General features: G+C 60.0%; 112 protein-coding genes, 1 tRNA gene and 1 riboswitch (2 of these 114 cut by a window edge). Of the genes, 58 read left to right on the top strand and 55 right to left on the bottom strand.

What is annotated here, in order from left to right:
- From ABMC88_RS01085 to ABMC88_RS01075, 3 genes are all read right to left on the bottom strand, one after another.
- On the bottom strand, window positions 1–1,598 hold the 5' portion of the coding sequence (locus tag ABMC88_RS01085; protein WP_349574980.1) for an acyl-CoA dehydrogenase C-terminal domain-containing protein. It extends 184 nt beyond the left edge of the window; only the first 1,598 of its 1,782 coding nucleotides appear in the window; the start codon lies at window positions 1,596–1,598; its stop codon lies beyond the left edge, outside the window.
- A gap of 44 nt (window positions 1,599–1,642) precedes the next feature.
- Window positions 1,643–2,035, bottom strand: coding sequence for a MerR family transcriptional regulator (locus ABMC88_RS01080; RefSeq protein ID WP_349575553.1), 393 nt, complete (start codon window positions 2,033–2,035; stop codon window positions 1,643–1,645).
- Window positions 2,036–2,283: 248 nt separating this feature from the next.
- The gene (locus ABMC88_RS01075) at window positions 2,284–2,664 is read right to left on the bottom strand and encodes a MerR family transcriptional regulator (protein ID WP_349574979.1); all 381 of its coding nucleotides are present in this window, start codon (window positions 2,662–2,664) and stop codon (window positions 2,284–2,286) included.
- Window positions 2,665–2,804: 140 nt separating this feature from the next.
- Here ABMC88_RS01075 and ABMC88_RS01070 point away from each other — a divergent pair, with 140 nt between their 5' ends.
- From ABMC88_RS01070 to ABMC88_RS01060, 3 genes are read left to right on the top strand one after another with little or no spacing between them, the layout of a single operon-like run.
- On the top strand, window positions 2,805–3,227 hold the full coding sequence (locus ABMC88_RS01070; protein ID WP_349574978.1) for a PaaI family thioesterase: 423 nt from the start codon (window positions 2,805–2,807) through the stop codon (window positions 3,225–3,227).
- The gene (locus tag ABMC88_RS01065; protein ID WP_349574977.1) at window positions 3,224–3,742 is read left to right on the top strand and encodes a PaaI family thioesterase; all 519 of its coding nucleotides are present in this window, start codon (window positions 3,224–3,226) and stop codon (window positions 3,740–3,742) included. Before ABMC88_RS01070 ends, ABMC88_RS01065 begins: the two co-directional genes overlap by 4 nt.
- A complete protein-coding gene (locus tag ABMC88_RS01060) occupies window positions 3,735–5,057 on the top strand; it encodes an MATE family efflux transporter (RefSeq protein ID WP_349574976.1) in 1,323 nt (440 codons plus the stop codon). The genes ABMC88_RS01065 and ABMC88_RS01060 overlap by 8 nt, the downstream gene beginning before the upstream one ends.
- A 66-nt stretch (window positions 5,058–5,123) precedes the next feature.
- Here ABMC88_RS01060 and ABMC88_RS01055 read toward each other — a convergent pair whose 3' ends face one another.
- The 3 genes from ABMC88_RS01055 to ABMC88_RS01045 are packed head-to-tail and all read right to left on the bottom strand — an operon-like array spanning window position 5,124 to window position 6,945.
- Window positions 5,124–6,170, bottom strand: a complete 1,047-nt coding sequence (locus ABMC88_RS01055) for a quinone-dependent dihydroorotate dehydrogenase (RefSeq protein WP_349574975.1) — start codon at window positions 6,168–6,170, stop codon at window positions 5,124–5,126.
- On the bottom strand, window positions 6,167–6,598 hold the full coding sequence (locus ABMC88_RS01050) for a DUF1330 domain-containing protein (protein WP_349574974.1): 432 nt from the start codon (window positions 6,596–6,598) through the stop codon (window positions 6,167–6,169). The genes ABMC88_RS01055 and ABMC88_RS01050 overlap by 4 nt, the downstream gene beginning before the upstream one ends.
- Window positions 6,595–6,945 carry a DUF952 domain-containing protein gene (locus ABMC88_RS01045; RefSeq protein WP_349574973.1) on the bottom strand — a complete coding sequence of 117 codons (351 nt, stop codon included), beginning with the start codon at window positions 6,943–6,945 and terminating at the stop codon, window positions 6,595–6,597. The genes ABMC88_RS01050 and ABMC88_RS01045 overlap by 4 nt, the downstream gene beginning before the upstream one ends.
- A 99-nt stretch (window positions 6,946–7,044) precedes the next feature.
- Between ABMC88_RS01045 and ABMC88_RS01040 the strand changes: the two genes are divergently transcribed.
- Together ABMC88_RS01040 and ABMC88_RS01035 are read left to right on the top strand one after the other, a co-directional pair.
- Entirely contained in the window at window positions 7,045–7,497 is a 453-nt protein-coding gene (locus tag ABMC88_RS01040) for a hypothetical protein (RefSeq protein ID WP_349574972.1), read from the top strand.
- 104 nt (window positions 7,498–7,601) lie between these two features.
- Window positions 7,602–9,158, top strand: a complete 1,557-nt coding sequence (locus ABMC88_RS01035) for a bifunctional metallophosphatase/5'-nucleotidase (RefSeq protein WP_349574971.1) — start codon at window positions 7,602–7,604, stop codon at window positions 9,156–9,158.
- A gap of 64 nt (window positions 9,159–9,222) precedes the next feature.
- On the opposite strand, the gene ABMC88_RS01030 is transcribed toward ABMC88_RS01035, so the two are convergent.
- Window positions 9,223–9,696, bottom strand: coding sequence for a DUF1203 domain-containing protein (locus tag ABMC88_RS01030; protein WP_349574970.1), 474 nt, complete (start codon window positions 9,694–9,696; stop codon window positions 9,223–9,225).
- A gap of 132 nt (window positions 9,697–9,828) precedes the next feature.
- Between ABMC88_RS01030 and ABMC88_RS01025 the strand changes: the two genes are divergently transcribed.
- On the top strand, window positions 9,829–10,506 hold the full coding sequence (locus ABMC88_RS01025; RefSeq protein ID WP_349574969.1) for an SOS response-associated peptidase: 678 nt from the start codon (window positions 9,829–9,831) through the stop codon (window positions 10,504–10,506).
- Here ABMC88_RS01025 and ABMC88_RS01020 read toward each other — a convergent pair.
- Both ABMC88_RS01020 and ABMC88_RS01015 read right to left on the bottom strand, forming a co-directional pair.
- A complete protein-coding gene (locus ABMC88_RS01020; RefSeq protein WP_349574968.1) occupies window positions 10,503–10,958 on the bottom strand; it encodes a cupredoxin domain-containing protein in 456 nt (151 codons plus the stop codon). The two genes, ABMC88_RS01025 and ABMC88_RS01020, sit on opposite strands and share 4 nt — an antisense overlap.
- A 90-nt stretch (window positions 10,959–11,048) precedes the next feature.
- Window positions 11,049–11,957, bottom strand: a complete 909-nt coding sequence (locus ABMC88_RS01015; protein ID WP_349574967.1) for a LysR substrate-binding domain-containing protein — start codon at window positions 11,955–11,957, stop codon at window positions 11,049–11,051.
- Window positions 11,958–12,064: 107 nt separating this feature from the next.
- Between ABMC88_RS01015 and ABMC88_RS01010 the strand changes: the two genes are divergently transcribed.
- Window positions 12,065–13,288, top strand: a complete 1,224-nt coding sequence (locus tag ABMC88_RS01010) for an acyl-CoA dehydrogenase (RefSeq protein ID WP_349574966.1) — start codon at window positions 12,065–12,067, stop codon at window positions 13,286–13,288.
- 127 nt (window positions 13,289–13,415) lie between these two features.
- Window positions 13,416–14,447, top strand: coding sequence for a dipeptidase (locus ABMC88_RS01005; RefSeq protein ID WP_349574965.1), 1,032 nt, complete (start codon window positions 13,416–13,418; stop codon window positions 14,445–14,447).
- Here ABMC88_RS01005 and ABMC88_RS01000 read toward each other — a convergent pair.
- From ABMC88_RS01000 to ABMC88_RS00960, 9 genes are all read right to left on the bottom strand, one after another.
- Window positions 14,444–15,676: a mandelate racemase/muconate lactonizing enzyme family protein gene (locus ABMC88_RS01000; RefSeq protein ID WP_349574964.1), complete on the bottom strand. Its 1,233-nt coding sequence runs from the start codon at window positions 15,674–15,676 to the stop codon at window positions 14,444–14,446. The two genes, ABMC88_RS01005 and ABMC88_RS01000, sit on opposite strands and share 4 nt — an antisense overlap.
- Before the next feature lie 108 nt (window positions 15,677–15,784).
- Window positions 15,785–16,873 carry a zinc-binding dehydrogenase gene (locus ABMC88_RS00995; protein ID WP_349574963.1) on the bottom strand — a complete coding sequence of 363 codons (1,089 nt, stop codon included), beginning with the start codon at window positions 16,871–16,873 and terminating at the stop codon, window positions 15,785–15,787.
- Between the two features lie 91 nt (window positions 16,874–16,964).
- Window positions 16,965–18,164, bottom strand: coding sequence for a TCR/Tet family MFS transporter (locus ABMC88_RS00990; protein ID WP_439655556.1), 1,200 nt, complete (start codon window positions 18,162–18,164; stop codon window positions 16,965–16,967).
- A gap of 4 nt (window positions 18,165–18,168) precedes the next feature.
- On the bottom strand, window positions 18,169–19,494 hold the full coding sequence (locus tag ABMC88_RS00985) for a lyase family protein (protein ID WP_349574961.1): 1,326 nt from the start codon (window positions 19,492–19,494) through the stop codon (window positions 18,169–18,171).
- A 1-nt stretch (window position 19,495) separates the two neighbouring features.
- Complete coding sequence (gene pcaD, locus ABMC88_RS00980; protein ID WP_349575552.1) at window positions 19,496–20,284, bottom strand: 3-oxoadipate enol-lactonase; 789 nt, start codon at window positions 20,282–20,284, stop codon at window positions 19,496–19,498.
- The gene (locus ABMC88_RS00975; protein ID WP_349574960.1) at window positions 20,284–21,477 is read right to left on the bottom strand and encodes an endonuclease/exonuclease/phosphatase family protein; all 1,194 of its coding nucleotides are present in this window, start codon (window positions 21,475–21,477) and stop codon (window positions 20,284–20,286) included. The genes pcaD and ABMC88_RS00975 overlap by 1 nt, the downstream gene beginning before the upstream one ends.
- On the bottom strand, window positions 21,474–22,442 hold the full coding sequence (locus ABMC88_RS00970) for a threonine ammonia-lyase (protein ID WP_349574959.1): 969 nt from the start codon (window positions 22,440–22,442) through the stop codon (window positions 21,474–21,476). The genes ABMC88_RS00975 and ABMC88_RS00970 overlap by 4 nt, the downstream gene beginning before the upstream one ends.
- Window positions 22,439–23,263, bottom strand: coding sequence for an alpha/beta fold hydrolase (locus tag ABMC88_RS00965; protein ID WP_349574958.1), 825 nt, complete (start codon window positions 23,261–23,263; stop codon window positions 22,439–22,441). The genes ABMC88_RS00970 and ABMC88_RS00965 overlap by 4 nt, the downstream gene beginning before the upstream one ends.
- Window positions 23,263–23,949 (bottom strand): haloacid dehalogenase type II, encoded by a 687-nt coding sequence (locus ABMC88_RS00960; RefSeq protein ID WP_349574957.1) that lies wholly within the window; start codon window positions 23,947–23,949, stop codon window positions 23,263–23,265. Before ABMC88_RS00960 ends, ABMC88_RS00965 begins: the two co-directional genes overlap by 1 nt.
- 180 nt (window positions 23,950–24,129) lie before the next feature.
- Between ABMC88_RS00960 and ABMC88_RS00955 the strand changes: the two genes are divergently transcribed.
- Complete coding sequence (locus ABMC88_RS00955; RefSeq protein ID WP_349574956.1) at window positions 24,130–24,564, top strand: FKBP-type peptidyl-prolyl cis-trans isomerase; 435 nt, start codon at window positions 24,130–24,132, stop codon at window positions 24,562–24,564.
- A gap of 128 nt (window positions 24,565–24,692) precedes the next feature.
- Here the strand turns inward: ABMC88_RS00955 and irrA are convergent, their stop codons facing one another.
- Complete coding sequence (irrA, locus tag ABMC88_RS00950; RefSeq protein WP_349574955.1) at window positions 24,693–25,112, bottom strand: iron response transcriptional regulator IrrA; 420 nt, start codon at window positions 25,110–25,112, stop codon at window positions 24,693–24,695.
- Between the two features lie 215 nt (window positions 25,113–25,327).
- Here irrA and fabA point away from each other — a divergent pair, with 215 nt between their 5' ends.
- Window positions 25,328–25,837 carry a bifunctional 3-hydroxydecanoyl-ACP dehydratase/trans-2-decenoyl-ACP isomerase gene (gene fabA, locus ABMC88_RS00945; protein WP_349574954.1) on the top strand — a complete coding sequence of 170 codons (510 nt, stop codon included), beginning with the start codon at window positions 25,328–25,330 and terminating at the stop codon, window positions 25,835–25,837.
- Between the two features lie 4 nt (window positions 25,838–25,841).
- Here fabA and ABMC88_RS00940 read toward each other — a convergent pair whose 3' ends face one another.
- Window positions 25,842–27,572 (bottom strand): calcium-binding protein, encoded by a 1,731-nt coding sequence (locus ABMC88_RS00940; protein WP_349574953.1) that lies wholly within the window; start codon window positions 27,570–27,572, stop codon window positions 25,842–25,844.
- Window positions 27,573–27,756: 184 nt separating this feature from the next.
- On the opposite strand from ABMC88_RS00940, the gene fabB reads away from it, so the two are divergent.
- From fabB to ABMC88_RS00925, 3 genes are read left to right on the top strand one after another with little or no spacing between them, the layout of a single operon-like run.
- Entirely contained in the window at window positions 27,757–28,986 is a 1,230-nt protein-coding gene (gene fabB / locus ABMC88_RS00935; RefSeq protein WP_349574952.1) for a beta-ketoacyl-ACP synthase I, read from the top strand.
- Between the two features lie 11 nt (window positions 28,987–28,997).
- Entirely contained in the window at window positions 28,998–29,789 is a 792-nt protein-coding gene (locus tag ABMC88_RS00930; protein WP_349574951.1) for an enoyl-ACP reductase FabI, read from the top strand.
- A 47-nt stretch (window positions 29,790–29,836) separates the two neighbouring features.
- Entirely contained in the window at window positions 29,837–30,562 is a 726-nt protein-coding gene (locus ABMC88_RS00925; RefSeq protein WP_349574950.1) for a hypothetical protein, read from the top strand.
- A 78-nt stretch (window positions 30,563–30,640) separates the two neighbouring features.
- On the opposite strand, the gene kdsA is transcribed toward ABMC88_RS00925, so the two are convergent.
- Both kdsA and ABMC88_RS00915 read right to left on the bottom strand, forming a co-directional pair.
- Window positions 30,641–31,486 carry a 3-deoxy-8-phosphooctulonate synthase gene (gene kdsA, locus ABMC88_RS00920; RefSeq protein WP_349574949.1) on the bottom strand — a complete coding sequence of 282 codons (846 nt, stop codon included), beginning with the start codon at window positions 31,484–31,486 and terminating at the stop codon, window positions 30,641–30,643.
- A 14-nt stretch (window positions 31,487–31,500) separates the two neighbouring features.
- Entirely contained in the window at window positions 31,501–32,613 is a 1,113-nt protein-coding gene (locus ABMC88_RS00915) for a THUMP domain-containing class I SAM-dependent RNA methyltransferase (protein WP_349574948.1), read from the bottom strand.
- Window positions 32,614–32,706: 93 nt separating this feature from the next.
- On the opposite strand from ABMC88_RS00915, the gene ABMC88_RS00910 reads away from it, so the two are divergent.
- Complete coding sequence (locus tag ABMC88_RS00910) at window positions 32,707–33,090, top strand: hypothetical protein (RefSeq protein WP_349574947.1); 384 nt, start codon at window positions 32,707–32,709, stop codon at window positions 33,088–33,090.
- Between the two features lie 70 nt (window positions 33,091–33,160).
- The gene (locus ABMC88_RS00905; RefSeq protein ID WP_349574946.1) at window positions 33,161–33,556 is read left to right on the top strand and encodes a hypothetical protein; all 396 of its coding nucleotides are present in this window, start codon (window positions 33,161–33,163) and stop codon (window positions 33,554–33,556) included.
- Window positions 33,557–33,560: 4 nt separating this feature from the next.
- Here ABMC88_RS00905 and ABMC88_RS00900 read toward each other — a convergent pair whose 3' ends face one another.
- On the bottom strand, window positions 33,561–34,430 hold the full coding sequence (locus ABMC88_RS00900) for a glycosyltransferase family 2 protein (RefSeq protein WP_349575551.1): 870 nt from the start codon (window positions 34,428–34,430) through the stop codon (window positions 33,561–33,563).
- A gap of 123 nt (window positions 34,431–34,553) precedes the next feature.
- On the opposite strand from ABMC88_RS00900, the gene miaB reads away from it, so the two are divergent.
- A complete protein-coding gene (gene miaB / locus ABMC88_RS00895; protein ID WP_349574945.1) occupies window positions 34,554–35,870 on the top strand; it encodes a tRNA (N6-isopentenyl adenosine(37)-C2)-methylthiotransferase MiaB in 1,317 nt (438 codons plus the stop codon).
- Here the strand turns inward: miaB and ABMC88_RS00890 are convergent.
- Complete coding sequence (locus tag ABMC88_RS00890) at window positions 35,867–36,238, bottom strand: DsbA family protein (protein ID WP_349574944.1); 372 nt, start codon at window positions 36,236–36,238, stop codon at window positions 35,867–35,869. The genes miaB and ABMC88_RS00890 overlap by 4 nt on opposite strands.
- Before the next feature lie 30 nt (window positions 36,239–36,268).
- Window positions 36,269–36,514 (bottom strand): DsbA family protein, encoded by a 246-nt coding sequence (locus ABMC88_RS00885; RefSeq protein WP_349574943.1) that lies wholly within the window; start codon window positions 36,512–36,514, stop codon window positions 36,269–36,271.
- 313 nt (window positions 36,515–36,827) lie between these two features.
- On the opposite strand from ABMC88_RS00885, the gene ABMC88_RS00880 reads away from it, so the two are divergent.
- The 7 genes from ABMC88_RS00880 (at window position 36,828) to metK (ending at window position 43,095) form a co-directional block, all read left to right on the top strand.
- Entirely contained in the window at window positions 36,828–37,379 is a 552-nt protein-coding gene (locus ABMC88_RS00880; RefSeq protein ID WP_439655566.1) for an OmpA family protein, read from the top strand.
- A gap of 12 nt (window positions 37,380–37,391) precedes the next feature.
- Window positions 37,392–37,712: a hypothetical protein gene (locus ABMC88_RS00875; RefSeq protein ID WP_349574942.1), complete on the top strand. Its 321-nt coding sequence runs from the start codon at window positions 37,392–37,394 to the stop codon at window positions 37,710–37,712.
- Window positions 37,713–37,841: 129 nt separating this feature from the next.
- Window positions 37,842–38,873 (top strand): PhoH family protein, encoded by a 1,032-nt coding sequence (locus ABMC88_RS00870; protein ID WP_439655555.1) that lies wholly within the window; start codon window positions 37,842–37,844, stop codon window positions 38,871–38,873.
- Window positions 38,873–39,400: an rRNA maturation RNase YbeY gene (ybeY, locus tag ABMC88_RS00865; protein WP_349574940.1), complete on the top strand. Its 528-nt coding sequence runs from the start codon at window positions 38,873–38,875 to the stop codon at window positions 39,398–39,400. Before ABMC88_RS00870 ends, ybeY begins: the two co-directional genes overlap by 1 nt.
- Before the next feature lie 24 nt (window positions 39,401–39,424).
- Window positions 39,425–40,333 (top strand): hemolysin family protein, encoded by a 909-nt coding sequence (locus ABMC88_RS00860; protein WP_349574939.1) that lies wholly within the window; start codon window positions 39,425–39,427, stop codon window positions 40,331–40,333.
- Window positions 40,333–41,820 (top strand): apolipoprotein N-acyltransferase, encoded by a 1,488-nt coding sequence (gene lnt, locus ABMC88_RS00855; protein WP_349574938.1) that lies wholly within the window; start codon window positions 40,333–40,335, stop codon window positions 41,818–41,820. Before ABMC88_RS00860 ends, lnt begins: the two co-directional genes overlap by 1 nt.
- 39 nt (window positions 41,821–41,859) lie before the next feature.
- A riboswitch (SAM-SAH riboswitch) is annotated at window positions 41,860–41,908 on the top strand.
- A gap of 5 nt (window positions 41,909–41,913) precedes the next feature.
- Window positions 41,914–43,095, top strand: a complete 1,182-nt coding sequence (gene metK / locus ABMC88_RS00850) for a methionine adenosyltransferase (protein WP_349574937.1) — start codon at window positions 41,914–41,916, stop codon at window positions 43,093–43,095.
- Between the two features lie 59 nt (window positions 43,096–43,154).
- Here the strand turns inward: metK and ABMC88_RS00845 are convergent, their stop codons facing one another.
- Window positions 43,155–43,970 carry a response regulator gene (locus tag ABMC88_RS00845; RefSeq protein ID WP_349574936.1) on the bottom strand — a complete coding sequence of 272 codons (816 nt, stop codon included), beginning with the start codon at window positions 43,968–43,970 and terminating at the stop codon, window positions 43,155–43,157.
- A gap of 111 nt (window positions 43,971–44,081) precedes the next feature.
- Between ABMC88_RS00845 and trmB the strand changes: the two genes are divergently transcribed.
- The 7 genes from trmB to ABMC88_RS00810 all read left to right on the top strand — a co-directional run bounded on the left by trmB (window position 44,082) and on the right by ABMC88_RS00810 (window position 49,858).
- Window positions 44,082–44,783 carry a tRNA (guanine(46)-N(7))-methyltransferase TrmB gene (gene trmB / locus ABMC88_RS00840; RefSeq protein WP_349574935.1) on the top strand — a complete coding sequence of 234 codons (702 nt, stop codon included), beginning with the start codon at window positions 44,082–44,084 and terminating at the stop codon, window positions 44,781–44,783.
- 184 nt (window positions 44,784–44,967) lie between these two features.
- Window positions 44,968–46,317, top strand: a complete 1,350-nt coding sequence (gene aroA / locus ABMC88_RS00835) for a 3-phosphoshikimate 1-carboxyvinyltransferase (RefSeq protein WP_349574934.1) — start codon at window positions 44,968–44,970, stop codon at window positions 46,315–46,317.
- Window positions 46,314–46,925, top strand: coding sequence for a (d)CMP kinase (cmk, locus tag ABMC88_RS00830; RefSeq protein ID WP_349574933.1), 612 nt, complete (start codon window positions 46,314–46,316; stop codon window positions 46,923–46,925). Before aroA ends, cmk begins: the two co-directional genes overlap by 4 nt.
- A 32-nt stretch (window positions 46,926–46,957) precedes the next feature.
- On the top strand, window positions 46,958–47,764 hold the full coding sequence (locus tag ABMC88_RS00825) for a glycosyl transferase (RefSeq protein ID WP_349574932.1): 807 nt from the start codon (window positions 46,958–46,960) through the stop codon (window positions 47,762–47,764).
- A gap of 83 nt (window positions 47,765–47,847) precedes the next feature.
- Window positions 47,848–48,396: a polysaccharide deacetylase family protein gene (locus tag ABMC88_RS00820; RefSeq protein WP_349574931.1), complete on the top strand. Its 549-nt coding sequence runs from the start codon at window positions 47,848–47,850 to the stop codon at window positions 48,394–48,396.
- Between the two features lie 76 nt (window positions 48,397–48,472).
- Window positions 48,473–48,850, top strand: coding sequence for a rhodanese-like domain-containing protein (locus tag ABMC88_RS00815; RefSeq protein WP_349574930.1), 378 nt, complete (start codon window positions 48,473–48,475; stop codon window positions 48,848–48,850).
- 96 nt (window positions 48,851–48,946) lie between these two features.
- Window positions 48,947–49,858, top strand: a complete 912-nt coding sequence (locus ABMC88_RS00810; RefSeq protein WP_349574929.1) for an MBL fold metallo-hydrolase — start codon at window positions 48,947–48,949, stop codon at window positions 49,856–49,858.
- A 72-nt stretch (window positions 49,859–49,930) separates the two neighbouring features.
- Here the strand turns inward: ABMC88_RS00810 and ABMC88_RS00805 are convergent, their stop codons facing one another.
- Entirely contained in the window at window positions 49,931–50,497 is a 567-nt protein-coding gene (locus ABMC88_RS00805; RefSeq protein WP_349574928.1) for a hypothetical protein, read from the bottom strand.
- A 73-nt stretch (window positions 50,498–50,570) separates the two neighbouring features.
- Here ABMC88_RS00805 and ABMC88_RS00800 point away from each other — a divergent pair, with 73 nt between their 5' ends.
- The 7 genes from ABMC88_RS00800 to trpB all read left to right on the top strand — a co-directional run bounded on the left by ABMC88_RS00800 (window position 50,571) and on the right by trpB (window position 58,129).
- Window positions 50,571–51,026 (top strand): MarR family winged helix-turn-helix transcriptional regulator, encoded by a 456-nt coding sequence (locus tag ABMC88_RS00800; protein ID WP_349574927.1) that lies wholly within the window; start codon window positions 50,571–50,573, stop codon window positions 51,024–51,026.
- Window positions 51,027–51,117: 91 nt separating this feature from the next.
- The gene (locus ABMC88_RS00795; RefSeq protein ID WP_349574926.1) at window positions 51,118–52,938 is read left to right on the top strand and encodes a calcium-binding protein; all 1,821 of its coding nucleotides are present in this window, start codon (window positions 51,118–51,120) and stop codon (window positions 52,936–52,938) included.
- Between the two features lie 274 nt (window positions 52,939–53,212).
- Entirely contained in the window at window positions 53,213–54,898 is a 1,686-nt protein-coding gene (gene rpsA / locus ABMC88_RS00790; RefSeq protein ID WP_349575549.1) for a 30S ribosomal protein S1, read from the top strand.
- A 287-nt stretch (window positions 54,899–55,185) separates the two neighbouring features.
- Window positions 55,186–55,470 (top strand): integration host factor subunit beta, encoded by a 285-nt coding sequence (gene ihfB / locus ABMC88_RS00785; RefSeq protein ID WP_349574925.1) that lies wholly within the window; start codon window positions 55,186–55,188, stop codon window positions 55,468–55,470.
- Entirely contained in the window at window positions 55,470–55,820 is a 351-nt protein-coding gene (locus ABMC88_RS00780) for a lipopolysaccharide assembly protein LapA domain-containing protein (RefSeq protein WP_349574924.1), read from the top strand. Before ihfB ends, ABMC88_RS00780 begins: the two co-directional genes overlap by 1 nt.
- 6 nt (window positions 55,821–55,826) lie before the next feature.
- Window positions 55,827–56,474 (top strand): phosphoribosylanthranilate isomerase, encoded by a 648-nt coding sequence (locus ABMC88_RS00775; RefSeq protein ID WP_349574923.1) that lies wholly within the window; start codon window positions 55,827–55,829, stop codon window positions 56,472–56,474.
- A 422-nt stretch (window positions 56,475–56,896) separates the two neighbouring features.
- A complete protein-coding gene (gene trpB, locus ABMC88_RS00770) occupies window positions 56,897–58,129 on the top strand; it encodes a tryptophan synthase subunit beta (RefSeq protein WP_349574922.1) in 1,233 nt (410 codons plus the stop codon).
- 10 nt (window positions 58,130–58,139) lie between these two features.
- Here trpB and ABMC88_RS00765 read toward each other — a convergent pair whose 3' ends face one another.
- The 6 genes from ABMC88_RS00765 to ABMC88_RS00740 all read right to left on the bottom strand — a co-directional run bounded on the left by ABMC88_RS00765 (window position 58,140) and on the right by ABMC88_RS00740 (window position 62,873).
- Window positions 58,140–58,721: a DUF4893 domain-containing protein gene (locus ABMC88_RS00765; protein ID WP_349574921.1), complete on the bottom strand. Its 582-nt coding sequence runs from the start codon at window positions 58,719–58,721 to the stop codon at window positions 58,140–58,142.
- Window positions 58,718–59,098, bottom strand: a complete 381-nt coding sequence (locus tag ABMC88_RS00760; protein ID WP_349574920.1) for a DUF2237 family protein — start codon at window positions 59,096–59,098, stop codon at window positions 58,718–58,720. The genes ABMC88_RS00765 and ABMC88_RS00760 overlap by 4 nt, the downstream gene beginning before the upstream one ends.
- 13 nt (window positions 59,099–59,111) lie before the next feature.
- On the bottom strand, window positions 59,112–60,275 hold the full coding sequence (locus ABMC88_RS00755; protein ID WP_349574919.1) for a serine hydrolase domain-containing protein: 1,164 nt from the start codon (window positions 60,273–60,275) through the stop codon (window positions 59,112–59,114).
- 62 nt (window positions 60,276–60,337) lie between these two features.
- Window positions 60,338–61,390: a DUF2332 domain-containing protein gene (locus tag ABMC88_RS00750; RefSeq protein WP_349574918.1), complete on the bottom strand. Its 1,053-nt coding sequence runs from the start codon at window positions 61,388–61,390 to the stop codon at window positions 60,338–60,340.
- Window positions 61,387–62,073: an aminoacyl-tRNA hydrolase gene (pth, locus tag ABMC88_RS00745; RefSeq protein ID WP_349574917.1), complete on the bottom strand. Its 687-nt coding sequence runs from the start codon at window positions 62,071–62,073 to the stop codon at window positions 61,387–61,389. Before pth ends, ABMC88_RS00750 begins: the two co-directional genes overlap by 4 nt.
- A 140-nt stretch (window positions 62,074–62,213) precedes the next feature.
- Window positions 62,214–62,873, bottom strand: coding sequence for a 50S ribosomal protein L25/general stress protein Ctc (locus ABMC88_RS00740; protein WP_349574916.1), 660 nt, complete (start codon window positions 62,871–62,873; stop codon window positions 62,214–62,216).
- 150 nt (window positions 62,874–63,023) lie between these two features.
- Between ABMC88_RS00740 and ABMC88_RS00735 the strand changes: the two genes are divergently transcribed.
- Window positions 63,024–63,695, top strand: a complete 672-nt coding sequence (locus tag ABMC88_RS00735) for an MFS transporter (RefSeq protein ID WP_349574915.1) — start codon at window positions 63,024–63,026, stop codon at window positions 63,693–63,695.
- Between the two features lie 72 nt (window positions 63,696–63,767).
- Here the strand turns inward: ABMC88_RS00735 and ABMC88_RS00730 are convergent, their stop codons facing one another.
- The gene (locus ABMC88_RS00730; RefSeq protein ID WP_349574914.1) at window positions 63,768–64,358 is read right to left on the bottom strand and encodes a hypothetical protein; all 591 of its coding nucleotides are present in this window, start codon (window positions 64,356–64,358) and stop codon (window positions 63,768–63,770) included.
- Complete coding sequence (locus tag ABMC88_RS00725) at window positions 64,358–65,524, bottom strand: alpha-hydroxy acid oxidase (RefSeq protein WP_349574913.1); 1,167 nt, start codon at window positions 65,522–65,524, stop codon at window positions 64,358–64,360. Before ABMC88_RS00725 ends, ABMC88_RS00730 begins: the two co-directional genes overlap by 1 nt.
- Window positions 65,525–65,775: 251 nt before the next feature.
- On the opposite strand from ABMC88_RS00725, the gene ABMC88_RS00720 reads away from it, so the two are divergent.
- Window positions 65,776–66,282, top strand: a complete 507-nt coding sequence (locus tag ABMC88_RS00720; protein ID WP_349574912.1) for a hypothetical protein — start codon at window positions 65,776–65,778, stop codon at window positions 66,280–66,282.
- Here the strand turns inward: ABMC88_RS00720 and trpA are convergent.
- Entirely contained in the window at window positions 66,274–67,065 is a 792-nt protein-coding gene (gene trpA / locus ABMC88_RS00715; protein ID WP_349574911.1) for a tryptophan synthase subunit alpha, read from the bottom strand. The two genes, ABMC88_RS00720 and trpA, sit on opposite strands and share 9 nt — an antisense overlap.
- A 206-nt stretch (window positions 67,066–67,271) precedes the next feature.
- Here trpA and ychF point away from each other — a divergent pair, with 206 nt between their 5' ends.
- The gene (gene ychF, locus ABMC88_RS00710) at window positions 67,272–68,369 is read left to right on the top strand and encodes a redox-regulated ATPase YchF (protein ID WP_349574910.1); all 1,098 of its coding nucleotides are present in this window, start codon (window positions 67,272–67,274) and stop codon (window positions 68,367–68,369) included.
- 78 nt (window positions 68,370–68,447) lie between these two features.
- Here ychF and ABMC88_RS00705 read toward each other — a convergent pair whose 3' ends face one another.
- Complete coding sequence (locus tag ABMC88_RS00705; protein ID WP_349574909.1) at window positions 68,448–68,678, bottom strand: hypothetical protein; 231 nt, start codon at window positions 68,676–68,678, stop codon at window positions 68,448–68,450.
- A 380-nt stretch (window positions 68,679–69,058) separates the two neighbouring features.
- On the opposite strand from ABMC88_RS00705, the gene ABMC88_RS00700 reads away from it, so the two are divergent.
- Window positions 69,059–69,148, top strand: a tRNA-Ser gene (locus ABMC88_RS00700).
- Window positions 69,149–69,665: 517 nt separating this feature from the next.
- On the top strand, window positions 69,666–71,180 hold the full coding sequence (locus ABMC88_RS00695) for a catalase (protein WP_349574908.1): 1,515 nt from the start codon (window positions 69,666–69,668) through the stop codon (window positions 71,178–71,180).
- 36 nt (window positions 71,181–71,216) lie between these two features.
- On the opposite strand, the gene ABMC88_RS00690 is transcribed toward ABMC88_RS00695, so the two are convergent.
- The 3 genes from ABMC88_RS00690 to ABMC88_RS00680 form a co-directional block, all read right to left on the bottom strand.
- Window positions 71,217–72,854 carry an FAD/NAD(P)-binding protein gene (locus tag ABMC88_RS00690; protein ID WP_349574907.1) on the bottom strand — a complete coding sequence of 546 codons (1,638 nt, stop codon included), beginning with the start codon at window positions 72,852–72,854 and terminating at the stop codon, window positions 71,217–71,219.
- A gap of 376 nt (window positions 72,855–73,230) precedes the next feature.
- Window positions 73,231–74,820: an ATP-dependent DNA ligase gene (locus ABMC88_RS00685; protein WP_349574906.1), complete on the bottom strand. Its 1,590-nt coding sequence runs from the start codon at window positions 74,818–74,820 to the stop codon at window positions 73,231–73,233.
- Entirely contained in the window at window positions 74,817–75,821 is a 1,005-nt protein-coding gene (locus ABMC88_RS00680; protein WP_349574905.1) for a ligase-associated DNA damage response exonuclease, read from the bottom strand. The genes ABMC88_RS00685 and ABMC88_RS00680 overlap by 4 nt, the downstream gene beginning before the upstream one ends.
- Before the next feature lie 243 nt (window positions 75,822–76,064).
- On the opposite strand from ABMC88_RS00680, the gene ABMC88_RS00675 reads away from it, so the two are divergent.
- The 6 genes from ABMC88_RS00675 to ABMC88_RS00650 all read left to right on the top strand — a co-directional run bounded on the left by ABMC88_RS00675 (window position 76,065) and on the right by ABMC88_RS00650 (window position 80,554).
- Window positions 76,065–77,135 carry an HWE histidine kinase domain-containing protein gene (locus ABMC88_RS00675; protein ID WP_349574904.1) on the top strand — a complete coding sequence of 357 codons (1,071 nt, stop codon included), beginning with the start codon at window positions 76,065–76,067 and terminating at the stop codon, window positions 77,133–77,135.
- A 5-nt stretch (window positions 77,136–77,140) separates the two neighbouring features.
- A complete protein-coding gene (locus ABMC88_RS00670; protein WP_349574903.1) occupies window positions 77,141–77,500 on the top strand; it encodes a response regulator in 360 nt (119 codons plus the stop codon).
- 215 nt (window positions 77,501–77,715) lie between these two features.
- Window positions 77,716–78,594: a PRC-barrel domain-containing protein gene (locus tag ABMC88_RS00665; protein ID WP_349574902.1), complete on the top strand. Its 879-nt coding sequence runs from the start codon at window positions 77,716–77,718 to the stop codon at window positions 78,592–78,594.
- Window positions 78,595–78,749: 155 nt separating this feature from the next.
- Window positions 78,750–79,016 carry a hypothetical protein gene (locus ABMC88_RS00660; RefSeq protein WP_349574901.1) on the top strand — a complete coding sequence of 89 codons (267 nt, stop codon included), beginning with the start codon at window positions 78,750–78,752 and terminating at the stop codon, window positions 79,014–79,016.
- Window positions 79,017–79,025: 9 nt separating this feature from the next.
- A complete protein-coding gene (locus ABMC88_RS00655) occupies window positions 79,026–79,541 on the top strand; it encodes a DUF421 domain-containing protein (RefSeq protein ID WP_349574900.1) in 516 nt (171 codons plus the stop codon).
- A gap of 68 nt (window positions 79,542–79,609) precedes the next feature.
- Window positions 79,610–80,554: a YihY/virulence factor BrkB family protein gene (locus ABMC88_RS00650; RefSeq protein WP_349574899.1), complete on the top strand. Its 945-nt coding sequence runs from the start codon at window positions 79,610–79,612 to the stop codon at window positions 80,552–80,554.
- A gap of 254 nt (window positions 80,555–80,808) precedes the next feature.
- Here ABMC88_RS00650 and ABMC88_RS00645 read toward each other — a convergent pair whose 3' ends face one another.
- From ABMC88_RS00645 to ABMC88_RS00635, 3 genes are all read right to left on the bottom strand, one after another.
- Window positions 80,809–81,057 (bottom strand): hypothetical protein, encoded by a 249-nt coding sequence (locus ABMC88_RS00645; protein ID WP_349574898.1) that lies wholly within the window; start codon window positions 81,055–81,057, stop codon window positions 80,809–80,811.
- A gap of 195 nt (window positions 81,058–81,252) precedes the next feature.
- Window positions 81,253–81,939 carry a D-lyxose/D-mannose family sugar isomerase gene (locus ABMC88_RS00640; RefSeq protein ID WP_349574897.1) on the bottom strand — a complete coding sequence of 229 codons (687 nt, stop codon included), beginning with the start codon at window positions 81,937–81,939 and terminating at the stop codon, window positions 81,253–81,255.
- A gap of 49 nt (window positions 81,940–81,988) precedes the next feature.
- Window positions 81,989–83,179 carry an ROK family transcriptional regulator gene (locus ABMC88_RS00635; protein ID WP_349574896.1) on the bottom strand — a complete coding sequence of 397 codons (1,191 nt, stop codon included), beginning with the start codon at window positions 83,177–83,179 and terminating at the stop codon, window positions 81,989–81,991.
- Window positions 83,180–83,348: 169 nt separating this feature from the next.
- On the opposite strand from ABMC88_RS00635, the gene ABMC88_RS00630 reads away from it, so the two are divergent.
- The 4 genes from ABMC88_RS00630 (at window position 83,349) to ABMC88_RS00615 (ending at window position 86,871) form a co-directional block, all read left to right on the top strand.
- Window positions 83,349–84,368 (top strand): sugar ABC transporter substrate-binding protein, encoded by a 1,020-nt coding sequence (locus ABMC88_RS00630; protein ID WP_349574895.1) that lies wholly within the window; start codon window positions 83,349–83,351, stop codon window positions 84,366–84,368.
- 84 nt (window positions 84,369–84,452) lie between these two features.
- Window positions 84,453–85,493, top strand: a complete 1,041-nt coding sequence (locus tag ABMC88_RS00625; RefSeq protein ID WP_349574894.1) for an ABC transporter permease — start codon at window positions 84,453–84,455, stop codon at window positions 85,491–85,493.
- Window positions 85,493–86,269, top strand: a complete 777-nt coding sequence (locus ABMC88_RS00620; RefSeq protein ID WP_349574893.1) for an ATP-binding cassette domain-containing protein — start codon at window positions 85,493–85,495, stop codon at window positions 86,267–86,269. The genes ABMC88_RS00625 and ABMC88_RS00620 overlap by 1 nt, the downstream gene beginning before the upstream one ends.
- Before the next feature lie 29 nt (window positions 86,270–86,298).
- The gene (locus ABMC88_RS00615; protein WP_349574892.1) at window positions 86,299–86,871 is read left to right on the top strand and encodes an AAA family ATPase; all 573 of its coding nucleotides are present in this window, start codon (window positions 86,299–86,301) and stop codon (window positions 86,869–86,871) included.
- A gap of 105 nt (window positions 86,872–86,976) precedes the next feature.
- Here the strand turns inward: ABMC88_RS00615 and ABMC88_RS00610 are convergent, their stop codons facing one another.
- Window positions 86,977–88,341: a sensor histidine kinase gene (locus ABMC88_RS00610; RefSeq protein ID WP_349574891.1), complete on the bottom strand. Its 1,365-nt coding sequence runs from the start codon at window positions 88,339–88,341 to the stop codon at window positions 86,977–86,979.
- On the bottom strand, window positions 88,338–89,012 hold the full coding sequence (locus tag ABMC88_RS00605) for a response regulator (RefSeq protein ID WP_349574890.1): 675 nt from the start codon (window positions 89,010–89,012) through the stop codon (window positions 88,338–88,340). The genes ABMC88_RS00610 and ABMC88_RS00605 overlap by 4 nt, the downstream gene beginning before the upstream one ends.
- Before the next feature lie 139 nt (window positions 89,013–89,151).
- On the opposite strand from ABMC88_RS00605, the gene ABMC88_RS00600 reads away from it, so the two are divergent.
- The 4 genes from ABMC88_RS00600 to ABMC88_RS00585 all read left to right on the top strand — a co-directional run bounded on the left by ABMC88_RS00600 (window position 89,152) and on the right by ABMC88_RS00585 (window position 94,436).
- Window positions 89,152–90,258, top strand: coding sequence for a tricarboxylate transporter (locus tag ABMC88_RS00600; RefSeq protein ID WP_349574889.1), 1,107 nt, complete (start codon window positions 89,152–89,154; stop codon window positions 90,256–90,258).
- A gap of 67 nt (window positions 90,259–90,325) precedes the next feature.
- Complete coding sequence (locus ABMC88_RS00595; protein ID WP_349574888.1) at window positions 90,326–92,353, top strand: tripartite tricarboxylate transporter permease; 2,028 nt, start codon at window positions 90,326–90,328, stop codon at window positions 92,351–92,353.
- On the top strand, window positions 92,350–93,441 hold the full coding sequence (locus tag ABMC88_RS00590; protein ID WP_349574887.1) for a 4-oxalomesaconate tautomerase: 1,092 nt from the start codon (window positions 92,350–92,352) through the stop codon (window positions 93,439–93,441). Before ABMC88_RS00595 ends, ABMC88_RS00590 begins: the two co-directional genes overlap by 4 nt.
- A gap of 26 nt (window positions 93,442–93,467) precedes the next feature.
- Window positions 93,468–94,436: a D-2-hydroxyacid dehydrogenase family protein gene (locus ABMC88_RS00585; protein ID WP_349574886.1), complete on the top strand. Its 969-nt coding sequence runs from the start codon at window positions 93,468–93,470 to the stop codon at window positions 94,434–94,436.
- Here ABMC88_RS00585 and ABMC88_RS00580 read toward each other — a convergent pair.
- Genes ABMC88_RS00580 through ABMC88_RS00570 form a run of 3 tightly spaced genes read right to left on the bottom strand, consistent with a single transcriptional unit; the run spans window position 94,433 to window position 96,797 of the window.
- Window positions 94,433–95,119 (bottom strand): transporter substrate-binding domain-containing protein, encoded by a 687-nt coding sequence (locus ABMC88_RS00580; protein ID WP_349574885.1) that lies wholly within the window; start codon window positions 95,117–95,119, stop codon window positions 94,433–94,435. The genes ABMC88_RS00585 and ABMC88_RS00580 overlap by 4 nt on opposite strands.
- A gap of 8 nt (window positions 95,120–95,127) precedes the next feature.
- Entirely contained in the window at window positions 95,128–96,150 is a 1,023-nt protein-coding gene (locus ABMC88_RS00575) for an AbrB family transcriptional regulator (RefSeq protein WP_349574884.1), read from the bottom strand.
- Complete coding sequence (locus ABMC88_RS00570; protein ID WP_349574883.1) at window positions 96,147–96,797, bottom strand: GntR family transcriptional regulator; 651 nt, start codon at window positions 96,795–96,797, stop codon at window positions 96,147–96,149. Before ABMC88_RS00570 ends, ABMC88_RS00575 begins: the two co-directional genes overlap by 4 nt.
- Before the next feature lie 60 nt (window positions 96,798–96,857).
- On the opposite strand from ABMC88_RS00570, the gene tcuA reads away from it, so the two are divergent.
- Window positions 96,858–98,339 (top strand): FAD-dependent tricarballylate dehydrogenase TcuA, encoded by a 1,482-nt coding sequence (gene tcuA, locus ABMC88_RS00565; RefSeq protein WP_349574882.1) that lies wholly within the window; start codon window positions 96,858–96,860, stop codon window positions 98,337–98,339.
- A 22-nt stretch (window positions 98,340–98,361) separates the two neighbouring features.
- Here tcuA and ABMC88_RS00560 read toward each other — a convergent pair whose 3' ends face one another.
- The 7 genes from ABMC88_RS00560 to trhA form a co-directional block, all read right to left on the bottom strand.
- Window positions 98,362–99,093 carry a WbqC family protein gene (locus ABMC88_RS00560; RefSeq protein WP_349574881.1) on the bottom strand — a complete coding sequence of 244 codons (732 nt, stop codon included), beginning with the start codon at window positions 99,091–99,093 and terminating at the stop codon, window positions 98,362–98,364.
- A 27-nt stretch (window positions 99,094–99,120) separates the two neighbouring features.
- Window positions 99,121–100,032 carry a hypothetical protein gene (locus ABMC88_RS18595; protein WP_500812337.1) on the bottom strand — a complete coding sequence of 304 codons (912 nt, stop codon included), beginning with the start codon at window positions 100,030–100,032 and terminating at the stop codon, window positions 99,121–99,123.
- Window positions 100,033–100,051: 19 nt separating this feature from the next.
- The gene (locus ABMC88_RS00555) at window positions 100,052–100,738 is read right to left on the bottom strand and encodes a TauD/TfdA family dioxygenase (RefSeq protein WP_349574880.1); all 687 of its coding nucleotides are present in this window, start codon (window positions 100,736–100,738) and stop codon (window positions 100,052–100,054) included.
- Window positions 100,739–100,949: 211 nt separating this feature from the next.
- Complete coding sequence (locus ABMC88_RS00550; RefSeq protein ID WP_349574879.1) at window positions 100,950–102,866, bottom strand: DegT/DnrJ/EryC1/StrS family aminotransferase; 1,917 nt, start codon at window positions 102,864–102,866, stop codon at window positions 100,950–100,952.
- A 62-nt stretch (window positions 102,867–102,928) separates the two neighbouring features.
- Window positions 102,929–105,529 carry an AAA family ATPase gene (locus ABMC88_RS00545; RefSeq protein WP_349574878.1) on the bottom strand — a complete coding sequence of 867 codons (2,601 nt, stop codon included), beginning with the start codon at window positions 105,527–105,529 and terminating at the stop codon, window positions 102,929–102,931.
- Window positions 105,526–106,650: a metallophosphoesterase family protein gene (locus tag ABMC88_RS00540; RefSeq protein ID WP_349574877.1), complete on the bottom strand. Its 1,125-nt coding sequence runs from the start codon at window positions 106,648–106,650 to the stop codon at window positions 105,526–105,528. Before ABMC88_RS00540 ends, ABMC88_RS00545 begins: the two co-directional genes overlap by 4 nt.
- Window positions 106,651–106,785: 135 nt before the next feature.
- Window positions 106,786–107,430 (bottom strand): PAQR family membrane homeostasis protein TrhA, encoded by a 645-nt coding sequence (trhA, locus tag ABMC88_RS00535; RefSeq protein WP_349574876.1) that lies wholly within the window; start codon window positions 107,428–107,430, stop codon window positions 106,786–106,788.
- 156 nt (window positions 107,431–107,586) lie between these two features.
- On the opposite strand from trhA, the gene ABMC88_RS00530 reads away from it, so the two are divergent.
- On the top strand, window positions 107,587–110,122 hold the 5' portion of the coding sequence (locus ABMC88_RS00530; RefSeq protein WP_349574875.1) for a reductive dehalogenase. It continues 665 nt past the right edge of the window; the window shows 2,536 of its 3,201 coding nt (coding positions 1–2,536); its start codon is at window positions 107,587–107,589; the stop codon falls past the right edge of the window.

The following is a 110,122-nucleotide window of genomic DNA, read 5'->3' as shown; positions in this document are numbered from 1 at the left end:
CCCCACATCAGGCCAAGGCAGACGTGGCCGAACATGTGCATAAAGTCGTTCGAGCCTGCCAGCGCGTGGTTGGGGTTCTTCATGCCGTTCTGCATAAAGTACATGCCCGCTGCTTGCAGGTCCTTGGACGCGGCCTTGAGCGGCTCGATGAAGTCTTTGTCAAAGGCTTCGTCCTTACCTGCGTTGTCCTTGCAGAAGTTTTTGACCAGCTCGAAGAAGGCCATGACGTGTTTGCCGCCGTCCTGTGCCAGCTTGCGGCCGACCAGATCGAGCGCCTGTACGCCGTTGGCGCCTTCATAGATCATCGCAATCCGTGCATCGCGGGTGAACTGGGACATGCCCCATTCCTCGATATAGCCGTGGCCGCCGTAAACCTGTTGGGCCTTTACGGTCATGTCATAGCCTACATCGGTCAGGAAGCCTTTGATCACCGGCGTCAGCAGGGACACAAGGCCATCCGCATCCGCATCTTTGGAACGGTGGGCGGCGTCAATCATCTGCGCACCCCACAGGATAAAGGCACGCGCACCTTCAACAAAGCTTTTTTGATCCATCAGCGAGCGGCGGATATCGGGGTGCACGATCAGCGGATCGGCAGGCTTGTCGGGGGCTTCCACACCTGTCACGGCGCGGCCTTGCAGGCGGTCGTTGGCATAGGCCAGTGCGTTTTGGTAGGCCACGTCGGCTTGGGCCAGACCTTGCATGCCCACACCCAGACGCGCTTCGTTCATCATGGTGAACATGGCACGCATGCCTTTATGCTCGTCACCCAGCAGATACCCCGTCGCCTCGTCATAGTTCATGACGCAGGTCGAGTTGCCGTGGATGCCCATTTTCTCTTCGATAGAACCAACTGTTGCGCCATTTCGTGCGCCCAATGTGCCGTCTTCATTCACGTTGAACTTGGGCACGATGAACAGAGACACGCCTTTGATGCCTTCGGGGCCGCCCTCGATCTTGGCCAGCACCAGATGGATGATGTTTTCGGCCATGTCGTGCTCACCCGAGGAGATGAAAATCTTCTGACCCGAGATTTTATAGCTGCCGTCTTCCTGTGGCACAGCTTTGGTGCGCATCAGGCCCAGATCGGTGCCGCAATGCGGCTCTGTCAGGTTCATGGTGCCGGTCCATTCACAGCTGACCATGTTGGGCAGGTATGTGTCTTTCTGCGCATCCGTACCATGCGCCAGAATGGCCGAGGCCGCCCCATGCGTCAGGCCCTGATACATCGTGAACGCCTGGTTCGCGGCCGAGAACATCTCGCCCACAGCCGAGCCAATCACCGCGGGCATGTTCTGGCCGCCGTATTGCTCTGGCATGTCCAGACCGGTCCAGCCGCCCTCTTTCACTTGATTGAAGGCTTCTTTGAAACCTGTGGGCGTGTAGACGACACCGTTCTCAAGGCGGCAGCCCTCTTTGTCGCCCACAGCGTTCAGCGGGGCCAGCACTTCGGAGGTGAGCTTGCCTGCCTCTTCAAAAATGGCCGAGGTAAAGTCAGGCTCAAGATCGGCATAGCCGGGGATGTCGGATTTGGTGACTTCAAGCACGTTATGCAGAACGAACTGAATGTCCTTGGTCGGGGCGGTATATGTTGGCATCTGGCTTCTCCCTGAAGATTTTTGGTCTGTTAGGTGTTCAATGTCTATTTCTGCGCGTTTCGAATGGACGAGATCATCTTCTCGGCCCATTTCAACTGGTCGCGCAGGTCTGTGATGGCGCCGTCGATTTCGGCACGCTGGCGCTCCAGATCCTCAAGCCGCTTACCGGCAAGGGTGTGGGTCTGCTCCAGCTGGCTCAGCTGCCCGTCACCTTTGTAATAAAGGTCCAGCAACTGGCGTATTTCCTCCAGCGAAAAGCCAAAGCGCTTGCCGCGCAAGATCAGCTTGAGCCGCGCACGGTCGCGTTTGGTGAAAAGGCGTTTTTGGCCGACACGCTGGGGGAACAACAGCTCCTTCGCCTCGTAAAAGCGCAGGGTGCGGGGCGTGACGTCAAACGTCTCGCACATCTCTCGGATGGTCATTGTATCTGTGGTCATCATGGTCTCACACATCATAAAAAGCGACATCCGTTTCGCTGTCTGCGAGGGATGTATATCATTTGTGTAAGGTTACGTAGTGATACGTAACGTAAGTATCTAGCTTTACGTTGTATTACCTTGCGTAAAGTTTTATCCAAATTGATGGAAGGGCAGGAATGCTCATTTTCATTCAATGCAGTAGTCGGCACCGCGTTATAGATTAAAATTCGCGGGCCTGCTGGATACAAATGCGGATCGCCGCTTTTTCAGGTCATTTCGCTCAAGGCTTCGACAGTCACATCGCGCAAACGGGTCAATTCGCTAAAGGCTTCTTCGAGCTGTTTGCGCTTCACTGCCAGCTCTTCAATCTGGCCATTCGCCATCTCGACCCATGCTCGCATCTGCGCCTCGGTTCCCTCGTTCTCATAGATCAGCAACCACTGGCGGATATCTTCCAGCGCAAAGCCAAAGCTGCGGCCACGCAGGATCAATTCCATCCGCGCACGTTCGCGTGGGCCATAGAATCGGGTGCGCCCCTCGCGATCCGGCGCAATGAGTTCGATATACTCATAATAACGCAGGGTGCGCGGTGTGACTTCGAATTTGGCGCACATTTCCTTGAAGGTAAGGCGGTCGTCATCGCTCATGTCTGGGTATCCTCCGGAATAGCAGGGTAATTCCACATGGCGCGATGTGCAACGGCAAGTCTTGCCCTTTGTGCGTGCGACTGGTGTAACATGGTGGCGCGGGGCGCGAGGCCCCCGTGTTGGAATTTCAAGGAGCCGTGATGGCCGATAAGACCGCACTTGCACGCCAATTTATCCAAGCGTTGCCGCACGCTGTCCTGTTGGGGATGGAGCCTGAGGAGATGGCAAATGGCGTGGCAACCATGCGCATGCCCTACAGCCCCGAGCTTGTCGGTGATCCGGTGACAGGCGTGGTGCATGGCGGCGCGGTTTCGGCGCTGATGGACACCTGTTGCGGGGCGGCCGTGATGTGCCACCCCGAGATAAAGGGAGGCACGGCCACGCTGGATCTGCGGATGGATTACATGCGGGCGGCCACCCCCGGGCAGACGATCACGGCGCGGGCGACATGCTATCATGTCACGCGCTCGGTTGCCTTTGTGCGTGCTGTGGCATTGGACGAGGATACGGAAAACCCCGTCGCCACCGCCACCGCCGCCTTCACCGTGGAGGGCCGCAGATGAGCACGCGCAAACGTCCCGAACCCGTCCAGGTCATAAAACAACGCCGCGATGCCGCGTTGCGCACGCTGGTCTCTGCCGTGCCCTACATCGGGTTTTTGGGGGTCGAGTTCGAGCGCCGCGGAGACGAGATTACCGCCACGTTGCCCTTCCGCGACCAGCTGATCGGCAATCCGTTGTTGCCTGCGTTGCACGGCGGCGCCACGGCTGCGTTTTTGGAAATCACTGCGGTGATGACGCTCAACTGGTCCTACATCTGGGATGATCTGGAAGCGGGCAAGCTGAGCCTTGACGGGCTGGAGGCAAAGGATGTGCCGCGCCTGCCCAAGACGGTGGATTTTACCGTTGATTATCTGCGCACAGGTTTGCCGCGTGACGCCTATGCGCGGGCGCGGATCACGCGGGCGGGGCGGCGCTATGCCTCGGTGCAGGTCGAGGCGTGGCAGGACAACCGCGATCGGCTCTATGCGCAGGCAATGGGGCATTTCGTGATGCCCGCCGCGCCCTCGCGTGGCTGATACTGCCCAAGCCACGCTGACCCACGCCCGCGTGTTGCAGATCGCGGTGCCCGTGGTGCTGTCCAACGCGACAGTGCCGATCCTTGGGGCGGTGGATACGGGGGTGATCGGCCAGCTGGGGCTGGCCGCGCCCATCGGAGCGGTGGGTATCGGCGCTGTAATCTTGTCGGCCTTCTATTGGGTGTTCGGCTTTTTGCGCATGGGGACGGTTGGCTTGGTCGCGCAAGCGGACGGGCAGGGGGATGCGGCCGAGGTCGCGGCGTTGCTCAGCCGTGCGTTGCTGATCGGGCTGGTCGCTGGTGTGGTGATTATCGCGCTGCAAGCGGCGCTATTCCGGGCGGCGTTTCTGGTCGCGCCCGCCAGTGCCCAAGTCGAGGATCTGGCGCGGGGGTATATGGCCGTGCGCGTCTGGTCAGCGCCCGCTGCGATTGCCATGTACGGCATCACCGGCTGGCTGATTGCCCAGGAACGCACGCGGGCGGTATTGGCGATCCAGCTGTGGATGAACGGGCTGAACATCGCGCTGGATATATTGCTTGTGATCGGGCTGGGGTGGGGCGTGCAGGGGGTGGCCTTGGCCACTGTGCTGGCGGAATGGAGCGGGCTGGCGCTGGGCCTGTGGTTCTGCCGCGCGGTCTTTGCAGGCGTTGCGTGGCGGGCGTGGTCGGCGGTGTTCGACGTGGCGCGGTGGCGGCGGATGATGGGGGTGAATCTCGACATTCTGATCCGGTCGTTGCTGCTGCAGGCGATTTTTGTGAGCTTCATGTTCCTTGGCGCGGGGCAGGGGGATGTGGTGCTGGCTGCGAATCAGCTGTTGCTGCAATTTTTGATGATCGCGACCTATACGCTGGATGGTTTCGCCTTTGCGGCCGAGGCGTTGGTGGGCAAAGCTTATGGCGGGCGCAACCCTGTGCGGGTGCGGCGGGCCGCCATGCTCACGGGGCTGTGGGGGATGGTGGCAGCGGCGGCTTTGTCGGTGGTGTTTCTGGTGCTGGGCGGCTGGGGGCTCACGCTTTTGACGACGGCACAAGAGGTGCAGGCGCAGGCGCGGGTCTTCTTGCCCTATCTCGTCGTTTTGCCGGTGCTTGGATGTGCGGCCTTTATGCTGGACGGGATATTTGTGGGCGCGACCCGCAGCCGCGATATGCGCAACATGATGGCGGTGTCGTTTTGCATTTATGTGGGGAGCGTGGTCGTGCTGGTCCCTGCGTTTGGCAACCACGGGCTGTGGCTTGCCATGCTGGTCTCGTTCGTGGTGCGGGCGGTGACGCTGGGGATGCGCTATCCTGCGTTGGAACGCGCGGCGGCGGGGTAGGCAATTTTTCGGGGAAAAATTGGGCACAGAGTTTCTGTGAAACTCTGCCTGCGCCCCGCCTTTGTCTTAGTCCAACCACGCAGCGCGGTTGCTGCCCACAGCCTGCGCGACGTTTGCAAAGCCATCACGCGTCAGGCGTTCGTCAATGCCTTTCGCGATTTCCGCCACCAGCGACAGCCCGCCGAACACCAGCGCCGTATACAGCTGCACGGCGCAGGCCCCTGCGCAGATTTTAGCATAGGCCTGATCGGCGCTGCCGATCCCGCCGACACCAATGATGGGCACCTCTGTCAGCGTCGACAGACGCGCCAGCACGCGGGTGGATTTCTCGAACAAGGGCGCGCCCGACAGCCCGCCAGCCTGCGCCGCATGGGCCGAGCGCAGCCCCTCCCGCGAGAGGGTGGTGTTGGTTGCGATAATCGCCGCGACACCTGCATCGCTGGCGACTTGGGCCACATCCTCGATCTCTGCTTCTGTCAGATCGGGCGCGATCTTGAGCATGACAGGCGTGTCCCCGCGCACCGCCATCACCCCGTCCAGCAACCCCGCAAGGGCCGCTTTGCCCTGTAAATCGCGCAACCGCTCTGTGTTGGGGGACGAGACATTGACCGTCGCAAAATCCACATGATCGCGGGCCGCTTCCATCACCCGCGCAAAATCGGCGGCGCGGTCGGTGCTTGTCTTGTTCGCGCCAAGGTTCAGGCCCACGGGAATGGTGCGCTTCACCTGCGCCAGCCTTGCGCAAATCGCTTCCATCCCGTCGTTGTTGAACCCGAAACGGTTGATCGCAGCGCGGTCTTCGGTCAGGCGGAACAGGCGCGGTTTGTCGTTTCCAGGCTGCGGCAAGGGCGTTGCGGCCCCCACCTCGATAAAGCCGAAGCCTGCAGCGCTCAGCGGAGCCACAGCCGTGGCGTTTTTGTCAAACCCGGCGGCAAGGCCAACGGGATTGGGCATCTCAATGCCCGCAACAGTCGTCGCAAGGCGCTGCGAGGTCACAGGACCGGGGCGCGGCGTTAGCCCCGCACGCAAGGCGCGGATGGCAAGACTGTGTGCCGCTTCGGGATCAATACGGCGCAGCGCGCTCAGGCCCAATGCCTCGATCATTGCGTTCATCCAAAGAACCCTTGCGTGTCTTGCGGCGTGGTGCGGATCAGACGTGAGTTGGCGACCGCCGCCTGCCTGTGCACCACCGCACGCTGATAGTCGGGGTCCGTGACCATTGCGAAAAAGCCGCCCGCATTTTCGTAGCGGGCGATGAACATCGCATCCCACCGCTCGTCCGGCGCGCCAATCAACGAGACATCAAAACCGCCACGCCAGATGATCTTGCCGCCTACTTTCTCCAGCACGGACGCTGTTTCGGCGCCGTAGTTGGCATAGGCGTCCGCGCCGCTCAGCCCCTTGTCCGCCAGCGGGTGATCGGCAGGGTATTCCGCCTTGTCGAAAAACTGCACAAGGTTCAGCATCTCGATCGGGGTGTCACGGGGCAGGGATTTGAAAATCTCGAACTGGGCGCGGTCTGTGTCACGGTATTGGGTCATGTCGCGGCTTCCTTCAGCCCTGCGGGAAATTGATGCACGCCGTCGATCAGGGGCAACGGCTGCGCCCATGCCACATCTTCCAGCGTCATCTCGCGGTAGAGGTGCGGAAACTCGGCCCCGCCACGCGATACCTCCCATTTGAGCGCATCGCCCAAAGGCGCGGCGTCGACCGCGATCAGGTGCAGGTCGTCCACGTCTGCAAAGTGCTTTGCCGCCGTTTCAGCCGCCTGTGTCGCCGTTGAAAAATGGATGTACCCATCGGCCACATCGATTGGCGCGCCGGTTGTCACACCCTCGCTACGCAGGGTTTGCCATTCGTCGGCGCGGAAAATTTTGAATATAAGCATGGCCCGGTTGATGCCGTGCGCGGTGTCGGGGGTCAAGCCCCTTGGCTATTGCGCGGCGCGGTCGTAGCATCCAGCCATCCGCCAAAAGAAAGAGCTGTCATGCCACATGCCGTGACCCTGTGCGCTGTCTACCCGCGTGACCCCGATACCGTCTTTGCCGAAGCCCTGCATCTGGGCGAGATGAAGCAAGCCATGGCCGCGATCGCCCGCTATGACGGTCTGCCCGATGGCAAAGTCAGCGCGGGCGACAGCTTTACCGTCGATGTGCTGATGTGGGGGTTCCTGCGGACCAAAAACCACGTGATGCAGGTCGAAAGCATTGATCACACCGCCCGCATTCTGCAAAGCCGCGAGCATAACCCCAGCGTGGCGCGGTGGGACCATACCCTTAGCCTTGATCCGCACCCGAAAGGGGCGCGTTGGACCGATTATATCGTGCTGGATGCGGGGTGGCAGACGCCCTTTGTGGCGCGGTTTTGCCGCTATGTGTACAGCCACCGCCACCGCACCCGAAGCGCGCTCAGCGTGACTTGCGAGATTAACAGGCTCTAGCGCGCACCTGACGCAACGGGAGGCGCGCGGCCCCGATGCAGCCTTTGACACCGCACGCGTCGGTTGTCAGGGTAGGGGTATTCAATCCAACTTGGGGGACCACCATGAACCGATTCCTTTTGAGCGCCGCCGCCCTGAGCCTGACCGCAGGCATGGCCAGCGCGGACTATACACTCACCATTCTGCACACAAACGACTTCCATGCGCGGTTTGAGCCGATCAGCAAGTATGACGGCCCGTGCGGTGCCGAGGACAACACCGAAGGCAAATGCTTTGGCGGCACCGCCCGTCTGGTCAACGCCATTGCCGAGGCCCGTGGCCGCACCAACAATGCCATCCTTGTGGACGGCGGAGACCAGTTTCAGGGCACGCTGTTCTATTCCTACTACAAGGGCAAAATGGCCGCCGAGTTCATGAACAAGCTGGGCTATGACGGCATGACCGTGGGCAACCACGAATTCGACGACGGCCCCGAAGTGTTGGCGGGTTTCATGGATGCGGTCGACTTCCCCATCCTGATGTCTAACGCTGATGTCAGCGCCGAGCCGCTGCTGGCCGACAAGCTGGCCAAATCCACCGTGATCGAGCGTGGCGGCGAAAAGATCGGCCTGATTGGTCTGACGCCCGAAGACACGGACGAGCTGGCAAGCCCCGGCGATAACATCACCTTCTCGGATCCTGTCGCGGCGGTGCAGGGCGAAGTTGACGCGCTGACGGCTATGGGCGTGAACAAGATCATCGTGCTCAGCCACTCCAGCTATGCGGTGGACCAGAAGGTCGCGGCAGAGACGACAGGCGTGGATGTGATCGTGGGCGGTCACTCGAACACGCTGCTCAGCAACACCAACGACCGCGCCGAAGGGCCGTACCCCACGATGGTCGGCGATACGGCGATTGTGCAAGCCTATGCCTACGGCAAATATCTGGGTGAGCTGAATGTCACCTTCGATGACGCAGGCACCATCACCGAAGCGTCGGGCGAGCCGATCCTGATCGACGCCGCCGTGACCGAGGATGCAGCCACCGTTGCCCGCATTGCCGAGCTGGCGCAACCGCTCGAGGAAATCCGCAACAAGGTCGTGGCCCAAACCGCCGAACCGATTGGCGGCGACCGTGCCGTGTGCCGTGCGGTGGAATGCACCATGGGCAACCTCATCGCCGACGCGATGCTGGCGCGTGTGGCCGATCAGGGCATCAGCGTTGCCATCCAGAACGGCGGCGGCATCCGTGCCAGCATTGACGCAGGCGAAGTCACCATGGGCGATGTGCTGACCGTGCTGCCCTTCCAGAACACGCTGTCAACGTTCGAAGTGACCGGTGCGGTGCTGCTGGAGGCGCTGGAAAACGGCGTGGGTCAGGTTGAGGAAGGCGCAGGCCGCTTCCCGCAGGTTGCAGGCATCACATTTACCTTTGACGCCGCGGCCGAGGCGGGCAGCCGGGTCTCTGACGTGATGGTCGGGGGCATGGCTCTGGACATGGACAAGGTGTACGGCGTTGTGTCCAACAACTATGTGCGCAACGGCGGCGACGGCTACAAAATGTTCAAGACAGCGGCCAACCCCTATGACTTTGGCCCCGATCTGGCGGATGTCACGGCTGAGTATCTGGCCGCAAATGCGCCCTACACGCCTTACACAGATGGCCGTATCAAAGTGAAATAAGCGTTGGGCGATAGCTCTACAAACCATGGCGGCGCGTCCCTGAAATACGGGGACGCGCCGTTTGTCATTTCCGCACGGTGATCCGCGTCATAAAGCAGTTGTTACTTGCCGAGCGGACATCGACAAACGCCACCTGATCACGCGCAAGCAGCGCGGCTGCGTAGGTGGGGATGTCCGCCGCAGGCGTGATCTGCCCCGTTCCATAGTAAATGCGCTGGTCGGCAGTGTAACCTTTGAGCAGGTAGGTGGGGCTGGTTGTCAAAATTTCGGGCAGGGCGCTGCCAGAATGGGCCGCGCAGTCCTCCGCACAAAGAAAGATCGGCCCGCATTCCGCGTAAGGGTGCAGCGTGTCAAAGGGGCGGTGCGCACAGATCAGCATCGGCGCACCCTTTGGAATAGCACACAAGCAATGGCGGCACGGGTTACCTCCCCCGTCCGAGGTCGCACGCTCGGGCGGCTGGCCGTTGGCGTCTGGTCCGTCTGCGCGCAGGGCCGCTACGACGGCAGTGGAAAGCGAGGCATAGGTGAGGTCGGTCATGATGGTGTCTCCTTTAAACCCTCTATGCCGCATATGCGTGCTGGCAGGCGATCCGCTTTTTGCGCATTTGTGCTGGCCCCGCGCATTGCCTGCGCGCTAGACTTTTGGTCAAACCGGAAGAGGGAGGCAATCATGTGTGGACGAATGGCGCTGACCCTGCCGCCTGCGGCAATGGCCCAGATTTTCGAGGCCGCCCCCGCCAACACTCTGCCCGAGGGGCCGAATTATAACATCTGCCCCACCAACGACGTGGCCGTGATCACAGGCGGCCCCGACCAGCCGCGACAGATGGAGGCGATGCGCTGGGGGTTGATCCCCGCGTGGTACAAAAAGCCCAACGACGGCCCGCTACTGATCAACGCACGGGCCGAAACGGTGCTGGAGAAGCCTGCCTTCCGCAGTGCCGTGCATGACCGCCGCGTGCTGGTGGTGGCCAGCGGGTTTTATGAGTGGACCAAGGACGCGATTGGCGGGCGCGATCCGTGGTACATCACGCGGCGCGATGGCGCACCCTTGGCTTTTGCAGGGCTGTGGCAAGGCTGGCGCACCCCCGACACTGGCGAGACGATGCGTACCGTTGCCGCACTTACCGTTGCGGCAAACACGCCGATGCAGGCGATCCACCACCGTATGCCCGTGGTGATCGAGCGCGCGGATATAGGTTTGTGGCTGGGCGAAAACGGAAAAGGCGCCGCACCGCTGATGCGGGCGGCGGCCGATGATGTATTGCAGTGGCACCGCGTGGACCGCGCGGTCAATTCAAACCGCGCATCCGGACCAGAGCTAATCGAACCGTTCCAACAGGATTAGTTTTCGGCGATGACGGGTGCGCCGCTAAAGTTCAGCTTGCCGATGATCGTGCCTTCTTCGCCGCTCGCACCCGAGAGGTCTTCACCGGTGGTAAAGTCGGCACCAAATTCACTGCCGCCGCCGCCGCCGCCGCTTGTGTTAATGCCGTTGCTGCCAACGCCGTCAACGCGGGTAAGGTAGGTGTTTTGCATGCCCTGAGCGACAAACAGGGTGGCCTGACCGCCGTCGGGAATTTCGGGCGTGGCCCATGACCCGTTGCGCGACTGGATCACCCGCGTAATGCCGGACATATTGGTAAACGTGATCGTATCACCTGCCACGACATAGCTGATCTCGGGGAAGAACGCATAATCCATCATCAGGACTTCGTAGTTTTCGGCGGAAGCCGGACCTGCGGCAAAGGTCAGCGTGACTGCGGTCGCGGCAGCGCGCAAAATAAATTTGTTAAGCATAGCTATGCTCCTTCGGTTCGGCCCCCACCGTTACCTAAGGTTTGCCCTAAAGGCCGAATGTGGCCGAAGTGAGGCGGGACCGCCATTTTGTTAACCACGATTGCCAGCCGTGGCATCCGTGGTCTGGTTGCCCAACCATTCACAAAACGCCACCAGCGGGGGCGGAGCGGGGCGGTCGTCCGGCCAGACAAGGAAGTAGCGCCCGTTGCTTTGCGTGCTATGCGCCGCTGCAGGGACCAACTGGCCGCTGCTAAAATAGGGCTGCGCGACGAAATCAGGCAGCAAGGCCACGCCAAGCCCGTGCAGGGCGGCCTGCGCCATTGTGGCGAATTGGTCGAACATCATCCCGTCCGGCGGCGTGCAGGGGTGGCCTGCACCCTCAAACCACCGCGCCCATGCGCGGGGACGGGTTTCCAGATGTAGCAGCGGCTGGGCCAGCAACTCCTGCGGGTCGTCAAAGGGCGCACCTGCCAGATCGGGGCGGCACACGGGGATCACCCTTTCGGCCATAAGCGGCATATAATGCACCCCGGGCCAGTCCTCGTGACCAAAGTGGATGGCTGCATCAAAGGCGCTGGGCCCAAGGGCAAAAGGCTCCAGCCGCGTCGAGAGGTTAACCGTGAATTGCCCGTGGCGGGCGCTGAAATCCGACAAGCGCGGCGCCAGCCAATGCATCCCGAACCCCGGCAACACGGCCAAAGTCAGTACGCCCGATTGCTGCTGTGTCGCCGCATTGACCGAGGCCTGCCCCAGCCGCGCCAGCACCTCGCGCACTTCGCGGACATATTCCGTTCCTGCCTGCGTGCAGGTCAGATGACGCCCTTGCCGCGCCATCAATTGCACACCCAGCTGCGCCTCCAGCGTCTTGATCTGGCGGCTAATGGCCGATTGCGTCAATGACAACTCTGTCGCGGCCAATGTGGCACTGCCCAGACGGGCACAAGCCTCGAATGCCAGCAGGGCAGAGACAGAAGGCAGGTATCTTCGCGGTGCGATCATATATGACTAAAACTCATGGGTTGAGGAGTATCCATCGTTAGAACTTTGCCGCATGATATGCAATAAGCAGCACAAGTAATCCCAAAACTCATCCGAAAGGTCACGCCATGAACGCCGAAACCCCTACGCTCAAAGCCAAAGACGCCCCCGATCTGGGCAACTTCGAATGGGCCGACCCCCTGCGCCTGAACGACCAGCTGTCGGAAGACGAGCGGATGATCATGGAAAGCGCCAAAGCATATGCGCAGGAAAAGCTGCAACCGCGGGTGATCGACGCCTTTGCCAATGAAGAAACCGATGCCGGCATCTTCCGCGAGATGGGCGATATGGGCCTGCTGGGCGTCACGGTGCCCGAAGAATACGGCGGGCTGGGCGGCTCTTATGTCTCCTACGGTCTGGTTGCCCGTGAGGTTGAGCGTGTCGACAGCGGTTACCGCTCGATGATGTCGGTGCAGTCGTCTTTGGTGATGTACCCGATCTATGCCTACGGCTCCGAGGCGCAGCGCAAAAAGTATCTGCCTAAATTGTCATCGGGCGAATTCATCGGCTGTTTCGGCCTGACCGAGCCTGACGCAGGCAGTGACCCTGCGGGCATGAAAACCCGTGCGGTGAAAACCGCCAATGGCTACAAGCTCACTGGGTCCAAAATGTGGATCAGCAACGCGCCCATCGCGGATGTCTTTGTCGTTTGGGCTAAGAGCGAAGAGCATGGCGGCAAGATCCGTGGCTTTATCCTTGAGAAAGGGATGAAGGGTCTCAGCGCGCCCAAGATCGGCAACAAACTGTCCCTGCGCGCCTCGATCACAGGCGAGATTGTTATGGACAACGTAGAGGTTGGCGACGACGCGCTGCTGCCCAATGTCCAAGGCCTCAAAGGTCCGTTCGGCTGTCTGAACCGTGCGCGGTACGGTATCTCATGGGGTGTCATGGGCTCGGCCGAGTTCTGCTGGCATGCGTCGCGCCAATACGGTCTGGATCGTCACCAGTTCAACAAACCGCTGGCGCAAACGCAGCTCTTCCAGAAAAAGCTCGCCGATATGATGACCGAGATTTCGCTGGGCTTGCAGGCATCTTTGCAGGTGGGTCGTCTGATGGATAACGCCAACGCCGCGCCCGAGATGATCAGCATCGTCAAGCGCAACAACTGCGGCAAGGCGCTCGAGATCGCCCGCCACGCCCGTGACATGCACGGCGGCAACGGTATCTCCGGTGAATTCCAGGTGATCCGCCACATGATGAACCTTGAGACAGTGAACACCTATGAGGGCACCCATGACGTGCACGCGCTGATCCTTGGCCGTGCCCAGACCGGCCTGCAGGCATTTTTCTAAACCCGGCCCCATTATCGAAATTGAACCCCGCGCTGGACGAACCTGCGCGGGGTTTTTCTTTGGGTGGCGGCAATTGACGCGCCCCGCCTTGCGGCAAATACTCGGGCCGTAAACAGGAGCGTGCCCCATGCAGATTTTCGACGGCCACAACGATGTGCTCAGCCGCCTTTGGGGCACCACCACCGACCCCGTCGCGACCTTTGCGGCAGCCGAAGGCCATGTGAACCTGCCCCATGCGCGGGCCGGGGGGCTGGCGGGCGGCTTCTTTGCGCTCTATTCAGCTGCGTCCAAAGGCGCGTTCGATTTCAGCATCTTCGACGCAGGCGCGCCCGCTTTGCCCTTGTCGCCGATGATGCCTGCAGCTGCGGCGCTGGAACCTGTGATGGCCCAAGCAGGCATCGCACGGCAGTTGCACGATGCAGGCCACATCGCGATCTGCACCACCGCTGCCGATCTGGGCCGCGCCTTTGTCGGCGACCCGCTCGCCTGCGTGCTGCATCTTGAAGGCGCGGATTGCATCGGGCCAGAGCTTTGGGAACTGGACGCGCTTTACGCCATGGGCTTGCGCTCGCTCGGGCCCGTCTGGTCGCGTCCGACGATCTTTGGCGAGGGCGTGCCGTTCGCGCATGATTGCGATGGCGACACAGGCGGCGGGCTTACGCCACTGGGCAAAGCGCTGGTGGGTAAATGCAAGGCGATGGGGGTGATGGTTGACACCTCGCACCTATCGCTCAAAGGGTTCTGGGACGTGGCAGAGGCGGACGTGCCGTTGGTTGCGACGCACTCCAACGCCTGCGCCGTCGCGCTGAACGCCCGCAACCTCACCGATGATCAACTGCGTGCGGTGGGCCAGACGGGCGGCATGGTTGGCCTCAACTTTGCCACGCTATTCCTGAGCGATGCAGGCTGGCGCACAGGCCACGCGACGCTGGATGATTGCATCCGCCAGCTTGACCACATGATCGATATCGCGGGCGAAGATCACGTCGGTCTCGGCTCTGACTTCGACGGCGCGCCGATGCCCCAAGGGCTGGCCCACGCCGCCGATCTACCTGCGCTGATCGCCGCCATGCGCGCCCACGGCTACGACGAGGCACTGATCGCCAGGCTCGCCTATGAAAACTGGCTCGGTTTTGTCAGCGCACAGCTCGAAGGCTAATCCCGAGGCGCAGGCGCACCCCCTTCAAAATTGTTGCCATTCACATAGTCACACGGCTCTTCGCGCATCTCCAGATGCAGGCCATCGCCAGTATAAGGGTGCGCACGGGCCAATTCTTCATCCACTTCGATCCCAAGACCGGGGGTGGTGGGCGCCGCGATAAACCCGTCCTCGACCCGGATACTGCCTTTGATCAGCGCGTCATGGAACGGCGTCTCGATCGTCTCAGCCATCAGCAGGTTCGGGATGCTCACCGCAAAATGGATGTTCGCCGCCCACTCCACAGGGCCTGCATAAAGATGCGGCGCCATCTGCGCGTTATAGACCTCGGCCATGGCGGCGACCTTCTTCATCTCCCAGATGCCACCTGCACGGCCCAAAGCGGGCTGCAAAATCGTGGCGGCCCCATTGCGCAACACAGGCGCGAACTCGGCCTTCGTGCTCAGCCGCTCGCCCGTAGCAACAGGAATACCAACCGCCCCCGCCACCTGCGCCATCTGGGCGACATTGTCGGGCGGCACCGGCTCTTCGTACCAAAGCGGGCTGTAAGGCGCGATTGCCTGCCCCAGACGGATCGCGCCTGCGGTGGTGAACTGCCCGTGCGTGCCGAACAACAGATCAGCACGGTCGCCCACAGCCTCCCGAATGGCACGGCAAAACGCGACCGACTGGCTGATGTCACGCATCGCAGGCATATGTCCGCCGCGCCGCGTGTAGGGGCCTGCGGGGTCAAACTTCACGGCGGTATAGCCGCGCTCGACAGCGTCCAGCGCCGATTCTGCCGCCATCTCGGGCGAAGTCCAGAACGCCCCCACATCATGATGCGGCAAGGGATAAAGGTAGGTATACGCCCGCACCCGCGCATTCATCACCCCGCCCAGCAGTGCATAAACAGGCCGCTCCCGCGCTTTGCCAAGGATGTCCCAGCAGGCAATCTCCAACCCCGAAAACGCGCCCATCACGGTCAGATCTGGCCGCTGCGTGAACCCTGAAGAATAGGCCCTACGAAACATCATCTCGATATTCTCGGGGTTCTCGCCCGCCATATGCCGCGCAAACACATCCTCGATCACGCCCCGCATCGCCTGCGGCCCCACAGACGAGGCATAGCACTCCCCCCAGCCGACAATCCCGCAGGCCGTGGTGAGCTTCACCAGTATCCAGTACCGCCCCCCCCAACCGGGCGCAGGCGGCGCCGTCACAATAACATCCAGATCCTTCAGCAACATCGCATCACTCCCCAAAGCCGGACGAAACCACCGCCCAGCGCCTTCTTTATTTTGCCCTTAAACTCAATCCCGCATCCTCAGCCCGCGCCAACAGCAGCGGATCAAACGCTACCGGTCAAACAAGATCACATTGCGCCGCGCAGCCCCGGTTTTGGTATCCGCAATCGCCTCGTTGATCTGGCCCAGCTCCCACCGACCCGAGATCAGCTCGTCCAGTTTCAACCGCCCTTGGGTATACAAATCGACCATCCACGGAATATCCCGCTGGATTACCACATCGCCCATTTTCGATCCGACCATGCCTTGGCCAACAGCCGCCAGCATCACAGGCTCATAACTCGATTTGGCACCAGAATGCGGCATGCCGACCATCACAACCTTGCCGCCATAGGCAAGGTAGCGCGGCGCCGTGTCATAGGCAGGGATAGCTCCGACAGTGACAATCACCGCATCGGCCCCGCGCCCCATGGCGCGCTTGGCCTCGGACCATGGTTTACTGCCTGTCGCCAGCACACCGTCGGTGGCACCGAATTCGCGGGCAATCTCCAGCTTCTCGGCGCTCATGTCCACGGCGACGATGCGCCGAGCGCCCGCGATGCGTGCGCCCTGAATTGCGTTCAAACCCACGCCGCCTGCGCCAATCACGACCACGTCCTGACCCGCGCGCAAGCCTGCGGCATTGACCACAGCGCCGACGCCCGTGATCACACCACAAGCGATCAGGGCGGCACATTCCTTGGGGATGTCTTCGCCAATCTTTACAACCTGCCGCTGGTCCACAACCACCGCCTCGGCAAAAGCACCGCAGGCCATCGCCTGATGCAGCTTGCCGCCGTCCGCCGTTTTGATCGGGCCGTGGTCGCCGTCATAGGGCGTGCTGCACAATGTCGGCGCGCCGCCCGCGCAAGAGGGGCAGGTGCCGCACGACCGGATCAGCGTCACGACCACACTGTCGCCCACCGCAAGGCCGTTCACGCCGTCGCCCACAGCGGAAACTTTGCCCGCCGCTTCATGGCCGTAAACCGCAGGCAGCGACCCGCCCCACGCCCCATCCGCGAACGAGATATCCGAATGGCAGATCGCGACAGCATCCAATGCCACCTCGACCTCGCCCGCTTGCGGCGCACGCAGGGTGATCTCTTCGATTTTCAAAGGCGCGCCAAATTCATGGCAGACGGCTGCGGTGATCTTTTTCATTGGGGGCATTCCTTATGCGTGTCACCGCATAGGTTTGCCCAGATCAGCCTATCTCACAAGTGTTTTTAACGGCCCCTTGCGCTACGTTGCGTCACGCCTCACGCCGCGTGCCGACCAGTAGGGCCATCAGGCCAAGTGCGCTGAGGAAAGCGGCCAATAAAAACGGCGCCCCGGGCAGATAGACGGGCGCATCTGCATCGGTGAATTGCGCAAATGTGTAGGTCATCACCAGCGGCGACAGCATCATCGCCAACGCCGAGGCAGAGGTGAGAAGGCCCTGCAACTCGCCCTGCGCATCTGCGGGCACACGCGCGGACATGATGCCTTGGAGCGCAGGCGGGATGATTCCGCCAATGGAGGCAAACGGCGTGAGGATCAGGACCCACATGCTGGAGGAGATGATCGCAATGCTGACCAAGGCCGCAATGCTGAAAATCTGGCCAAGGATGACTGTGCCCCGCTCGCCGAATCTGCTCAGAATCGGGCGGATCAGCCCGCCTTGGATCAGCGCCATCGTCACCCCGAACAGGGCCAGCGACAGGCCGACGGTGGCAGGGGGCCAGTCGAAACGCTCGATCCCGAAATAGGACCAGACGGCGGGGTACACGGCAAAGCCCACGTAATAGAGGAAATACACCAGCGACAGCGGCGTGATACCGGGCAGGCGACCAAGGGCGCGAAAGGCGCCCAGCGGGTTGGCCCGCCGCCAGCTAAAGGCGCGGCGCGTCTCGTCCGTGACGGTTTCCTTCAGCACGATCCAGCCAAACAGCGCGTTGGAGGCCGCCAGAAAGGCCGCCAGCCAGAAGGGCGCACGGGTGCCGTATTCGGCCAGCAATCCGCCCAGCAACGGCCCCAGCACAAAGCCCGCGCCAAACGCTGCCCCCACCATACCAAACCGCGCAGCGCGTTCATGCGGGGCCGAGATATCGGCCATATAGGCGCTGGCGGTGGATTGTGTCGCCGCCGTGATCCCGCCGATCACACGGCCGATCAGCAAAATCCACAAGGCCCCCGCAACCGCCATCAACACATAATCGAGCGCCATAACAACCAGCGCCACCAACAGCACCGGCCTGCGGCCAAACCGGTCCGACAGCCCGCCCACCACAGGGCCAAACAGGAACTGCATCACAGCAAACGTCGTAGACAGTATCCCGCCCCAGATGGCCGCCTTCGCCAGTGTGCCACCGCCCATGTCGCGGATCAGGTCGGGCATGACGGGGATGATCAGCCCGATGCCCATGGCGTCGATCATCACGGTCAGCAGAATAAAGGCGATGGGCAGGTTCATGCGGTCAGACGGCCTTGGCGCGTGCTGCGAAATCGCGGGCCGCTTGCGGGGCGTGGCCCATCGCATGGGCCGGATCAAACAGCGCGGCGGGCAGATCGGGATAGGCCGCACGCGCCAGTGCTTCCAATGGGGTGTGCGTGGCCAGGGCTTCTTTGCACAAGGCTTTGACCTGCGCTTGCGCTTCGGGGCGCGGCATCTGCTGCGTCAGGGCAAAGCTCAGGTCTTCGGCGTGCAACATGCCGTGGCTGTTGTCCAGCGTCTGAGCCATGCGGGCGGCGTCGGGGGCCATCGTTTCGGTCAGCGATCTGGCTTGGACCAGTGCGGTGGCCGTTCCCAGTGCGATCTGCGGCAGGATCATCCATTCGGCAAACCATGCGGCCCCGTCCCGTTGGTGCAGGTGCTGCGTGGCAGGGCCAAAGCCTGCGCGCAGGCCTGTCATCTGATGACCCAAAGCCACCAGCACCGATGGCCCAACAGGGTTTTGCTTTTGCGGCATGGTCGAGGACGCGCCTGATGCGCCCAGCTTCAACTCGGCGATCTCGGAGCCTACAAGCGCCGTCATGCCTGCGCCCATACGCGAGAGTATGGCGGTGACTTGCACCAGCCAGTCCACAATGCGCAGGATCGGCCCACGGTCTACATGCCAGCTGCGTTTCGGATCACCAAGGCCGAGGCCCTCGGCCAAAGCTGCGCGTGTGTCGTGCGCCTGCGGTCCCAGCGCAGAAGATGTGCCAGCCGCGCCAGAGAGCGATACCAAAAGCGATGAGGCCCGAAGGGCTGGCAGCGCCTCAAGCAGATCAAGCAAAGGCTGGCCCCAATCGGATACAACAGCACCCCAACTGGTCACAGTCGCCTGTTGGCCATATGTGCGGCCTGCCATCGGGGTCTCTGCATGGGCCTCGGCTTGAGCGGCCAGTGCTTTGATCACAGCGCGCAAATCCGCCTCGGCCAACAACAGCAACTGGCGCAGGCGTAGCATCAGCCCCGTGTCGATAATATCCTGCGATGTCGCGCCCCAATGCACATATTGCGCATGTTCGGGGGCGTTCATCTCGGCGCGGAAGGCGGCGACAAGGCCGGGCACGCTCACGCCGTTCTCACCGGTGGACTGCGCCAGCGCACCGGGGTCGATCTGGATCTCCATCGTGGCCCGCTGGATGGCTTTCGCGCTCAGCTCGGGGATGATGCCTTGGGCGGCTTGGGCGCGGGCCAGCGCCCCCTCGACCAACAACATGGCACGGATCGCCGCCGTGTCCGAGAACAAGCGCCCCGCGTCGCCCGTGGGAAAGAGCCGCGCAAACAGCGGGCTGTCAAAAACACTGGCCGCCATATCAAATATGGCCCACCGATTTCAGGAAGTCGCTGAGCACGGATGCAAACTCCTCTGGTTGCTCGACACAAGGCAAATGCCCCGCCGGGCGGATCAGGTGAAACTTCGCACCGGGGATCAGCTCGGCTGTTTCGCGCACCATGTCCGGCGGGGTCGAGCCGTCCTCGTCCCCTGCAATCCCCAGACAGGGCAGGCGCAGCGCACTGGTAGTGGAAAAGAAATCAGTCCCCGAAATCGCGGCAGAGCACCCTGCATAGCCGTCGTCCGCCTGTTGCACCAACATATTGCGCCACAGCTCCAGTTCGGGCTTGGCGAGGAAGGATTTGGAGAACCACCGCTCCATCACGGCGTCGGCCAACTGCTCGATCCCGCCCTCGCGGACGCCGGCAATGCGTTCATCCCACATGGCTTTGGTGCCGATCTTGGCGCCTGTATTGCTCAGCACCATGGCGCGGATCAGGTCCAGCCGTTTGGCCGCCAGCCCTTGAGCGATCATGCCGCCGATGCTGAGACCTACGAACACACAGTCGCGGACCTCCAGATGATCCAGCAGTTTTTCGCAATCGCTGATGAGAGAGCCCATCGAATAGGGGCCAGACGGCACGCTGGACAGCCCGTGCCCGCGTTTGTCCCAGCGGATGATGCGCAGCCCTTCGGGCAGCATCGGCAGGATCGGGTCCCACAGCCGCATATCGGTGCCAAGCGAGTTGGCAAAGACCACCGGCGCACCCTCTGCGGGGCCGTCCACGCGGTAGTGAATGCGCGCGGTGCCTGTGTCCAGAATTTGCATCATGTGTCTCCCTTCAGGTGGATATGCGCCATGATCTGCCCGTGATCCGAGGCAAGCTTGTTATAGGGCGCTTCCGCGTGGCTGCCATCGGTCAGGTGATCGTTGAGCACGCTGAAATACTCCATTTCGCCAATGGCCTGGGCGTTCTCGGGCAGGAAGTGCCGCGACATGTAGATCTGGTCGATGCTTTCGTATACGCCGCCGAAAGCCGCAGTAAACACCATGTCGCGCAACGACTTGCGCACAAACAGCTTCTCGGCGGCGTGCAGGCGCACGGCCTCGATGTCTTCGGTGATCTGTGCTGCATCCTCGGCGCTATAGCGATCGCCGCGATGTTCGGCGTCGTGGCGCAGCATCCATTGGTAATTCTTGAACGGATGCTCGCCCGAGATGATCTCGGAGCTCACGGCGTTTTCGGCATCGTTGAAATCGCCCAGCACCATGACGGGATTGCCTGCCTGCAATTCTTGCACAATCGCACCGCGCAAGACCCAGGCTTCGGCCATGCGGCGCATGGCGGCGCGGGCAGAGCCCAGCGCACGGCCTACGGGATCGTACCGCGTCAGGTCCACTTCGGGGGCGTGGCCACCGTCCGCAGGGCGAATGAACTCTCCTAATTTGGATTTGAGATGGCAGTTGAAGACGGTGATAACCTGACCGCCCACGGGCACGCGCACTTTCAGGATCGGACGGCTGAGGCGGCTGATGCGGAAAAAGCCGCCGTCTTCGCCTCCGTCAGAGAAGGGAATATCGAGCGGTTGACCAAGGTCCTGGATCACCTCTGGTTCGCCCACAAATCCGAACCGCGACAGGATCGCGACACCGGGGCGGCGGTGGCCTGCATCGCCGTCGTGCAGGTTGGGGGCAAAGGCCAGATCGGCCTCGCGGTAGCTGCCATAGGCCAGCTTGTCGAAAATAGCCCGCTTGCGGTAGCGTTTGGTGGTGTCGGGCAGGGAGAAATCGTTCTGCTCGGCGCCGTAGGTATCGGCCAGCGTGATCATATCGCTCAGCGCGTCCTCCTCGAATACCTCTTGGAAACCCACAATGTCAGCGTCCAGCGTGACCATCTGATCGGCCAGCCAGTCGCGCTTCCACGCGTATTCCTCAGGCGTGTAGGACTGAAACTGGTAATATTCCTTGTCCGCGCCGATCAGGTTTTTGACGTTGAAACTGGCGATGGTGAAACGGGTCATAGGGTCTCCAATGCGGCGGTAAACATGGCGGGGTCAACGTTGCCGCCCGAGATCGTGACAATAACGTCATCACCCTCGATCTCATCCTTGCGGAACAGGGCGGCCGCCAGCGCCGCCGCACCGCCAGGCTCTGCCACCAGCTTGAGCCTTGAAAAGGCGTGGGCCATGGCGCACAGGGCTTCGTCATCGGTGATGACCAGACCTGCACCGCAAAGCCTGCGCAGGATCGGCCATGTCAAATCGCCCGCCGACGGCGTTATGATCGCGTCACAAATGCTACCCGTCAGGGCAGGGTTTTTCACGATTTTATGCGCGGCGAGCGAGCGTGCCACATCGTCAAAACCCGCAGGCTCGGCGGGGCGGACGCGCAGGGTGGGAGCCTCTGCCTCAAGCGCAAGTGCGATGCCAGCGGTCAGGCCACCGCCGCCGCAACACACGACCACATCGGCGTCTTTGATGCCAAGGCGGTCCGCGTCCTCGGCGATCTCAAGGCCACAGGTGCCTTGGCCCGCGATGACCTCTGCGTTGTCGAACGGTTTGACCAGTGTCAGGCCGCGCTCGGCGCTGAGGGTCGCGCCGATCTCGTCGCGGGATTCGGTGGCGCGGTCGTATAGGACCACCTCGGCACCCAGCGCACGGGTGTTGTCGATTTTCATCTGTGGCGCGTCTGCAGGCATGATGATCACCGATGACGTCCCGTGCATACGCGCGGCCAGCGCGACACCCTGCGCGTGGTTGCCGGATGAGAACGCGATGACACCGCGGGCGCGCACATCGGGCGCCATGGCGGACAGCGCGCTATAGGCCCCGCGGAATTTGAAGCTGCCGGTGTGCTGCAAGCACTCGGGCTTGACCCAGACGCGGCGGCCCGCGATCTGGTCGAGGAATTCCGAGCGGACAAGCGGCGTGCGCACGGCATGTCCGTGGATACGGGTGGCGGCGGCGCGGATCATCTCGATATTCATGTCATGGCCTCTGTCCATTGGGTGAGGGCAGCGACAGATTCGGCCTCGTCCAGAAAGGGGATATGTCCGCGATCCGGCACGCGGGCGAGGATCATATCAGGGCGGCGTTTTTGCATTTCGGCGACCGTTTCAACGCTCAATAAGTTGGAGTTCAGCCCCCAGACAAGCGCAAGCGGCAGGTCCGCCATCGCGTCGAAGAAGGGCCACAGGTCGGGCATCATCTGCTCGCCTGCGGCCAGCACAGCGTCGCGCAAATGCGGATCATAGGTGATGTGCAGACCCTCTGCATCCTGTGTATAATGTTTGCGTGCCTCGTTCAGCCAACGGCCCTCGGGCATGTTGCGAAACTCGGGGAAAGCGCGGGCCATGGCGGCGGCGGCGTCTTCGTATGTTTTGGCGGCGGGGTTGCGGCCGATGTAGTCTTTGATGAACTCGATCCCTTTGGGATCAATCACCGGCCCCACGTCATTGAGCGCGACCCCCAACAGGCGCTGCTTGGCCCCCATGGCCAGCCCCATCGCGTTCAACCCGCCGCGCGAAGCCCCCAAGATGGCGACTTTCTCCAGCCCCAAGTGGTCGAGCAATTCGGTCACATCGCGGCATTCAACGGGGAGGGCGTAGTTCTTCCAATCGGGGTCAAAATCGGACTGCCCGCGCCCTCGGTAGTCCATCTTGATCAGGCGGTGCTGGCTGAGGTGCGGTGTGACGTATTCGAAGTCTTCGGTCGTGCGGGTCAGGCCTGCAAGGCACAGGATCGGCAGGCCAGTGCCCTCATCCGTATAGTAGATTTGCAGCCCGTCGGAGGAGGTGAAATGCGGCATCAGAGGCCCGCCAGTTCTGGAATGCCGGTGAGGTCTTTGAGCATGTGGGCAGGCCGCCATGGCAAACGGTCCACAGGATCGCCTGCGCGGTTCACCCATGCGGTGGTAAAGCCATAGCCCGTTGCCGCCGCCGCGTCCCATCCGTTGGAAGAGACAAAGAGGACCTCGTCCTTGGCGCAGCCAAACTGTGCGCCCACCAGATCATATATGCGAGCGTCAGGCTTGAAGATGCCCACGCTTTCCACCGACAGCAGCGCGTCCAGCACGCCGTCGATGCCTGCGCTGTCTACCGCTCCGCGCAGCATGGCGGGCGAGCCGTTGGACAGAATCGCAGTGTTCAGCCCTGCCGCTTTGAGCGTTTGCAGCATGGCGGGGACTTCTGCGTAGGCGCCCAGCTCCCAATAAAGCTGCAACAGGCGGTCGCGCAGTGCGCCATCGCCGTCATGGCCGGTTTTCTCCAGCGCCCAATCCAGACCTTCCTGTGTGACCTGCCAAAAGTCGCAATGCGCATCCGTGATTGCGCGCAGCCAGCTGTATTGCAATTGCTTCAGCCGCCAGTGTTCAGCCAGTTGCGGCCAGTCGTCCTTGATCGCGGCATAGTCAGGCTCGGATGCGGCCTGTCGGGCGGCGGCGGCGACGTCGAAGAGTGTCCCGTAGGCGTCAAAGACGCAGGTGGTGATGGGCATGGATCCTCCAGCGGTATGGACAGGTTTAACAGCACAGTTGCACGCGGGGGCAGGTTGGAAAAGAGCGAATTGGGGGGTTGAGGTTTGGCTGCTGGCTTGAAAAGATATGTCATCTTTTGGAGCACCCGCGCAGATACGCGGCCTCCGCCCTTTTTCCCCCAGACAAATTGGAGACGACAGATGGCCGAAGTCAAGGCAGGCGATACAGTGCAGATACACTATACAGGGACGTTGCTGGATGGCACGACCTTCGACAGCTCGGACGGGCGCGACCCGCTGGAGTTTGTTGTCGGGTCGGGGCAGATCATCCCAGGGTTGGATGTGGCCATTCCCGGTATGGTGGTTGGTGACAAGAAGGTTGTGAAGATCGGCGCGGACGATGCCTATGGCCAGCTTAACCCCGAGATGCGTCAGGCAGTTCCGCGTGAAGGCATCCCCGCGGACATTCCGCTGGAAGTTGGCATGCAGTTGCAGATGCAGACACCAGACGGGCAGGCGATGCCTGTGACAGTTGTCGAGATGGATGAAGCAACCGTCACACTGGACGCGAACCACCCGCTGGCGGGCAAGGATTTGCAGTTCGATATCGAGTTGATGAAAATCGACGCTGCTTGATTGCGGTTATGAAATAGGGGCTTTGGCCCATTCCTGCGCCTTCGGGCGCAGGAATCCCCCGCAATATTTAAGGCCAGAAAAAATAGGGCGCTGTTCTTTGAGCGTTGGTTTTTGTGGCTTTGACGGGTTCAGGTCTTTTTGCGCAGGCGAATGACAACATCGACGGAGGCGATTTCGGCGCCTTCGGGTGCGTCGGGCAGTTGCGCGATGACAAGTTGCTCTGACGGGGCGTCTGTCAGACGGGCCTCGTCTTCCCAAAAGAAATGCGGGTGGTCGTGCGTGTTGGTGTCGAAGTAGCTGCGCGAGCCGTCAACGGTAACTTCTTGCAGCAGGCCCGCATCGCAAAAGGCGCGCAGGGTGTTGTAGACCGTTGCGAGAGACACGCTGTCGCCTTTGGTTTTAGCAGCGTCAAAGAGGCTTTCTGCTGTGACATGGCGGTGGTTGCCGTCGCCCACCAGCAATGTCGCCAACGTGACCCGCTGGCGCGTCGGACGCAGGCCCGCAGTCGCGAGCCATTTGGTTCCGGTATCCATTTGAGTGTCAGACATGATCGGCCTCTATACGTACCCGTTTAATATGGGGGGGAACGGGCCGCTTTTCAATTGCAAATACGGCACCAAGTGACGCAGGCATAAACGGGCGGTGAAACCTGCGTTCGGGCGGCGCATTATAGCGAGGAGCGTCAAGCGAGGAGCGCCCCTTGCAGGCGGGCGCGCCGAGGTGGTATGCGGGGGCAACAACCATCTACATTGGAGACAGCCCCATGTCCGACTTTCCCACCAGCTTTGACAAAGAAGACCTGCTCAAATGCGCCCGCGGAGAGCTGTTTGGCCCTGGCAATGCGCAATTGCCCGCGCCTCCGATGTTGATGATGGACCGTATCACCGAAGTTTCGGGCGATGGCGGCGCACATGGCAAAGGCCATATCGTGGCGGAGTTCGACATCACGCCTGACCTTTGGTTCTTTGACTGCCACTTTCCAGGAAACCCGATCATGCCAGGCTGTCTGGGGCTTGATGGCTTGTGGCAGCTGACGGGCTTTAACCTTGGCTGGCGTGGCTGGCAGGGGCGCGGTTATGCGCTGGGCGTAGGTGAAGTGAAGCTTACCGGAATGGTGCGGCCCGACCGCAAGATGCTGACCTATAAGATCGACTTTACCAAGGCGATCCAGACGCGCCGCCTGACCATGGGTGTGGCCAGCGGCACGGTGGAAGCAGACGGCGAGGTTATCTATCAGGTGACGGACATGAAGGTCGCCCTGTCCGAAAGCTGAGGCGTCAGGTGAATTCAAAATGCTCTGGTGACAACAGGGCGCGCCACGGGGCATCGTTCTCCAGATGCACCAGCAGGCGTTGGTTCGTTTCCGAGATGTTGAGCATGGTATAGCTGCGGCCGTCCAGTATTACGTTGCCCGCGGTCATGTCGGCCAGACGGTTTGTGTCCGCAAAGCCCGACAGGGTGATCTGGTCCTGCCCAAGTGTGAAATCCTCGATCCGGTCAAGGCGGCGGACACGGTCCGCGTTGCTGCCTGACAGGGTGTCCCAATCGACCAGATGGCGGGAATTGAACGCGAATTCATCCGCACCGGCACCGCCCCAGGCGATGTCCTGATCCGTCCCGCCATTGAGCCAGTCATTGCCCGCGTCACCGCGCAGCGTATCGCGGCCCTGGCCGCCGACCAGCGTGTCATTGCCGCTTTGACCGTGCAGGCGGTCATTCCAGCTGCCTCCGTCCATGCGGTCATCGCCGCTACCACCCCATAGCGTGTCGCGGCCTGCGTTGCCGCGCAGGATATCATTGCCGCCATCGCCATACAGCCGGTCATTGCCTGCCTCGCCAACCATGCGGTCGCCATTGGCGCCACCGCTCATCCTGTCATTGCCCGATCCGCCGAACAGGATGTCCCGCCCATTATTGCCGCGCAGCAGGTCGTCGCCTTGTTGGCCGTACAGGGTGTCATTCCCTGTCCCGCCTTGCAGCACATCGGCCCCGTCGCCGCCAAACAGCGTGTCATGTTCGCTGCCGCCAAAGAGGTGGTCATCGCCTGTCCCACCGCTAAGCAAGTCGTTATCCAACCCGCCCGCAAGGCTGTCGTTGCCCGCATCACCACGGACTGTGTCGTTGCCTTTTCCCGCGTTGATCCGATCGTTGCCGCCACCGCCAGAAAAGCTGTTGTCGGTGATGCTGGCAGGTTGGTCGATGCTGCGCACTCGGGTGTCATGCACGATTTCCGCGCCATTGCCGCCTGCAAACCCCTTGCTGCTGGAAGAGCCGCCGAAACAGAAGGTCATATTGGCGCTGAAGGTCGGGTTGCCGAGCCATGCGGGCACTTCGTTCACCTGATCGACAAACCCGACCCGCGCGTCGGGGTCGCGGCTGGCGATCAGCATCGCGGCCAGATCGGTCGTGTTCAGAAAATGCCGCTCTGCCCCGCCTTCGCGCGCGCCCTCCAGCGCGTAATAGGCGTTGGTCCCGACCTTTATCCACTGCTGGCCGTCGAATTCGAATATCCTGACGTCGCTGGGTGGACGGTTGAGGTTCAGGACCCGCCCCTCCAGCATGATGCGGTCTTCGGAGGCGTTGAAATCGTCGATCCGACCGATGATGATGCCATCGGCGTCCCCAATGTTCACAAACTGGAACGTGTCCGCGCCAATGCCGCCATAGACGTGGTGGCCCATATAGGCAATCTGCTCCCCGTCGCGGTAGCGGTTGCCGTTCTTGGTCAGGTCCATGACAATGGTGTCATTGCCGTCCATGCCGAACATATGCACCTGTCCGGCACCGGGCATCGCGGCATAAAGATAGTCATTACCATCACCACCGCGCAAACCAGTGGTGCCAAAGCCGGTTTGCGTAATCAGGCGGTCATTGCCGTTGCCACCCACCAGCGTGTCGGCCCCGCCGCCGCCGATCAGGGTGTCGTTGCCATTCGCACCTTCGAGGCGCTCGCCTCTGTTGGTGCCTGTGATGCGGTCATTGCCTGATGTTGTGGTGCCTTGGATCATGGGGTGGGGTGCTCATCTATTGGGGTGCGGATTGTTTCCCGTATGGCAACAGATGTTTGCGATTTGGTTGAGGATTGGTGAGCAAATGGTTACTGCGCACCGCCACAGTTGTGCCTACCCGCTTGCACCATGGCGCGGCCCTGCCGTAAGAAGGACCCAAGCAGGAATACAGGGAGTGCTGCCCATGCGCCGCGTCGTCGTCACAGGATTGGGAATTGTCTCGTCCATCGGAAACAATGCAGATGAAGTGCGCACAGCACTCAAGGCTGGCACCAGCGGGATCGTCGCCTCGGAAGAGATGACCGAGCACGGCTTTCGCAGCCGCATCGCGGGCACGCTCAAGCTGAACCCGTCCGAGCATATCGACAAGCGGACCTTCCGTTTCATGGGGGCGGGTGCTGCCTATGCCTATATCGCGATGGGCCAAGCCATCGAGGATGCAGGGCTGAGCGAGGATGTGATCTCGAACCCGCGCACGGGGCTGGTTGCAGGCTCTGGCGGGCCGTCGACATCGGCCATGTTGGCCGCACATGATGTGGTGAAGAACACAGGTGCGACCAAACGGATCGGGCCTTTTGCGGTTCCGAAATGCATGAGCTCGACCGTCAGCGCGAACCTCTCGACCGCCTATAAGATCAAGGGCATCAACTATTCCATCACCTCGGCCTGTTCGACGTCACTGCATTGTATCGGCAACGCGGCCGAGCAGATTATGATGGGCAAACAGGACGTTATGTTTGCAGGTGGCGGCGAGGAGCTGGACTGGACCCTGTCATGTTTGTTCGACGCCATGGGCGCGATGAGCAGCAAATATAACGACACGCCCGAACTGGCGAGCCGTGCATTTGACCAAGACCGCGACGGTTTCGTGATCTCGGGTGGGGGCGGCATGGTCGTTCTGGAGGATCTGGAACACGCGCTGGCACGCGGGGCCAAGATTTACGCCGAAGTCACAGGCTATGCCGCGACATCGGATGGCCACGACATGGTGGCCCCTTCGGGCGAGGGCGGCGAACGCGCCATGCGTCTGGCGCTGCAATCGCTGCCAGAGGGCCGCTCCGTTAGCTATATCAACGCACATGGCACCTCGACCCCAGTGGGTGACGTAGGCGAGATTGAAGCCGTGCGGCGTGTCTTTGGCCAAGGCTCGACCCCGCCTGTCAGCTCGACCAAATCGATGACGGGCCACGCGCAGGGTGCTGCTGGCGCGTTGGAGGCGATTTTTTGTCTTTTGATGCTGGAGGATGATTTCATCGCGCCGTCGATCAATGTGCAAACACTGGACGAGCGGCTCGACCCGTCCGAGATCGCAACAACCCGCGTGGATAATGCAGGCCTTGATTCCGTCATGACCAATTCATTCGGATTTGGCGGCACCAACGGATCCATGATCCTGTCAAAATTCAAGAACTAAGGATCGATTTTATGTCTGGATTGCTGAGCGGTAAACGCGGGCTGATTATGGGTGTCGCGAACGAACGCTCGATTGCGTGGGGCATTGCGAAGGCGATGGCAGGGGCAGGGGCCGAGCTGGCCTTTACTTATCAAGGCGATGCCTTTGGTTCACGCCTGAAGCCCTTGGCCGAAAGTGTCGGGTCGGATTTCATGGTAGACGTGGATGTGACCGATGATGCGTCCCTTGATACCGCATTTGAGCAACTTGGTGCCCGCTGGCCCACGATCGATTTTGTGGTTCACGCGATTGCCTTTTCCGACAAGTCCGAGCTGACAGGCCGTTTCCTGAACACCAGCCGCGCCAACTTTAAACACTCGATGGATATTTCGGCCTACAGCTTTATCGAAGTCGCCCGCCGCGCCCATCCGATGATGACCGAGAACGGTGGCACGTTGATGACGCTGACCTATCAGGGGTCCAACAAAGTAGTTCCGAACTATAACGTGATGGGCGTGGCCAAGGCGGCGCTGGAATCAGCGACCCGCTATCTGGCGAATGATCTGGGACCCGAAGGCATCCGCGTGAATGCCATCTCGCCTGGTCCGATGAAGACGCTGGCGGGGGCCGCTATTGGTGGCGCACGCAAGACCTATAAACATACAGGTGCAAATGCGCCTCTGCGGGAAAACGCGACATTGGAAGCTGTTGGCGGTACGGCCGTCTATCTTGCCTCCGACATGGGGGCCTGCACGAGCGGAGAGATCATCCACGTCGATGGTGGCTATCACGTGCTGGGGATGCCGCAGGCAGAAAACCTCTGAGCTGGACGCTGGGCGCACAGTAGCCTCGTCTGAGTGTACGGCGTGCCTTGGCCGTCGTGATTGACTGGACGTTTATTTGGCTGCTGTCGGCGGTTTTGTTGCTGCCGTTTCTTGATCCGGACAATACGGGATTGCGATTGGGCGCGTCACCTGTGGCGTGGCACAGCTGTGCGCGGATTGCTCCAGATGCGTCTGGAACCAGAGCCGAAGTGTCTCCCGAGCAAGCAGGCTTTGCCCGAACATGCACGGTGCGGACCTTCGGGTTCTATAACGGTCGGGTGATCGTTCAGAACTACGGCAAAGCGACAGTACACAGGCCGTATATCCGCGGTGTCCCTTACGGCGCGACAACGACCTACCGCACATCGGTGTTTGCCGTGGACGGGGCGGGAGTTGCCGTAACGACATTTGCACCGCAACACGTGATTGTGCCGCTTTTGTTGGTGATTTACGGCGCGGTGTCTCTGGGGCTTGGGCATCAGACAATCGGCAAGCGGCTGGCAGGGGTGCGGGCGGCGGGAACTGGCTGTGCCATGTGCCGCGAGGTGCGCAAGCTGGGTGTTTTTGTTCTGGCTGGATTGGGGTATCTGATGATGATGGCCATGCCAGACGCCCTGTTGCTGTTCGCATGGGTGCCTGATTGGGCGACCACGGCTGTCGGTGTGACGGCGGTGGTGCTGTTTTGTTTCTACTTCATATGGCCTTTGGCGTGGTGGCGGGGGGCGATGCCTTATGACCGCGCGACCGGGTTTGAAGTGGTGCGCGCGGGGTAGGTGGGGTTTGGGGCTCTGCCCCCTCTTTGGGCAAGCCCAAAGAGTCCCCGAAGGATTTAGGGCCAGAAAAAATAGATGTTAGGAGATGTCGAGGGGAGGGAGCGCCTTTACCACGTCGTCGATTGCTTTCATCTGTGCGAGGAAAGGTTCCAGTTTGTCCAGCGGCAGGGCGCTGGGGCCGTCGCATAGTGCCTCGTCGGGGTTTGGGTGCGCTTCCAAGAAGAGACCTGCGAGGCCCACGCCCAGACCTGCGCGACCGAGTTCGGCCACTTGGGCGCGGCGGCCACCTGAGGCAGCGCCGCCCGGGTCGCGCATTTGCAGCGCATGGGTGACGTCGAAGATAATGGGCGCGTCACCCGAGACATCGCGCATGGTGCGCAGGCCCAGCATGTCGACCACCAGATTGTCGTAGCCAAAGCACGCGCCGCGTTCGCACAGCATGATCCGGTCATTGCCGCACTCGCGCAGTTTCTCGACGATGTTTTGCATCTGTGGCGGGCTGATGAACTGCGGTTTTTTGACGTTGATCACAGCGCCCGTTGCAGCCACTGCTGCGATCAGGTCGGTCTGGCGGGCAAGGAAGGCGGGAACTTGGAGAATATCGCAGACTTCGGCCACTGGCGCGCATTGCGCTTCGGTGTGGATATCGGTGATGACGGGAACGCCGAAGGTCTCTTTGATCTCTTGGAAGATCTTGAGGCCTTCCTCCAGCCCCGGGCCGCGGTAGCTGTGGATCGAGGAGCGGTTTGCTTTGTCGAAGCTTGCTTTAAAGATGTAGGGGATGCCGAGCTTTTGGGTGACTTCCACGTAATGCTCGGCCACCTGCATGGCCAGATCACGGGATTCCAGCACGTTCATGCCGCCGATCAGGGTGAAGGGTAGATCATTACCAAGGGTGAGCGATGCGACGTTGATGTGGGTCATGAATGGATCCTTTGTTAGCGCAGAGGTGGCGTTTGCCACAGCCAGACTTTTGTGCCGCCGTGGGCGATAGGCGCGCTTTGCGGCTTCCACGGCAGGGCGGTTGCCTTGGCCAATGACGGCTCGGAAGTGACAAGGGCCACGCGCCAGCCTTTGAAGCGGTTGAGCAGGGTTTGACCCAGCGTGCCATAAAGCGGGTAAAGCAGTTTTTTGTTGCCGATGCGTGCGCCGTAGGGTGGGTTCACGATGACAAGGCCCGCGGGCCCGTCGGGCGGTGTGGCTTCGCCTGCGGCGTGGTTGGCGAAGTGGGTGACATCCGACAGGCCTGCACGCTCGGCGTTGGCGGTGGCCATGCGCACAGCACCCGCGTCGCGGTCCGAGCCGTAGAACTGCGCGGGCGGCGTGGTGTGGGCGGTGGTCTTCATCGCGCCAAAGGCGTCTGCATCATAGTTGGCGAGGCTTTGGAAGGCGAAGCTGCGGCTGCGACCGGGTTGTAGGCCTGCGGCGATCTCGGCGGCTTCGATCACGAAGGTGCCGGAGCCGCACATCGGGTCCAACACAGGCTCGGAGCCGGTATACCCCGCTTGGCGCAGCATCAGCGAGGCCAGCGTTTCGCGCATGGGCGCTTTGCCGACGGCTTCCTTGTGGCCGCGTTTGTGCAGGCTTTCGCCCGAGGTGTCCAAGCTGAACAGCACGTTGTTGTCGTCGATGCGGACCTTGAGAACCAGATCGGCCTCGGGGTCGAGGGTCAAGCCGTGGGTATCGGTCAGCGCCGTTTCGATCCGCTGGGTGGCGGCGCGGGCGTGGTAGATTTTCGAGGCTTTGGTGGTGACCTGAACGCGCAAGGGCACATCGGTGCGCAACAGATCGCCAAAGGGGAATTTGCGGCTGCGTTTATCGAGCTGTGCGAGGTGGAAGGCCATAAACCCGCCGATGCGGGCCAGCACGCGGGTGGCGCCGCGCAGCTCTAGATTGGCGCGCCAGACATCCGGCCAGCCGCCTTGCAGCGTCACGCCGCCCGCCACGGCTGTGGCGTCCTCAAAGCCTAAGGCGCGGGCTTCTTCACACAGGACGGATTCGAGGCCGGGAACCGTGACGAGGAATATTTCGAAGGGTTGGGGTGTGCTCATACCGTCCCGTCTAGGGGTTGTGCGCCCGCGCTGCACGCGATTTTTGCGCAGTTTGTCAAAATTTGGCCGTGTTTCGCCCGTAGGCGGCCGCGTATGACACTTGCACAGACATACCGCGAAGAAAAATTGATCAGCCGCCGCTCTGGCAGGCGCAAGGCACGGATTGCAGGGCGGATCATTGGCTTTGGCCTGATGACCTGTCTTCTTGTGGCGCTGCGAACCGACCCGCAATTGCGCGCTATGGTGGATGATGCAGCGCTTGCAGTGATGGGCAAGGTAGCGGCGGCGCAGGGCGGTGCCCCAGAGGACGATGCGCAAGCTCAAGCCGAGCAAGCCCAACCGGATGCTCCGCAGGAGGATGCGGACATGATGGTGAAGCTGGGGCTGAAATCCGCGCCGAAACCTGTGAAACCACCCGTGCGGCAAATGCCCGAAAGCACGGTAAAGGTCCACCGCGGCGGGATTGATCCAGACTAAGTACGCTTTGCTGGCAATTGCCGCGCATTGCCCATAGAATCTGGCGAAAATTGAACGAAGTGGATGCGATATGCCTTATGGCGCAGGCGGCAATAACGGCGGGGCTGGCAGCTTTTTGATCGGGCTGATCATGATGATCGGCGGCGGCTATCTGCTGCTGAACGGGATCATCGTGCGGCCTAATTTCAGCATGGGGTCGCGGGTTTTCGGGATTGGCGGTTTTGCCATCACCTCGGGGATGGTGTTCATTCCGTTTATGTTTGGCGTCGGGATGATCTTTTACAATTCGCGCAACTGGATCGGATGGGTCTTGGGGCTTGGCTCGCTCATCGCGCTGATATTCGGGGTGATCGCCAATATGACCGTCCAGATGGCACGGATGAGCGGCTTTGACCTGATTGTGATCCTTGTGCTGTTGGTGGGCGGGATCGGTCTGTTCCTGCGGTCTTTGCGGAACTACAGCTAACGGCTCAGAACCATTGCCCCGGTTCCATCAACCCCAGATCAAGCAACTGTCGCGAGTGCCATTCAAACGGGGCAGAGTTGTGCCATTTGAATGTGTCGATCTCGTAGCGGCTGCCGGGGTTTGATTTCAGCGCCTTTGCCGTGCGGAACGAGCAGACAGTCGCCGTGATGTTGTGATGCCACGGGCAGGCGTAGGTGTTGTATTCTTCGTCCGAGAAGGTGTGATCCTCGCGCAGTTTCAGGCCCGGTGCGGCGCGGAACAGGGCGATGCGGTCGATCTTGCGGCGGGCGGGGGGCACGTGTTCTTCGTACCGCCAGCGCAGCCCGCCATAGAAATCAAGCTGGCGTTCCTTGGGGTGGCCGTGGTTGTCGGCGTCGGGCCGTGCCAGCGCGTAATAGCCCGAGCGGTCCAGATGCGCGCGTTCAAGCGAGACCGCATCGGGGTGCTGGTCCAGATCGTCGGAATACAGATCAATGATGTAGGTGAGCATCGCATCGCGCCGCTCTTCTGTGTGAAAGGCCAGCATTTCGGTGATGGCGCGGGTCTCGCAGAAGGGGTAGAAGAGGTATTCGGCGTTGTAGCAGTAGTAAATCCACTGTTTCGGGGCGGCCTCGATTATTGCGTTAATCGCCGCCTCGGTGGCCCCTTCACGGGCGGTGTCATAGTCGATCCGTTCGATCGTTTCTTGCAGATCGCGGGGCAGGTCGAATTCGGCAGGCATAAAGGCCAGCACATGCTCGAACCCGCATTGCAGGTTGTGGCGCAGGGTGGTGTCCACCTCGACGTCGTCTTCGACCAGCACAACGGAAATCGGCCCTTTGGCAAGGGCGCTGCCGCGTTGGGATATAAACTGCTCAAGCGAGGAATAGCGCATTTGGGCCTGCATCATTGGGTTCTGTCCCAGAATCGGTTAAATCGCCGTGCATTGCAAGATGTCGCATCGGCTGTTACGTCGCGCAGCAACTCCTTTTTCACCAAAGCACCGCAGGTCTAGCCCATGTCAGACACAAAAACAGACGCGCCAAAGAAGCTTTTCATCAAGACATACGGCTGTCAGATGAACGTCTATGACAGCGAACGCATGGCAGAGAGCCTTGAGGGCTATGTGCCCACGGACAAGGCCGAAGATGCGGATATGATCCTGCTCAACACCTGCCACATCCGTGAAAAGGCCGCCGAAAAGGTGTATTCCGAGTTGGGGCGCATGAAGCCCTTGAAAGAGCTGAACCCTGATCTGAAGATCGGCGTGACCGGCTGTGTCGCTCAGGCCGAGGGCGAGGAAATCATGCGGCGTCAGCCTGCCGTCGATCTGGTGGTGGGGCCGCAGTCCTATCACCGCCTGCCGCAGATGGAGGCGCGGGTGCGCAGTGGGAAAACCGCGCTCGACACGGATTTTCCAGAAGAAGACAAGTTCAACCACCTCAAAGGGCGCGGGACCAAAGCGCGGCGTGCGCCTGCGGCCTTCCTGACGGTGCAGGAAGGCTGCGACAAGTTCTGCGCCTTCTGCGTGGTCCCCTATACCCGCGGTGCCGAAGTCTCCCGCCCCGCCGATCAAGTCGTGCGCGAGGCGCAGGAACTGGTCGAGCGTGGCGTGCGCGAGGTCACGCTGCTGGGGCAGAACGTCAATGCGTATCACGGCGGCAAGACGCTGGCGCAGCTTATCCGTGCGTTGGCAAAGGTGGATGGGTTGGAGCGTATCCGCTACACGACCTCGCACCCCAACGATATGGACGATGACCTGATCGCGGCCCATGCGGACACGCCCGAATTGATGCCCTACCTGCACCTGCCTGTGCAATCGGGCAGCGACCGCATCCTGAAACGGATGAACCGCAGCCACACCGCCGAAAGCTACCTGCGTCTGATCGAGAAGATCCGCAGCGTGCGCCCCGACATCATGATGTCGGGCGACTTCATCGTGGGCTTCCCCGAAGAGACCGAGGAAGACTTCCAAGCCACGATGGATTTGGTCGAGCAGGTCAATTACGGTTACGCCTACAGCTTCAAATACTCGACCCGCCCCGGCACACCGGCGGCCGAGCGTGCGCAGGTGGACCCCGCCCAAGCCGACGAGCGCTTGCAGCGGCTTCAGGCGCTGATTAACCGCCAGCAATACGCCATTCAGGACAGTATGGTCGGCCGTGATCTGTCGGTTCTGGTCGAGCGGGCAGGGCGGCAGGATGGCCAGATGCTCGGCAAATCCGAATATCTCCACTCCGTACACATCGACAATGCCACCGCGCAAATTGGCGACGTTGTGCGGGTGCGCTGCACCAAGGCAATGACGAACTCGCTGACCGCCGAGCAGATCTAGCGGCGCGGAATGCCGTCGCGGTCCAGCTGCCAGCGCAGCAGCGCGATCCTGTCTTGTCCGAAAAAGGGAGCGCCGCCGTACACAAAGGTCGGAACGCCCCAATGGCCTGCCGCCTCCAGCGCCGATTGGTTCGCGTCCAACGCCTCCAGATGATCGCCGCCCGTCAGGGCCGCCTTCATCTGTGCCAGATCAAGCCCTGCACGGGCCGCAGCGTCCGCCAGATGATTGCCTTTGTCCCAATCTTTGGTCCCGCCGAACAGAAGATGCGAGACTTCGCGGGCGAAAGCCACGCCACGCCCGCGCCGTTGCGCCTCGACCCCCAAACTGCTCAGGCGAAAGATATAAGGCTGATCCGTCGCGATTTTCATTGTGGTCAGGTCCTGTACAACCGGATCGGGCTAGGGCCAATGCGCGGCCATCCCCAGAAAGGCCGCACGGCGGGGCCAGTCCAACAAGATATACTTGGCCCATGCCGCCTTGGCCGGGTCAAAAAAGTCGGGCTTGCGCACCGCGATGGGCAGGACAGGGCGCAAGGCCACCTCGACCTTGTAGTCAGCGGCCAACGCCATCATGTCAGGTGTCGCCAAATAGGAGTACGGGCTGCGGAAGGACCAATAGATGTCGATGACGGGGGTGTCTTGCATGATGGGGCGTTCCTTTTTGTGAGGGAGCCTGCCGTGAAAATTGCGGTTTCGCAATTGGCCCGCCGGATCGTCTTGATGCTTCAAGCTTGCAGCGCATTGCCTGTCGTACAGGCGACAGAGAGGTCAAACCACAGCAGATTGATTGTTTCTAGAGGCGCTACACCACATGTGGCAGATAAGTGCTTTTCACTGTGGCCGATTTTCCTTAACGTCATACCATAGGGAGATTCTCTGTCCGTACGCTGCGTGCGCTTTTGATCTTCGGGGGAACAAAATAGGGAAAAGAGCTGTGGGTAACACACTTTTCAAAACAATGCGCCTCGCTGCCGGCGCCGCTTTGGTCGCTGTGATGGCGCTGCAAGGTGCTGCGGTTGACGCGCAAACGAAATCGCAAAGTGGCAAAGACAAAGGCCAGTATATTCCAACCATCTGGGTTGATCCCGACGGGTGCGAACACTGGGTTATGGACGACGGTGTCGAAGGCTACATGACGCCCCACACCAACCGTCAGGGTATTCCTGTGTGCCGCCGTGGCAACGTATGCGGTGTGATGCAAAGCGACCAGTTCTTTGCCACCAATAGCGCCCATGTCTCGAAGTCGGGTCAGGCGAAACTGCACCAGTTCTTCCGCCAAAATCAGGCCACCAGCTATATCATCACGGGTCACACGGACAGCCGTGCCTCTGATGCCTATAACATGCGCCTGTCGCTCAAGCGGGCCAATTCGGTTGCCAAAGTGGCCAAACGCTCGGGCGCGCGGATCGCGGATGTTCGCGGCTACGGCGAGCGTCAACCAGCGGCGTCCAACCGTTCGGCTGCGGGCATGGCAAAGAACCGCCGTGTCGAAATTATCTGCGTTCGTTAAGGAAACAAGCACATGAACACTTTCAAAATCATCGCACTTGTTGGTCTGGCGACGGCTGTATCGGCATGTGAGGACTTTCAGGTCTCTCAGCAGGGGCCGGACAAATCAATCGACAAAGGCATCGACAAAAAGCACCTTAGCCAGCTGGAAGCGGGCATTTGGGTTGATCCCAACGGGTGCGATCACTGGATCATTGATGACGGCGTTGAGGGATACCTGTCCGCGCGTCTGGACAAATACGGCAAGCCTGTATGCTCTGGCGTAGCACCGCCCACCTATACGGCAGGTGATTTCAAAAAAGGTGCGTCCAGCATCATCGGTGACCCTGTCTAGCTTTGGCTGATCTGTACGCAAACCTAAGGGGCCGAGGTGCAATGCACTGCGGCCCTTTTTTGTTGTCTGCGCTGGCAATGTAGGGCCACGCACACTATCTGACGTTCTCTGTCACACTCCAAAAGGACTTTGCCTTTGTCTTCACCAGATACACCCACAACCTCCGCCACCCCTCCGGGCCCTGTGTTGGAGTTTGCCGATAACCGGTTGTTGATTGATCTGTGTGGTCCCTACGACCAATATCTGGCCGCTGTGGAAAAGGCGCTGGAGATTCAGGTGGTGCGGCGGGGCAATTTCCTGACCCTGCTGGGCGATCCTATGGCGACCGAACGCGGCGCGCAGGTCTTGCAAGGTCTATATGCGCGGCTGGAAGGCGGGCGCGAGGTGACGCCCGATGACGTGGACATGGTCCTGCGCATGGGCGTTTCGGATGAAGGGACGGGCGTGCAGGACGGCGACCAGATCGAAATGCCCATTGCCCACGGTGTCGAAATACAGACCCGCAAAAAGCGGGTAGAGCCGCGCACCAAGGCGCAAAAGGCCTATGTTGAATCGCTGTTCGCGAATGAGCTGGCCTTTGGCATCGGACCTGCGGGCACAGGCAAGACCTATCTGGCGGTGGCTGTTGGCGTCTCGATGTTTCTGTCCGGCAAGGTCGACAAGATTATCCTCAGCCGTCCCGCGGTTGAGGCGGGGGAGAAGCTGGGCTTTCTGCCCGGCACGCAGGATGAAAAAGTAGATCCCTATATGCAGCCGCTTTATGACGCGCTGAACGACTTTTTGCCGGGCAAACAACTGGCCAAACTGCGCGAGGAAAAGACGATCGAGATCGCGCCGCTGGCGTTTATGCGCGGCCGCACGCTCAGCAATGCGTTTGTGGTGCTGGACGAGGCGCAGAATGCCACGGCCATGCAGATGAAGATGTTCCTCACGCGGCTGGGCCAAGGCTCGCGCATGGTGATTACGGGCGATCGCACCCAGATCGATTTGCCACGCGGTCAGGCATCGGGGCTGGCGGACGCGGAACGGTTGCTCAAGACGATCCCCAAGATCAGCTTTAACTACTTCACCTCCAAAGACGTGGTGCGCCACCCGCTGGTTGCGGCCATCATCGAGGCTTACGAGGCCGAGGCCGAGCGTGCGCTGAACCGCGACGTCTGATGGAGACGCTTGATATTGTAATCGACGCGCCTGAGTGGGCGGATGCGGGGCTGGCCGATGCCGCGACCCGCGCCGTGGCCGCGACCTTGGCTCATATGGGGCTGGAGGCGGAGACTTGCGAGATTACGTTGCTGGGTTGTGATGACGCCCGCATCGCCGAGCTGAACACCGAATTTCGCGGCAAGCCGCAGCCCACAAACGTGCTTAGCTGGCCCGCGCAACCGTTGGCGCCAATAGCCGAGGGCCACGCGCCCCCCGCGCCCGAGCAAGGCTTTGACGGCATGATCGAGCTGGGCGATATCGCCATCGCGTATCAGACCTGCACCGCCGAAGCAGCGGCCCAGAATAAACCGCTTTTTGCCCATATGACCCATCTGATCGTTCACGGAACGTTGCATTTATTGGGCTACGACCACGAAACAGACGCCGATGCCGCGCTTATGGAGCGGTTGGAGGTCGAAATTCTTGGCAATTTGGGCATGGATGACCCATATAATAGCGATCAAGACTTCTCTGGCCCCGTTTAGGGGCGCATTCAAAGACAGGACCCAATGGGCGACACTGACGGATCTTCTAACGCAGCGCTTCGCGCGCAGGATACGACCACCCCCGACGAGAGCGCCCATTCGGGCGAAACGGATGCCAGCAAGACAGGCTTTTTCAGCCGCGTGATTGGTGCGCTCAGCCCGTCCGACACGCCGCAGGGCGATGTCGCAGTCCAACCCGCGCTAGAGCGTGGCGGGACAGGCATGGGCAATCTGCGCCGGATGCGCGTGGATGATGTGATGATCCCCAAGGCCGATATTATCGCAGTCAGCGTGACGACCACGATGGATGAATTGGTGGCGGTGTTCAAAGAAAGCGGGCTGACGCGGTTGCCTGTGTATGACGGGACGCTGGACACGCCCGTGGGCATGGCCCACCTCAAGGATTTTGCCCTGCAATTCGGGTTCAACGGCACGCCTGCCGCCTTTGACCTGACCGCACTCGTGCGCCCCTTGGTCTATGTGCCGCCGTCGATGACCATCGGCGTGCTGCTGACCAAAATGCAGACAGAGCGGCGGCACATGGCGCTGGTGATCGATGAGTACGGCGGCGTCGACGGTCTGGTCACGATCGAGGATCTGATCGAACAGGTCATCGGCCAGATCGAAGACGAGCATGACATAGACGAGGGCATCTATTGGACCGAGGAAAAGCCGGGCCAATATCTGGCGCTGGCGAAAACGCCGCTCACGGATTTCGAAGAACTCGTCGGCCTGTCGCTGACCGACCACGACGATGTGGACGAGGAAGAGATCGATACGCTGGGCGGGCTGGTCTTTATGCTGTCGGGCCGCGTGCCGGCGCGGGGCGAGGTCGTGGTTCATCCCGACGGCCCCGAATTCGAAGTGATGGACGCAGACCCCCGCAGGATCAAACGGTTGCGTGTGCGCATGACGGCTACTCCGGCCGAGTGATGCCCGACCGTAACCGCAGATACCTGCCGCTTTTTGCAGGGGTGGTAGCTGCGATGGGGCAGGCCCCCTTTGACCTGCCGATTGCGATGATCGTCGGTCTGGCGGTGGCGTTTCGTGTGATGCGTCATGCGCGGACGGTGCGCGATGCCGCGTGGGTCGGGTTCGCATTCGGGTTTGGCTATTTCGCGGTGGCGTTGCACTGGATTGTCTCGCCTTTTTTGGTGGATGCGGCGCGTCACGGTTGGATGGCGCCCTTTGCCGTTGTCCTGATGGCTGCGGGCGGCGCGCTGTTCTGGAGCCTTGCGTTCTGGACAGCCGCCAGATTGCGCGGGTTCTGGATGCTGGTGCCGTGTTTTGCCATGGTCGAAGTGCTGCGGGCCTATGTCTTTACGGGTTTTCCATGGGCCGCGCCCGCGCAGGCGATGGTCGATGTGCCCGCGGGGCAGGCGCTGTCCTGGGTCGGGCCGCACGGGCTTAACCTGTTGATTGCCGCTGTGGCGGCTACGTTGGTGGTGTTAAGGCGGCGGCAGGGTTTGGCGAAATGGCCTCTGATGGCGCTGCTGGTGTTGCCTTTTTTGCCCCTTCCACTGGCATGGCTGCCTGCGGGGGCGTTGGGCGATTCTGTAGTCCGTCTGGTTCAGGCCAACGCGCCGCAGCATGAAAAATGGGATCCTTTGATGATCCCTGTCTTTTATGACCGCCAGTTGACCTTCACGGAGGCTCCGCCCACCGAAGGGATGGATGCACCCGCCCTTGTCATCTGGCCCGAGACAGCGATCCCTTGGCGGCTTGATCGCAGCGGCGTCATTCTTGAGGAAATCGCAGCCGCTGCAAATGGTGCGCAGGTGATTCTGGGCGCACAGCGCAGCGAGGGGGAGCGGCATTTTAATGCGCTTGTTGCCTTGGACCCGCTGGGGAATTTATCTTGGATTTATGACAAACATCACCTTGTTCCCTTTGGGGAATACATGCCGCTGGGGGATTTGGCGGCACGGTTTGGCATCTACGGGATGGCGCCGCAGCATGGCGCGGGCTTCAGCCGTGGCGCGGGCGCGCAGGTCATGGACCTTGGTGCATTGGGCCGTGCGCTGCCGCTGATCTGTTATGAGGCGGTTTTTGCCCATGATGTAAACGCCGCACCCGAACGGCCTGATTTCATCGTCCATGCCACCAATGACGCGTGGTTTGGGACTTATGCAGGGCCGCAACAGCACCTGGCGCAGGCGCGGATGCGCGCGATTGAGCAAGGCCTGCCCGTGGCGCGTGCAGCCAATACGGGCGTCACGGCGATGATCGACCCTTGGGGGCGTGTCCTGTCCAGCATCGGTTTGGGGCAGGCGGGTTTTTTGGATGCGCGGCTTCCTTTGCCGCTGGCGCCCACACTATACAGCCGCACGGGCGATCTGCCCGCGGCGTTATTGCTGCTTGGGGTGTTGTCCGTTGGGGCGTTGCGTCGCAGGGCCAGACAGCGTGCGCAATCCGAATAGCGATTGACCCGCAAGGTCTTGGGGCGTAACCCCGACGCTGTCGCACCACAACGGCTTCCTGACGTGGTGCATGATTTATATTGGAGCACGTTCATGTCCCGCACATCTTATGTTTTCACGTCCGAGTCCGTATCCGAGGGGCATCCCGATAAGGTCTGCGACCGGATCAGCGATGCGGTTCTGGACGCATTTCTTGCAGAAGAGCCAGAGGCCCGCGTCGCCGCCGAAACCTTTGCCACCACCAACCGCGTGGTCATCGGCGGAGAGGTCGGCCTGTCGAATCGCGAAAAGCTGCACAGCTATATGGACAGCATTCAGGACATCGCCCGCGCCTGCATCAAAGATATCGGATACGAGCAGGACAAGTTCCACCACGAGACGGTAGAGGTCACGAACCTGCTGCACGAACAATCCGCCCATATCGCGCAGGGCGTGGATTCGGCCAAGGACAAAGAAGAAGGCGCTGGCGATCAGGGGATCATGTTCGGCTACGCTACCGATGAGACGGCCGAGTTGATGCCGGCGCCACTTCATTACGCCCACGCGATCCTGCGCCGTCTGGCCGAGGTGCGCAAAGACGGGTCCGAGCCTACGCTGCGGCCTGATGCGAAATCACAGCTGTCGGTGCGCTATGAGAATGGCAAACCAGTCGGCGTGACCTCGATCGTGCTGAGCACGCAGCACAGCGACGAAAGCCAGACCAGCGCGGACATCCGCGACATCGTTGAGCCCTATATTCGCGAAGTTCTGCCCGAAGGTTGGATCAGCGACGCGACAGAGTGGTGGGTGAACCCCACAGGCACTTTCGTGATCGGCGGGCCTGACGGGGACGCGGGCCTGACGGGGCGCAAGATCATTGTGGACACCTACGGCGGTGCCGCTCCGCACGGCGGCGGCGCGTTTTCGGGTAAAGACCCGACAAAGGTCGACCGCTCGGCCGCCTATGCGGCGCGCTATCTGGCCAAGAACGTAGTGGCGGCAGGACTGGCGTCGAAATGCACAATCCAGCTTAGCTATGCCATCGGGGTCAGCAAACCCTTGTCGATCTATTGCGATACCTTTGGCACGGGTGCTGCGGATGCCGAGGCAATTGAACGTGCCATTGGCAAGGTCATGGATTTGACCCCCCGCGGGATCCGCGAGCATTTGCAGCTGAACAAGCCGATCTACCAGCGCACGGCGGCCTATGGCCACTTTGGCCGCGCACCAGAGGCGGATGGCGGCTTTAGCTGGGAAAAGACCGATCTGGTCAAGGCGCTGTCGGACAACCTGTAAAGACGATTGGCAAGGCCCGTGCGCATCCTTTTGCGGGATGCCTGCGGGCTTTTGCGCGCCTAATCGGGGCGACGGCGAAAGACCGACGGCGTTCTGACCAGCTTTTTGTTCGCTTTGACAGGCTGGTGCGAGGGCACGCGCAGCTGGATGTCGTTGGTGCTGCGCACCCCCGAAACCGTGGGAGACGGGCTTTGCGCGCCCAGTTCGTCAAGGTCTTCGAGGAAATTCCATAACCTGCGCAGGGATCCTTCGACCCGCTCGACCCGCTGCACGGCGTCTTCGGGGCTGATCTGGTCGATTTCGCGCAGCTCGCGCATCTGGCGCATCATGCGGCTGACGATGGGTTTGATGTCTTTGGCGCACTCTCGGGAAAAGCTGCGCAGGGTATCGTGCATCTGCACCTCTTTGGTGGACTTCCGCGCCATGCCGCGGGTCAGTTGGGCCTTTTGCAATGCCGTGATGGCGGCGCGTTGCAGGGTTTCTTCGGACAGCTCGTCTTTGGTCAGGTAGTCGCTGAACCCCATAGTCAGGGCCTGCAATGCGACATCCGAATTTTCGGTGCCGGTGATCATGATAATGGCGGCACCTTTGTTCACCGGATCGGCGCGTATGGCGTCCACGCCCTGCAATCCGGTGCCGTCCGTCAGGTGGTAATCCAGCAAAATCAGATCAAAGCGTTCCTTGCTGAGCCTGTCGTGCATCGCTTGCAGTGAATCCGCCTCGTCCAGATGTGTGTTAAAGCCCAGCGTGCCGCAGAGCTTTTTCAGGCGCGTGCGGTCGAACCTTTGGTCATCGACGATAAGGATGCTGGCAAAGGTGGGTGCTGCTCCGGCCAATTGCTGTGCGGTCGGCTCGACGTGTGAAAAAAGGCTCATCTCATTACTCCGGTGCAGTTTGGTTGGAACAGGTGTAGCGGAAGGTAGGTTAAGGCCCAGTAACCAGCGCAGGGATTGCAGCACCGCGCGATCCTCGCTACATCGCGCTGCATGAGCACACCTGTCAAACCCCGCCGCAATTTTTATGGCCGCCTGAAGGGCCACAACCTCAAAGCTTCGCAGAAGGCCTATCTTGAGGAGGATTTGGCGGCGCTGTCACCCGGTGCCGTGGATTGGGATGCCAACCCGCAGCGCGAGTTGTTGGACATCGACGGCATGTTTGACGGCAAGCCCGCGTGGCTGGAAGTAGGCTTTGGCGGGGGGGAGCATATGGTGCATCAGGCCGCGCAGAACCGCGATGTGGGGATCATCGGGTGTGAGCCTTACATCAACGGTGTTGCCATGTTGCTGGGCAAGATCCGCAAAGCTGAAATTGACAACGTCAAAGTTCACCCCGGTGACGTGCGCGATATGTTCGAGGTGCTGCCCGACGAGAGTATCTCGAAGGCGTTTCTCTTGTACCCCGACCCGTGGCCCAAGACGCGCCACCACCGCCGCCGTTTTGTGACGCAAGAGCATCTGGAGCCGCTGCACCGCGTGCTGAAGCCCGGTGCGATATTCCGTGTTGCGACCGATATCGAAGATTACGTGCGCCAGACCTTGCAAGAAGTCCCGCGTGCGGGGTTCGAGTGGTTGGCGCAAGGTCCGTCGGATTGGCGTGTAGCATGGGATGATTGGCTGTCCACGCGGTACGAGCAAAAGGCGCTGCGCGAAGGGCGGGTGCCGCATTACCTGACGTTCCGCAAGATTTGAGATCAAGGTGCGGCAGAGCCGCGTTCTATTTTGACGATGAATAAGGGGCTTTGCCCCTCAAACTCCCCAGAGGATTTTTGGCCCGAAAAAATAGAGCCAGAAAACCAGAGGGGTGTGCATAGGGGCATGGACGGGGTTTTGAGGCTGGGGTAGAACGCAGGTGAGAAATTATGAGGGCGCTAACATGTCTGGCCACGGTGATCCAATTCCAATGACGTCAACTGCCTGCGGCCCGCTGAGGGGGGCTGCGGATGTGCCGGGGGACAAGTCGATCTCGCATCGGTCGCTGATCCTGGGGGCGATGTGCGTTGGTGAGACGACGATAACAGGATTGCTGGAAGGGCAGGACGTGTTGGACACGGCTGCCGCGATGCGCGCATTCGGGGCCGAGGTCACGGATCATGGCGAGGGCCGCTGGTCTGTGCGCGGCGTTGGTGTCGGCGGTTTTGCCGAGCCTGACGGGGTGATTGATTGCGGGAATTCCGGCACGGGTGTGCGGCTGATCATGGGCGCAATGGCGACGCAGCCTATTGTGGCGACGTTTTCGGGCGATGCGAGTTTGAACGGGCGGCCGATGGCGCGGGTGACGGATCCGTTGGCGTTGTTCGGGTGCAAAACCGTCGGACGCAGTGGAGGGCGGCTGCCCATGACGCTGGTTGGGGCGCAAGAGCCGCTGCCTGTGCGCTATGTGGTGCCAGTGCCGTCGGCGCAGGTTAAGTCGGCGGTTTTGTTGGCGGGGCTGAACGCACCAGGGCAGACCGTGGTGATTGAAAAAGAAGCCACGCGCGATCACACAGAGCGGATGTTAGAGGGTTTCGGCGCGCAGGTGTCTGTGCGCGAGACTGAAGAGGGGCGCGAGATTACCTTGACGGGCCAGCCCGAATTGCAGGCCCAGCATATCGAGGTGCCGCGTGATCCGTCCTCGGCTGCGTTTCCGGTCTGTGCGGCGCTGATTGTGCCCGGGTCTGACGTTTTGGTGCCGGGGATCGGGTTGAACCCGACGCGGGCGGGGTTGTTCACCACGCTGCGCGAGATGGGCGCTGATCTAACCTATGAAAACGAGCGGATTGAGGGCGGTGAGCCTGTGGCTGATCTGCGGGCGCGGTTCTCGCCTGATATGCGCGGGATCGAAGTGCCGCCTGCACGCGCGGCGAGCATGATTGACGAATATCCGGTGCTGAGCGTGGTTGCCTCTTATGCCAGCGGGCAGACTGTTATGCGCGGCGTGCGGGAGTTGCGCGTGAAGGAAAGTGACCGGATTGATGCGATGGCCAAGGGGCTGCGCGCCAACGGAATCACTGTGGACGAGGGCGAGGATTGGTGGACGGTGACGGGCGCGGGACACGGCCATGTGGCGGGGGGCGCGGTCTGTGCCAGCCACTTGGACCACCGCATTGCGATGTCCTTTCTGATCCTCGGGATGGCGGCGAATGCGCCTGTGTCTGTTGATGATGGCGGCCCGATTGCTACGTCTTTCCCGATCTTCGAGCCGCTGATGGCCGCGCTTGGCGCTGACGTGAGCCGTACCGCGTGAGTGCGGGATTTACAGTCGCCATAGACGGCCCTGCCGCTGCGGGCAAAGGAACCCTGTCCAAGGCCGTGGCTGCGCATTTCGGGTTTGCCCATCTGGATACGGGGCTTTTGTACCGCGCAGTAGGGGCCAAAGTTCTAGCCGGGGAATCGCCCATCAAGGCGGCACGCGGGTTGGATGCACGTGATCTGGAGGCTGCGGATTTGCGCACGCCCGCCGTCGCCCAGTCGGCCAGCAAGGTCGCGGTGATCGCCGAGGTTCGCGCTGCGCTGTTGGATTTTCAACGTAGCTTCGCCGCCCGTTCAGGGGGCGCTGTGTTGGACGGGCGCGATATCGGCACGGTGATTTGCCCTGACGCGCATGTGAAGCTGTTCATCACCGCCAGCGCCCAAGTGCGGGCCAAGCGTCGCTTTGCCGAGCTTTCCGCCCGCGGGATCGAGGACAGTTTTGATCAGGTTCTTGCCGATGTGCAGGCCCGTGATGCCCGCGATCGCGAGCGGGTTGAGGCGCCTTTGAAACCTGCCAAGGATGCGGTTTTGATCGATACGTCCGATTTGTCGATCGAGCAGGCGGTGGCACAAGCGATTGCTGTGGTCGACGCGCAGCGTTAAGCCGGTTGAGAAGGCGTGAAGTGGAGGCGGCGATGAAAAAGCAGATTATTTGCATCAACTGGGGCACCAAATACGGCCCGCCCTATATCAACCGCCTTTATGCGATGTGCGCCCGCAATATCACGGGCGATTTCACCATGACCTGCTTTACCGACAACGCGGAAGGTGTGCGCGACGAGGTCATCTGTCAGGATCTGCCGCCCAGCGACATTGTGATGCCGAAGTCCAAGGGCATCTGGCCCAAATCGAGGCTGTGGAATGCCGCGCTGGACGGGGTCGAGGGGCCTGTCTTGTTCCTTGATCTGGATCTGGTGATCACCGGCAATCTGGACGGATTCTTTGAATATGGCGATCCCGAGGATGTTATCCTTGCGCGCAATCCGACCACGCCGTTCGAGAAACTGGGGCAGACTTCAATCTTTCGGTTTCCGGTGGGCAAGCTGGCACCGCTGTTGGAGGTGTTCCGCGCCGATCCGCAGGGCATTGCCGACCAATATACATTCGAGCAGCGCTTTGTGACGCGCAACGCCCCTGGCGGGGTCAAGTTCTGGCCAAAACCGTGGGTGCGCCATTTCAGAACGCAATGTATCCCGCTGTTCCCGCTTAACTATTTCATCGCGCCAAAGCTGCCCGCTGATGCGCGGGTGGTGATCTTTCCCGCGACACCGAATCCGCCCGACGCTCTTTTGGGTCGTTGGGTGCCCGAAGAGGGCGACCGCTCGCGGTGGGAGCATGTGATGCGGGCAATCCGCGGCCCGCGACATTTCAAAAAGCGCTTTCGCCATTTGCGCCGCTTTATGCTGCCGACCCTCTGGATCAAGGATCACTGGCGCGAGTAATCGCTGAAACCTACCTCACCAAAGGGTGTATCGCCTTATTTTTGCGGCTTGCTAAGGTAGGCGCATAACAAGGAGGACGCCCGATGATCCGCACTGCTTTATGCGCAGCTTTGCTTGTGCCCACAGCCCTCTATGCGCAAGAGGCCACGCCAGCGCCGCCCGTCGAGGTGCCTGCCGAAGGGCCAATGACGCTGGAGCGTTTGGCCCAGATCGTCACAGCGATTGATACGGATGTGGTTGCACAGGGGCCAACGCTGCAATTCTCGATCGAGGGCATTCCGGTTATGGTTGTCGCAGATGCTTCCGCCGACCGTATGCGGGCCATCGTGCCGATTGCCAGCGCCGAGGGGTTGGAGCCTGCGGATTTGTTGCGGATGATGCAGGCGAATTTCGACACGGCGCTGGATGCGCGATACGCCGTGGCCAACGGACGGCTTTGGGGGGCGTTCATTCATCCTCTGTCGTCTTTGGAGCGGGACCAGTTGATCAGTGGATTGGTCCAGACGGTAAATTTGGCGCGCAGCTATGGGCAAAGCTATTCTGGTGGGGCGCATGTGTTCGGGGGGGGCGATTCAGGTGCTATTTATCGTCAGCTGTTTGAGGAGTTGAAAAAGAAGGGCGAGGCTTTGTGACAGCGGGCTCCTCGCTTGACGCTCCTCGCTGGAGGGCGCAGAGTTTCAGGAAATGTGAGAGAGAAGGTATGATGATATGAAGACTGCGCAGGATTATATGGAAGCCGCAAACGCTGTGGTGCCGAAGATGGACGCGGCGGCGGCGATTGCGAAACATGCCGCAGGGCAGGGCGTGTTTATCGATGTGCGCGACAGCGCCGCGATTGCGCAAAGCGGCACGATTGCGGGCGCCCACCGCGTCCCGCGCGGCATGATCGAATTTCGCGCCGATCCGGCAGTCGAGGCGATGTATGACCCTATCTTTGCCAAAGATGCCGAATTTTTCCTGATCTGCGGCGCAGGCGGGCAGGCGGCATTGGCGGGTAAGACGCTGATGGATATGGGGTTTGCCAATGTGACCAACATCGGCGGTTTTCCTGCATGGAAAGACGCGGGCGGGCCGACAGAAGGATAACATATTGGAGATAAGAGGGCCGTTCACAGCCAGTTGACTGGCCGCACAAGGGCGGCGCGCTATGTCTCAGGTCTCAACAGATAAAAGGACCGAACGATGAAACTCAGCCGCCGTCAGACGCTACTTTCCGCCGCTGCATTGCCGCTTGCCGCTGCTCCTTCGCTTTCACTTGCGGCGGGCCACGCAGCCACGTCGCTGCCGACCCACCGCGATTTCACGCTGGGTGATTTCCGCGTGACGACCCTGCTGGTCGGGAGCCGCAGTGTTGAAAGCCCGCAGAACATCTTTGGTATGAATGTCGACAAGGAAACCTTTGACGATGTGAGTGCGGCGAATTTCATCGGCACAGACGCCGCGCAGTTCTTCTTTACACCCACGGTGGTGAATACTGGCAGCGATGTGATCCTTTTTGACACGGGCCTGAACGCTGCTGGTACCAAAAAGTCGCTTGAGGCGGCGGGGTACGCGGCGTCCGACATCACGCATGTCGTGCTGACCCACATGCACGGCGACCACATCGGCGGTCTGACCGACGACACGGGCGCCGAGACATTTGCAGGTGCGGCCTATGTGACGGGTCAGGTCGAGTTTGACGCGTGGGCCAAACAGGAGAACGAGAACTTCGAGAAGAAAGTGCGCCCGCTGGCAGAGAAAATGACCTTCCTTGATGCAGGTCAGGACGTGCGTGGTGGCATCACCTCGGTCGAGAGCTTTGGCCACACGCCGGGTCACATGGCCTATATGCTGGAAAGCGGCGGCAAGCAGTTGTTGCTGATGGCGGATGTCGCCAACCACTATGTCTGGTCCGTCGGCTATCCCGAGTGGGAAGTGAAGTTCGACATGGACAAAGCCGCCGCCGCAGCGACGCGCAAAAAGATCATGGACATGGCCAGCGCCGACCGCTTCCCGCTGATCGGCTACCACATGCCGTTCCCCGGCATGGGCTTTATCGAGACACGCGGCGAAGGCGGCTACCGCTATGTGCCGCACAGCTATCAGCTGATCTAAACGGACTATCAGGTTCGACGAAGGGAGGGGCGGAGCGATCCGGCCCTCCTTCTTTTGTGCGCGGGCGGGTAGTCACCCGATGGCTGGGCGTTTGATCAAACGCCCAGCGATGGCCGTCACAAGGCTGACAAGCACCAGCAACATGCCAAGGGTGATCAACGCGAATTTGACGCTTGCAAAGGCCGAATAGGGTAGCGCCAGCCAGTCCGCGAACCCCGCAGGATCGGCCAGCATGATGAACGAAATCCCGTTCTCGATCGCATCACACAGCGCACCCGCCAAAATGGACACCCCCGCAAACAGCCCCGCCTTGCGGGCAAAGCTGCCCTGCCGTGCCAGACGGGCGATCAATGTGCAGACAAACAGCGCAATGCACATCATTCCAAGGATAAACCCGAAATCGATGAGCTGCGTTGTGACGTAGACATCAAGCGTGCCTGCGGCCTCCATCTGCGCGTAATACCCTTTGATCACGCCGCCATCAAAGCTGGTTTGGCCTGTGGCATAGTCCACAGGGTGGTTCGACGCGGCATAGCTGCGGTCCAGAGCGCCCTTGATCCACTCAAAATACCCGATGGCCGCGACGCTGGCTGCTGCGTGAACCGCAAGGGGCAAGCGTGTGATGTTTTCTAAAAGCATGTCTAATCTCCATTTGCATTCCTGGGAATGTATTTATATTCTCCGGAATGTAAGTCAAGAGGAATTTCTACCCATGACAGAACTGACAGGGCCGCTGGTGGCGGAATGCGCGACTTGGCTGACGATTGTGACCAAGCTGTTTGGCACGCGGATGCAGGTGCTGTTGGAGCCGCACGACCTGACACAAGGCCAGTTCAGCATCCTCCACCACATCGCGCGGCAACCGCCGGGGCAGGGGGTGCGGATTTCCGATATCGCCGCCGCGGTCGAGGTCGAGCAGCCTGCCGTCACCAAAACAATCGCCAAGTTTCAGGTAATGGGCTTGGTCGATACGGTCGCCAGCCCCAAGGACAAGCGGGCCAAACTGGTCATCGCAAAACCAGATGCAGGGATGTTGTTGGGGAAAATCTATCAGGACATTGGCCCCGATCTGATGCAGGTCTTTGGCGCGGTGGACGGCGACGGCGTCGGGCAGTTCATCGCTCAGTTGAAGCAGCTGGGGCAGTGGCTGGATGCGAACAGGCTGTGATATCCGCCGCGCATTTACATTGGGGGGTGCCTGCGATTTGACTCAGATTGGAAGCTTCTTCTAGTCTGTTGTTGAAACCAGGGGGAAATTCATGACCTATATGCTGCTGCTGGCTTTGGCGGGACTTCTTGTTCCTGCGTTCACCTCTGATGAGGGCGAGGACAATCAGGCCGCGCCCGACCCGCAAGAGCCGCTGCCAGAGCAAGAAGACGAACCCGTTGCGGTAGTTGACCCTGACCCCGTCACACCAGATCCGGTGACATCCTTCCCCGTCAAGACATCTGATCCCGCCACGCTTTTTCCCGCGGGCCAAGACCCCGAGCCCTTCACACCTGCGCCTGCCGCTGCTGATCCTGACATCGACTTTGGCGCCGCTGATACACTTGCCGCGACCAGCGGTGACGACTTTATTCGCGTATCACTCAGTGGCAGCCAATCCGCCGATGGGGGCGAGGGCAATGACACGCTGACCCACCGTTTATTCGGGGACGAGGTTGAACCAGAGGACCTGTTCGAGAACACCGGCCCTGTCACGCTTGAGGGCGGTGCGGGGGACGACTATTTCGAACTCAGCGGGTTTGGTGCGCAGGATGCCACGATCTCGGGCGGCGATGGCGACGATCACATCCGCCTGTTTGAGAACGGCTACGGTGCGGATCACGAATCAGGTGAGCGCGCGATCACGCTCGGCGCAGGCGAGGATGTCGTGGCTTTCGGCATCGACGGCTTTGATGATGCGACACCCGCAGTGATCGAGGATTTTGATGCTGAGGAAGACGTCCTCGTCTTCGAGCTTCCGGGCTATCTGTGGCTGACGAGCGCGCTGGACGATGCGGGCGACGTCTCGTTAGAGCTGATCCAGCAACCCGTTGCAGGCACTAATGACACCGCTGTGACCTTGTCACTGAGCAACCTGCAAGAGACGGGCGACGCCACTGAAATCGGCCAGACTGTGATCCTCAGGAACAGTGGGCCACTGCCTGACGACGCGATCAAGATCGGCCGCTATCAAGGCGCGGGCGAGGAGTATGACGAGGACTCCTACGAGATTATTCTGACTGGCAGCCCCGAGGGCACGATCAATGTGGAAACTGATACCTTTGTTATTACAGGCGCAGGCGACGACAACGTGTCCGTCGACAACAGCGGCAGTACCTACGTGAATGAAGGCACGGTCGTCTACACTGGCGCGGGCGATGACACGATCACGGGTTCTGAGGAAAACCGTGCGGCCATTCACGCGGGTGAAGGCGACGATGTAATCACCTACCACGGCGAAAGCAGTAATCTGTGGGGCGACAGCGGTGACGACGAGATCACCATTCGCGGCAGTTTGATGCAGGTCTTTGGCGGCGAGGGGGACGATCTGCTGACGGATCGTGGCGACAACCGGATCGACGGGGGTGACGGGAACGACACGCTGATCGGCACTGGTGAAAGCCACCTGGACGGGGGCGATGGCGACGACCTGATCACTGTTTTGCCTGAGGTTGATTGGGAGACAGTAGTTGACGGCTTAATCTACGGAAATGCTGAAGGTGGGATGGGCGACGATACGGTCTCGATCCATTTGGGCCAATTTGCGCAGTTAGGACCGTGGCGTGGCGCGGAGGATGCCGACCCGATCGAGAACGACGTGGCGCGGGTGACGATACTTCCCGAGCACCTTGACCGCAGCGCGGCGGTTGTGCGCGGCTTCAGCGCCACGGACACGCTTGAGGTGACAGCACCGCAATCCGTGCTCGACAGTCTGGAAATGCAGACAGAGTTCAATGCCAACGGCACCCATCTGCTGTATCACTTTGTGTCGGGTGGTCAGACGTTGATCACCGTCGCGCTCGAAGACGGCTCGGGCATTACCGGCCCTGCGCCGACCCTCGACAGCCCGCAGTTCAGCTTTGCGGCGGCATAGGCCGCAAGGCGCGTGATGCAAATCATAAGGGCGGGGGCACCCCCGATCCCTCTTGATCCTTGGGTTTAAACCGCCTATACGCGCGCATGTCTAAGGGACGGATACACGTACCGGACGCGATATTTCAGGCGGGGTCGGAGTCTTCCGGCCCTCTTTCTTTATCGCAACCGGCCCTGACCCTTCGGGCAATCTCACTGTCACACCAAAGGTGGGCACCCTTCTAAAGACCGGCGGAGACAACCGCGCGGCCAGAATAAACGCTAAAAAGGAAACGATACGCCATATGGCAAATACGATGGACGAGTTTGAAGCACTCTTGAACGAAAGCTTCGAAATGGACACCCCCGAAGAGGGTTCCGTTGTTAAAGGTAAGGTTATCGCGATCGAAGCGGGCCAAGCCATCATCGACGTAGGCTACAAAATGGAAGGCCGCGTTGAGTTGAAAGAATTTGCCGATCCCGGCGAAGCTCCCAAAATTGCTGTCGGCGACGAAGTCGAAGTGTTCCTGCGTCAGGTAGAGAACTCGCGCGGCGAAGCGGTTATCTCACGTGAGATGGCGCGCCGTGAAGAAGCATGGGACCGTCTGGAAAAAGCCTATGCCGCAGAAGAGCGCGTCGAAGGCGCAATCTTTGGCCGCGTCAAAGGTGGCTTTACTGTGGACCTTGGCGGCGCTGTTGCGTTCCTGCCCGGCTCTCAGGTTGATGTGCGCCCCGTGCGCGATGCGGGCCCGCTGATGGGTCTCAAGCAGCCGTTCCAGGTTCTGAAAATGGACCGTCGCCGTGGCAACATCGTTGTATCGCGTCGTGCGATCCTCGAAGAATCCCGTGCCGAACAGCGTGCCGAAGTCATTGGCAACCTCACCGAGGGCCAGGAAGTCGACGGCGTGGTCAAGAACATCACCGAATACGGTGCGTTTGTGGACCTTGGCGGCGTAGACGGCCTGCTGCACGTGACAGACATGGCATGGCGCCGTGTGAACCACCCGTCCGAGATCCTGACAATTGGCGAGACCATCAAGGTTCAAGTCATCAAGATCAACAAAGAGACTCACCGCATCTCCCTCGGCATGAAGCAGCTGCAAGAAGATCCATGGGATCTGGTTGCTGCGAAATACCCACTGGAATCTTCACACACAGGCCGCGTGACCAACATCACCGATTACGGCGCCTTTGTTGAGCTGGAGCCAGGTGTTGAAGGCCTCGTGCACGTCTCCGAGATGTCATGGACCAAAAAGAACGTACACCCGGGCAAGATCGTTTCCACAAGCCAAGAAGTCGAAGTCATGGTTCTGGAAATCGATGGCGCCAAGCGTCGCGTTTCCCTTGGTCTGAAACAGACCATGCGCAACCCATGGGAAGTGTTTGCAGAAACACACCCTGAAGGCACCGAAGTCGAAGGCGAAGTCAAAAACATCACCGAATTCGGTCTGTTTGTTGGCCTGCCCGGCGACATCGACGGCATGGTTCACCTCTCTGATCTGAGCTGGGACCAGCGCGGCGAAGAAGCCATTCAGGACTACCGCAAAGGCGACATGGTTCAGGCCGTTGTCTCCGAAGTCGACGTCGAGAAAGAGCGCATCTCGCTCTCCATCAAAGGCGTGGGCGGCGACAAGTTCGCGGAAGCAGTGGGCGGCGTGAAGCGCGGTTCTGTTGTGACTGTGGCTGTGACCTCCATCGAAGACGGTGGCATCGAAGTGGAATACGAGGGCATGAAAGCCTTCATTCGCCGCTCCGATCTGTCGCGTGACCGTGCAGAGCAGCGCCCCGAGCGTTTCTCGGTTGGCGACAAGGTTGATGTGCGCATCACCAACGTCGACGCAAAAGCACACCGTTTGGGCGTCTCGATCAAAGCGCGTGAAATCGCTGAAGAGAAAGAAGCCGTGGAACAGTATGGTTCCTCCGACTCGGGTGCGTCACTTGGCGACATCCTTGGCGCGGCGCTGAAGACCAGCGACGACTGATCGGCCAAAGCCTTTCCTCAACGGGTTCCGGCCCGCAGAGTAAAACAACAAACCCCGCGCAGAAATGTGCGGGGTTTTTCGTTGCGAATCGGTTAACGTAAATTATCGGTAATTTGGGCGATTCTGGAATTTCGTCTCAAGCGCCACCTGAGGTTGGGGGAAAACGCCCGAATTCACCGTCTGGACGTAGCAAAATGCTGGATTTGGTCGCAGCTGTCACTTTTCGGATGAGGCCTAATTTCCTATAGTAACGACAAATTGACGCATAAATGCGCGGGGAGAAACGAATGATCCGGTCCGAATTGATCCAAAAGATCGCAGACGACAACCCACACCTGTATCAGCGGGATGTAGAGCGTATTGTGAACACCATATTTGACGAGATTACAGCCGCGATGTCCAAAGGCGACAGGGTCGAGCTGCGCGGCTTTGGTGCCTTTTCGGTCAAGAAGCGGGATGCGCGCACGGGGCGAAATCCGCGCACTGGAGAGACTGTTCATGTCGAAGAGAAACATGTACCCTTCTTCAAGACGGGGAAGTTGCTCCGTGATCGGCTGAACGGGAAAAGTTAATGCGCTACGTCCGCTATCTATGTATCGCCATCTTTTCGGTGGCACTTGTATCTGTTGCTTTGGCAAACCGCGCGATTGTGTCGTTGCAGGTTCTGCCGACCGAGCTGTCGGGCATGTTCGCTGTGAACCCGTCGGTTAATCTGCCGCTGTTTATCGTCATCCTCGGAAGCATCCTTGCCGGTTTGTTGGTCGGGTTCATCTGGGAATGGATCCGTGAATTCGGTGACCGTGCCGAAGCCGCCAAGCAAGCCCGCGAAATGCGCCGCCTGCAACGCGAGATTGATCGCTTGAAAGAAGAAAAGCACGCAGGCAAGGACGAGGTTTTGGCCCTGCTGGACAAAGCAGGCTAAGTCTTTATGCCCGCTGACATTTCGGTAAAGATTTGCGGCCTGCGCAGGCCGCAGGATGTAGCGGCTGTCGCGGATGCGGGCGGTCGCTATGTCGGATTTACGTTCTTCCCCAAATCTCCACGATCCGTAGACATCGCTGGTGCTGCGCCTTTGGCGGCTGCGGTCCCTGTGGGTGTCTGCAAGGTGGCGTTGACGGTCAATGCGGATGACGCGTTTCTGGACAGTCTCACACAGGGGGTCGTGCTGGATATGTTGCAGCTGCACGGCAGCGAAAGCGTGGAGCGCGTGGCCCATATCAAGGCGCGCTATGGCTTGCCCGTGATGAAAGCGATCGGCGTGGCCGAGGCTGCCGATCTGGACAAGATCGATCTCTACTCCGGCGTCGCCGACCAGTTGCTGATTGATGCCAAGCCGCCAAAAGATGCGGACCTTCCAGGGGGGAACGGGCTGGCGTTTGACTGGCAGTTGCTGGCAGGTCGGGTGTGGCGCAGCCCTTGGATGCTGGCTGGCGGGTTGACCCCCGACAACGTGGCCGAGGCGATCCAGCGGACGAATGCCTATCAGGTGGATGTGGCATCCGGTGTTGAAAGCAGTCCGGGTGTCAAGGACGCGGGTTTGATTGATGCGCTGGTGCGGGCCGCCGTTAACGCGTGATTAACTAACATTTGCGATTTTGCTTTTATGAAATTGGTCGCTCTTCCTCATTCTCCACAGCAGTGGTTTCGCCATCTGTCTCGCGCGAAATCTGCCCTTGATGGCGGCGTCGTGCGGCGCAAGACGTCTGATATGGAGCGGATGGTAGGCCGCGATGCCTTTGAGCGGGAATTGCGCAAACGCGGGTTGTCAGCTGTTGAGAACGCAGGGCAAGTGATCATATTTTGCAATGCGCAACCGGTGCGGATGACAGTGCAGGCGGACAAATCCTCAACGAGGATTTGAGCACAAACTTTCTGTGAAAGTTTGTTTGGCCAGGTCGTGGCCCGATAACCCAGACTGCGGCTGCATGGCTTCTTTACGATTGCTCGTTTGGGCGGTACTGCTGTCGTCCAAGACAGTATCTGAAAGGCACCCCTGCAATGGCAAACGATCTTTTCAACAGCTTCATGACCGGCCCCGACGAAAAGGGCCGCTTTGGTGAGTTCGGTGGGCGCTTTGTCTCCGAGACGCTGATGCCGCTTATCCTTGATTTGCAGGCAGAATATGAGAAAGCCAAAACAGACGAGACCTTCTGGGCCGAGATGGGCGACCTGTGGGAGCATTATGTTGGCCGTCCCAGTCCGCTTTATCACGCCGAGCGTCTGACAGAAGAGCTCGGTGGTGCCAAAATCTATATGAAGCGCGACGAGCTGAACCACACAGGCGCGCATAAGATCAACAACGTGCTGGGCCAGATCATTCTCGCGCGTCGCATGGGCAAAAAGCGCATCATCGCCGAGACGGGCGCGGGCCAGCACGGTGTGGCCACGGCGACTGTCTGTGCGAAGTTCGGCCTGAAATGCGTGGTCTACATGGGCGCGCATGATGTTGAGCGTCAGGCCCCCAACGTCTTCCGTATGCGCCTGCTGGGCGCCGAGATCGTGCCTGTGACCTCTGGTCGTGGCACCCTGAAAGACGCGATGAACGACGCGCTGCGCGACTGGGTGACCAACGTGCGCGACACATTCTATTGCATCGGCACCGTGGCTGGTCCTCACCCGTACCCTGCCATGGTCCGCGATTTCCAAAGCATCATCGGCAAGGAAGTGCGCACCCAGATGGAGAAAGCCGAAGGCCGTCTGCCCGACACGCTGATCGCCGCGATCGGTGGTGGCTCAAATGCGATGGGCCTGTTCTACCCCTTCCTCGACGAAAAAGAGGTGAATATCATCGGGGTTGAGGCCGGTGGCAAAGGTGTGAACGCCAAGATGGAGCATTGCGCCTCGCTCACCGGTGGCCGCCCCGGCGTGCTGCACGGCAACCGCACCTATTTGCTGCAAGACGACGATGGCCAGATCCTCGAGGGCTTCTCGATCTCGGCGGGCCTCGACTATCCCGGCATTGGGCCAGAGCACGCATGGCTGCATGACATTGGCCGCGCGAAATATGTCTCGATCACGGATGTGGAAGCGCTGGCCGCGTTCCAGAAATGTTGTGAGCTGGAGGGGATCATCCCCGCGCTGGAGCCCTCTCATGCGCTGGCCCATGTGATGAAGATCGCGCCCACGCTGCCCAAGGATCACCTGCTGGTGATGAACATGTGTGGTCGTGGCGACAAGGACATCTTTACGGTCGCAAAAGCACTTGGGTTCGAGATGGGCGAATTCGCCTGATCTGCCGGCCCTAACGGGTCAGCTCCAGTATATCCAGATCGCTCTCGTTCACGGGGGCGGGAAAGATCAGCCGTGCGCGGGTGGCCGAGATACGCTCGAACACGGCGACATCGGGATAGACTGTGGCGGTGCCTTCAAAGTCAGGGGCCAGTTGGCCGTACTCCTGCGGTGCTTCGGTCGAGACATATCCGACGCCCAAATAGATCGCACGCCCCTCGCGCATCTCGATCCGACCCGAGGTGCGCTGCGATCCCGTGAGTTTTTCGAACGTGACGCCGGTGTTGTCCAACGTCATGCGGCATTTGAAATTGGTGTAGACGACCAGCCGCGTCAGCCCGCCCAGTTTGATCGTGCGGCAGCGCCAATCACCTGCGAGCGAGGGATCAAACGCGACCTGCGGCGTGCCTGACAGGGCAGTGACCAGCTGCGCTACATCTGACGCAGACCCACCAGCCATGCCTTCCATCAGCGCGGTTCCAGCCAGCCGTTCAAAGCGGTCCAGCCGTGCGCGTTCTTGCGGGCGGATATCCTGCGCGCCCGCCACCCCAGCGAAGAGCGTGGCCGCAAGGCCAGCGATGAGCGCCCGTTTCATACGCCCGTCTCCGTCGCATGTGCTTTCAGCACCTCCAGCGGCACCACCTCTAGCGCCCTGATATGCGTCGCAGCCAGATGGACCTGTGGGCCACAGCCTTCTTCAGCCGCTTGCAGGAAGCGCCCCGCGCACAGGCACCAAGGATCGCCTGGCTTTAACCCTGCAAAGCCAAAGGCGGGGTTGGGCGTCGACAGATTGTTGCCAACGTATTTGGAAAAGGCCAGAAACTCGGCCGTCATCACGGCGCATACCGTATGGCTTCCCTGATCTGCCGCGCAGGTGTTGCAATGCCCGTCGCGGAAAAATCCGGTCACAGGGTCCGTCCCACACATGGCCAATGGGCCACCCAGCGCATTGATGCTGTCATCCGGTTCCATCGTATCTTCTTTCCTACAGGTTGTTCGCGATGGCGCGGAAGATGGCGATGTTTTGCGCGCTCACGCCGTCTTCGCGGAATTTGCGGTCGGCGGCATTGGTTGCAATCACCACCCCGCGTGCGCGATTGATATAGACATACTGGCCGTAAATGCCGCGTGCCATGAATTCGCCCTCGGGCGCGTTTGCGGGGATCCACCACTGATAGCCATAACCGATGTTGCCCGCTTCGGTTGGGGCTGACGGAGCGGTGGAGGCTGCGACCCAGTCGGCGGGAATAATCTGGCGATCATTGTAGCGCCCGTTTTGCAAAAACATCTGCCCCATCCGCGCATAATCCCGTGTCGTCAGGTTCAGCCCGCCCAATACAAACGCGGTGCCGAACCCGTCGGTCAGGTAATAGGGTGCCACCTCCAACCCCATCGGCGCGATCACTTTCTCGCTCAGCAACTCGGCAATGGGGCGGCCCGTCGCGCCACGGATCACCATCGACAGGATATGCGTATCGATCGAGACATATTTCCAAGTCGTCCCCGCATCGGCAAACCTCTGATCCTGTGCGGCGGCAAAGTCATCCATACTGCCGCCCAAGGCCAACACGCGGCCCATTTTGTTAATGTCCGATTGCGGGTCAAGGTAGTCTTCGTCGAACTCCACGCCGCTGGACATGTTCAGCACATTGCGCACCGTTGCGCCGTCATAAGCAGAGCCGACAAGCGCGGGCGCGTATTTGGTCACGGGATCGTCGATGTCGGCAATGGTGCCTTCATCCAGCAAAACACCCATCAGACCAGACAGATAGCTTTTGGCCACCGACCACGAGATGCGCAAATCCTCTGGCGCGGTGCCTTGATAATAGCTCTCATGCACGATCTGGCCGTCTTTGAGCACGACAAGCGCTGTCACATCACGCGCGTTAACCCATGCATTCACCTCGTCGGGCAGCGAGGCATCAGGCCCATAGTCGAGCGTGGCCGTGGGGCCGTTGCCGCGCGGGACGGGGGTGCTCAGGAACGCCGCGTTCATGTTGGAAAAGTTATGCACGATCTTTTCTTCGGAGAAGAGCGAGTTAACGGCGAGCAAGCGCGTGATCTGCTCGCGTTGCCACAGGCCGACGGCGACGGCGGCAAGGACAAAGACCAGCAAAAGTCGAATGATCCATTTCAAAGCGGTGCGCATTTGCTTTCCTTCCAGCAAGGGTCAGGGAGGAGTGAACCACGCAGATTGCGCGCTGGCCAGCCCTAGTTGGCGGCAGAGGCGCGGTATTGCCAATCGATCCAGCGGCCATGAAAATCGGCGCGGCCCAGCGCCATCGTCACATCACCGGGCCAAAGCCGCAGGGTGATCGCGGCGCCTTTTTGCCCTGTGGTGTCGCCATCACTTTCCATCGACAGCCATGCCAAGGGGCGTTCGGGTGTCGCGGATGCGCCTGCGGTTTCAATCAGCGCGGTGCCGTGGTCGCGGGCGGATTTGGGAAAATACTGCCACGCCACGGAATGCTGGATCAGGTGCAATTGCCCTTGGGGCGCTGCGGTCAACCGATGGGCAAGCCACTCAATCGCGTCACCCGTTGCGATGGGCGCATCCATCACCGCAGCGGCCGCGCGGGTCAGCGCAAGGCGGTGGGGTTGGTCGGCCCATAGATAGGCCGTGAGGCGCAGCAGATCATCAGGATCGCGGGGATCGAGCGGGTTCAGATCAACGCCTGCGCGTTGTGCGATCTGAGGTGCCTTGGCGGGCGGTGGCGGGCCAGTCCAATCGGGCGACAAGGTCAATGCGGGGTGCTGTGGGCCGAACTGCCGCCCTGCACAGTCTAACGCGTAGTGATCCCACATGAGGTTAAGCCCGCCACTCGCCCCAAGCTCGCTGAGGCACAGGGGCAGGTCAAAATGGCTTGCGGCCACGCGGGCACCCGCGATCAGCGCGGCAGAGCGGCGCACTTCGTTGGTTTGGGGCGGGCTGTCGGTCCAATCCAGCAAGAAGGCCGCGTGCGTGGAAAGCGCGGAGAGAACCGCATCGCGCAGGGCCGCATCTGTTGCGGTATGGGGCGGATAGGTGGCGACAAGGCCGGCGTCACGGCCCGTCAGGGCAAGCGCGTGCAACCCCCCCGCAACCCGCAGGGGGAGGGAGTGACCCGCAGGCCCGATATCGCCTCTGAATTGATCGAACTTGCGACCCAATGCGCTGTCGTCTGGCCAGTGGTCTGCAAGGATGCCGAGCAGCTGGCCCATAAAAGGGCTGTCCAACGCGATGCAGGACGCGGCCTGATCGCGGAAGGCGGCCCTGAGCGTCATTTGAAGCGGTCCATCAGTTTTTGCATGGCGGAGCGCTCATCGCTGGCCGTCGGCCGCTCTTCGCTGGGGGGCGGCGTGGTTTTCTGCGGGCCTTTGGTACCTGTAGAGGGGCGCGGGGGCGCAGTGCGCAGGCTTACCGCGTTCATGAATTTGGCCGCATCGCCTGCTGCCAGCATCGGTGCGCCGTCGCTGACGCCGCGCAGCACATCGTCGAGCCAGTCTGCCTCGGCTTTGGCAAAGTCATTGAGCACATATCCCGCCACGCGGTCCTTATGGCCCGGATGTCCGATGCCAAGGCGCACGCGCCCGTATTCCGGCCCCAGATGGCTGTGGATCGAGCGTAGACCGTTATGGCCCGCATGTCCGCCGCCCATCTTGAATTTCACTTTGCCCGGTGCGAGGTCCAGCTCGTCATGAAGGGCCACCACATCCTCTGGCTCAATCTTGTAGAACCGCATGGCTGCGGCCACGCTGTCGCCCGATTTGTTCATGAAGGTTTCAGGGCGCAGCAAAACGGCGCGGGCACTGCCAAAGCGCCCCTCGCTGATGCTGCCCTGATGTTTGCTTTTCCACGGGCCAAAGTCATGATCGGCGGCCATGCGTTCGACGGCCATGAAGCCGATGTTGTGGCGGTTTCGCGCATATTTTGCACCCGGATTGCCAAGGCCTACGATCAGTTTCATGGGGGTTCTCCGCTGCTAGAGCGGTATCATATTGCGCGGGCGGGTCAGGGTCCAGCGGTGCGTTAAATATGAGGTGTAGGAATGAAAAAGGGGCCGCCCGAAGGCAGCCCCTTGTCTGTCAGGTGCATGACGCAAACAGATCAATCGTCGGCTTGCTCGCCGTTCGGTGGATCCATTTCGGTTGTCGGTACTTCGTCTGCATCAACATCATCATCCGAAGAGGACGCAAGGCCGGAAGGCGCGGACACTTGTGCAATCACAAAGTCACGGTCGATGACCGGCGTGCAGCCTGCGGGCAGTTTGACGTTCGCGATGGTTGCATTATCGCCAATTTCCAGTTCGGAAATATCGACGGTGATGCTTTCGGGAATGTCTGCTGCTGTCACAACCAGTTCGACCTCGGGGCGGACAAGGTTCAGCGTGCCGCCTTTTTTCAGACCGGGGCACTCTTCTTCGCCGCCGACTTCGACGTTGATGAACAGGTTGATCTTGGTTGTGCGCTTGAGACGCATGAAGTCGACGTGCGTTGGCAGGTCTTTTACAACGTGGCGCTGAACGTCACGGCAGATGACGCGGACGTCATCGTGGCCTTCGACTTTCATGTTGAACAGGGTCGCTTTAAAGCGGCCTTTGCGCAGCATGGTCAGCAGTTTGTTGAAATCAAGGTTGATGGGCAGCGGGTCCGCGTCGCCACCAAAAACAATGCCTGGCACCATGCCATCACGGCGTGCCTGACGAGCGGCGCCCTTGCCTGTCCCCGTCCGTTCAAAGGCGATAAGATCTGGAATCTCTCCGGCCATAGTAATTCTCCAATATGTTAAGGGCGGGAATCCTCCAAGGCTGTATCCCCGCATGAAGTCGCGCGTATAGACGGGAACGGGGCCTGTGGAAAGGGGGGAAATGCACGGGCGTGCTTGTGGCGGCAGGATTGGCGTGGCAAGCCTGCGGATATGAGCTTTTTTGCCGATATTTATGCGTCACGCAAGCCGCTGTGCGGGTTTTGCGCCATTGGGTTGGCGTGGGCGTCGTATTTTGCGCAGATGCCGGTTGTGAAGGCAGATGTGGGCGCCTCTGACGGGGCGTATGGTGTTGCGGTTTTATGGGCCTCGCTTGGGGCTGTTGGCGCGATGTGGCTGGCACCTTTGGCGCAGCGGTATGCCGGACCGCTTGCGGTGTCTTTTGCGATTGCGGCAATCGCACTGGGGTTGATGATGGGCGTGGGGCGGCTGTCGGGGCATGGGCTTGCGCGGTTCGTGCCGGAAACACGGTTGATGGTGCTGGCCTGTCTGGTTGCGGCCTTCGGGCTGATCGGTGCGGCACTTGCGCCCAGTGCTGTTGTGGCGCTGGTGTTCTTTGCGATCGCGGGGCTGGGGGTGTCGGTGGTGGCGCCGCTGACCTTGGCGCTGGTGGGGCGGGCGGTGCCTGCCCGCCTGCGATTGGCGGTGATCAGCCGCGTGTCGGTTTTGGGGTATGGTGCGTTTTTCATTGGGCCGCAGCTGATGGGGCTGGTGGCGCAGGGCATCAGTCTGAGTGCTGCATTTGTAACCGTGGGCGCGATGATGGTTTTGGTCGGGAGTTGTCTGGTTCCTTATCTGGGACGGATAGAGCGGCAGCGGGTGTAGGGATCTGGAGGCCAGCCGCTTGGCCCTTTGGGCCAATTCCCCCAGGTGATTTAAGGTCAGAAAAATAGGGTTCTAGAGGGCGGTGATCAGATGTCCGCCTGCGTTTGTGACTTCTGTGTGCAGTGCGATTTCTTCTGCGTAGTGGGTGTTAAAGGCTTCGAGTGTGTCGTTTGACAGGTTTGTCGGTGCATTGGGCGAGACATTTTGCGGCGCGAAGGTGATGTCTGATTGCATACGGATTTCGAGCCATTGGCGTAGGGTAGGCTGGGCTTCGTAGGCGAAGAGGTGTGTGATGCCCAACGTCCCGCGGGCGTCGGTGAGGAAGTTCAGCTGGCTGCCGATACGAGCCCACTGGGGCGGGGTGGGGGCGATCACGCCTTGGACGAAGCCGTCGAAATCGACGGGCAGGGTGGCGGCGCGGTAACGGTACCAGCTGCGCAGATGTTCCAACGGGGCGCGGATCACGGCCATTGTCTCGGGGCGCAGGTCATAGGCGGCTTCGAGGAATGGGGCGATCTTGCGCTGGTAGCGGCCCACGGGCGTGTGTTTGCGGTGTTTGTAGAAAGCAATGTCAGCCCACGGCTTCAGCGCGACCTCCATCGCGGTGGAGCCTGTTTTAGGGACCGAAAACATGACAAGGTTTTGCTGGGAGAAGACCAGCATCAGTCCTGCCAGTCGCCCTCAAAATCCTTCGGGATTAGCAGGTTGTCGCGGCTTAGGTTGGTAACTTGCGTTTCTCCGCACAGGGCCATTGTGGTGTCGAGCTCTTTGTGGATGACCTCGAGGGCGCGGGTCACGCCTGCCTGGCCCATCGCGCCCAGCCCGTAGATGAAGGCGCGGCCGATGTAGGTGCCCGAGGCGCCCATTGCCATGGCCTTCAGCACGTCCTGACCCGAGCGGATGCCGCTGTCGAGGTGGACCTCGATCTGGTCGCCCACGGCGTCGAGGATGGCGGGCAGCATGCGGATCGAGCTGAGCGCGCCGTCGAGTTGGCGGCCGCCGTGGTTGCTCACGATGATGGCGTCGGCGCCGACTTGCAGCGCCATTTTGGCGTCTTCGGCGTCAAGAATGCCTTTGAGGATGACCTTGCCGCCCCATTGTTCCTTGATCTTGGCGATCTTGCTCCAATCGAGCGAGGGGTCGAATTGCTCGGCCGTCCATGCGCTGAGGTCGGAGGCGTCGGAGATGTTGTCCACGTGGCCCACGATATTGCCAAAGCCGCGGCTTTTGGTTTGCAGCATCTCGAGGCCCCAGCGCCATTTCGTCGCCAGATTGGCGATGGTGGAGGGGGTGAGCTTCGGCGGGGCGGTCAGGCCGTTTTTGATGTCCTTGTGACGCTGACCCAGAATTTGCAGGTCCAGCGTGATGACAAGGGCCGAGCATTTCGCGGCGCGCGCGCGTTCGATCAGGCGGTTCACGTAGTCTTCGTCGCGCATGGTATAAAGCTGGAACCAGAAGGGTTTGTTGGTCGCTTGGGCGACTTCCTCGATCGAGTTGATGGACATGGTAGACAAGGTGAAAGGCACGCCGAACGCTTCGGCTGCGCGGGCGGCCTTAATCTCGCCGTCGGCGTGTTGCATGCCGGTCAGGCCGACAGGGGCGAGGGCCACGGGCATGGCGACGTCCTGCCCGATCATCTGTGTCTTTGTGCTGCGGCCCGACATGTCGACCGCAACGCGCTGGCGCAGGCGGATTTTGTCAAAGTCGGAGGTGTTCTCGCGGAAGGTTTGTTCCGTCCAGCTGCCGCTTTCGGCGTAGTCATAAAACATCTTGGGCACGCGGCGGCGGTGAATGCGTTTAAGATCGTCGATGTTGGTGATGACGGGCATGGGGTACTTTCCGAAGAACAGGACTGGTCATGTTTGTTTACCAATTTGGTGAATTTGGATCAACTGTTGAATCAAGGCGGGGGCGCTGACCCTTGGCTATTTCTCTCCCCGGTTTTTGGAGCGGTCTACAGACCGGCTGCGGGTCAAGTATCTTGGGTCGCTACATGCGCAGATTGATGCCGCAATTGTCGGGGGCAAGGAGGGCGCGCTTGGGGTGTGCCCGCAATACCTCATGCAGCTGGACAAGATATGTGATCAACGATTGGAGAGCTTTTCATGAGCTACACCGCAATACCGATTCAGGCACCGAAAAGGTGTTGGGCGACGTTGAGGAAAACCTGCGCTCTGGCTTTAACGAGCTATCGGATGGTGTCCGCGTGGTTCTGAGCTTTGACGTGCTGGACGAAGAGTTGTTGCGCACGCTGCTGGCGGGGTTGGCGTCCTGTGCGGCCGCGCAATCGCAGGCGTTGATCCGGTTGGATGAGGTGGCGCTTGCCCAAATTCGGGCGCAGAAACAGGCACAAAAGATCAACGCGCTGGGCAAGATGATGCCGCTGGATGTGCTGCGGACAAAATTGGGAGAAGACACCGATGCTGCAGCGCGATTAAGCGGTGACATGCGTGAATTACGCGCCGTTGCAGCCTCGCGCCCGTCGTTCTGCGCAACGCTCGGCGCGTTGGAGATCAACGGCCGCGACTACCTTTCCCAGACCGATGAACGTGACGACGAAGCTGTGTTGATCCCGCCCTCAAACTGAGTGCGCACCGTCCGCAAGGGTCTTCACAAACGCCAGCACGTCCTCGGTGGTGTTGCCTGCCGCGATCTGGCTCACGATGGCGGACCCTACCACCACGCCGTCGGCGACTTCGGCGATGGCGCGGGATTTCTCGGGCGTGTTTACGCCAAAGCCTACGACCACGGGCAGGCCGGTGGCCGCCTGGATACGCGCCACGGCGGGGGAGACGTCTGTGGCCTCGGCCTCGGCGGCGCCGGTGATGCCGGTGATCGAGACGTAATACACAAAGCCCGAGGTGTTCTGCGCCACGGCTTTCAGGCGCTTGTCATCGGTGGTGGGGGTGGCAAGGCGGATGAAGTTCAGACCCGCAGCTTGGGCTGGTTCGCACAACTCTTCGTCTTCCTCTGGCGGCAGGTCGACGACGATGAGCCCGTCGATACCTGCGGCCTTCGCCGCGCTCAGAAACGCATCCACACCCATGGAATAGATCGGATTATAATAGCCCATGAGCACGATCGGCGTTGTGTCATCGTCCTTGCGGAATTCGGTGGCCAGTTCCAGCGTGCGGTTCAGTGTCATGCCGCCGTCCAACGCACGTTGACCTGCCAGCTGGATCGTGGGGCCATCGGCCATCGGGTCGGTAAAGGGCAAGCCCAGCTCGATAATATCAACACCTGCGGAAGGCAGGCCGCGCACCACGTCCAATGAGCGCTCAAAATCGGGATCACCCGCCATCACATATGAGACAAAAGCCTTTTTACCTTCGGCTTTGAGCTGTGCAAATTTGGCGTCGATGCGGGTCATAAGAGCAGGCCTTTGTATAGTGTCTGTGCTGCAATGCCCAATCCGTGCATGGAAATCAATCCGCAACCCGCAGGCGGGGCATCGGAATTTTGCAAAATTCCGGCCGGAAAATTCGAATTTTCCGCGGCCTCTCGCCAGCGCTGTACCCTTGCGCAGAAGGGCGCGACCCCCTAACACACCCCAAACGCTGCAAATAGGATGCTGTCATGGGTTTCAAAATGGGTATCGTTGGGCTTCCCAACGTCGGGAAATCAACGCTTTTCAACGCGCTTACCCGCACGGCGGCAGCGCAGGCTGCGAACTTTCCGTTCTGCACGATTGAGCCGAACGTGGGCGAAGTCGCCGTGCCCGATGCGCGGCTGGATACGCTGGCGGGCATTGCACAGTCCAAATCCATCATCCCGACCCGCATGACTTTTGTGGACATTGCGGGCCTTGTCAAAGGTGCGTCCAAGGGCGAAGGTCTTGGCAACCAGTTCCTTGCCAACATCCGCGAAACAGACGCGATTGCCCATGTGCTGCGCTGTTTTGAAGACGATGACGTCACCCATGTCGAAGATCGCGTCGACCCTGTGGCCGATGCCGAAACCATCGACACCGAGCTGATGCTTGCCGATCTGGAAAGCATCGAGAAACGCCGCGCAGGTCTGGTGCGCAAGATTAAAGGCAACGACAAAGAGGCCGTGCAACAGGACCGCCTTTTGGCCGCAGCCCAAGCCGCTATTGAAGACGGCAAGCCTGCCCGCACCGTCGAGATCGACGAAGACGACGCCAAGGCATGGCGCATGCTACAATTGCTCACAACCAAGCCTGTGCTTTATGTCTGCAACGTCGGCGTCGATGATGCGGCCAAGGGCAACGCGCACTCCGCTGCCGTATCCGCCATGGCCGCCGCGCAAGGCAACTCTGCTGTCGTCATTTCGGCCCAGATCGAGGAAGAGATCAGCCAGCTTGACGCCGAGGACGCGCAAATGTTCCTCGACGATATGAACCTTGAGGAGGCGGGTCTCGACCGCCTTATTCGCGCAGGCTACGAGCTGTTGCACCTTGAGACATATTTCACTGTTGGTCCGAAAGAAGCCCGCGCCTGGACGATCAAGCAGGGCACATCGGCGCCCAAAGCCGCAGGCGTCATCCACGGCGACTTTGAAAAGGGTTTCATCCGCGCCGAGACGATCGCATTTGATGATTTTGTTAGCCTCGGCGGTGAAGGCCCTGCAAAAGAGGCGGGTAAGATGCGCGCCGAAGGTAAGGGCTATACCGTCAAGGACGGAGACGTGCTGCACTTCTTGTTCAACACCTAAACCTTTGGTGATGCGCAGAACTTTTACGGAAATGCTCTGCGCATCAATCGGGGTTCTCGCGCGCTAGTAAGGTTTGACTTAGCGGCTGTCGTTGCCTTTGCCAAAGCCGCCATAGGGGAAGCCTTCGCCTTTCGTGCCGCCTTTGCTGCGGCTGGAAAAGACGATTGCGGATGCGTCGGACGCGGACGAAACGCTGTGCTTGGCGGTTTCGGATGTGTCCAGCTTCAGATCATTGTAGCGATCAGACGCGCCCGCAAACGCGGCGGAGGATAAAGCGGCCGCAACGGCAGATACCAAAAACAGTTTCATGTCATTTACCTTTCAGTGTTCGGCGGCGTGACTGTGCCGCGCTGTGATGAAACTGATGTGGTGCCGTGCCGAACCGTTTTCAAAACACGAAACATCACCCTGTCGTGTGTTTGGATGGGTGAGTTGAAGTATTTGTCCCTACGGTCATAGTTGAGCTCAGAAATCTATTTTCCAAGCACTTATGCGCGGCAGTCCATGTCCAGAAGCGCACAGCAAGGTCGGCCAAGCCCGCACTTTGCGGTATTCACCTGCCGCGTTCTGCCGAAAAGCGCCAGCCATCAAGCTGCGGGTCAACGCTTGCGCAGTCCGCCGAGGAATTTTCTGAAAGCTCTGCATTTTGACCTTGTTTTTGCCGCCCGATCCCTTGTAGACGTGGCGACGGAGACGTGGCCGAGTGGTCGAAGGCGCTCCCCTGCTAAGGGAGTAGGCCCGGAAGGGTCTCGAGGGTTCGAATCCCTTCGTCTCCGCCATTAAATCGAGCGAACGTGCTGGGTCTAATGATTTTCTCTGCTTTGACTAAAGCTGGGTACATACGAATGTACTGGCAGAACTGCAAAAGGCGCAGGAACCAACAGTCGCCGCAAGGCGCGCCGAAGAAGTCTTTACACAGAGTGTGAAGGCAACCTAAGCCGATTTGCCCGAGGTTGAGGTCAATACGTCGATCCATGACCTAGCCGAAGGCATGTCCTCAATGTTGGATTTGGGGGCGATGGATGACGCGCCGTCTGAACTCTGCTGACAGATCGTAGATATCGCTGAATGCCTCGACTGTGTAGAAAGTAACCTTTTCGTGCAGGCTTTTCCGGGTGGCCGCTTAATTGCGCGGCTAGGTGCCGTCTGCGGGCGGGCATCTGCGCGCCATATTTGAAAGGGCGCGGATAGGGGCGCTGGCTGTGTGAGCGGCCGAGGTGCTTGATGCCCGTGGGAACTTCTTACCGGTTTTTGCGTTGTGAACAGAAGACACCATCACAAACGGAAAGGCGCACCATGTCAGATGAGAATAAAACTCCACCCACCACAACGGACGCCGGTATTCGCGTACAAAGTGACGAGCATTCTCTGACGGTCAGTCCGGATGGCCCGATTGTTCTGAACGATCATTATCTGTTAGAGCAGATGGCAAATTTCAACCGTGAGCGCATTCCCGAGCGGCAGCCGCACGCCAAGGGATCGGGTGCGTTCGGCACCTTCGAGACCACAGCGGATGTTTCGAAATACACCAAGGCGAAAATTTTCCAGCAGGGTGCGAAATGCGATGTTGTGATGCGTTTTTCTACCGTCGCGGGGGAGCGGGGCAGCCCCGACACTTGGCGCGATCCGCGCGGGTTTTCGGTGAAAATGTATACGGAAGACGGCAATTTTGACATGGTGGGCAACAACACGCCTGTGTTTTTCATCCGCGACCCGATGAAGTTTCAACACTTCATTCGCAGCCAAAAGCGCCGTGCGGACAACAACATGCGCGACCACGACATGCAGTGGGACTTTTGGACTTTGTCTCCAGAATCGGCGCACCAAGTGACCTATCTTATGGGTGATCGCGGCATTCCAAAGACCTGGCGCGAGATGAATGGCTATTCGAGCCATACCTACTCGCTCATCAACGATGCGGGCGAAAAGTTCTGGGTGAAGTTTCACTTCCACACGGACCAAGGTGATGGCAATGCGCATTTCACACAAGAAGAGGCCGATAAAATGGCCGGACAGGACGGAGATTATCACCGCCGCGACCTGTTTAATGCAATTGCAGACGGGAATTTTCCCAGCTGGACGCTGAAATGGCAGGTGATGCCGTTTGAGGATGCGAAAACCTATCGGATCAATCCATTCGACCTCACCAAGGTTTGGCCGCACGAGGATTATCCCCTCATGGAGGTCGGCAAGCTGACCTTGAACGAAAATCCAACGGACTTTCACACGCAGATTGAACAGGCCGCATTCGAGCCCAATAACATGGTGCCGGGCATTGGCCTGTCGCCAGACAAGATGTTGCTGGCACGCGGGTTCGCTTACGCCGATGCGCACCGTGCGCGTCTGGGCGTGAACTACAAAGAGATCCCTGTGAACAGCCCCCAGTCGGATGTTCACAGCTATTCCAAGGACGGGGCAGGGCGCACCAAGAAAATTGCCGATCCGGTCTATGCACCAAATTCTTATGGTGGCCCGTCAGCTCAGCCCGACCCGCACGAAGCGGGGCTGTGGTACGCCGAGGGCGACATGGTGCGCGAGGCCTATACTCTACGCGAGGATGATGACGACTGGACCCAAGCGGGCATTCTGGTGCGCGATGTTATGGATGACGCGGGCCGTGAGCGGCTTGTGGGGAATGTTGTCGGCCACCTGTGCGACGGCGTCAGCGAGAAAGTCCTCGTGCGGGCGTTCGACTACTGGCGCAATATCGACGCGGATATTGGACAGAAGATCGAAGACGGCGTGCGCGAGAAGCTCGGCGGGGCGTCTGACGCGCCGGGCATGGCCTCTGCCAAAAGTATTGGCGGGTGATTGAAATGGGGCGGGGCAAAAGCCTCGCCCCTCTTTTTATTTCGCGTTGCGATCAGCTATGCCCGCTGCCCAGCGATGGGTCGAGGCACCAAAACAATCGTGCAGGGAATCCGTGGCGATGACGCTGCCTAACGACAGACGCCCCAGCAAACACAAGCCCTCTTGCGCAGTCCCGTCCTGCCCGACAAGCGACCCGTCCGTCAGCGTCGTCGCGCCAAAGCCGTCATCGACAGGCGTAATGAAACCATCGTCCATCGCGCCCTTAATCAGCGGATCGGTGATGCTGTCCAAATCGGGACCGGGCAGCACCGCATCAACCATCACAGGCGCAAGCAGGTCGTCGTCTCCTTCGATCAACCGCCACCCGTTCGGCGTTAACTCTATGTCGGGATCATCAACCGTTTGCAGACTGACGAGGCCGTCGTCAATCAGGGTCAACAGCTGTTCCGAGGCCGCAACGGGCGGGCCGTAGCTGTAGCGCTTCAACCCTTCGTCAAAGCCGATAATCGCGGTGGCGGTTTCGGGCGTCAAGACGGCGCTGTTCACGCCCCTGCGGATTTCATTTTGCAATTTGCGCCACAGCTGCCCGATCACATACCCCGCGGAGGGAGCAATACGCTGATGCGCCATCTCGATCGTTGTGCGCAGCGCGGCGCAGGTGTCCTGAATATCCTGCGCGCCCGGGTTTTCGCGCTCAGTCGCGAGCCATTGCTGCACTGCATCTCGCGATTGCGCGCCATCGCAGGCCCCCAGAATGCGCAGGGTAGGCGGGATCAGCGCGGCACAGATCGTCTCTTGTGCGGCGTCGGGGGCTTGGTTGACTGCCTTTTTCAGCGCCGCCTTAAAGCTTTCGACCTCGCTGGTGGTCGGGTCAAACATCGCGTCAATCCGGGCTGTTGCGGGTTTGGGGGCGGGGGGCAGGCCATCGCGGGAAAACGGCAAAATCTTGCGCGGCTCATTGCCCGACCTGATGTAGCGGCCGCCATCAAATCGCCCGCCAAGACCAACGGTCAACAGCCGCAAAACATCGTGTGTCGAAAGGCCCAAGCCACGGATCGCAACGGTCTTGTCCCCCCAATTGCGGGCGGCATCGCGCAGCGCCGTCCCGGGGTAGGCGGGGCGCAGATCAAGACCGTGATCCTGCGCGTGGTCCGTCCATTTCTGCAACTGCGGGTCCGGCTTTGTCGTGGGCTGACCAAGGGAAAGAAGCACCTCGTCATAAGGGCCATGCCGGCCGTCCTGTGTTGTAACCATCCAGCCGCCGTTCTGGCCAATTGTACGGGCTTTGGTTTTGATGTGGGTCAGTTCGAACACATCACTGGCGGCCTTGCATAGCGCCGCGAACCGCGCCTCCAGATAGGCGCCCAGATCCGCCCGAGGCGGGAAATCGTCGCCGTGGTAATCGGTGGCGGACCATTGTGCAAAGGGTGCGATATGATCGGACATAAACGCGGGCGGATCAATGTCGAGTATGCGAACAGGGATGTTCAGGATGCACAGCGGGTCTTCGTCGGGATGGAAATTCGGCCCTGCGCCCACGGCATCCAGCGTGTCGAAAACGTCGATCTTAATGCGCACGTCGCGGGATAAGGCGCCAATCGCGAGAGCCTCCAGCGCGCCAAGGCCACGCGGGCCAAAGCCGACGACGGCGAGTGTTCGGGCGGGGGTCGTCATAGGCTGCTCCAGTTATGTTTGCGAGATCAACGCACGGGGGCGGAGTTCGATCCCTTGAGGGTCGGTTATCTTTTGCCCGGTGGCTATATCCACCGCCCGCGCCGTGCGCGCCTGCGATTGCGTGGCAGGGTCGGGCAAACCTAACACGTAAGGCAAAGGATTGGTAATAAATGTCGGGGTGTCGATGCGGTATGTCTTGCCTGTGCGGGCGGTCAGAGACGCCGTACCGTCTTGGCACCAAATAGCTTTGGCCGCGTTTAGTCGATTTGCCCACCAAGCCGGAAGCGGCCGTGGCGTACCGCCGCGGAGGCAATGCAGCTTCGCGTCAGCGATCATCCTTGGTACAGGGTCGTTTCATATCTCAGGCGGGATTTCGCTAGCCGTAGGCGGCCAGCATCTCTTTCAGATCGTCCAAGGTGTTCGCTTCCGATGCAGGTTTGTCGTGCCGCCAGCGCAGCATCCGCGGGAACCGCAACGCAACGCCGGATTTGTGGCGCGGCGAGGCTTGAATGCCTTCAAACGCGATTTCGAACACGTGGTGCGGCGTGACCTGTCGCACGGGGCCGAATTTGTTCTGCGTGTTCTTGCGCACCCATGCTGTAATCTTGCGGAATTCGGCGTCGGTCAGGCCGGAGTAGGCTTTGGTAAAGGGCGTCAGCTCGTTCCCGTTCCAGACAGCAAAGGTGTAATCGGTAAACAGATTGGCGCGCCGACCGCTGCCCGATTGCGCATAGATCATCACCGCGTCAATGGTCAGCGGGTCGATCTTCCATTTCCACCAATCGCCCCGCTTGCGCCCCGCCAGATAGGGGCTGGCGCGGCGTTTGATCATCAGGCCTTCGGCATTGTGATCGCGGGATGTTTCCCGCTCGGCCGCCAGCGTGCCCCATGTGTCAAAGGGGACCTCTTGGCTAAGTCGGACGGGGGCTTCGCGCGGAACACCTGCCAATAGGGTTTTGAGCGCGGTGCGGCGGTCCTCGAAAGCTGTCTCGCGGATGTCGGCGCCGTCTTGTTCCAGCAGATCGTAGGCCATCAGGATCACCGGCGCCTCGGCCAACAGCTTCTTGGGCACTGTCTTGCGTCCGATGCGTTTTTGGAGTGCGTTGAAGCTGAGCGGCGTCTCATCCGCATAGGCGAGGATTTCGCCGTCAATCACGGTGCCCTCCGGCAGGTAGTCAGTGAGCTGCGACAGTTCGGGAAAACGGTCCGTCATCAGGTCTTCACCACGCGACCAGATGTGGTGTTCGCCGCCACGGGTGATGAACTGGCCGCGGATACCGTCCCATTTGCGTTCCGCGTGCCAGTCGGGCGGATCGCCAAGGTCGGCGGGGTCGTCGACGGAATGGGCAAGGTAGAACGGATAGGGGCGCGACAGGTCGGCCATGGGGTCGTCAGCCTCGATCAGCGCCTGCCAAGTCGTCGTCTGCGGAGTCCATTTGCCCATAAGCTTGTGGGTCAGCGCGGCGACATCCTGCCCCGTGACCTGTGCCAACGCACGGGTCATCAGCTTGGCGCTGACGCCCACGCGAAAGCCGCCTGTCAGAAGTTTGGTGAACAAGAACCGTTGGTCGGGGGCAAGTGTATCCCAAGCCGCAAGAATGCCGGCTTTGCGCGCATCATCATCCAGCGTGGAAAGATGGGCGAGCGTCTCGATCCAATGGGTAAGGCTGTGGTCTTGCGGATCGGATGGCTCTGGCAGAACAAGGCTGATGGTTTCAGCCAGATCGCCGACAATGTGATAGCTTTCATCGAACAGCCAGTCAGGCAGACCCGCAACCTCGGCCGCCCAAAAGCGTAGTTTCGTGGTCGAGATCACGCGCTTGGGGCGGCGGCCCGTGAACAGGGCGATGGTCCACAGGCGGTCGGTGTCTGACGCGTGACCAAGGTAGTCGGCCAAAGCCGCGACTTTCACGGTGGTTTTGGTGCTTTCGTCGACGCGGGCGTAGAGGGCGGCAAACTGTTTCATGTCGCCTCCTCGGTGTCGTCGCCGGTGTATTCGGTCGAGACCACATGCGCGTCATATCCCTGTTCGGACAGGTAGCGTTGAAACTGACCCGTATAGCCGTGAGTGACAAAGATTTTCTCGGCCCCCGTGGCTTTGATCGCGCTGTTCAGACCGGCCCAATCCGCATGGTCAGAGACGATAAAGCCGCGATCCGTGCCACGCCTGCGGCGGACACCGCGCAACGCCATCCAGCCCGATGCAAAGGCGGTAGCCGCCTGCGGAAACCGCCGTGCCCAGTGTTGCGTGGTGCTGCCGGGGGTGGCGATGATCAACGCGCCGGGGTGGGTTTTGGCGCTAACGTCTTCGGTGATCTGCGTGGTGTCGGGCAGGGCGATCCCTTGGGCGCGCAGCACCGCATTGGTGTTTTCCACCGCCGTCACCGTCAACATCGGGCCGATAGAGGCATCAACGCTGCGCATAAGGCGCTGCGCCTTGCCAAGGGCATAGGCCGTCAGGATCGACGTGCGGCCCGCCGCGGCGTTCGCGGCCCACCAGTCATTGAGCTGCCCTGTCAAAACATCCTGCGGCGTCCATTTGAACACGGGCAGGCCGAAGGTGCTTTCGGTGATGAATGCGTGGCATTTGATAGGTTCAAAGGCTTCGGACAGCCCGTCATCCACGGTTTTATAATCCCCCGAAGCGACCCAGACCTGTCCCGCGACTTCGACCCTGATCTGCGCCGAGCCGGGCACATGGCCAGCGGGGTGAAACGAGACTGACGCACCGCCGATCTGGCGGGTTTCGCCATAGTCGATGGTTTCAATCTGCGCGGCATCGCCCAACCTATGCTGCATCACCGGCGCGGCGGCGCGAGTGGCCAGATACCGCCCCATATCGGGACGCGCATGATCGGAGTGCCCATGGGTGATCAACGCACGCGGCACGGGGCGCCAAGGGTCGATGTAAAAATCACCCGCCGGGCAATAAATGCCCCTTTCTGTAAAGGTTAAAACGTCACTCATGCCGAGAAGGGTAAGACGACGGATTGCGTTTTCAAGCGTGCGAGACCGTACCAGCGCCTCGACCCCGTTGTCTTCGGCCCTCTTTCTCAGAGGGGGCTGGGATCGCTGGTGCCGATGGCTTGCCAATGGTTTGCCAGACGCTATGATTGCGGAAATCTTTGCGCTTACACTTGAATAGCCAACCGTCTGTACCGACCTCATTGGTGCACATTAATAATCATCGAACTGAACAGGGTTGCTACGTTGGATCAATCTCTTGAAGACCTTAAAGCCGAGAACGCACAGCTGAAGCGTGATTTGGAATTGGCCTTGGCACATCAGGCAACCGCATCGGAACAAGATGCGCGGCGCTACAATTTCATCGAAGCTATGCTGGACACGATGCCAATCGGCGTTGTCATGGCCGAAGCACCCAGCGGCAAGATCGTGATGGGAAACAAGCGTACCGAAGACCTTGTGCGCCATCCCGTTTACGAATCCGAAGACACCGCATCTTACGGCGAATGGATTTCATTTCATGAAGACGGTCGGCGTGTCGAAAGCCATGAATACCCTCTGGCGCGCGTTATCGGTGGTGGCGAAGACTACGCCGAGCTGGACGTAAACTATCAACGGGGTGACGGCACGATGTTCTGGATGCGGATCATCTGTCGGCCCGTTCTGGATGGTAACGGCGAGATGATCGGCGCATCAGTCGCCTTGATCGACATCGACAACGAGCGTCACCTTCTTGAGCAACAGGACATTCTGATTGCCGAGCTGAACCACCGTGTGAAAAATGCCTTCACCGTCGTGAAATCGATCGTCAGCCAATCCCTTCGCAACACAGAAGCCTCCAATGCCGTGCGCGATACCATTGATCACCGATTGGACGCATACGCACAGGCCCATTCGAAACTGATAGGCAATCACTGGGATCGGGCGTCGATATTGGACATCGCCACCGACACAGTTGGTCATATTGCAGGGGGCCGTATCACTATGTCCGGCCCTACGATCGAAGTGCCCTCTCGGTCTGTAATGGCCCTGTCGATGGCGTTTTACGAATTGGCAACAAACGCTATGAAACACGGCAGCTTATCGGACCCTAACGGGCGGGTAGAGCTGGTGTGGCAGATTGTTGCACCTGGTCAAATAAGCCTGAATTGGGTGGAACGGAACGGCCCTGTGCCCGTTGTACCCACGACGAAAGGGTTTGGTTCTAAGATTATTAACCAGATTTTGGTAGCCGAAACGCAAGGCAAAGTGTCCATAGACTACCCCGAGTCAGGCTTTGAATGGAGCCTTACAATGCCAATAAAAGACAAAGGTTAAGCGATATGACGTCGACCCCGAAGAAGATTTTCATCGTAGATGACGAAGCGCTGATCGCCTTTGAAATGGCGGACACGCTTTCGGACCTCGGGTTTGAGGTCGTGGGTCCCTCCATGCATCTTGATGACGCCCTGACGGTTGCCAAGGAAGCGGATTTCGACGTTGCCTGTCTGGACGTAAATCTTGGCCGTGGGGATACCTCGGAGCCCATAGCAAAGGTTCTGGGAGAGCGGGGCATTCCGTATGTCTATATCACCGCCTATGAGGCCAGTGAGATCAAATTTGCCCAAAATACAGACACCGTCATACGCAAGCCCGTGTCTATCAGGCAGTTGGAGCAGGCCCTGCGACAAGCTGCTGCCTGACCGCAACGCTCTTTTTGGACGACCCTGAACCGCGGCGCTTTGCGCTGCGGTTTTGTCATTTTCTGCCCCGTCTCAGAAAATGCCGCTAACGCATCGCGCCGCAAATTGTTCCAGCGAAAAAACAATTATTTCAATGGAACGAGTGTGTTACTCGATTGTTATCTCCCCGAAGCCGCAACACAGACGGGGCGGCCACTTACTTAAGGAGATCAACAATGAAAACGTTTCTCGCAACAACCGCAACAGCTCTCGTACTTGGTACATCCGCATATGCAGACGCGCACACCAGTGCATTTTCTGAAACGACTTTTGACAGCGCGATCAATCTGAACGCCTCGGAAGTTATCGGTATGCGCGTATACGCCTCCGAAGCTGACATTCAGGGCGAGACAGTGACGATGGATGGTCAGAAGGAATGGGATGACATCGGTGAGATCAACGAGATCCTGCTGACGCGCTCTGGCGAAGTGCAATCCGTGATCGTCGGTGTGGGCGGTTTCTTGGGTATTGGTGAAAAAGACGTATCCGTAGCGATGGATCAGCTGCAGTTCGTCACTGAAGAAGGTGAAATTGACAATTATTTCATCGTCATCAAAGCATCAGCAGCCGGCGTCGAAGAGGCTCCAAGCTACGAGTCCAGCCAGATGAAAGCACCGATGGCGGATGACAAAGAAGCTATGGCGGATGAAAAAGAAGTGATGGCGGACGACAAGGAAGCTATGGCGGACGACACCAAAGAAATGGAAGCCAACGAGGCAGCCACTGACAAGGCACCCGCAACACCGATGACCGAGCGCGAGGGTTACATGACTGTGTCTTCTGACGATCTGAACACCGAAGACCTGACGGGTGCGCGTATCTACAGCTCCAATGACGAAGATATCGGTGAGATTTCCGAGCTTCTTGTCACGGACAACGGTAAACTGGACCGCGCAATCATCGATGTAGGTGGTTTCATTGGTCTGGGTGAAAAATCTGTCGCTGTGAAGATGGATGAGTTGCAAATCCTGCGTCAGGACGACGGTGGCGATATCCGCGTCTACATCGACGCAACAGAAGAAGCGCTGGAAAAAATGCCTGAATACGAAGGCTAAATTCTGCCCGCTTGAAGACTGACTTTACGGTCTGTTTCGGCCCCCTGCGCGAAAGTGCGGGGGGCTTTTTCATGGCCGCTGGCTTACTTCGCTAAGGGGTCAGGGGAACTTTCAACGCCGCCAGCGGTTAGCTTACCAATCAATCGGAGAGTTCAATGATGCTGCTGCTGTCTTCAATTCCTGCCGTGCCGATGTTCCGCTGGGACGCCTTTGAGGAGGAGGTTGGCAGTGTTGGCGTCAGCCCGCAGGCCAAAAGAAACAGGCCCGATGTGCCGTCTATGGACAGCCGTCAGACTGTTTCGAGACGCTCGACGACATTTAACGATCTGAAAAATGCGAAAGTGTCGTCGGCCAAAACGGTCATCCTAGACGCCACGCTGTTGGCCCCATCCCGACAAAACCGAGTGCATTGCACCAGATAGGAGCCCCTCATGATTTTCGAATACTCAACCCATCCAGGCATATGGCGCGGTGCCGTACTGGCGCCACTCGCGTTGGCGTGGGTCATCTTTCTGGTGCGCGTTGTCGGGTTGCGCGCATTCTCGAAAATGACGGGTTTCGATTTTGTTGTAACGGTGGCTACGGGGTCGCTTTTGGCTGGCGCCGCGCAGGCAACGGACTGGAACGGTTTTGTTCAATCCTGCGCAGCAGTGACCGCGCTGCTTGGTGTGCAGCTCGCTTTGGCGTTTGCAAGGCGGCGTTTCATTGCTGTATCGGCGCTGATCGACAATGAACCTGTCCTCATCATGGAAAATGGTGTGATCCTCGACGCGGCTTTGGCGCATACTCGCGTTGCCCGAAGTGACCTGCTCGCAAAACTGCGCGAGGCGAACGCCTTGAACCCCAACTCGGTCAAATCAGCCGTTTTGGAGACCACCGGCGATGTCTCTGTCTTGCACGGAGACGATGTTGACCCGATCCTTCTTGAAGGTGTCCGCCGGATCTGAATTCTGACACGGCGCGTCCGGGTTGCGGACGGTCGAACAACACATAAAACGAAATGAATGGAAACAATATGCCCCGTGGCCGCCAAGCTGATAAGCCCCTCGAAATACCTCAACGCGGGTGGAAAGATATTGCATTTCGCGTGAAGGACGAAGTCTCTGAGGATCGCGTTGGCCTGATTGCCGCAGGCGTTGCTTTTTACGGTTTCTTGTCCATCTTTCCCGCCATTGCTGCAATTATGGCGCTCAGCGGTCTGGTATTCTCCCCGACGGAAGTGACCGAGCAATTGCAAAGCCTGTCCGCGTTTGTGCCTGATGACATTATCGACATTATTATCAGTCAGGCGCAGGCGGTCACAGGGTCTGATGAAGCAGGCCTCGGGCTGACCGCTTTGGTGGGTGTGCTGATCTCGCTTTACTCTGCTTCTTCGGGCATGGGGAGCCTGATGGACGGCATCAATGTCGCCTATGATGAAACAGAAAAACGCGGGTTTATTCGCCTGAAACTGGTGACGCTCGCTCTGACATTGTTTTTGATTTTCGGTCTGCTGCTCTCTGTGTCAGCGACATTGGTGCTGCCTGCGGTGCTGTCTTATTTCGGCCTTGGCGGGGTTGTTGATACGATCGTCATCATCGCATCGTTTGCGATCGTTGCCGTGCTGTCAGTCTTTGGCCTATCTGTGCTGTATCGCTATGGCCCCAGCCGCGATGCGCCGGAATGGGCTTGGGCGTCTACGGGTGCAGTCGTTGGCTGCGCGCTCTGGATCATCGGCTCGGCGGGCTTTGCGTATTACGTGGACAGCTTCGGGTCTTACAACGAGAGTTTCGGGACCCTTGCGGGCGTGGTGATCATGTTGACGTGGTTGTGGCTTTCGGCGTTCATCATCCTGCTCGGGGCCGAGTTGAACGCAGAAATGGAAGCGCAGACAGCACGGGACACAACGCAGGGCCGTGACCTCCCCATGGGGCAGCGCGATGCTGAAAAGGCGGATAACCTAGGTGAGGCCAAGGGCTGACACTGCTAGCGCCCTCAGTTCAGCCGCCCCGCCGAGGCCAGTGAAACCCGCGTATTGATGTGGGTTTCGATCACGTCGATACATCTAAACCTAGGCGTTTGATTGTCGAACGCCAACCTCACATCCGTTGCTGCAAGTAATACAGCGTCCGCCTATTGGTCGTTGATCATTGCCTGCCCGTTGCAGCAATCCGTTCATACCAGCATGTCCAATCGTCAGTGACAGGTGCAGATCCGCCTTTTTGAACGGGTCAATCAACCGCCTGTAGCAGGATATTGCCGCCGCAGGTCCGAGATCGCCGATAAATCCGATGTGCAGCCACGGCCGACCGCCGACAGGCGCTGAGGTGACAAATACCCCGCCTTGAGCGCGGTCACGGGATCGCTTTGCCCCTCTATGGTTTTGGCGCAAAGCGCGAAATTATCGCTCAATGCGACTTCGGTCGCCTTGCATTCCAGCGCTTCTTTGTTGTCGAACTGTTTGTAAAAATCGCCTTGGGTCATTCCTGCCGCTTTCATGAGGCTTGCGAAGCCGATGCCGTCAGGCCGTGTGTGCGAAACTGCACGCTGGCTGTTTTCACAACGTTTTGGCGGCTCTTTTGTGCAGTCTCCCGGCTCACTCTCACTATTGGTCGATCCCTTTCGTTGATCTTCACCAGGGCGAGGGGGCAAGACCCCGTAACCAATGGTTTCGTAATATCATCCAAACGACAGGGCGTAGTCGCTCACCAATAGGTGCAGGGGGTCAACATCTTCGTCGATCTGTGCAAAGCGGCCAATCGGCTCGCGGAAGATATTATCGTTCAGGTCGTCGTTCACTGTCGACACTTCGCCAATCAAGACATCCCCCCCTTCGCCCCAAAAAGCGTGCCAATCGCCCGGCATCAAGGTGACGCTTTCCCCCGGGGCGAGTTTGAGTTTTTCGCCCGCATGATAATCCCGCACGACCCCGTCGCACAGCACTTGCCCGCCTTTATCAGCGCAAAATTCGCCCCTATCGTCAGAGCCGAAAAGCTCAATCACCAAAGTCGCGCCGCCTCTGTTGATGATGTCTTCGGCCTTTTCGATGTGGGTGTGCATGGGGCTGAGTTGATCCTGACGCGAAATCAACAGTTTCTCGGCATAGCACATGCCTTTGCCCTGCTGCAGCTCGGCAAGACGCCCGTTGCGCAGAGTGAACAGGAACAGACCCATTTGATCAAAATCGCCAGCGCCATAGTCTGTGATGTCCCACCCGCACCGCGCATCGATCAACGCTGACGCCACGCTTTTGCGCGCCTGAAATTCCGCAGGGGTCCAATAGGCAAAGGGCGGCAGCGAAAACCCGAAGGAGCGTATCATGTCGTCCGCTTGCGACATGATTTCGTTGATGCGTGAGCGCTTCATTGCATTTCCCCTGATCGTTTTCGGCTACCGAAATTATGGACGCGACAGTCTAGGACAGACCCGCATTTGATTTGAGCAAGAAGTGCGACCAGATCGGCCCGCACGCGGCACCGATTTCGCGCGCGTTTCGGCCCATCGTCCCTGCCTCGATCTGGGGCGGGATCAGGCCGCGTGTGTCTTGGTTCGCGATATATCGACGGGTCCGGTCAACCAAGGTCTGTTTGACGTCTTGGGGCAGGCCGCCGTCGATCATAACCGCCTCAAAGTCGATGACCGCGCAGGTAGAGAGCGCGGCTTTTGCCAGCTCTTGCGCGGTTTGCCTGATCCACGGCTCGACATAGCGTTCATAGGGGGACCAGTCGTCGCTGTTCCACAGCCCGCTTGGGTCAAGGCCCACCTCGGCGAGGCGCGCCTCAAGCAGATGGATCGAGGCGATGTCGATCAACTGGCGGCTTTCGCCATTGGGGCCTACGCTGCGCAGCGATCCCAGCGCACCTGCATTGCCCTGATGCCCCTCGAAGACCGAGTGGTTCAGCACGATGCCCCCCCCGACGAATGCCGCCACAAAGAAATAGGCATAATCGCGAAACTCTTTACCGCGGCCATAGATATGCTCTGCGCGGCAGGCGGCGGTGGCATCATTGACGATATGCACGGGCAGGTCGGAAAAATGTGCAATCTCGGCGTGGAAGTCTATGTCTTTCCACGCCGAGAACTCTTCCGCACTCGCCCCCACCATTTCATGCCAATTCCAAAGCTCGAAAGGGGCGGCGATGCCGATCCCGCACAAACGCTCTTGCAAGGGGGCGGCGAGGCCTTCGATCAATTCCGCGCTGGCCAGCCTGAGGAATTCGAACACATCAGCGGGGAGGGGGTATTGGAAGCGGGTGCTGCGCCCATCGCGCACGGTGCCGTGAAAATCCATCAAGACGATCTTGGCGCTGCGCCGCCCGATGTTCACGCCCAGCGAAAAGGCCCCGTCCGCAGCCAGCGCCATAGGCACCGATGGTTTGCCCACCTTGCCTTTGACGGGCGTCCCACGGGCAAGCAGCCCGTCCTTTTCCAGCTTTCGCAGAATGACGGAAACGGTTTGGGGCGATAGACCTGCAACCCGCGCAAGATCACTGCCCGGCATTGGGCCATTGCGCTGTAGCATAGACAGCAACAGCCTCTCGTTGTGGTCGCGCAACCCTCTCTGGTTCACGCCGCCACTCAAACTTCTGATCTTTGACCCGTCCATACCCAAAGGCCTTACATGCATATCGCGCTGGAATGAAGGTGGCAGATTGAATTAATAAATCAAGTTTATTTATTTATTGACCCGTGCCGAAGAATCGGCTTACCTGAGGCCAATTCCGCAAGATGCGGGACCTGTATCCGGTTAATCGGAAAACGTCTGGGAGGACCTCATGAAGAAACTACTCGCAACAACGGCTGTCGCATTGACCGCATTGTCTGGCGCTGCTTTTGCAGATGGCCACAGCGTCACGGCATGTTTGATCACAAAGACCGACACCAACCCTTTCTTCGTAAAGATGAAAGAGGGCGCAGAAGCCAAAGCAGCCGAGCTGGGCATGACGCTGAAGTCCTTTGCGGGCAAAGTTGACGGCGACCACGAAACACAGGTCGCAGCCATCGAGACATGCATCGCTGATGGCGCAAAAGGCATTCTGCTTACGCCGTCCGACACATCATCCATCGTCTCTTCGGTTCAGCAGGCGCGCGATGCAGGGCTGGTTGTTATCGCTCTCGACACGCCCTTGTCCCCGATTGAGGCCGCAGATGCGACGTTCGCCACAGACAACTTCCTTGCGGGGGAGCTGATCGGCAAATGGGCGGCGGCCAAACTTGGTGACGACGCTGCAAACGCCAAGATCGCCTTGCTTGATCTTGCCGTATCCCAGCCAACGGTTGGCGTGCTGCGCGACCAGGGTTTCTTGCAGGGCTTTGGCATTGATCTGGCCGACCCGAACGTAAACGGGGACGAGACCGATCCGCGCATCGTTGGCAACGACGTGACCGCAGGCAACGAAGAGGGCGGCCGCAAGGCAATGGAGAACCTTCTGGCAAAAGACCCGATGATCAACGTGGTCTATACCATCAACGAACCTGCCGCGGCGGGTGCCTATGAGGCGCTGAAATCCATCGGGCGCGAAAATGACGTGCTGATCGTTTCTGTCGATGGGGGCTGCCCCGGTGTCGCGAACATCAAGGACGGCATCATCGGTGCCACGTCCCAGCAATACCCGCTGCTGATGGCGTCCAAAGGGATCGAAGCGATTGCCGCATGGGCCAAAGACGGCACCAAGCCCGCCTTGACCCCGGGCAAGGACTTCTTTGACACAGGCGTTGCACTGGTCACAGACGAGCCTGCCGACGGTGTCGAGAGCATCGACACTGCAGAGGGTACCAATCTCTGCTGGGGCTGATTGCCCATCGGCCCTGAACGGGCTTTGATCAAAGAAAAGGGGCGGCGGTGTTCGCCCCTTTTTCAACGGTAAGGGAGGGATAAGATGTCCAATACAGATACCACGACGGACGGGGTCGCAAAATTCGAGGATCCGCATCGCGGGGTGATAGGGACGGTTCAGCATGTCTTGCATACCAACCCTGCGCTGGTGCCATTGATCGTGCTTGTTGCTTCTATCGTCGTCTTTGGCCTCTTGCTGGGGTCGAAATTCTTTTCTCCCTTTGCGCTGACGCTCATCCTTCAGCAGGTGCAGATTGTCGGCATTGTGGCCGCTGCGCAGTCATTGATCATCCTGACCGCAGGTATTGATCTGAGTGTGGGGGCGATCGCGGTCATCTCCTCTGTTGTGATGGGGCAATTCACCTTTCGATACGGCCTTCCTGTGGAAGTGGCAGTGGCCTGCGGTTTGCTGGCGGGCACGGCCATCGGATATATCAACGGCTGGCTTGTGGCGGTGATGAAACTGCCGCCTTTCATTGTCACCCTGGGCATGTGGCAGATCGTATTGGCCGCCAACTTCCTTTATTCCCAGAACGAGACCATCCGCAGTCAGGACATCGCCAAAAACGCCCCCTTGCTGCAATTGCTGGGGGCCAAGTTCAACATCGGCGGCGCAGTGTTCACAGTGGGTGTTGTCTTCCTCGTGGTGCTTGTGGCGGCACTGGCTTACGTCTTGCGCCATACGGCATGGGGTCGCCATGTCTATGCTGTGGGCGATGATGCGGACGCGGCGGAACTGTCTGGCGTGAATGTCAAAGGCACGATCATCTCCGTCTATGCGGTTGCGGGCCTGATTTGCGCCTTTGCCGGCTGGGCACTGATCGGGCGGATCGGCTCTGTCTCTCCCACATCGGGGCAGCTTTTGAACATCGAGAGTATCACCGCCGTGGTGATCGGGGGCATCTCGCTTTTTGGCGGGCGCGGTTCGATCCTCGGCACATTCTTCGGCGCGCTTATCGTGGGGGTTTTCACGCTGGGGCTGCGCCTCATGGGGGCAGACGCGCAATGGACTTACCTGCTCATCGGCGTGCTTATCATTGCGGCGGTCGCCGTTGACCAGTGGATCAGAAAGGTAGCAGCATAATGGAACCTGTTCTCAAAGGCCGCGGCCTCGTCAAACGCTACGGCAAAGTAACGGCACTGGACCACTGTGACTTTGACCTGATGCCGGGGGAAATCCTTGCCGTGATCGGTGACAACGGCGCGGGGAAGTCATCGCTTATCAAAGCAGTGTCGGGCGCTGTGATCCCCGACGAGGGGCAGGTTTACCTCGAAGGGAAAGAGATCAATTTCAAATCTCCCATTCAGGCCCGCGATGCAGGGATCGAGACCGTCTATCAGACGCTCGCCATGTCGCCTGCGCTGTCGATTGCGGATAATATGTTCATGGGCCGCGAAATCCGCCGTCCGGGCATTCGCGGTTCGCTGTTCCGACAGCTGGATCGGCCCCGGATGGAGCGTCTGGCCCGTGAAAAACTGACCGAGCTGGGGTTGATGACGATCCAGAACATCAACCAAGCGGTCGAGACATTGTCGGGCGGCCAACGCCAAGGTGTTGCCGTGGCACGCGCGGCGGCATTCGGGTCAAAAGTGATCATTCTGGATGAGCCAACAGCCGCCTTGGGCGTCAAGGAATCGCGCAAAGTGCTTGAGCTGATCCAGGACGTGAAATCACGCGGCATTCCGATCATTCTGATCAGCCACAACATGCCGCATGTTTTTGAGGTCGCCGACCGCATCCACGTCCACCGTTTGGGCAAACGTCTGTGTGTGATCAATCCAAAGGATTACACCATGTCCGACGCAGTCGCCTTTATGACGGGGGCAAAGGACGCGCCGTCCGAGACTGCAAGCGCTTGATCGACTATGCGGACATTGCGCAAAGGATCATGGATGTTCCGCTGCGAAAAGGGCGGCGGATCATCGCTATTTCGGGCCCTCCCGCAAGTGGCAAATCCTATCTTGCCGATGCGCTGAGCACCAGACTCCCGCAGGCCTGTGTGGTCCCGATGGACGGGTTCCACCACAGCAACGACCACCTGCACGCCCAAGGAATGCTATCGCGCAAAGGCGCGCCCGAGACTTTCGATGTAGCGGGGCTGGCTTCTGTGGTCAAGCGGATGCGCAGCGCAGGCGAGGTCCCGTTCCCTACGTTTGATCGGGCCCGCGACCGCGTTGTCCCGAATGGGGGATGCCTGCGCACCAGCGATACAACCGTGTTGGTCGAAGGCAATTACCTGCTGTTTGATGCGCCGCCATGGGAGGCCTTGGCCGACCTTTGGGATTTCGGCATCGTTCTGGATGTGCCTTTGGCCGAGCTGCGAGAGCGGCTCCTCAAGAGGTGGCTGGATCTGGGATATGACAGCGATGCAGCGACGCGGAAAACCGAAGAAAACGATCTGCCCAATGCGCGTTTGGTTTATGGCAAAAGGCTCCGCGCCGATATGGTGCTGTCTGGATAACACCCGTTGCTTGCGTGGCGGGTTAGGATGGTCGTTCCCAAACACGAGACACCGCGCCACACTCGGCACCAGCGGTTATCTTTATTGTCAGCCAAGGGGGCGCATCTAGCTGGCCAATGGCATCGTAAGCTTAACCGAAGCGCCCGTGACGCTTTCCAAAAGCTCCAGACGCCCGTCGTGGTTCTCCATCACTCTGCTTGCAATGGGCAGGCCCAATCCGCTGCCAGGCCCGCCGCCCGCCTGCGAAAAGCGGCTGAGCGCTGCGATGTGGCGATCGGGGCGGATGCCTATACCATCGTCGTTGATGACAAGAGTTGCCATTGATCCGTCCTGCGACAGTTCCAGCGTAATCCGTGTCAAACCCGCGCCACCGTGGATGATTGCATTGGTCAGCAGGTTCAGCACCGCTTCATGCAACATGGTGGGATCGCCCGTTATGACCACCTTTCCGGAGGGCAGGGCGTAGACCAGCTCTACACCACTGTGGGGGTTTTGTTGCCTGAACGCAGCCCCGACAGTGCGAACAAACGCACCCAGTTCAACGGGCAAGCCAGAGCGTAAAATGTCCGTGCCGCTTGCCCGTTCAAAGGACAAAAGCTTGTTCGTCAGATCGCTGGCTTCCTGTGCAGCCAGCAGCAATTCGGCACTGCGCCTTTGGGCGGCTTGGGGATTTGGTGCGTTTTCAACTGCTTCAGCCAAGGCAAGAACGCCCGCAACGGGGTTGCGCAACTGATGCGCCGCGTTGGAGATGAACTCATCCTTGGAACTGATCCTTCGGGAAATACGGTCAAGCAGTGTGTTGAGCGTATTCACCAGACCCTGTGCTTCTGCTGGCACAGCGCGGCGGATGGGCTTCAGCTCGGTCGGGCTGCGTTCGGCGATGGCGCGCTCCAGATCAAGCAGGGGGCGCAGGCCCAACCCCACGCCGAACCAGACCACCACCGCGACACAAAGCACAAGCAGCATAATCACCCCGAACGAGCGCGACAGCACATCGCGCACAAAGCTGGCGCGAACCTGCGCGCTTTGCCAAACCGTGATGCTGAAAACCCCTGCCACACCACTGACAACGGTGCTGTCGCGATAGCGCAAGACGCGGACGTTTTCGCTTTGATAGGTGCTGTTGTAATACTGCGGATCGGTCGGCCCGTCAGAAAGTACGCTGGGCAACACAGGCGGCGTTGAGTAGCCGGTCACAAACACCCCGTCAGGTGCGTAGACGTGATAAAAGATCGGCCCGCCTGATGTATCGCCCAGAAGGCGCTGGGTGGAAGAACTGATGGCATCGCCGTCAGACAGGGCCACATCGCGCGATATCGCAAGCGCGGCAGACAAAAGGCCACGGTCAAAAATGTCCTCGGCGCGGTCGGTTGTTGTGCGGAACTGCCACGCCGCAGCGACCAGAGAGATAACCAAAAGCGGCGGCAAAATGATCAACGTAAGCCGCGCGCGCAGCGACCTGAGCTTCATGTCAAGGTTTCCGCTGACATCTGATAGCCAAGCCCGCGCCGCGTTCGGATCGTGATCCCGTGCTGTTTCAATCGCCCGCGCAGGCGCGACACATAGACCTCGACAACCGTTTCTTCGACGTCCGCCCCCACGCCATAGACATGATCCAGAACGGCCGTTTTCGAAACAGTGCGCCCTTCCGCGGCCACAAGACATTCAAACACCGACATCTCGCGGCGGGGCAGGTCAATCTCGGTCTGGCCATCGAACAATTGCCGGGCGGCGGGATCGAACTGCAACTCGCCAACTCTGCGCAGCTGTTGCTGTGGAATGTCACGTCTGCGCAACAACGCCCGCACCCGCGCCTCCAGCTCTGCCATCTCGAAGGGTTTGATCAGGTAGTCATCGGCCCCCGCATCAAGGCCGGTCACGCGGTCTTGGGTCTGGGCGCGTGCGGTCAGCAATATCACCGGGCGGCTATCGCCCCGCCCGCGTATCTGTTTGAGCAAGGACAGACCGTCCTGACCGGGCAGATTGATGTCAAGGATCACCAGATCGGCCTGATCGCGGGCCAGATAATCCTCTGCGGCACTGCCGTCATGCAACACGTCTACCGCATGGCCTGCGTCCTCAAGACGGTAAGTGATGCCCTTTGCGAGGCTGACGTTGTCTTCAACCAGTGTGATCCGCACGTTGAATGAATCCCGTTAATGCAAGTCTGGTGCAAGGTTCGCAGGTCAAAAGGCATACATCAACCGGGGGCGGACACCCTCGGAGCGATTCTATATTGGCCCCTTTGGGAGAAGGGGCATACAAAACCGGGAGGAACATATGTCCAATCTTAAAACCACGCGCCGCGTGGCCATGGGCCTTGTGGCTGCGGCTGCTGCGACTTTTGGCCTGCAAGCAAATGCTGGCGGTCATGGCATTGATCTGGAAGGCAAAACCGTCGAATGGATCATCCCGTTCTCCGAAACGGGCGGCTCCGCCAAATGGGCCAACTTCTATGCACCACTCCTTTCCGAAGCCCTGCCGGGCCAGCCGACTGTTGTCGTCAAATTCATGCCGGGTGCAGGGTCGACCAAAGGGGCGAACTTCTTTCAAGAGCAGACCTACGAAGACGGCACACTGATCTTCGGGTCTTCAGGCTCTACCCAGTTTCCGTACCTGTTGGGCGACCCACGGGTGAAATATGAATACGCGGACTGGAACGTCGTTCTTGCCTCCGGCACAGGTGGCGTGGCCTATCTGCCGCCGGAACTGGCCGCAAAGATGGACGGTCTGGATGCCACTGGCCTGCAGGGCGAAGATTTCATTTATGGCAACCAAGGGGCCACGCGCCTTGATCTGGTGCCAACGCTGGCATGGGAAATGCTGGGTCTGAATGTCGAAAGCGTTATGGGCATCAAGGGCCGCGGTGACGGCCGTTTGATGTTCGAGCGCGGCGAAGCCAACATCGACTATCAGACATCTTCCTCCTACCTGTCAGGCGTGACGCCATTGGTCGAGGCAGGCACAGCCGTGCCCATGATGACCTGGGGGTCGCTGGACGACGCCGGCAACATCGTGCGTGACCCCACCTTCCCCGACGTGCCGACCTTCAAGGAAGTCTGCGAAAGCACCGAAGGCTGCGAGACATCGGGCGAGAAATGGGATGCGTGGAAAGCCTTCTTTATCGCGGGGTTCCCTGCGCAAAAGATGGTGTTCTTGCCGCAGGGCGCCTCGGCTGATGCGATTGCCACCTACACGGCCGCGTTCGAGGCGGTTCAGGCACGTGCCGATTTCGCCGAAATCTCGGGCAAGCGTTTGGGCAAATACCCCCAGATGACAGGTGCTGCGGCTGAAACAGCCAAGGCAAACGCGACCAAAGTATCGCCCGAAGCCAAAGCGTTCATCGTGAACTGGCTTCAGGAGAAATACGGCGTTTCCCTGAACTAACTTTTCTTTCTGAACGCCCCGGTTGCACCAGCGGGGCGTTTTCCAAAGAAAAGTGGGAGGATTTTTCATGGAAGTCATCATGGAGGCTCTGCCTGCATTCGGCGACGCTTGGGGGTTGATTCTACAGCCTGTTGTGTTGGGGTATCTGGTCATGGGCGTGCTGATGGGCCTGTGCATCGGCGTGTTCCCGGGCTTGGGCGGTATTGCAGGTCTGTCTTTGTTGCTGCCCTTCATGTTCGGCATGGAGCCTGTTCTGGGTCTGGCGTTGATGATCGGTATGGTCGCTGTTGTGCCCACCTCTGATACGTTTGCTTCTGTTTTGATGGGTATCCCGGGGTCATCGGCCAGTCAGGCGACTGTGCTGGATGGTTTCCCGATGTCGAAAAAGGGACAGGCCGCACGCGCGCTCTCTGCCGCATTTGCCTCTTCGCTATTCGGCGGGCTTGTCGGGGCCAGTTTTCTGACCATCTTTATCCTGATTGCACGTCCCATCGTTCTGGAGTTTCGCACGCCAGAACTTTTGATGATCACGATCTTCGGCCTGTCCATGGTGGGCATCCTTGCGGGCCGTATCGCGATCAAGGGGATCGTGGCGGCGGGCCTTGGCATGTTGATCGGTATGATCGGGGAGGGGGCCTCGTCCGGCGACCTGCGGATGTCATCTTATGACTACCCCTATCTGGCCGACGGGTTGAAACTGGTCATTGTAGGCCTTGGTATCTTTGCCATCCCCGAGATCATCTCTCTGCTGCGCCAAGACCGCGCCATCAGCCAAGAGCCGCAAATTGGCGGCGGGTGGATTGACGGCGTCAAAGACTGGTTTGCCAATATCTGGCTGTCTGTACGGTGCTCCATCATCGGAGTTGTTGTGGGCGTAATCCCCGGTCTGGGCGGATCGGTGGTCGACTGGATCGCTTACGGTCACGCGGTGCAAACCACAAAAGACAAATCCGGCTTTGGCCAAGGCGAAGTGCGCGGTGTCATCGGGCCTGAAAGCTCGAACAACGCCAAGGAAGGCGGCGGGCTGGTGCCTACTTTGCTGTTCGGGATTCCGGGTTCAGGCTCAATGGCGATCTTTATCGGGGCGATTGCCCTGTTGGGATCAGGCCAGATCGAAGTCGGTCCGGCGATGCTGAAAAACAACCTCGACATCACCTATGCGATCGTGTGGCTGCTGGCGCTGGCAAATGTGGTTGGCACGGTTATCTGTATCGCGGCCTCTGGTGGTATCGCGAAGCTGACTACCATCCGCTTTGTGTTGCTTGCTCCGTTCTTGTTCATGATTATCAGCTTTGCGGCGTTCCAGTCGGGGCAGAACCTGATGGATCTGGTGGCGCTGTTCGCGATCGGCTTTCTGGGCATCCTGATGCGGCGGTTCGACTGGTCGCGCCCTGCTTTCCTGATCGGTTTTGTGCTGTCAAACCCTGCCGAGAACTACGCAAACCAAGCGATCCAGATCGCGCAATCGCGCTTTCGCAAAGGGTTCGGCGAGGGGATTGATTATATCTTCTCACCCATTGTCATCGTCTTGGTCATCATCACGGTGATCTCGGTTGTGCTTGGGCTGCGTCAGGCCAAACACATCATGGCAGAAGGCGAGATTACAGCAGGCTCCAAACGTGCGCCGATGGTGTTCCTGTTGGCCGTCACAGCCTTCATCGGCTTTGCACTGTATGACGGCATGTCGATCCCAAGCTACAGCCGCGACCGGACCTTCCCGATCTTTGTCGCCAGCATTTGTCTGATTGGCTGTGCGTTTCTTATCATCCGTATGATGCTCAAGCCCGAAACAGACACGATCTTTGCGGATCGCGAACTGAATGGCGAGGACGCAGAGGCGACCCACGGGTTGTGGCCCACCTTGGCGTGGTTTGCGGCGCTGTTGGTGCTGACCTCACTGCTTGGCTTCATCCTTGCGCTGATGGTGTTTTTGTTCGCCTTCATGGTGGTCCGCGCAAGAGTCAGCATGGTCTTCGCCGCCCTCTACACCGCTGCGGGCCTCGCGTTTATGTGCGCGATGGCGTGGCTGTTGAACCGCGATTTCCCACCCGGATTGTTGCAGGAGTACTTTGCTTTGCCATGGCCTTTCACATGACCCAGACAGAAATTCCCTTTCTCTTCATGCGCGGCGGCACCTCGCGCGGGCCCTACCTTAACCGTGCCGATCTGCCCGATGACCTCGACCGCTTGGCGCAGGTCCTGATCGCGATGGTCGGCTCGGGGCATCCGTTGAACATTGACGGGATCGGGGGCGGGGCCGCGGTGACAACCAAGGTCGCGATGCTGTCGAAATCCGATGATGCCTGGGCCGATGTGGACTATTTCTTTGCGCAGGTCAGCGTCGAGGATCAGCTGGTCGATTTCAAACCCACCTGCGGCAACATCCTGTCTGGCGTCGGCCCAGCGGCGATTGAGATGGGGCTGGTCGCCGCTCAGGACGGGGAGACGCCTGTTAACATTCGCGCCGTAAACACCGAAGCACGGGTTGCCGCCGTTGTGCAAACGCCGGGCGGCCAGGTCAGCTATGACGGGGACGCAAAGATCGACGGCGTGCCGGGGACGGCGGCGCCTGTCGGCTTGCAGTTCATGGAGACAGTGGGCAGCGTCACGGGGGCGTTTCTGCCCACTGGTAATCTGGTTGATGTTGTCGACGGCGTAGCTGTCACATGCATGGACGTTGCCATGCCAATGGTCATCGCCAAAGCCGGTGATTTCGGCCTGACCGGATATGAAAGCGCCGCCGAACTGGATGAAAACCGCAGCTTCTTTGCCAGAATGGAAGCCCTGCGCATCAAAGCGGGCGCACTGATGGGCATGGGCGACGTGACAGCCTCTGTCACGCCGAAATTCGGGCTTTTGGCCCCCGCCCGCGCGGGCGGCACCATCGCCACGCGCTACTTCATGCCGTGGAACGCGCACCCCACAATGGCTGTCACAGGGGCGCAATGCCTTGCCGCTTGCGTGCTGACGCCGGGGACGGTTGCGGACGGCATGACGGCCAAGCCCAATGAAACTCCTGCCCCCATCACGCTGGAACATGCCTCTGGCACGATTGATGTAATGGTAGATTACGCGCAAACCGACGCAGGGTTTCAGATCAAATCCGCAGGGCTGGTCCGCACCGCGCGCAAGATTGCCGCCGGAAGCGTGTTCATCCCCGCATCCGTTTGGGGCGGTGCCTGACACCACATTTACCAAGGAATAGACCGATGAAAGTTCACATTCTTGACGATTGGTTCGACACGTTGCGCGGCTTGCCGTGCTTTTCAAAGCTGGCCGATCATGATGTCACCGTCTGGACCGACCACGAACCCGATCCCGCCAAACTTGCCGCACGGATGACGGATGCCGAAGCACTGGTGCTGTTTCGCGAGCGCACAAAAGTGGGCGAGGAGTTACTGGCCGGTATGCCGAACCTCAAGCTTATCTCACAGCGCAGTGTCTACCCCCATGTGGACGTGCCCGCCTGTACGGCGCAGGGCGTCCTGCTCAGCTCTAACATGCATGCAGGCGCGCCTTCCTATGCCGCGGCAGAACATACGCTTGCGCTGATCCTTGCCAGTTATCGCCAGATTCCGCAGCAGACGGCATCCATCAAGGCAGGGCAGTGGCAATCGGGCGTTGGGCGCACGCTGCGCGGCCGAACGCTTGGGCTTTATGGCTATGGGCGGATCGCGGGTGCGGTCGCGGAATACGCCAAGGCGCTGGGGATCAATGTGCAATGGTGGGGGTCCGAGGCGGGCCGCGCACGGGCACAAGCCGCGGGCGAAACCGTTGCTGCATCACGCGAGGCATTTTTTGCGTCGTCAGATATCGTCAGCGTGCATGTGCGGCTGAAGCCCGAAACACGCGGCCTCATCACCGCCGCTGATCTGGCACAGATGCAGCCCCGTGCCCTGTTTGTGAATACGTCACGCTCCGGTCTGGTAGAGGCCGGCGCGTTGGAGGCCGAGGTGGCAAAAGGCGGGCTTCATGCCGCCGTCGATGTGTTTGACCAAGAGCCGTTGACCGACACGTCCAACATCCTGCTGACCCATCCCAATGTACTGGCCACCCCGCATATCGGATTTGTCACCGAGGATGAGTTTGATCTGCAATTCTCTGACATCTTTGACCAGATCAATGCCTATGCCGCAGGCGCACCGATCCATATGATCAATCCCGAAGCCTATCCTTAACCGCTTTGCGCGGCATCAACGAACCCGTCCGCGATGGCACGGGCCACAAAATCATCAAGCGCCGCGATGCGCCCATCGGTGCTGTCAGGCAGCACCATCGCTTGACGAACCGAGGTCAGCACACCCGACAGGATGCGAAAGCCGGATGCCCCTGCAAAGGCCCCTTCAAGCGAGGCACGCACACCTGCAACTGCATCGCACCTGCCTGCGCGAAATTCCTCAAAGCTTTCGGGGGGCGTGCCCGAACGCTCTAGCACGGCGTGTTCAAGGGTCTTGGTCAGGTGCATATCATAGGCCGATCCCGTCGATGTTAAGACGGTGACGCCTGCCGCATCCACATCCTCTACATTTTTGAAGGGGGCGTCACTGCGCACCGCAAAGGTCGCCTCGATCACGATATAAGGTCGGGTGAAGGCGATTTTCTCCGCTCGCATCGGATCAACCGCCAAAAAGCCTACGTCCCATTTGTCACGACCTGCGTCCTCAAAGACTTTGCCTGCACCGCTGTAGATAACGGGTTCCAGACGGGCGCCGATCTCATCCGCAAGCCGTTTGGCCAGTGCAGGGCTGACACCCGTCAGGCTATCGCCGTTTTGCTGAACCAACGCGCGATTGCCCGTGTTGATCGCTGCCCGCAGAACGCCGTCGCGTGCCAGTGTTTTCAACGCTTCTTGCATCGTCATTGCCTTTCTTAAGTATCGGCATTGAACAGCCGCACGAACAGCGGCGCACCCAGTATAACCACAAAGATGCGCAGCACATGGTGTGCGACCACAAAAGCCATATCCGCCCCAACGATCAAAGCAATTACAGTCAGTTCTGCCTGCCCGCCGGGCGCGAAGGCAAGGATCGTCTCCATCGGGGGGGCAAGGTTGGCCAGATGGATGGCCTCGACAAAGAGGACAGTAAGCACCAGCAGGATCACACAAAAGCCCAGACCTGCGGTCACATCCCTGCGGACTTCTGCCATGGTAACGCCTGCGTATTTGGTCCCCACGCTCATCCCGATGAAGAACTGCGCAGCCCAGATTGCTTCGGCGGGGGGGCGGTGGTGCAAAATGCCCGTCAGCGCAAAGGCCGCAGCCAGCAAAAGCGGGCCCAGAATTGTGGCACCAAACATGCCCGCCCGCTTTGCGATCTGCCATCCCGCAAAACCGCAAAACACCATCAGCGCCAATTGCGCGGGCGCAATGGTGCTGGCTGGACTGCCGGGAGGGGTGCTGAGGTCCGCATCCCAAATCCACGTCAGCAGGAACGGCAACACAACCACAATCACCATCACACGGGTGGCATGGATAAGAGACAGCGCACGCACATCGCCGCCAGCTTCTTCGCCAAAGACAAGCATATCCTGCAAGCCCCCCGGCATGGAGGAATAGTAACTGGTGGCGAAATCAAACCCCCAAAGGCGTTGGAAATACAGCACGCCGACCACGCCAATACAGCCTGTCATCACAGGGATCATGAGCAAGGTCGGCCACATTCCCACCATCGACCCCAACAGCGTTGTGGTGAATGTCGCACCCACGGCAACGCCAAGGATCGTGCGCATGGCCTCATTCACGGGCTTTATGCCGCGCATCGGGACACCTGCCATAGACGCGATCAGGCAGGCAAAGATTGGTCCCAGCAACCAAGGCAGGGGTAAGTGCATAGACTTGAATGCAAAAACGCCGACCCCCGCGACCGCAAATGCATAAAGACGCGGCATCATTCTTGTAGAACCTTGAGCCTGTGACGCAGGGAGGTTTGCAAATGCGCCTCTGCCGCATCGCCCGCCGCCTGTTGATCCCCCGCAGCAATCGCTGCGATGATTTGATTGTGCTGGCTGCTGACCGTCTTGATCCGCGCCTCGTCGTCCAGCGTGGTTGGCCCCAGCAATATCAGCGCATTATTAAGCGCACGGGCCGAGGCCAGCAAAAAACGGTTACGCGTGGCAAGGTAGATGCTGCGGTGAAAGTCCTGATTCAGAGCCGCCGCACGGGGCGTGTCCTGTCCGGCGGCGTCGATCTGTTCGTTAATATCCCGAAGGAGGTCAACCTCGGCCGCGTTTGCGTGTTTGGCGGCCATCTGTGCTGCGGTACGCTCCAGAACAAGGCGCATCTCATACAGCTCAACAATTTCGGGGGTGGTGAGCGTGCGGATGACCGCGCCCAAACGGGGGCGATGCTCTACGATCCCGTCATTCTCCAACTTGCGCAACGCCTCGCGCACGGGCGTGCGCGACAGGTCCAGTTTCGCTGCCACGTCAATCTCGCGCAGGCGGTCCCCCGGTGCGAATTCGCCCGCCCTGATCGCCCCGTGTAGTCGGTGATACGCGATTTCGCCCTGAGACATGTCTTGCAATTCTATGGTGTTCATTTTAGGTGGGTCCAAATTGTATCCGCTTGGATACAATATAGATATGAGAAGGAAACACCAGTGTCAAAATCAGTGATTGTCGTCGGAACAGGTAACGCCGCCCTATGTGCCGCGATTGCAGCGTTGGAGAACGGGGCGCAGGTGACCTTGCTGGAAAAGGCGGATCAGGCGCTATCGGGCGGGAATACAAAATACACCGCAGGTGCGATGCGCTTTGCCTATGACGGGGCGGCTGATCTTGTGCCGCTGCTGCGCAATCCCGATGATCCTCGCGTGCAGAACGCTGATTTCGGCAGCTACGACACCGGGAAATTCGGCAATGATCTGTTGGGCTTTAACGACGGGCGTCCGTTGTCCGAAGAGCAAGAGGCGCTTGTCAATCTGTCGGGCGAAACGATGCGCTGGCTTGCGTCACATGATGTGAAGTTTGAACCGATCTACAGCCGTCAGAGTTTTGAAAAAGACGGCCGCCATGTGTTTTGGGGCGGCCTGACACTGGCGGCCGAGAACGAAGGGGTGGGCCTGTTCGACATGGAACTGGCCGCCGTAGAGCGGATGGGCGGCACAGTCCGGTACAACAGCGCCGTGACGGGTCTTGTGACGGAAGAAGACCGCGTCACGGGCGTGCGTATCGGTGACGAGGTCCTTCATGCGGACGCGGTGATCCTTGCCTCTGGCGGGTTTGAGGCGAATGAAGATTTGCGGATCAAGCACATGGGCCCGAACTGGAAAGCCGCCAAAGTGCGCGGCACTCCGCACAACACAGGTGACGGGCTGACAATGGCCGCACAGGTCGGCGCGGCTGAATACGGGCTTTTTGCGGGATGCCATGCGACGCCGATGGATTTGCATATGGCCGACTTCGGAAACCTTGACCTGCCCGCAGGCGAGCGCAAGAACTACCGTAAGATTTCGTATTTTCTGGGCGTGATGCTGAATGCCGATGGCGCACGTTTTGTCGATGAAGGGGCCAATTTCCGCAACTACACCTACGCGCAATATGGTGCGGCCATCCTTGAACAACCCGGCCAATTCGCGTGGCAGGTGTTCGACAGCAGAGTGTTCGATCTGCTCTATGCCGAATACAGGTTCCATGACGCGCACTTTGTCGAGGCTGATACGTTGGAGGCGTTGGTGCCCCTGATGACGGGCGTCGACGTCGATGCCGCAACCGCAACGCTCAAGGCGTATAACGATGCAGTGGACGGACAAACTGGTTTTGACCCCACGGTTCTGGACGGCAATGGAACAACTGGTCTGACACCGCCCAAATCGAACTGGGCCCAAACCATCGACAAAGGGCCTTTTCGCGCTTTCCCAGTCACCGGCGGCATTACCTTCACATATGGAGGTCTGAAAGTGGACGCCAATGGCGGCGTCGTCAGGCAGGATGGATCGCTGATTGAAGGCTTGTTTGCCTGTGGTGAAGTTGTTGGCGGTGTGTTTTTTGCAGGCTATCCGGGCGGATCGGGCCTGACGTCTGGGGCGGTGTTTGGCCGCCGCGCGGGCTACGGCGCAGCAGGGGCAAGCCAGCCGCGCTGATACCTGCGCGGGTAGGGGCTGCCTAGGCGTTAGGCTGCGTCGGAATAAGGGTGCAGCTTGCAAGCGCCTCGCGCAGCTTTTCCCTCCCGCTCATCATCAGGCAATGTGCGATGGACAGGTCGGCGTGCGGTGTTTCAAGCCGCTGGGCGACGGCCTGCATATCAGGCTTCAGAAAGGGCAGGCTTTTGTTGCGCGGCGTGAAGTGATCAGCACTGTAGAGGTGCTGGCCGCTTGCCGGGTTTACGTAGGCGTGCGCGTTGATCGCATCGCAAATCTCGGTGACGCGGGTTTGCCTGCGCTGGGATGGATCGGTGAGGGCGCAGACATGCGGCTCGATCGTTGCGGGGATGTCCTGGGTGCCTAATATCTCTGTTTCGATCCCTAAATGCGCCACGATCTGTCTGATGCCATAGGTATTATAAGTGTCCAGATCAGGGGCCTGATGATAGATGATCCGCTCCAGAAGCTCCCAGTTTTCATGCGCATAGGGTGCAGTGCTGTAGGCTTGTTTGAAGCTGGAAAACATCTTGCGGCGCCACCTGTCTGCGGGATCAACCATGATGTCGGCGATGATCTTGGACGGGCTTGCTCCTTTTGTTGCGGGACGGATGTAAAACACGCCGTTGGGTCCAAGTATACGGTTTCTTGAGACCCAGGATTGCACCATGAAGTTGCACCGCCCGTAGGGCACAAATACATCGACAGCGTTTATGAGCTGGAAATACCCGATGTAGGGCAAGAAATAGGGCTGCATGATTGCACTGCTGCGGGCGGCCTGCATTTAACCCGCCACCCAACGGCCCGGGAATGACGTCTGGGGCAGGGGGGACAGACCCGTTGAGATTTTGCGCAAGCTGCCTGTGTTGCTGATGGCGTTTTCGCAGGTCCGGATTTCGCTGTTGCCGTAGTAGCTGCCATTCATCAGCAACAAGGTGCCCGCCACGTAATGCGCGCAGTCCGATCCGTTTTGCGGCCCTTGTAGCCTGCTTTGCGGGATCCATTCTTGCAACACAAAGTCATTGGGGTCTTGGGTGTCAAACAGGTCAGACCACTCTGCCTGTGTCATCAGGGGGCCTGCAAAAATGCTTTTGCTTTTGCCCAGAAAGCGGTGTTTCAGGATCCACGCCGCTGGGGTGTGGCGTGCTTTTGCCCAGATGTCTTCATGGCCTGCATGGCGGTAGGTCGGTATCAGATAGCGCCTGAAGTCCTGCGCAAGTGGCCCAAGGGCGGCCTCACAAACCGCGGGGTCAAAGATATCAGCAAAAAACGCCTTGTCATGCACCACAAAGACCGAGAGCGGGTCGTTGATCATTGGCACCTGCGCCAGTGCGCTCAGAACCGCGTCGGGCAGGGCACAGATTTCATCCATGGAAAGCTCACAGATCACAAACGCGCCCTCCAGCAGTCGAAGCAGGCGGTCCGTGTCGCGGTAGTCTACCAAATGCAGCGGTTGGGCAGACCCCTCGTAGGCGCGGGTCAAAAAGCGGCTGTCATTGCGCAGATCGTCGCCGCGCAAACACACGACACTGTCGGTGCCGTGCAAATAGCTTTCCAGATCGGCAAAGAACCCTGCGAAGGGGTCCTCTTGCGCGGCCTCAGGCACATGATCGGGATAGGCCGTCTGCATCATATGGGCGTTCAGCACATGCGTGATGTATCCGTTCTGGGTATACCGCGAAGTGACCTCGATCAGGCGGGGGGTGAGGGCGGCATCAAAGACATAGTCGGTGCGATAGGTGCCTGCCCGAAAGGGCGTGTCCCTCCAGAAGGCCGCAACGCGCTGTTTGGCCTTGGATAACGCTGCGAAACCCGCGGGTTTGTGGACCTCGAGCACCATGCGCCTGCATCCCTTTTTCAAGCGCGTCTTTGCGGTAGCGGATCGTGTTATCCGCGCCCACGACGGGCCCAAAGGTGAATTTGTCATTCTCTGTCTCGAACACATGTGGCACGGCAAAGGGGAAGTCATGGTTTTGCAGGGCCGCAATCATATCGTCGCCAACGCCCGCCTGCGCCAGATCCAGCAGTAAATCACCCAGCGTGAGGACAAAGGACCGCCCCCCGCCGCAGGCTGCGGGTTTTATACAGTAAAGGCAGAACGCGTCCTCTGGCGTGTTGCGGTATTGGCTGTCTGTGTGCAAGGCCGCCTCGTCGCTATGCTCCGAGAAGGTGCGCCCTTCGGTGGTGCCGCCGCTTTGCGCACGAATGTCCCACAGCAATGCGCCGCGTTTGTCGTGTGCCATGGGCGTGCCGATGTCGCGGGCCAAATCCAGCGTCAGTGCCTGCGCTTGTGCGACGCTGCCCACGTCACCGTAGTTGATCACGCAAAAACCTGCGGTGTGCAGTGCGTGGCGGACGGTGTCGGGCGTGGCGCTTGCGGCGGAAAGCCTGATAATGCTCATGAAGGCATGTTTCCTGTTAATTTGTGAATTTCTGAAATGATGTGATCGCTGGGAATATATTGCATGTCCGGATTGTTGGGCAGGCAGAATATGCGTGCGTAGATGTCTTCGGCCACGGGCAACGCGGTGCCGTCGACCCCGCGCATCGGTTGATAATATCGCCGCACCTCAAAGCCCGACACAGGGGTCGACCAATCAATCGGTCTGGGGCTTAGAAAGGGGTGAAGCTGGTTGGTGATTTGGGCGTATACCCTGCGCTAAACGGGGTAATGCCCGCATCCGCGTCGACCATAAGCGAGATGTTGCGCCTGCGTTGAAGGCGATAGCGGTGCCCCCAGTCGTGCATCCGCTCTAGCCGTTCCAACACGGCTGCGGCACTCAGATCGCTTAACTTGCCGTTCATCGCAAAGGGTGCCACCTGCGCGGGCAGTCCAACGCCAAAGTTGGCCAGCTTGCGAATAATCTGCGCCTGCGCGGCGTTGCAAATAATCAGCCCGCATTCTCCATGACCCCAGGCTTTCGTATGATGCGCCGAGATGATCTCCATCGGTGCATTTTCCCTGAGCGCGGATGCAGGGCGGTCCAACAGCCCGACCGCATTGTCGATGACCAAGGGTTTGCGCTGCGCACGGCAGGCCGCCGCGATGGGGTCCCACTTGCTGTGGTTGGCAAAGGCATTGGTGTGGATGACGCCGCCGAATTCATCGGCCCCCAGCGATGCCATCTGATTCAGGTCAAACCCGCCGTCTGGCGTGCAATCAATGGCGCGGGTCTGCGCCAGCGGCCCGATACTGGCCGAAAAGAAGGTAAAGCCGTTTGACAACCACGTTAGGTGATCGCTTTGCCCCGTCTCGATTGCGGCGGCGCCGCATGTCAGCGCCAAAGCTGCGGAGCCATTGGCTACGGCCACCACATGGCGGTGCGCGGGCAATGCCAGTTGGACGGCGATAACCTGCTCCAGCAGATGCGCAACAGGGCCGCCATTGGCATAGCGGTTGGCCTGTGCCGACAGGGTCATAAAGTCTGCAATGCGCTGGAAGTCGGGTGACTTGTTCTCAAGAAACTGGACCTCGCTGCGCAGGCCCGGGGCGGTGAGTGCGGCAGGCTGTGGCTGCGGTACGCCGTGGTCTGTTGCGATTTGCACAAGCTGCGGTGCACGTTCAGCAAATGCGCTGTCAAAAACGGGCTGCATCGGTTGCGCAACGGCGGCTGGCCACTCTGCGCTGACGCGGCGTAAATGATGTTTGTAGGTGGTCACCCAATTGGCCCGCGCTGCGATGTTTGGCGCACAGGCGGCGAGGCTTCCGCCAAAATCGAGGAAAGCGATGTCATCGAAGCTTTCAAAAGCATGCAGGCCTAGAAATGTCGTCGTCGCCTCACCCGCGTTTGCAGCGACCAAAGGCGATTGCCCCTGATGCCGGGCCAGCCAGTCCGCGACCACATCGCGCAGCGCGTCACATTGCAATCTTGCCCCCGCGATCGGCACGTTATGCACCTGCGCATCATGCACACCCCATCCCGTCAACGCGGTGGTGAACTCCGAATTGCCCAGCAGCAAAACAGGTCTGTCTGCCATCTGCGCGATCAATTTGCCAAAGGTCTGCGATATAACTGCGGCCTTCAGCTCGTGACCTGTCCAGCCACCGTTTTCAATATTGTCGAGATGTTTGGGATCGGTAAAGTATCGCCTGATCTCATCCGTATGGGTGCGATTTGCAATCGGAGTGCTCTCGATGGCATAGCTGCCGGGCCAAGGTTCCAGTGACGACACAAAAGTCAGCCCCTGGGACGGGTCGGGCAGGTTGCGCAACCGCGCAAGAAGCGGCCCAAGAAACCCGCCACCAAAAAACGGCACATCGCTAAAGCCTGTCATCGCGTCCAGCTCGGCGCCGTCATGTGTCATGATCTGCGCCCGCGGAATGCCCAGATTTTCAAGCTTTACCAACAGCTCCCAAATGCCGTGGTTGAGTTTGAGGTACGCGAATTTCTCTTTTGCGCCAAGCTTGTCAAGAATGACGTCAAAGCCGGGTTGCGGAAATTGTTCGTCAAATTCAGCCGCCAAAACATTTATCTGGAAAGAGAGCTCCGGTACTGGTGTAACAGTCTGCTGCACCGTTCGGGTGGGCATATCGCGCAGACGCGCATCTGTCTACAAATTTGGGCTGCGCGGCCTGCCGAGGCTGTCGCGCATCAAAGACCTGTGGCGGGCCTGAACCCGAGGCTGGGCGCGCCAAGCTCGCGGAAGGCACGTTGGCGGCACGACAGAACGATGATCTGCAAATCGCCCGCGGCACCATGCAGCGCGTCGAACATCCGCTCGATCCGGTCATCGTCCGAATAGACCAGCGCGTCATCCAGAATAAGAGGCGCATGGCGGCCTGATTTCGCAAGTAGGCGGGCAAAGGCGAGACGGACAAGAAACGCAATCTGCTCTTGCGTGCCGCCCGACAGGACGTCAATCGGCTCTTCTGTACCTTTGCGCAGCAGCGATACAGGCAGCAGGGTTTCGTCGGACCACTGAAGCTCTGCGTCGTCCCACAGATCGGCGAGCAAGGGGCGCAGCTCTTCTGCGACGGGGGCGAAATACGTCTCACGCGCGGCTTTCTGGGCGGTGTCCAACGCGTCCAGAAGGCGCACCAGAACGTCCTTTTCCTGAACGACCCGCGCCAACGTTGCCTGCGCCACGCTCAGCCGTCCGCGCACATCTTCCAGCGCTTCTTCGACACCTTCCTGCCCGCGGATTTCGATCCTGACGTTCAATTCGGCAATCTGCTTTTCGATGCGCACACGGTCTGCGGCGGCTGCCCGCGCCACCGCCTCAAGGCGGTCATGCCGCGCCTTGAGGCTCTGCACATCGGGTAGTTTGCTGGCCAGCGTTTCGGCCGCGGTTTGGGCGTCGGTTGCTGCACGCAGCAGCTCTTCGAGACGGGTTTGCCCTTCGGCTGCGTTCAAAGGGGGCAATCCTTCGACATCACGGGCCGCTTTTTGCTGGCGTTCATGGGCGGCGGCCTTTTTGGCCTCTGTCTGGGCAAAGATGATCGCGCAGGCCTGTCGCTTGCTGTCTGTCTGGCGGGCGTCTGCCTGAGCCTGTTCCAGCGTCTGTTCCGTTTGCAGTCGCGCCGCCATGGCGCTGGCGCGGTCGGGGAGGTCCGTGGCATCGCTTGTTTCATCGATGGCAATCGCCGCCCGCAGCAGGCGCAGATGCTCAACGCCATCAGGGGCCAGTGTTTGCAGCGCGTTTTGCGCAAGGTCATGTGCGCGTTGTGCTTGTGCGCGGATGCGGGCGGCATCGCGCAGGCCCGTCATATCGGGCCAGCCGCCAGCATCCAACGCGGTGGCAAGGCTGGCTTGGGCCTGCGCGATGGTGGCGCTTGTTTCCTGATCGGCGGTGTCGATCTGTAGCTGGCCAATGCCCGGCAGGGTGATCATGCCATCGGCGGGCAGCGGCGTCGGGGTTTGGGCGGCCACGGGAGTGCCGCCCATTGTCACCATTGGCGCATCGGGGTCGTAATGGGCGATGACACGCGGGGCTGCCGCATCGCGCACGGCCTCGCTGGTAGTGACGGCGCGGGCCAGCTTTTCGATGGTGTCGACGGTTTTGTCGTCCGGCCCTTTCGAGATAATGGCATGGGCGGCGATGCGGTCGGCATCAGCGGCCTCGGCCTGCGCGATGACTTTGCCAAGGCGGGTGTGTTCGTCTTTGGCGGTTTTCGCACGGGCATGGTCGTCGATGCGGCGCAGCATCTTATCCGCCTCAGCGTGGGCGGCGGTTGCTGCGGATAGGGCGGCCCCCGCAGCGGTGTCGGCTGCTTGCGCATCATGGGATTTTTGGGCGGCGGCGGCATGCGCCTCGTCGGCTTGGGCATAGGCCGAAGTTGCCTTTTCCAACTCGTCCCAAAGTCCGTTTTGCCGCGCAATTTCGGCGCGTTCCGAGTCCGCCTTGGCCTTGGCCAGATCGGCGCGGGTGCGCAGTGTCTCCAACTCTTGCGCCAGCCCTTCCGCCTCTTTCAGCGCGGCCCCCGCAGCGGCCAAATCCGCGCGCCGCTTTTGGGCTGCTTCGGGCGCGTCGAGCGTGCCAAGCTCGGCGGTCAAGCGCCGCCGCGCATCCAGATCACTGCGCAGCGCCTCAACAAGGCCCGCCAGCTCGGCCTCTTGCGTGCCCAGCGCGTCTACCGCGTCTTGCGCGTCTGCCCAGCGGCCGCCTTTTCGCGCACCGCGACTGGATTGCAGACGGTTCAGCGCCTCTGATACTTCCGAGCGGATGCGGTCCATACGCTCGCCGCCTGTGACTTGCTCGACCGCGCCCGAAATCGCGGTGAGCAGATCACGCCGTTTTTCAAACTCGTCGCGCTGGTCCTTTTTCTCGCTGGCTTCCAGAAAGACGCGGCCCTGACGGACCCACAGCAATCCGCCGGGTCCGCCAGCAGCGCCAGAAACCAGATTGGCCAGCCAGTCTTCGGCGGCTTCGGCCTGATGCACCAATGTCCCGTCGCGCCAGATCCGTGCCGATGCGCCTGTCAGCCATTCCTTTCGGATGCGCCATGTGGCGCCCTCATGCTCCAACGTGCATTCCACGCTGACTTTGCCGCCCGAATGCGGGCGCAGGGCGGTCACATCGCCTGACTTGCTGTTGTGTTTGAGGAAAAACACCGCATGCAGCGCGTCAAAGAGGGTGGATTTGCCCGCCTCGTTGGGTTCGCACAGCAGCGTTACACCATCGCCAATCGGGCCAATGGTGACAGGCTCCGTAAAGCGCCGCACATTATCCAGCGTGATCTCGCGCAGCTTCATGTCATGTCCTCTGTCGCCATTGCGTGAAGCCGCCGTAGGGCCGCTGCCGCGATGTCGCGGTCGTGCTCGGACAGGGTGGCGCTGTTGGCGTCGGCGGCAAGGGCGTCGCTGGCCGTGCGCAGCGCACCACCGATTGAGATAGCCTCTAGGTCCTGTGCCTCGATCTCGGTCTGCAACGCCGATGTCTCCAGCTCAAAGTGGCAGAACTCGGGGCCGACGCTGGCCTCCAGCGCGGCTAATTGCGAACTTTCGCCAAGGGTCAGGCGGCCCTGCGCGGCGACTTTGACCAGCATATCGCGGTGTGCGGTGTCGGGCAGCGCTGCGCGTATCTGCGCGTGCGGATCATCGCCGGGCAGCAGGTCCAACGTGACGGATTGCCAATCCAGCACGCCGACAGGCACCTGGTGGATGCGGGGCGTCGCGGTGGCCGCGTCAATGTCCACGATCAGGCAGATGCCGCATCCATTGTGTTTGAACCCCGTCCGCTCTGGCGCGCCAGAGTAGGCGGTGCGCGGTGACACTTGGGTAAACCCGTGCCAGTCGCCAAGCGCGAGATAGTCGAGACGCGCGCGTTGGTCGCGGTCGGGTGCGATCACGTCGGCGGGCATGACGCCCTCGCTGAAGCCCTTGATGGAGCCATGTGCCAGACCGATGCGAATGGCCCCGTCGGGGGTGGGGGCCGTGTCCATCCATCCTGTCGGGTCTTCGGTGGGGTGGCGTGTCGCCAACGGGGCGGGCAGTAAAAAGACGCCGTCCTGCATCTGCGCAGGGTCGGGGCTGAACAAGACCCGCAGATTTGCGTGGCCCAACTGTTCAATCCCGTCCCATGTGGCCTGCGCTTCGCGCAGGTTGTCGTGGTTGCCGGGCAGCAGCCACCATGTCAGATCGGTCGCCTCGGCCATCTCGGTCGCCATTTGCCGCCATGTTTGCGCCGCGGGATTTGGGGTTTCGAACAAATCCCCCGCAACAAGGATATGGGGCGCTTGGTGTTCCCGCGCGATCGCGATCAACCTGCCGATCACGTTTTGGCGTGCCACGCGCAAACGGTCCGAAGCCGGATACCCGCCAAAAGGTTTGCCAAGATGCACATCCGCAGTGTGCAAAAAGCGAATGGCGGTCATGATCAAATCCCCTATGAAATATGGCTGTGCCGACAGGCCTGTCTTGCGCCAATCGGCGCCGTGTATCTTCAACTGTAACGCTGTGCTTGTACAGAGGCCACCACGCAGCATAAAGCGGCGCTAGGGGGGGGCAGGTCAGCCCTGAAACAGCGCGATCCAGATGCCGATAAACATACAGATGCCGCCAAAGTTGACGCACATATGCCACAGCGAATAGCGGAACGGCAGGGCCTTGCGTGCGTAGAACGTGGTGCCCACGACATAGCAACACGCCCCCGCGATGATCCACCAAAGCGTGGTCAGCGGCACGCCCTCCAGATCGGGCAGGGCCGACAGGCCAATCGCGCCCAATCCAAGATATGATGCCGTCGACCAGCGTGATTTGACGGTCGCATTGGTGATCTTGTTCCACACGGCGAGCGCGGTCAAAGCCCAGCAGATGACCAGTAGGCTCATCGTCCATGTGGTGTTCGCCAAAACAAAGAACGGGGTGAAGGTCCCTGAAATGCTGGGATATATCGCGGCATGGTCAATGCGGCGCAGCAGGATGCGGCGGTCGTGCAGGGACGAAAAGTGATAGGTCATCGAGGCCAGATTGGAGGCCAGCGCACAGACCACATATACCACCATTGCCCAAACCAACGCCTTGCTATGGCCGCTGTAGTCAGCCCGCATTAGCAAAACGGTTGCGGCCACGATCAGGACAAAGCCTATAACATGCACGGCAAGGTCGGCACTGCGGTGCGTAGGAACGGGGCTTGGATAGGTTGTGTGGGTCATCGGGCGCTCTGTCTTTGGTCGGATGTGCCTAGCCCGCAATGCGGGCGGATGTCCACGGGTTCCTGTGCGTCGCATTCTGCGCAGGGGTCATTCTTTGCCGTGACCCTTGCCCGATGTTGCGGTACGTTCGCCCCACGTACACACAGGACCCCCGAAATGAAGTTATTCTCTGGCAAAAACAGGCCGATACACCAAGGCGGCTTTCCGTCAGAGCTGTTGCAGCGCAGCGACCGGATGCCCGATTTGTCGCAGGTGCCGGCGGCGCGGCCGCTGGCGTTTCAGCGCGGTGATGACCCGCGCAGTATCGTGAATGCGATGCGGGAATATCAGGCGATGCTGGACGTGATCCGCCAAGGGCACGTGAACGCCGCCCGCGCTGATTGCCCCTCGGATGTGGATGCGCGGGCTTCCCACCTCAAATCCTTTGGCTATTTCGCGGATGCGGCAGTGGTCGGCATATGTGCGCTGCCACAGGCGGCGATGTTGCAGACGCCCCACCACAACCCCGACATGACGGCCTTGGGGGACAAGCTGCAAACCCGTCAGGCCAAAACCCTCGCTGCGGGGATTGATCAGGTTATGGCCGACCTGCGCGATGCGATTACAGCCCCGCCAAGGGGCATTGATGACCACAGCCATGCCATCGTGCTGATGTATGAAAACCCCCGTGAACCAGACGCGGACGAGGCAGGAACCGCGTGGATCGAGGACGCCTCTGCCCACCGCGCAGGGCTTCTGGCCGCAGAGACAGCCGTGGTGCTGGCCGAATATATTCGCCTCTTGGGGTTTGAGGCGCGGGCGCATACGGTCACGACCGCAGATGTGGATTTGAACAAGCTGGCCGTGGCCGCGGGGCTTGCCACTGCCACGGCGCAGGGCCTGTCCCACCCTTATATCGGCACGCGGTTCGGACTGGCGGCGGTGACGACCACCTTTCAGATGGCCGTTGATGCGCCCTTGGCCAAAGAACAGCCCGCGTCGGCCTTTGGCCTGAAATGGCGCATTGGTGCAGGGCAGGAGCGCACGGCCTTTAACGCGGTGCCCTTTGCCAAACGGCGGTTTGTGGACGGGGGCCACCCTTTCGAGACGCTGAAACGGGTGGACGACCCGACCACCTTCATCGACGCGGCCCGCGTGGCACGCGTGCCCAAACGGGCCGACATGTTCGCCCGTGCGCAATTTGGCGACATGGGCAAAACGGTGCAAAAGGGCGCGACAGGCGGGCTTTATGTGCGCAGGGCCGCCCCCTCGATGGCGCAGCGCCGCGCTTTGGCGGCGTTTGTGCCACTGCAGGACGGTGACGTGACACAGACAAAGGCGGATATCCCCGCGCCCCAAGCGGCCGATCTGGTCAAGGCCACCGCCTATTGGCTGGGCTGCGATGCGGTGGGCATCTCGGCCTGTCCCGACTGGACGTGGTACAGCCATGACGCCCGTGGCGATGCGATTACACCGCCCCACGATCAAGCGATCAGCGTGATCATTGATCAGGGGTTCGACACGATGGAGGGCGCAAGCGGCGATGACTGGATCAGCGTCGCGCAGTCTATGCGCGCCTATCTGCGATTCTCGCTGCTGGGCGGTGTTTTGGCGCAGCAAATCCGCAATCTGGGCTATAGCGCCAAGGCGCATACAGTGATGGATGGCGAGGTCTTGCAACCGCCGCTGTTGTTGCTCGCAGGGTTGGGAGAGGTCAGCCGTATCGGCGAAGTCATCCTGAACCCTTTCCTTGGCCCGCGCCTGAAGTCGGGTGTGATCACCACCGACATGCCGATGACCCACGACAAACCCATCGACTTTGGCCTGCAAAAATTCTGCGAAAGCTGCAACAAATGCGCTCGTGAATGCCCCTCGGGGGCGATCACCGCAGGGCCGAAACGCATGTTCAACGGTTATGAGATCTGGAAATCCGACAGCCAGAAATGCGCGACCTACAGGATCACCACGCCGGGCGGGTCCATGTGCGGGCGGTGCATGAAAACCTGTCCGTGGAACCTTGAGGGGCTTTTTGCCGAAAAGCCGTTTCGCTGGGCCGCGATGAACCTGCCTGCGGCGGCGCCCGTGCTGGCACGGCTGGATGATGCGCTGGGCAAGGGCGGGCTTAATCCGGTTAAGAAATGGTGGTGGGATCTGGCGCTGGAGGAAGACGGATCATACGCGCCGACGAAAGAACCCGTGAACGCGAGGGGCCTGCAGAAAGACCTTGAGTTAAAGCACGAGGACCAGACCCTTGCCGTCTATCCTGCGCCGCTTGCGCCGCCTCCCTATCCATACCCCTTCCCGATGGACCGCGAGGCGGGCATTGCCGCCTATGACGCGATGATCAGCGCGGATGACTATAAGGCGCATCTGCGCGATGGCACCGTTGATCAGGTCGCGCATGTCTATGCGGCCACGGGCGACAGCCCTGTTATCCCCGCGGTCATCAGCAAGGCCGAAGCCATCGCCGACGGCATCACCAAATACGAATTCCGCGCCGTTGATGGGCGCGACCTGCCCGCATGGAGCGCAGGTGCGCATCTCGACATTGTGGTCGCCCCCGAGTTTTTGCGTCAATATTCCATGTCGGGTGATCCTGCGGACCGCAGCCTTTACCAGATTGCGGTGCTGAAAGAGGACGCAGGGCGTGGCGGCTCCAAACTAATGCACCGGATATTCGATGTGGGGCGCAGGGTGTTCATCTCTCGGCCGA

The sequence above is a fragment of the Sulfitobacter aquimarinus genome (assembly GCF_040149565.1).
Taxonomy (GTDB): domain Bacteria; phylum Pseudomonadota; class Alphaproteobacteria; order Rhodobacterales; family Rhodobacteraceae; genus Sulfitobacter; species Sulfitobacter aquimarinus.
Note: the sequence above shows the minus strand (reverse complement) of the source record. Positions and strands in the feature narration are given on the sequence as shown.

What these genes read in the sequence shown, in the direction of transcription:
- aroA (WP_349574934.1), top strand. Translation starts at nt 44,968, where the DNA reads ATGTCTGGCCACGGTGATCCAATTCCAATGACGTCAACTGCCTGCGGC.
- metK (WP_349574937.1), top strand. Translation starts at nt 41,914, where the DNA reads ATGTCCCGCACATCTTATGTTTTCACGTCCGAGTCCGTATCCGAGGGG.
- ABMC88_RS01005 (WP_349574965.1), top strand. Translation starts at nt 13,416, where the DNA reads ATGCAGATTTTCGACGGCCACAACGATGTGCTCAGCCGCCTTTGGGGC.
- ABMC88_RS01025 (WP_349574969.1), top strand. Translation starts at nt 9,829, where the DNA reads ATGTGTGGACGAATGGCGCTGACCCTGCCGCCTGCGGCAATGGCCCAG.
- ABMC88_RS00975 (WP_349574960.1), bottom strand. Translation starts at nt 21,477, where the DNA reads ATGACCCGTTTCACCATCGCCAGTTTCAACGTCAAAAACCTGATCGGC.
- ABMC88_RS00755 (WP_349574919.1), bottom strand. Translation starts at nt 60,275, where the DNA reads ATGCGCACCGCTTTGAAATGGATCATTCGACTTTTGCTGGTCTTTGTC.
- ABMC88_RS00810 (WP_349574929.1), top strand. Translation starts at nt 48,947, where the DNA reads ATGAAACTCAGCCGCCGTCAGACGCTACTTTCCGCCGCTGCATTGCCG.
- ABMC88_RS00825 (WP_349574932.1), top strand. Translation starts at nt 46,958, where the DNA reads ATGAAAAAGCAGATTATTTGCATCAACTGGGGCACCAAATACGGCCCG.
- ABMC88_RS01000 (WP_349574964.1), bottom strand. Translation starts at nt 15,676, where the DNA reads ATGTTGCTGAAGGATCTGGATGTTATTGTGACGGCGCCGCCTGCGCCC.
- lnt (WP_349574938.1), top strand. Translation starts at nt 40,333, where the DNA reads ATGCCCGACCGTAACCGCAGATACCTGCCGCTTTTTGCAGGGGTGGTA.
- ABMC88_RS01030 (WP_349574970.1), bottom strand. Translation starts at nt 9,696, where the DNA reads ATGACCGACCTCACCTATGCCTCGCTTTCCACTGCCGTCGTAGCGGCC.
- ABMC88_RS00885 (WP_349574943.1), bottom strand. Translation starts at nt 36,514, where the DNA reads ATGCAAGACACCCCCGTCATCGACATCTATTGGTCCTTCCGCAGCCCG.
- ybeY (WP_349574940.1), top strand. Translation starts at nt 38,873, where the DNA reads ATGGAGACGCTTGATATTGTAATCGACGCGCCTGAGTGGGCGGATGCG.
- ABMC88_RS00765 (WP_349574921.1), bottom strand. Translation starts at nt 58,721, where the DNA reads ATGAAACGGGCGCTCATCGCTGGCCTTGCGGCCACGCTCTTCGCTGGG.
- fabB (WP_349574952.1), top strand. Translation starts at nt 27,757, where the DNA reads ATGCGCCGCGTCGTCGTCACAGGATTGGGAATTGTCTCGTCCATCGGA.
- ABMC88_RS00670 (WP_349574903.1), top strand. Translation starts at nt 77,141, where the DNA reads ATGACGTCGACCCCGAAGAAGATTTTCATCGTAGATGACGAAGCGCTG.
- ABMC88_RS00645 (WP_349574898.1), bottom strand. Translation starts at nt 81,057, where the DNA reads ATGACCCAAGGCGATTTTTACAAACAGTTCGACAACAAAGAAGCGCTG.
- ABMC88_RS00940 (WP_349574953.1), bottom strand. Translation starts at nt 27,572, where the DNA reads ATGATCCAAGGCACCACAACATCAGGCAATGACCGCATCACAGGCACC.
- ABMC88_RS00555 (WP_349574880.1), bottom strand. Translation starts at nt 100,738, where the DNA reads ATGAGCATTATCAGGCTTTCCGCCGCAAGCGCCACGCCCGACACCGTC.
- ABMC88_RS00735 (WP_349574915.1), top strand. Translation starts at nt 63,024, where the DNA reads ATGAGCTTTTTTGCCGATATTTATGCGTCACGCAAGCCGCTGTGCGGG.
- ABMC88_RS00545 (WP_349574878.1), bottom strand. Translation starts at nt 105,529, where the DNA reads ATGAAGCTGCGCGAGATCACGCTGGATAATGTGCGGCGCTTTACGGAG.
- ABMC88_RS00570 (WP_349574883.1), bottom strand. Translation starts at nt 96,797, where the DNA reads ATGAACACCATAGAATTGCAAGACATGTCTCAGGGCGAAATCGCGTAT.
- ABMC88_RS01020 (WP_349574968.1), bottom strand. Translation starts at nt 10,958, where the DNA reads ATGCTTAACAAATTTATTTTGCGCGCTGCCGCGACCGCAGTCACGCTG.
- ABMC88_RS00820 (WP_349574931.1), top strand. Translation starts at nt 47,848, where the DNA reads ATGATCCGCACTGCTTTATGCGCAGCTTTGCTTGTGCCCACAGCCCTC.
- ABMC88_RS00805 (WP_349574928.1), bottom strand. Translation starts at nt 50,497, where the DNA reads ATGCTTTTAGAAAACATCACACGCTTGCCCCTTGCGGTTCACGCAGCA.
- ABMC88_RS00595 (WP_349574888.1), top strand. Translation starts at nt 90,326, where the DNA reads ATGGAAGTCATCATGGAGGCTCTGCCTGCATTCGGCGACGCTTGGGGG.
- ABMC88_RS01075 (WP_349574979.1), bottom strand. Translation starts at nt 2,664, where the DNA reads ATGAGCGATGACGACCGCCTTACCTTCAAGGAAATGTGCGCCAAATTC.
- ABMC88_RS00955 (WP_349574956.1), top strand. Translation starts at nt 24,130, where the DNA reads ATGGCCGAAGTCAAGGCAGGCGATACAGTGCAGATACACTATACAGGG.
- ABMC88_RS00575 (WP_349574884.1), bottom strand. Translation starts at nt 96,150, where the DNA reads ATGATGCCGCGTCTTTATGCATTTGCGGTCGCGGGGGTCGGCGTTTTT.
- pth (WP_349574917.1), bottom strand. Translation starts at nt 62,073, where the DNA reads ATGAAACTGATCGTAGGCCTTGGCAATCCGGGTGCAAAATATGCGCGA.
- ABMC88_RS00740 (WP_349574916.1), bottom strand. Translation starts at nt 62,873, where the DNA reads ATGGCCGGAGAGATTCCAGATCTTATCGCCTTTGAACGGACGGGGACA.
- ABMC88_RS00775 (WP_349574923.1), top strand. Translation starts at nt 55,827, where the DNA reads ATGCCCGCTGACATTTCGGTAAAGATTTGCGGCCTGCGCAGGCCGCAG.
- fabA (WP_349574954.1), top strand. Translation starts at nt 25,328, where the DNA reads ATGTCCGACTTTCCCACCAGCTTTGACAAAGAAGACCTGCTCAAATGC.
- ABMC88_RS00690 (WP_349574907.1), bottom strand. Translation starts at nt 72,854, where the DNA reads ATGACGACCCCCGCCCGAACACTCGCCGTCGTCGGCTTTGGCCCGCGT.
- ABMC88_RS00990 (WP_439655556.1), bottom strand. Translation starts at nt 18,164, where the DNA reads ATGAACCTGCCCATCGCCTTTATTCTGCTGACCGTGATGATCGACGCC.
- ABMC88_RS00915 (WP_349574948.1), bottom strand. Translation starts at nt 32,613, where the DNA reads ATGAGCACACCCCAACCCTTCGAAATATTCCTCGTCACGGTTCCCGGC.
- ABMC88_RS00995 (WP_349574963.1), bottom strand. Translation starts at nt 16,873, where the DNA reads ATGAAAAAGATCACCGCAGCCGTCTGCCATGAATTTGGCGCGCCTTTG.
- ABMC88_RS00815 (WP_349574930.1), top strand. Translation starts at nt 48,473, where the DNA reads ATGAAGACTGCGCAGGATTATATGGAAGCCGCAAACGCTGTGGTGCCG.
- ABMC88_RS00860 (WP_349574939.1), top strand. Translation starts at nt 39,425, where the DNA reads ATGGGCGACACTGACGGATCTTCTAACGCAGCGCTTCGCGCGCAGGAT.
- ABMC88_RS00905 (WP_349574946.1), top strand. Translation starts at nt 33,161, where the DNA reads ATGCCTTATGGCGCAGGCGGCAATAACGGCGGGGCTGGCAGCTTTTTG.
- ABMC88_RS00890 (WP_349574944.1), bottom strand. Translation starts at nt 36,238, where the DNA reads ATGAAAATCGCGACGGATCAGCCTTATATCTTTCGCCTGAGCAGTTTG.
- trhA (WP_349574876.1), bottom strand. Translation starts at nt 107,430, where the DNA reads ATGACCCACACAACCTATCCAAGCCCCGTTCCTACGCACCGCAGTGCC.
- trpB (WP_349574922.1), top strand. Translation starts at nt 56,897, where the DNA reads ATGGCAAACGATCTTTTCAACAGCTTCATGACCGGCCCCGACGAAAAG.
- ABMC88_RS00620 (WP_349574893.1), top strand. Translation starts at nt 85,493, where the DNA reads ATGGAACCTGTTCTCAAAGGCCGCGGCCTCGTCAAACGCTACGGCAAA.
- irrA (WP_349574955.1), bottom strand. Translation starts at nt 25,112, where the DNA reads ATGTCTGACACTCAAATGGATACCGGAACCAAATGGCTCGCGACTGCG.
- miaB (WP_349574945.1), top strand. Translation starts at nt 34,554, where the DNA reads ATGTCAGACACAAAAACAGACGCGCCAAAGAAGCTTTTCATCAAGACA.
- ABMC88_RS00900 (WP_349575551.1), bottom strand. Translation starts at nt 34,430, where the DNA reads ATGCGCTATTCCTCGCTTGAGCAGTTTATATCCCAACGCGGCAGCGCC.
- ABMC88_RS00585 (WP_349574886.1), top strand. Translation starts at nt 93,468, where the DNA reads ATGAAAGTTCACATTCTTGACGATTGGTTCGACACGTTGCGCGGCTTG.
- ABMC88_RS00875 (WP_349574942.1), top strand. Translation starts at nt 37,392, where the DNA reads ATGAACACTTTCAAAATCATCGCACTTGTTGGTCTGGCGACGGCTGTA.
- ABMC88_RS00695 (WP_349574908.1), top strand. Translation starts at nt 69,666, where the DNA reads ATGTCAGATGAGAATAAAACTCCACCCACCACAACGGACGCCGGTATT.
- ABMC88_RS00660 (WP_349574901.1), top strand. Translation starts at nt 78,750, where the DNA reads ATGATGCTGCTGCTGTCTTCAATTCCTGCCGTGCCGATGTTCCGCTGG.
- ABMC88_RS00630 (WP_349574895.1), top strand. Translation starts at nt 83,349, where the DNA reads ATGAAGAAACTACTCGCAACAACGGCTGTCGCATTGACCGCATTGTCT.
- ABMC88_RS00930 (WP_349574951.1), top strand. Translation starts at nt 28,998, where the DNA reads ATGTCTGGATTGCTGAGCGGTAAACGCGGGCTGATTATGGGTGTCGCG.
- ABMC88_RS00800 (WP_349574927.1), top strand. Translation starts at nt 50,571, where the DNA reads ATGACAGAACTGACAGGGCCGCTGGTGGCGGAATGCGCGACTTGGCTG.
- ABMC88_RS00600 (WP_349574889.1), top strand. Translation starts at nt 89,152, where the DNA reads ATGTCCAATCTTAAAACCACGCGCCGCGTGGCCATGGGCCTTGTGGCT.
- ABMC88_RS00780 (WP_349574924.1), top strand. Translation starts at nt 55,470, where the DNA reads ATGCGCTACGTCCGCTATCTATGTATCGCCATCTTTTCGGTGGCACTT.
- ABMC88_RS00665 (WP_349574902.1), top strand. Translation starts at nt 77,716, where the DNA reads ATGAAAACGTTTCTCGCAACAACCGCAACAGCTCTCGTACTTGGTACA.
- ABMC88_RS00560 (WP_349574881.1), bottom strand. Translation starts at nt 99,093, where the DNA reads ATGCAGCCCTATTTCTTGCCCTACATCGGGTATTTCCAGCTCATAAAC.
- ABMC88_RS00705 (WP_349574909.1), bottom strand. Translation starts at nt 68,678, where the DNA reads ATGAAACTGTTTTTGGTATCTGCCGTTGCGGCCGCTTTATCCTCCGCC.
- ABMC88_RS00580 (WP_349574885.1), bottom strand. Translation starts at nt 95,119, where the DNA reads ATGACGATGCAAGAAGCGTTGAAAACACTGGCACGCGACGGCGTTCTG.
- trmB (WP_349574935.1), top strand. Translation starts at nt 44,082, where the DNA reads ATGAGCACACCTGTCAAACCCCGCCGCAATTTTTATGGCCGCCTGAAG.
- ABMC88_RS00680 (WP_349574905.1), bottom strand. Translation starts at nt 75,821, where the DNA reads ATGAGTGACGTTTTAACCTTTACAGAAAGGGGCATTTATTGCCCGGCG.
- ihfB (WP_349574925.1), top strand. Translation starts at nt 55,186, where the DNA reads ATGATCCGGTCCGAATTGATCCAAAAGATCGCAGACGACAACCCACAC.
- ABMC88_RS01070 (WP_349574978.1), top strand. Translation starts at nt 2,805, where the DNA reads ATGGCCGATAAGACCGCACTTGCACGCCAATTTATCCAAGCGTTGCCG.
- ABMC88_RS00615 (WP_349574892.1), top strand. Translation starts at nt 86,299, where the DNA reads ATGGATGTTCCGCTGCGAAAAGGGCGGCGGATCATCGCTATTTCGGGC.
- ABMC88_RS00540 (WP_349574877.1), bottom strand. Translation starts at nt 106,650, where the DNA reads ATGACCGCCATTCGCTTTTTGCACACTGCGGATGTGCATCTTGGCAAA.
- ABMC88_RS01055 (WP_349574975.1), bottom strand. Translation starts at nt 6,170, where the DNA reads ATGAACGCAATGATCGAGGCATTGGGCCTGAGCGCGCTGCGCCGTATT.
- ABMC88_RS01010 (WP_349574966.1), top strand. Translation starts at nt 12,065, where the DNA reads ATGAACGCCGAAACCCCTACGCTCAAAGCCAAAGACGCCCCCGATCTG.
- ABMC88_RS01015 (WP_349574967.1), bottom strand. Translation starts at nt 11,957, where the DNA reads ATGATCGCACCGCGAAGATACCTGCCTTCTGTCTCTGCCCTGCTGGCA.
- ABMC88_RS01045 (WP_349574973.1), bottom strand. Translation starts at nt 6,945, where the DNA reads ATGCTTATATTCAAAATTTTCCGCGCCGACGAATGGCAAACCCTGCGT.
- ABMC88_RS00880 (WP_439655566.1), top strand. Translation starts at nt 36,828, where the DNA reads ATGCGCCTCGCTGCCGGCGCCGCTTTGGTCGCTGTGATGGCGCTGCAA.
- ABMC88_RS00970 (WP_349574959.1), bottom strand. Translation starts at nt 22,442, where the DNA reads ATGAATATCGAGATGATCCGCGCCGCCGCCACCCGTATCCACGGACAT.
- ychF (WP_349574910.1), top strand. Translation starts at nt 67,272, where the DNA reads ATGGGTTTCAAAATGGGTATCGTTGGGCTTCCCAACGTCGGGAAATCA.
- ABMC88_RS00640 (WP_349574897.1), bottom strand. Translation starts at nt 81,939, where the DNA reads ATGAAGCGCTCACGCATCAACGAAATCATGTCGCAAGCGGACGACATG.
- ABMC88_RS00635 (WP_349574896.1), bottom strand. Translation starts at nt 83,179, where the DNA reads ATGGACGGGTCAAAGATCAGAAGTTTGAGTGGCGGCGTGAACCAGAGA.
- ABMC88_RS00910 (WP_349574947.1), top strand. Translation starts at nt 32,707, where the DNA reads ATGACACTTGCACAGACATACCGCGAAGAAAAATTGATCAGCCGCCGC.
- ABMC88_RS01065 (WP_349574977.1), top strand. Translation starts at nt 3,224, where the DNA reads ATGAGCACGCGCAAACGTCCCGAACCCGTCCAGGTCATAAAACAACGC.
- ABMC88_RS00795 (WP_349574926.1), top strand. Translation starts at nt 51,118, where the DNA reads ATGACCTATATGCTGCTGCTGGCTTTGGCGGGACTTCTTGTTCCTGCG.
- ABMC88_RS00965 (WP_349574958.1), bottom strand. Translation starts at nt 23,263, where the DNA reads ATGCCGCATTTCACCTCCTCCGACGGGCTGCAAATCTACTATACGGAT.
- ABMC88_RS00960 (WP_349574957.1), bottom strand. Translation starts at nt 23,949, where the DNA reads ATGCCCATCACCACCTGCGTCTTTGACGCCTACGGGACACTCTTCGAC.
- ABMC88_RS01040 (WP_349574972.1), top strand. Translation starts at nt 7,045, where the DNA reads ATGCCACATGCCGTGACCCTGTGCGCTGTCTACCCGCGTGACCCCGAT.
- ABMC88_RS00625 (WP_349574894.1), top strand. Translation starts at nt 84,453, where the DNA reads ATGTCCAATACAGATACCACGACGGACGGGGTCGCAAAATTCGAGGAT.
- ABMC88_RS00750 (WP_349574918.1), bottom strand. Translation starts at nt 61,390, where the DNA reads ATGACGCTCAGGGCCGCCTTCCGCGATCAGGCCGCGTCCTGCATCGCG.
- trpA (WP_349574911.1), bottom strand. Translation starts at nt 67,065, where the DNA reads ATGACCCGCATCGACGCCAAATTTGCACAGCTCAAAGCCGAAGGTAAA.
- ABMC88_RS01080 (WP_349575553.1), bottom strand. Translation starts at nt 2,035, where the DNA reads ATGACCACAGATACAATGACCATCCGAGAGATGTGCGAGACGTTTGAC.
- ABMC88_RS01035 (WP_349574971.1), top strand. Translation starts at nt 7,602, where the DNA reads ATGAACCGATTCCTTTTGAGCGCCGCCGCCCTGAGCCTGACCGCAGGC.
- ABMC88_RS00610 (WP_349574891.1), bottom strand. Translation starts at nt 88,341, where the DNA reads ATGAAGCTCAGGTCGCTGCGCGCGCGGCTTACGTTGATCATTTTGCCG.
- ABMC88_RS00590 (WP_349574887.1), top strand. Translation starts at nt 92,350, where the DNA reads ATGACCCAGACAGAAATTCCCTTTCTCTTCATGCGCGGCGGCACCTCG.
- ABMC88_RS00550 (WP_349574879.1), bottom strand. Translation starts at nt 102,866, where the DNA reads ATGCCCACCCGAACGGTGCAGCAGACTGTTACACCAGTACCGGAGCTC.
- ABMC88_RS00730 (WP_349574914.1), bottom strand. Translation starts at nt 64,358, where the DNA reads ATGCTGGTCTTCTCCCAGCAAAACCTTGTCATGTTTTCGGTCCCTAAA.
- ABMC88_RS00655 (WP_349574900.1), top strand. Translation starts at nt 79,026, where the DNA reads ATGATTTTCGAATACTCAACCCATCCAGGCATATGGCGCGGTGCCGTA.
- ABMC88_RS00685 (WP_349574906.1), bottom strand. Translation starts at nt 74,820, where the DNA reads ATGAAACAGTTTGCCGCCCTCTACGCCCGCGTCGACGAAAGCACCAAA.
- kdsA (WP_349574949.1), bottom strand. Translation starts at nt 31,486, where the DNA reads ATGACCCACATCAACGTCGCATCGCTCACCCTTGGTAATGATCTACCC.
- ABMC88_RS00725 (WP_349574913.1), bottom strand. Translation starts at nt 65,524, where the DNA reads ATGCCCGTCATCACCAACATCGACGATCTTAAACGCATTCACCGCCGC.
- ABMC88_RS01050 (WP_349574974.1), bottom strand. Translation starts at nt 6,598, where the DNA reads ATGACCCAATACCGTGACACAGACCGCGCCCAGTTCGAGATTTTCAAA.
- pcaD (WP_349575552.1), bottom strand. Translation starts at nt 20,284, where the DNA reads ATGCAAATTCTGGACACAGGCACCGCGCGCATTCACTACCGCGTGGAC.
- ABMC88_RS00985 (WP_349574961.1), bottom strand. Translation starts at nt 19,494, where the DNA reads ATGGCGGCCAGTGTTTTTGACAGCCCGCTGTTTGCGCGGCTCTTTCCC.
- ABMC88_RS00760 (WP_349574920.1), bottom strand. Translation starts at nt 59,098, where the DNA reads ATGGAACCGGATGACAGCATCAATGCGCTGGGTGGCCCATTGGCCATG.
- ABMC88_RS00845 (WP_349574936.1), bottom strand. Translation starts at nt 43,970, where the DNA reads ATGAGCCTTTTTTCACACGTCGAGCCGACCGCACAGCAATTGGCCGGA.
- ABMC88_RS00650 (WP_349574899.1), top strand. Translation starts at nt 79,610, where the DNA reads ATGCCCCGTGGCCGCCAAGCTGATAAGCCCCTCGAAATACCTCAACGC.